This is a genomic window from Mucilaginibacter sp. UYNi724 (genome assembly GCF_054057495.1).
Window position 1 is genome coordinate 1 of the sequence record NZ_JBSRZI010000016.1, and the last position, 94,629, is coordinate 94,629.

A 94,629-nucleotide genomic window follows, 5' to 3' on the forward strand; every position below is an offset into this window, starting at 1 on the left:
AAAACGCTTTTACAGCTCTCGCTGCTATCGTTCGCCAGCTAATTGCCTGGTCAATTTGCCACGGAATCAGGTGGTCAACATCCCCGGAATATCAAGCTATCGGCGTATTTGTAGATATTGTTACAGGATGGACTGGACAGCAAGATAAACTAATCTATCTTTCTTACGACGGAAATTCTGGTACATTGATTCCTCATGTTAGATTAGATTTTATAGATCAATCAATAAATGAATTTGACCTTAAAGAAACAGGTAAAATTCGATTCAGAAAATTATAAATTTCTTTTGGACTTAGTTAATTATAGAGACTTATATGTTTTCAATGCGAAGCAAGCACTTTTGCCCGCAAGGGGCCGCGCGAAAAAATACCTCTCCATTCACCTGTTTACGGGCAATTGGAGAGGTATAAGCACTTTAACTCAATAGTGGATTCATGTTATGTTACGTTCCCCTCTCCTGACAAACTACCGACAAGCGTTATCGTTTCACCGTGCTTTTTGTAGGTTAAGCCGTCGATTTGTGTTAACATAATGATAATTTATTGTTACGTTAAAGTTATCGTAATTTTACCGGATGCAAATTGCAGTATACGTAATCTACGAATTGCTCATCAGGGTACAGGAATTGAACCCTGCCGTCGGTGAATATCTTCTCAATAAACAAACGGATAACGGCATCCTGGTGAGAACCACGGGCGGTTCTATCGCCATACCCGACGATATTTTACAGAGGCAGTTCAACGATCCCGCCTCGATCAGCCAGCATGAGATACTGGACCTGCTTGACGGCTTCAAATCGGGAGCATAATAGGTATTCCTGGGATATTCAGCTTTTTGAAAGTCTGATCGCTGATTTAGAGCTATAATTTTTTGGTTAGACTTTATAGATTTAGTGTCGTACCTTGAACAAATGAACATGGTACCATCGTTTTACGTTCCTCATCCTGCGCTCAGAAACCATATCAGTCATATTATGGTTGTTGAAGCGAAGCTTGATAAAGTTACCCTTGAGTTCAGTCCATTTCCGCCAACCCCTCAGCACGCCATCCATTTCTATCCAAGGGATGCAGTTGTTGTTCGTAATGATAAAAACGGCATTCAAAAACACCCGGCCAGTATCATCGTAGGCCCGCAAGTTAGCCAGGTTAATATTGCGATGGGCCTGCATCACATTATTGTTTCCGTGGCATTTATGCCTGGTGGTATGCACAGGTTACTTAAAATGCCAATGCATGAGTTATATGATGAACCCTTCGATGCCACACTATTATTAGGCCGCGAAATAGCGGAGGTAAATGAACAGTTACAGGAGGCACAAACAGCTTTTGATATGAAAAATGTGGTGGAACGCTTTTTTATGTACAAATTTAATTACTCTTTGCTTATGCCATGGGAACATGCTTTGAAAGCCCAATTACAAGGTAATATATCCATAGAAAGTTCAGCTTCATTAGCATGCCTTAGTTTGCGGCAGTATGAACGGCGGACCAAGGAGATCATGGGCTATTCACCAAAAGTTTTTTCGAGGCTAGTTCGTTTTTCCAAAGCCTACCGGTTAAAAGAGCGCTACCCCCGGTTAAACTGGTCTAACATAGCCTATACTTGCGGATATTTCGATCAAATGCATTTGATCAGGGATTTTAAGGAATTTACGGGCGCACTTCCCGGTGCGCTCGCCAAACAGATCAATAGTGCGCCAGCGCTATTGCAAGAACACATGCGTATATAAGATGTCGTGTTTTTACTATTTCTGCTCATGGTGATCAATTAGTTTTACAAAAAACATTTATATCATGAAAAGCAAATTAACATTTTTAGCAATTATTTTATCAGTTTTATCTGTACAGGCCCAAACAAAAAATGCAGATGTTAAAGCCATTGAAAAGCAAGTTGACGCGATGGTTAACAGCTGGAACACGCACGACCATAGTGATATGCAAACCTACTGCACAGCAGATTGCAGTTGGGTGAACATTGTAGGCATGTGGTGGAAAAATCTAAAAGAAGTTGAATACTCTACTCAATTTTATCACACTAACATGTTTAAGCACACTACCATGACCAATAAAGGAGTTTTTGTACGAATCATTAACCCGACAACGGCTTTAGTGCACTTTAAAAGTTATGTAAGCGAGTTCACCACCCCCGATGGTCACAAGATACCAGGTAGTGACGATATAGCCTTATTGGTATATGTAAAACTAAAGGGTAAATGGCTAATGACAGCCGGAGAGAATGTGGTTATTGACCCGGAAGCCCAAAAGAATGACCCGGTTTTGCACATGAACAAATAAAACCTGCTCCCATATTCATAACAGGTTAAATTTCTTTATAAATGAGGTTATAAATTCTGAAAGTTAGCACTAACCCACTAGTGTATTAACTGCTGGCTTACTACGTCATGAAATTAAATCACTTATCAGGCACTTAAAGCATGACGCTTTTGCGCCGCAAGGCGCCGCCCGGAATTTTCAGGCAGCAAAGCAATAACCACAGGTCTGTAATTCAGCCCTGTGGTTATTCTAAACCATCAGTTTAACGTCAAGTTACCATGTATAGCAAATTCCTCGCATAGATTAAAAGCGGTTTGGGAACGCTGTAAGCCCGTCCCGAATAGGATGGAATTTAGCTTGCTTTCTTCATCCCTGTAATTACGCACATTTTGGAAATAACCAGTTACTGCATTATAGCAACCATACAAAGTGCCTTTTGTGGTGGCTTCCTGCTGCGTAGAACTGGTAAAATGATAGTCCATTACCGAACTGACCATATTATTAAAATTGCTGGACAATTCTTCATGCTTTCCATTTTGCAGGTTCTGCAACACTTCCTTACTCGGTGCCATTGCCACCTGTACCAAACGTTTAACGGCACTATCTGTAATACGGATTTTAGACCAGTGGTTAAACACTTCCTCCAGTTCATTAGCTAGTAAATTAGTAATACCTAAAAGCTGGTGCGCCTGTTTCAGTTTATCGTGCGCACTGGCGGTATGGCGTATCTTAATACTATTAACCGCACCTTTCAAAGCGGCATTTAGAGTGTTGTTGCAGCAAATGCGAATTGGCGTAAATGCTGCCGTTATACTGCTATAACCATCGTGCGAAGTGGTCAAAAAGAGATAATTCTCAATAAGGTCGTCTTTTCCAACCCTGATATAATCGGGCAGTTTGGCGGTGATAAAAATACGTGCGCCGTTCTCGCCTAATGCCCCTGCCGTCTCGTATAAAATGCCATCCTTACCACCTACGATATTATCAAAGAAATCAAAGGCGTTTACATTCTGTATCACTTCATAGTCATTGCCTACCACGCCCAAAACCTGCTCGGTATCAGTACGCACGGTAGCGAAAAAGTCGGGCACTGCTATTTCAGGGATAATAATATCCGCTTCGGGGTCTGCGGTGTGGTTTTCGGTATCGTAGGTAAACAAAGGGCGTTTCTCTACGGTATAATCCAACTGTGCGTATTTGATCGCCTCTGCGCTGGTCGGGTAATCTTCTATAATTGTACCCAGGCCGTGCCAGGCTCTTTCTTTGACAGAAAAAAAGCTGTGCTTCCCTGTCTGCTCGTTATAATTTAGGTTGTGTGCCATGATTGATATTTTTAATGTTACGTACTCTTGATAGTAAAATCTCTGTTTCCAGTATGTTGATATTTGCGGTATCGGTTAAACTTAGCTTTGATTGGGTTTCTACCTCGTTTACGATCTCTGCAATACTGATATGGTCGGCGTGGACTGCCACACGAACCATAATAAAAAGGGTTTCGTATTTCATGCTAAATGATGTTGATTTTTGAACTCTGCCAACTGCCTGTAAAAGGCTTGGGGGTTGTCAGCTTTGAAATCCTCCCCGTAACCCTGCCAATAGATTTGGTCTAGGTGGTCTATAAATGCTGCTTCCATGTTGTTGCTGATTAGATAAAAGGAATAAATACCCCTGCCACAAAGCAGGGGCATTTAACAATTATGCAGGGATAATAATACCCGCTTCGATCTCTGCCAAACGGTTTACGCACATGCTGTTTACAAACTGTGCTACGGCTTGGATAATTACAGGGTTCTTAGTGGTGAACTTCCTGCGGTTATCGTCCTCAATGGTCAAAACGCAACCCTGAAAATGGTTTGCATCGGTTTCGTCGGCATCATCGATCTGCGCCACTTCAAAGGCTTCCAATGTATCAATGGTATCTAACAACCTGTCACGCTGTATTTTTCTGCGGTGTAGTTCTTCCACCAGTTTTAGGGTGCTTTCTAAATTCAGCACTATTTTTTGTGGTGCTTCAACTTTAACCTCTTTTGTGGTTGGATCTGCCTTTGGCTGTTCGGCTTCCGCATTGGGTGCTTCGGGCTTTGCCTGTTCGGTCGGTGCAGGTGTTCCCGCTTTCTTAGCTTCGGCTTCGCCCTTCGGCTTGTCGTCAAACTCTTTGCTTAACGGCAAACCGTTGGTTTTAGGCGCACCATTGTTTTCTACCTTAGCGTTTACCGCTGAACTGTTTACTTTATTAGCTGTTTTTCCGGATTCGATTACTGTAGTTTTCATGATTTTGATTTTAAATTTTTACTGATAATAATTTGATTCTGCCCTGTGGGCGTTTGTTCCTGTTCTTGCATTGCTTTTACTCCCTGCGGTGGGTGGGCTTCTGCCGTTTGCTGTTTTTGTGTTCATGGTGCTATCTCTTTTTTTAATAGGTCAGTCGGCAGGGGCCTCCTGTCTTTTTGATAAGCACCCTCACCTAAACCAATCCCTTTGTAAGGCAAGACTTTTCAGAAAAAAAAACCTCGTGAGCGTAGCGAGCAGGGAAGATTTTTTTCTGAAAACCCGTAGGGCACCGGTCTTGACGTCAAAGGGATTGTTGAGAGCTTTGCTACCAAAAAGATGGGTGGAATTATTGACCTGGGGTAACAGACACTTATCAAAGCATATAAAGTGGCAGGCAGCATGGGTGGCAGAGGAACGGAGCCACTTATGCCCTATGCGGTGAAGCTGCTGAATGGAGGAACGAAATGAGGTGGCTGGAACTGATGAGATAAATAATTGTAGGGTTATTTCCAGAACATGTTTACTTGTGTTATTAAAAGTTTATAAATGACAGCAGCCTAGATAGCGGAGGAACAGAGCTACTAATGCCATTTGCAGGAAGCGGCTGAATGCAGGTACGAAGAAGCGGCTACACTGCCGAATTATAATACCAGTATGAATAGCCGTTGGCCTACTTAAAAATCCATAATTAAAACAAAACCTAATAATATTTGTTAACCAACTGGTTAGTTGATTAACTAAATTTTATGACAACTGAAGAAAATATATTAAAGCAGGCAAGTTTGATCTTTTACCAAAAGGGGCTTGCAGGTGCAAGGATGCAGGAAATCGCCGACAAGGCGGGTATCAATAAAGCGATGCTTCACTATTATTTTAAAACAAAGGAGCAATTATTTGACAGGGTGTTTGCGCAAGCTTTCCAGGCTTTTGCCGGAAAGATTGCTGAAGTTTTAAATAGCGATATCAAACTGGAAGACAAGATCACCGAATATGTGAACCATTCCGTTGATGCTTTAACCAAAGATCCCGGCATACCTGTGTTTGTCTTGAACGAGCTTACCCATCATCCCCAGAGGATCACTGAACTGTTTGCCGGAAAGGATATGGTCAATTTTAATAATTTCAGGGAGCAGGTTGAAAAACAAACCAAAGGAAAGGTCGATCCGGAGATTTTGTTCGTGGATATGGTAGCGTTGTGCATATACCCGTTCATAGCGGCCCCTATATTTAAATTGATGCTCTATAAAACAGACCAGCAGTATAAAGATCTGCTACAATCAAGGAAAATGCACATTATCAAAGAGATACTGAGCAGATTATAACTTAACATATGGAATTACCCATTAAATACTGACTATGGAAACATCTAAGAGAACCCAAAACATCAGCATGGCCGTTGCGCTGCTGTTTATTATGATCGCCTGTATCCAGGGCTACCGGAATATCGGCTTGCCACCTGTTATCATCGTTGGAGGTTCAGGAATTATTGGCTTTATCATGTGGTACAGAACCTACTTAAAGCACCCGATAGACCCTAAGATCATTCTGCCCTTATTTCTATTGACCGTAGCGGCTTTGGAAATTCATATGTGCGAAGAGTATCTTACCGGTTTCGGCCCATCCATGAGCAGGCTATTTGACATCACCTGGACTGAAAAGACATTTCTGCTGATCTTCGCTTTCATCGGCCCTGTGCTTTATACCCTGACCGCGCTTGGTCTTTATTACCGTGTTCCGATCGCTGGGTTTATCGCCTGGTTTATTTTCATCGGGCCGGGCGTGGCAGAGTTCACACACTTCATTTTCCCCTTGATTAAACCGAGTATTTTGCCTGAAGTTACGCAAACCTTGTCCCAAAATGTAAAGGGAACCTTTATATATGGCATGCACAATTATTGGACGGAGGTAACGGGAAGCTATTATTTTTCAGGGATGTACACAGCTATACTACCGATGATTCCGGGTATTTGGGCAATCTTTACGATGATCAGAGCCGGTAAAGCAGCCAATGAGAATGTACAGGCTTAAACCTCTCAACTCGTCCATATAGCTTTTCTGCTTATTGTTTTTTTTAGAAACTTTTATAGCGAAGGCATTGGGACATGAAAACATGAATTACTTGTCTATTAGCAGCTTGTTCCGCAAGCACCTATGGCAGCGGTACCGTTTGAGCGGAAGCCAGAACAGGACTGTTTTCATAAAAGACGTGCGCGGTATTCTTTCCATATCAGACCTGTTTCCACGTCCGCAGGGGCAGGACTGTTCGGAAACAGGATGTGAATTTTTTACAGGTGTTACTTCCATGTTCAAAATCTACTTGGATCAAATAAATTAAACCTGGTCTTCATCATGCTTTTCTGGCTTCAGATCAGACTGGTTGGATTCTTGCTCAAATTTCTTTTCATCCTTCACATTTCTTTTGATTAGCCAGAAGATCAATAGGATGGCTACAAGGACGACCGGGACTACAATCAGATAGTTTATTTCCATAACGATTGGGGTAATGTAGATGCAGAGGAAGGGCTCGAACCTTCTGATGCTGCCCTAATTCAGCGCTCTGCTTTAAAGTATCAGCTCTACTTCATCTCAAAGGTACAGTACCGGTATCGGCTTCTTAAATTTAAGTCGTGATTTAATAATGGCATAACAATGTTTGCATGATTTGAAACAACAAGACAATGCCAAAATGATTAATTAATATCCCTGGGGCGGTCAAGCTTTATAAACGCCAACTATATACATTGTTATTCAGTTTTAACTGTTTCCAATTTTAAATACCGGTATAGCGTAGATTTACCTAAATGAAGGGTTAATTAATTATAACCATTTGATGAACTTAACCACTTGATTAAACTACCAGGCTGAATACCTGTTACCTTAATTAATATAAAAAAGCGAACGGTGAAATTTAAACATATACATTTTATTATCAATCCGGTCTGCGGCAAAGAAGAACCTATCTTGTCCTATATTAATAAGGCAATGACTATGGCCCAGGTTAACTGGGATATCTCTGTTACCAAAAAAAATGTCAATGCCGATGAACTCGCCAGGAAACTGGTCGGTAAAACAGATCTTGTAGCGGTTTACGGCGGGGATGGCTGCGTAACTGCGGTAGCTTCGGCGCTGCATGGCACCAACCTGCCGATAGCGATTATCCCTGGCGGTACGTCAAATGTTATGGCCAAAGAGTTCGGTATACCCATAGATACCGTTGAGGCGTTAGCCCTATTGGGAAAAGGAAAACATCGCATCATCGCAGTGGATATGGGACTGGCGAACGGAAGACCTTTCCTTTTGCGGGTCAATATGGGTATCATGGCCGATATGGTGACTGGTGCCGACCGCAATTTAAAGAACAGCATCGGTCAATTGGCTTATGGCGTAACGGCGGTCAAAACGCTGGCAGAGGCGAAAAGTATTAACTATGGGCTTAAGATCGACGGCAAAAAGATAGCAACTGCCGGCGTATCCTTGACCGTAACCAATTCGGGGAACATGGGGATCGGTGATTTTGCGCTACAGCCGGGTATTAGCATCACCGACGGACTATTAGACGTTATTCTTATGAAGGAAAACAGTTTGGCCTCTGTTCTTAAGGTGGCAGGAAGTGCCCTGCTGCACCAGGAAACGGATGCCTTGCAGCATTGGAAGGGCAAAAAGGTGGTAATCACTATGCCTGCAAAACAATCCTATATTTGTGATGACACTGAACATTTTGCTGAAAAACTTAAGCTGGAGATCGTCCCCGGTTCTATCCGGATGCTGGTGCCCGCCAAAATAAAATAAACAATGGTGCTAACTAAAATTAAAAGCTCGCTAAAGTTAACAGGACTTTTCCTTCAATATAATTATGACAATATCTACCGGGTTATTTTCGGAATGCCACGGCTTAAACGCTGCCAGATCACGGCGGATCTGTTTTTAGGTAGCCAATATAACCGGGTGGGGTTACGGAAAATGAAAGCGCTGGGTATTACCGCCATTATCAATATGCGGATACATTCGGTATATACCGAAGCCCAGTACCAAGGTTTCCGTTACCTGCACCTGCCTACCCCCGATAATACCCCACCGCCGCTGGATGTTTTAGTTCAGGGTGCTGACTTTGCCGATACCGAGATCAAAAAAAATGGCAAGGTTTATATCCATTGCCGCCAGGGATTGGGAAGGGGGCCAACCATGACGATTGCATATTTGTTAAAAACCGGACTGACCTTGGAAGATGCTTTGGTACTGATCCGGAAAGTCCGGCCTTTCATTAATCCCAGGCCCGGCCAGTTGGAGCGACTGAAGGAACTGGAAGCTTACTATAGCAAAGAAAAAGCAGCGGGTCATTGATTAAAAGCAAAGGGCGAATAATGTCCAAATGCGTTTAAAACGATTTATTCTAAAAACCACCCACAGTATTCTGTTAGGGAACTGTATAGCAAATAGTAAAGCCCGGTCGAAAAAGACCGGGCTTTACTTGGGAAATAAAATTGGCTGAATGTGGCTATTTGGCCTTGTTCTTTACATCGGTGACCTCATTTCTAAGTTCCTGTGCCAAAGCTTTGGTCTGTTGCAACGCATTGCGTAAGCGCGTACCGGCTGCCTTGTTACTTTTTTCAAAAAATGCTGTAGCATCACTTTCCGCTGATAAGATCAGCTCTTTTAATTTCTGGAAATTTTCCATGATATACTTTTTTAAGTTAAAAAATTAATGAATTCTTGTTTAGTATTTATGTCTTTTGTTTACACTCTTACCCCGCGGCTTTGTGAAAGGTCTTTTTGGGTATTTTTGCCTTTCTCTAACAGTGGATCATTTTTAACAGCCATCTGGAACTGTTCCCTTTTCTCCGGCTTGCCGTTCTCCTGGAACATATTCACTTGGCCATAACGGGGAACCGCTTCGATGCGCAGCTTCACTTCCTGTCCTTCTTTGACGGTCGTGATCAAAGGGCGGTTACCGTTCTTCAACGATTCCTCCAGTTTTTCGCGCTGCTTAGGGTCTGCCAGTTCCTTGATGTTGTATTTGTCCAGTACCGCTTTAAGATCGAAACCATAGGAAGGGTCGTGGAACTGCTTGGTCTTGAAATTATCAAAGCGGTCTTTGGCCTGGTCAAAATCCAGCTTGATCCACGCTTTGTAAGGCTGACCGCCCAAATTCAATAGATCATCACGATAAACCGAACGCCCCTGTATCAGGTTGGCCGACTGTTCAGCAGAAAAACCCTGGCCTTTTTCCACATACACGTTCTGCGTGACCGCAGGACTGTAAAAGGTTTTCTGGAAATCCTTGGCAACAAAGTTCACCTTATCCTTTTCCATGGTTGCCAAAGTGGTCTTATGGCCAATGTCTTTGCCTACGGCCAGTTCGCTGTTGCCTTTTTGTTCCTTAAAATAAATGATCGCTTCATGCGGGCTGTCGAACTTACGGAATACCGGCTTGTTCTGTTCGCCGGGAGAAATAACCAAATACTTTTGGTCGGCTTCCAACGGTTTGGCATTGTTCAGGGTTACCGAGTATTTATTGAAGTAGTAATAATCGGACTGGCCGGACTGCTTGAAGTGCAGCTGCAAATCTACCTGCCCCTTATCGGCAGGCAATTGGTGGCGGAGCTTGAACTCGGGAACATTCTTCTGCATGTTCTTTTCCATGTCTTCCGCAAGTTTTTTGGGAAAGCCGAGCTCTTTGAGCTCTTCTTTCAGGTTGTCCAAATTGTTTAAGTTCATCGCTTTATTTGTTTTTAATGATAAATCCAGATTGTTTATAGCCAAATCCGACAGTGGCTGTAATTGGCTTTTTTCCAGTTGCTTCAGATCGTAGATCAGGCTGCTGATCGGTACCGCCTCATGCCAATTGAAAATCTGCTGGTATTCTCTTGCATGATTTATAGCTTCGTGCTCATCTAAAAAGCAGGTCAGATCATATCTTGTATTGATCGGGTTATCGGTGTCATACACTACCCATTCATATCCTTTGTTCGACTGCTCTTGCAAATGTTCACGCAGTTCGCCTGCTTTGGCCGGATCGTTTAACTGTGCCATATACTTTGCTTTTACCTGATTTTCTGCTGGTTATTGCGCAGCAATACCGGCTGGCCTGATTCCAGTTTGACCTTGATCTTTTTGATCTTCTTGCTGAACAGGGATTTGGCGGCATCAATGCCGGCACCTGCTACCTGTGTGGCGATGGTCTGATCCATGCCATACATGCCAATGCTGCGCACCGCATCATCCGCGCCGCTACCTGCGGCACCTGCCAATTCAGCTTCCGGCGCATACAGTCCCGGCATTCCGTCGAGCGAATAGACCGACAGGTCAACCGGAATGATGGAAGTGCCCAGGCGGATATTCTTGATGTCAAGCAGCAAACGCTGGTTGGTAATCCGGCAGGTGCCAAAGATCTCGTGCCCTTTGGGGATCAGGTAACCATACAGGGTAACCGTATCCTGCAAGCGAAGCTTGATGGTAGCGCCCTGTACGGCTTTCTGCTTATCAACGATCTGTGCTGGTATTGCCTTGAACTTGGTATCGCCTTCGGTATTAGCTGGCTTCACCTGTTTTACAGCCACGCTTTCCGGATTTTGTATGGCTATAATTTTATCCATCATCTCACTGAGCTGCTTCATTTCCGGGTCTTCCGCCTTGTCCTCCTGCATGGTGCGCATCAGCTTTTCCAGGCGATCAACATCGCCAGTCATATTGCTGTTATTTGCTGGCTGCGAATACCTGGTGCCATAATCGACAGGTGGAACAGGCCGGTTAACTTCAGTGTTGATCTGCGCCAGCTTTTCATTGATGTGCTGCTCATTGGGATCAGGCACACTTGCCGAACCAAAGCCCTGTTTTGTAAACGAAGCGGGCAGACTATCCGCTTTTCCTGATTGCTCACGCCCGGCCAGTTCATAAAGGCTTAGTTTACTTTGCGGGTCTTCCTTTTTAAAGGCTGCATCGGGCAGACTGGTGTTGATGCCGGGTTTTGCTGTTAGCTGTGCAGCACTTTTACCTTTGCCACCGCCCAGGGCATAGAAGCCAAGCGACAGGAAAGGCAGTACCAATAGCGGTAATACCAGCAGCATCTTTTTGGTTCTTTCTTCTTGTGTTTTCATTTGATTATTTTTTAATGATGATTAAATCGAGTGAATAAGCAGGTAGAGGTTGATCGCCGCAAACAACACGCAGAAAAGGATCAGTAAAAACAGCCTTGACTTTGCTGACAGGTGAGCTGCCTTGCCGTTGAGGTAATCTGCTGCCTTTGTCTGTAAGCCGATGATCTTTCGGGCAATGCCTGCGGCCAGTTCCTCTTGTTTTGCGTTAACCGCCAGTAGTTTTTTTCGGAATAGTTTCATGGTTTGATCGCTTTAGGGTCTTCGTCGCGGTTTTCGAGTATCTCCCAGCCCTGGATCAAAAAACCGTGCGGGTTGTTGTCGGTCTGGGTTTTAATGTCCCGGATCGTTCCCTGTGATACTAGTTTGCGTTTGACCGTACTGCTGGAACGTACCAGTTTCTGGGTAGCATAGCAGATGAAGGTATAGGGACTGGCTTCCACATCCAACTTTATACTATCTACCTCGATGTCCTGGGAGATATTGGCGGAAATTAGGTTGTTGTAATAACCGCTTTCCTTCAGATTGTCATACTGCTTTTTAGCGGATTCATCGGCGAGGTAAAGCGCTTTGGAAATGTTCGCCTGTATGGCCTTATCATCCGGCGCGAGGTTAAAGAACAGCTGGTGAAAGGTTTTGATGTGGTCGCGCAGCTCTACCGGCAGGTTGCTCTTCCGATCCGAGGCAATGGCTTCCAGCACTTTTCCGTTGTACAGGATATGTACGCGGTTCTGCGCCTGGTTCACCATATCGTAGCTTTTGTAGATGCAAAAGCCTATGGTCAGCACATTGGCCAGGATCAGGAAGATGCTGAACGTTTTGATATGCTTAAAGGCGGTGTCTATGTTTTTAAATTGACTGAACATATAATTGGGGGATTAATGGTGAATGTTAGTTACCGGATAGTTTATCCCTTTGGTGCTGTGAACCGCCGGATTTGTCAGGAAAGTAATCGCTGTTGCCCGAACCGGAGAAACCCTGTTTGATATTCCGGTAGGCATCGCCCAAAGCGTCTGCCGCCATACCGCCACCAGCTATCGCCGCACCGCTTGCAGTAGAGCTGGTGTTACTCACAATGGTATTGACCCTTTGCAGAATGGTATTGCCGCCTCCGGCATGTACTACATAGTTTGCTACGTTCGGCACCGAGAAATAACCGACGATGCCGATCACCAGGAATATGAGATACGCCGTATCGGTCGAACTAAAGAAGGTATCGCCCTGCTGGCCGATCTGCGACAGGTCGAGTTTGAGCATGTTCTCCTGAATTTTCCCAAGGATACTGCCGAAGATATTGGCGATGGGCAGCCACAGGAAAATGTTGACATATCGGGCCAGCCAGACCGTGAGCGTATGCTGAAAACCATCGAACACGGCGAAGCCGAATACCAATGGGCCAAGAATGGCAAGGACGATCAGAAAGAAAGTGCGGATGGTATTGATACACAAGGCTGCCGAGGCATATAGCACTTCCAGCACCTGGCTAAGCCATTGCTTAATGCTATTACGAAAGTTGTAGCTTTGTTTTTCCGCCCAGAATTTCATGTCGTTGCCGATACCATCAAAAAAGCCTTCCTCTTCGCCGCCGGGATCTTTTGGATGGGTGTACTTGTACCATTTTTCGCGGTCTCCGCTACCGTCCTCACCAACATACATCTGCCATTGCTTGGATTTCTTCACGGCTTCTTCCTTTTGTTTGAGCAATGCTGCGATGGCTTTGTTACTATCTGCTACCATAGCACCGGTCGCTGAAACTGTAGGCTGTAATACTCCGTTCATCAGGGCGATGACTGCCGGAAAGGCAATTATCGCAAGCCCCAATGCAAAAGGGCGTAGTAACGGATAGAAGTCGATGGGCTCGGCAGCGGCGATCTGCCGCCATACCCGTGAGGCGATATACCACAGTGCGCCAAACCCGGCTATGCCACGGGCAACGCCGATCAGCCTGGAGCAGAGCGGCAGCATCTGGTCGTACACCTTGTCCAGTTCGCCCTGCATACTGCCGATCTCGTGGGCGATGCCTTGGGCGTGGGATAAGCCGGGTAGTAAGAGCAAAAGCAGTACGCCCCCCAGCCCCCTGAAGGGGGAGCTTTTGAGCCCCACCAAAACCCTCCCTCCCGGGGAGGATTTTTTGATTTTATGTTTTAGTTTCATGGTTGATAGATTTTTTGAAGTGTTTGTATATCGTTCTTTTCCTTTTGCCTTTGCAGGTTCAATAGACTTGCCTGTTTGTTAAAATCCCGCAAAAAGGAAAGCTTGTCTTGGGTATCGGCAAAGATCCGGTCAATGGCCTGCAAGCGTTCATCATCGCTCATCCGAAGCTTGGACGAGGTGATCACGTTCATCAGGGCGTCCAGGTTGTTTGAACTCTGATCGAACAGCTGCCCATAAACCTTGCTGAGATAGCTGATCTCCTGTTCATTGAAAGTGCCGGATGATTTGAAACGGTTGAAGGCGGTTTTGTACTCCGAAACAATATCCTTTTGATAGATAATAATGTCTGCCACCTTGTGGTATTTCCTGACCTCGGGGCTAACCAGCATCAGGCCGTCTATAAATACTTCATGCAAGCTGAAATTGCCCTGGGAGATGTTCTTTACCGCACTGTAGCCCGTATTCAGGATTTGATATCCTTTCTCCATGTCGGAAAGTATGTTCTTGAACTGGCTCAGCTTTTCGACGTTCAAAAGTAGTTGCTGTATCTCGGTGGATTGAGCTCTCGAAAAACTTGCAGTTGCTAATATTAAAAGCATTGGCAGCAGCATTCTAATTGATTTCATAAAACCTCCTCTTTTGATTAATGGATCTTTCTTCGCTCTCTTTTTGGCCGATGAATAAGCTGACCTCGCCGGTAAAGCTTTGGGTAAAAGCGGATTTGTCCTTCATTCCGGCATAGACCTGATCCAGCCGTTCGATGCGCTCATCATCGGTCATTTCCACCTTGCCTGAAGTGATGGCCAGTAGCAGTTCCTCCAGATCGGTCAGGCATTCATCCATTACCTTTTCCCTGACCGTAGCGATGTAGCGCCAGTCACCATCTGACAGCAGCTCATTGCTCTTTATGCCACCAAAACTTTTGCTGATCGAAATCTGCATCTCGATGATCTCGGCGACTTTGCTATTGTTGCGGATAAACGGGCTGACTGCTTTTAGCGAGCTGAAAAAAGCACTGTGCAAACCGAACTCACCGTTCTTAATATCTCGAACGGTGTGGATACCGCTTGTTGCAATGTCGTAGCCCTTTTTAGCAAATCCGATATAGACTTGCAAGCCCGCGATCTGCTTTAGCAGGTATTCTTTTTGCTTTTTCTTCTGGCTGAACCATTCGGCAAAGGTCTGCGCCCGGGCAGGCTGAAAGCTAAAGGCGCAAAGCAGAACGAAAATACCAAGTATGCTTAACAAGCCTTTTACCTTTCGCCTTTCCGCTTTTACCTTACTGATCGATTCCATATATTTCTTTTAAGTTGGCCACTTCATCCAGGGACTTAGCCCGCTGGATGCTTAAAGCGATGTTTTGCGAATTGAACTTTTTAAGGTCGCTGTAATTAATGTCCATCTGGTCAGCGGCGGCATTAATGATCTCCAGCCGTTTGGCATCGCTCATCTGGGTTTTAAAGCTGTTCACGACTAAAAGGATCTGGTCAAGGTTCTTGATACTGGCATCCAATATGCCGGAATACACCGTTTCCATATAGGTGAGTTCCTCCGGCGTAAAGTGTTTGTCCTTGCCGAACAGGCCCCAGGCCCATTTATACTCGTCCACAATGGCCACCTGCTTTTCGGTCAGGTCTTTGATCCGTTTATAGTAGGCTATAGCCGACTTGATCTGCCAAAGCTCATTGTAATACTGGCTATACAATTCCTTTTGCTTTTCCGTCCAGTCAGCGATCTCGGTCAGTTTCAGTTTTGACAACTGGTTTTCCAACACCTTCTGCGCATTCTGCAGCCAGATGGTTAAGTTCTGTAGGCGCTGTACCTTCAGGTCAACCGCCTTGATGACTTTTTTTACGCCCGCCTTAATGACTTCCACGATGGCGATCTGTGCATTTGCCTGGGAGGGCAAAGCGACAAACAGCGTCATAGCGCTTAAAGGCAGGGCGACCATGTATTTTTTCATAAAGCCCTCTCTAAATCTCCCCAGGAAGGGGAGACTTATTAATTTTAATAATGTGTTCATAATTGATTAATTGATCTTTTTGTATTCCCGCTTGCCGACTTTCAGCGTGCCTGTTTCAGGATATAAAGTGATGAGCGTACCCTTGCGGGTTTCGGTCAGGGTCTTGGTGCCCTCATCATAGATGGCGCTCCATTGCTCGGTTTCGTGTTGCCGCTTTCCTTTTTTACCATCGGTAATGACGTTAAAGCCGGTCTTGCGCTGAATAGAGAAATTGTTGCTTTGCGCATGTTCAATGACCAGCGTATCTTTCGCTACGCTGTATTCGCCTCCGGCGCTATTGACATAGGTGCCGGGAATAAATTCTCTTGTTTTGTAGGTGGTGCAGGCGGTAACTAACAGTACCGCAATTGCACATAGATAAAATAGTGTTTTCATGTTTATAGATTTTAGGGTTAAGAATTCTGGTTACGGAGTTCCTGTGCCAATACCGCAATGCCTTTTTGAATGCTTCCATACTTTTCGGCATATTGCTGCACTTTCATCTTCTCGCTTTCCTCAGTCGTGTAGGCGAGATATTCCTCCAAACTAACTTCTGTCCGGTAAACCTTGCTGTACTGTCCGCCCAGGGAAATGAATACCTCTTTGTACTTGCGTTTTGGATCATTGGCTTTGTTCATGGAGAGTACCTGCGCTTTTTCCTTATCAGTAAGGCCCAATAGTTCCTGTATCGCATCGAACTTATTCTGGTACTTACTTTGATCGAGCAGGATCTTGCAGTCCGAATTATTGATGATGGCCTGCTTTACAATGGGAGAAGAAATAATATCTTCAATTTCCTGAGTTACGACAATGGCTTCGCCAAAGAACTTCCGGACCGTTTTAAAGAGGTACTTCAGGTATTCGGCCATGCCTTCTTTGGCGATAGCTTTCCAGGCTTCTTCTAAAAGTATCATCTTACGGATACCTTTAATCTTGCGCATCTTACTGATAAACACCTCCATAATGATGATTGTTACCACCGGGAAAAGGATCGGGTGGTCTTTCACCGCATCCAGCTCGAAGACAATAAATCGCTCGTTTAACAGGTTAAGGTTTTCGGTAGCATTTAACAGGTAATCATATTCGCCTCCCTTGTAGTAAGGGTTCAGCACGTACAAAAAGTTACCAATATCAAAATCCTTTTCTTTAACCTTGCCGTCTTCCAGCACCTGCATGTATTCCTGCATCAGGTAATCGTAGAAAGAATTGAAGCAGGGGAAGATATCGGGGTGTGTATCCAGATGCTGGTAGTACAAGGTTAGCGCATTGGACAATGCCACGTATTCCGAACGTTTAAAGGGTTCATCGTCCTTTTTCCAAAGGGCCAGTAGCAAGGTCTTGATACTTTCCTTTTTCTCGGTATCCAGCACATCACCATCGGTCAGATAGAAAGGATTGAACTTGATCGGGTCTTTTTCCGAATAAGTGAAGTAGTAACCACCAACCAGGTCACATAAGCCTTTATAGCTATGACCCACATCTACGAGTACCACATGCGTACCCTGCTCATAATAGCTGCGCACCATGTGGTTGGTGAAAAATGATTTACCCGAACCGCTGGGGCCGATAATGAACTTGTTGCGATTGGTGGTATAACCCAACTTGATCGGCTCGTCCGATATGTCCGTGTGTACCGGCCTGCCACTAAGCCTGTCCCCGAAGCGGATACCAAAGGGACTGATCGAAGAACGGTAATTCGTTTCCAGGTTTAAGAAACAAGTAGCCTGCTCCAAAAAGGTATCGAAAGTGTCATTCATCGGGAAGTCGGCCTGGTTTCCCGGCAGCCCTGACCACCAGATCTGCGGCGCACCGTCGGTTTCCTCTTTGGGCGTGGCATCCATTTGCGCCAATGCGGAACTCACCTTATTCTTCAGGTCTTTGATCTCGGCTTCGTCCTCTGACCAGGCCAATACATTGAAATGCGCTTTGACCGGCAGGCGCTGCTGCCCGATAGCCTCGTTCAGAAAATCGTTAGTCGCATCGCGGGAGATGGCGTTTTCACGGGAGTAAGCCGACAATGATTGCAGGCGAAGCTTTTTCGCTTCCAACCGTTTGAGCGTTTTGGGCGCATCTTCGATAAAGATGTACTGGTTGTACATGTGATTGCAGGGCAATAACTGGCCTAATGGACTGGCAAAGCCGATACTGAACTTCGTACGGTCGGTACTGTACTTGTCGTAATTGATCCGGCTGCCGCATAAAGCGGGCAGGTCTTCCGCATCGGATAAGGTAAACAACTTGCAGTGCGCTTCGCCGATACGCAGCTCGTCTTTAACATGCACATCACGGATCGTTTTCTCGCCTTCCTTTTGCAGGAAGCAATACTTTTCGATGATGCCAGGGCGGTTGCCTGTACCGGCAAGCTCTTCATCGCTCAGCCTGCGCAGCGTGATAAAGCCGCTGTCCTTCAGCACCCGCTCGAACTGCCCAGCACTGTCAAGAAAGTCGTTAAACAAAACCTTGTTAACGGTATGTTGTGGCACAATGGACTTGCGCAGGATGTTGGAATAGACCGAACTAGAGAGTTTTCTATCCTTTGGCTTCTTAGTCAGGAAGATATAGCAGCGGTGGTCCAGGTAAGGGCGCTCATTAAAAAAGCGTTCACTTGATCGTGATAAAAAACTGTTGTCGTCAGTTTCAAAGTTGGCCTGGTACCTGGTTTCGGTGAACCAGTCCTGTTTATGAAAGATGCTGTTAACAGGCAACAATTTGATGGCTTTGATCAGTGTCTGGTGATACGCCTCGTAATCCCTGTCGGAAAGCGTAAAGATCTCCGGGAGGCTTGCCTCGTAGGCGATGGTGATGTCGCCCTGTGCCGATACGATGGCATTATGTTCCACCGTGCTGATCGGCATAATTTTTTCGATTGCGGTCATGAGCCCCTCCTAAATCCTTCCCGGTAGGGAGGACTTTTTGTTTAAGTGAATGAATATTTTTCTTGAACTGAACTTGAGGTAGTGTGGCAGCTGCCTTTTGGCAAAGTACTTCATCAGGCCATGTTCCCCGTATTTGTGGCTGAGCCGGAACACGGTAAAGAACAGGCCGCCACCCAAGCCGAAGATCACCGGCAGGATAATGAACAGGCTTAGGCCGCAGATATACAGGATGGCAAAACTGATCAGCAACAATACCAACCCTACAGCGAGGTAGGCGATGTACTGTGCCCGCAATCCCTTAAATTCTATGGGCTTATTGATGCCTTTGTTGATCTGATATACTGAACTCATGATTTCTTTTGTTTAAATACCTGCCAGCGGCAGGTAAGGGTGGATTATATACCGAAGAATGATTTGAGTACGGTGGCCACGACCACCAAGAAGATACAGGAGCCGAACCAGGCAGCAGCTACCTTGTTGGTGTCCGGCTCTCCCGCATTCCACTTGTTAAATACCTTGATGGCACCTATGATGCCGACTACTGCACCGATGGCATACATCAGGTCGGTTCCGGTGTCAAAATATCCTTTTACCTTGTTGGTGGCTTCAGTTATACCCGCATTACCGTCTTGCGCGAAAAGAGACAGGCTGGTCAGCATGTTGTACGCGCAAAGGGTGAAAGATAGTAGCAGGAATCTGGCGAAGATTTGCTTTTTTGGACTATTGAATTGATTTTTCATGGGAATTGCTGTTTAAAATGACGGATTGAATTGATTTGAAAGGAAAGCATGCTTAGTCCCAGAGGTCTTCCAGTTCCTCATCGGTAAGCAGGAAGGGCGCATTGTCGCGGATATTGCGGTTGATATCCTCCAGGTTGTCGCTTGCAGCTATCTTCGGGTACTTTTCCTTGATCCGGTGAATTAGCGGAAAGAAGTCAGATTTACCGCCATCCTTATTTTCCAGATCACGGAAAACGCCTTTCAGTTCTTCCAGCACATCGGGCACCAGCCCAAGCTGTTGCTCTTTGTTGTGCGGTTTTTCAGCGAAGCGGATACCGTCCATCGCTACTGTTTCCATTCCTTCCGGTTCAACGGGTCTTCCCATCAGGCCACCGTTTTCAGCTTCCTTCAGTTCAGGTTCATCTTCCAGTTCGTGTGCCCATTCCTTGCGCAGCTTTTCCGGCGATTTTTCCTTGGTCTTTGGCGTAAAAATGACTTTTGCCTTGTCCCGATAATACAGCAGGAAAATGGCCAGGTACCAGACCAGCGAGAGTACGAATGCGGCAACCAGAAATTGTTGCCAGGTGAATTGTTCTAACATAATCTTTTGCTTTTGTCCTGCCGCTCCATTGCGGCAGGAATTACAAAAGCAAAGGTCTGGAGACCGCCCATTTTCGTTTCGCAAGCACTTCGCAACTTGCGAACGATTTATCTGCAAACAATTGATTATCAGCTCAAGTTTTAACCTTTTTCAATGAAAGGGCCTCATCAATATGGGCCAAAATAGCGTCCTGCATCTGCTCCAGAAACCGTGTAATGGCAGTTGTCTTGCGGTTGCGGATGTCCATAAAGTCCCGGTAGGTGCGGGAAAGATCGACATGAAAGTGTTCTTCCATAAAACGGATGATCAGCGCGATATCGGCGTTGCCATTGTTGAACTGACCGGTAAAGAAGAGGCCGTAAATGATCTCTACCAGGTTCACTTTATCGCCCGTCCATACCAGTTTCTCGCCTGGCTGTTTTTTTGCCGGAATCTCCGGTGGGATCGAAGCCGGGTCAAGTTCCCTGATCCTGGTCAATACAAATTCCTGCAACTGTTCAAATGCCCTGATCTTGGAAAACAGGTAATCGCAGCTGGTGGCAAACTCGGGGTCAAGTTCCGGCACTTCAGGGATCAGCACGCTTTGCACCTCTACGCCACGCACAAATAACAGGCTATCCAGTTCAGTTGCCCCCAGGCGGTAGTACTGGTAATAAAAAGCAATCAGCCTAAAGAAACGCTGGATCACCTTTAATTCCTCGTTATAGGCGGCTTTCAGCACATCTTTGTCCCCAGCAGGGATGCCGGTTACGGTCCCGTACCATTCCTGGTAGTAAATACGCAGGGAAAAGAATTTGGGCTTGATATGCTTAAAGAAATGGATCTGGGCAGCTTCATCCTCAAAAGGGTTTTTAAGCACATGATCCTTTAATTTTTTTAGTGCTTCTCTGACACATTTCAGCACGGCGGACAGGATCTTAAACGGTTCGGCTTCCGTTGCAACAATTTTTTCAATTTCACCGGTAAGCTGTCCGTACAGCTTTTCACTCATCTTTTTTAACATAATAAACAGTTTAAGTAATTCCTGCTGTCTTGCCGGTTATCCGGCTACCTCAACCAAGCAGGAGATGCGTAGTTGTTCCTCCATAGAATTTAATTAAAAATTTAAACGACAAATATGTAGGAGATTTTATTCAGAACGGTTAGCAAATAATGCGTATTTTACTACGCATAGCGTACGTAATTTGCATTAGCAAACGTTAGACCTCCTATACTTTAAGAGGTTAGATGGAATTAAATGTTGTTCATTCTTTCGATAAGTTTCGAGCGGGTGGTTACGTTTACCTTGTTAAAAATGTTTTGGACATGTTTGTTGACCGTCCTTTCGGAAATAAAAAGTTTTTCTGCAATCTCCCGGTACCGAAGCTGTTGGCAGATCAGCATAATCACATCTGATTCCCTTGCAGAAAGTCCGAACCGTTTGCAGTTCAACTCAATTGCCAAGGTGTCTATAATGATCAATTCCAGCCCAGCATAATGTGCACCTTCACGTCTAACGCGGCGAACTGTTTGGAAAATAAAAATGCAGGTGATAAATAAAAAACCAAGGTTAGTAAACAGCACTTCGGTTAGCTGGCTGAAACCGAAGTAGGCGATAACAGTCATTGCTGACCAGGGCGCAACCGCGCAGTAAGCCATGATTTCCTCAAAATAGTAATTCTGGTTCCGGTTTTCTCGGTAAGCGATCCTGATTGCCCTAAATATTGCCCGCAAAAGTACCAGAGAGTAAAAAAAAGGCGAAATCATACCGTAGCGGATAGAAAGATCCAGATCTGCGGTAAAAAGGTAAGTAATAACAAAAAAAATTAGGTATGGTAATAATAGGAAAAGGGGAACTCCATAAAGGGCATGGAAACGCAGCAGCTTAAGGTCGAAAGCCTTATAAAAATAGTAAGGGAAATAGGATGCGACCATAAAACCGCTGCCATAGGCAATGATGTTCTGGGCATTAACAGGAATATGAAATGCAGGATCGGGAAACAAACCACCTGTAATATTGTAAATAATCAATAATAACAACAGGATCAAATACCACCTGCGGTGCCCGTCTTGCGGACGCAGATAATAGATAAGTAACTGGCAGATCAGCATGATAATTTCCAGCAATACAAAAATAAAGGTCACCCAATGCATCTCCGTCCCCAAAATCATTGCTGTACTTATTTGGCTTGTTCGCATTTGAGAAAGTGGAGGTTATAGCCCAGATTAAGGGTATCATATTCCTCAAAACCAAATTGTGCATACCAGGGCAGGTTGCTAACGGTAGAAGTTTCCAGATAAACGGGTAACCCCTTACTTCGTGCCTCCAATATAATGTTGTGTAACAGCAGGCTGCCGGCTCCTTGGTGCTGGGAAAGCGGATTAACCCCGATGAACCAAAGGTAGCACATATTTTCCTTTGGCTGCTTCGCCTTAATCCTGGCTTCCCGAGCTATTGTCTTTCTGATGCCACCTAATCCAACGGCCTGAAAGATCAACCTGATGTCCAGCCCCACAGATGCCAGGGATGTTTGCTTTAAATGCGGATACAGGGTCAGTGCACAGGCCTTGCGGTTTTCGCACAGCCATACTTCACCAAAACGGTAGCAGACCTCAAATGAATAGTCCATTAGGGCTTGGATGCGTTGTTCTCGTTTATCGTCTTGAAGGACAATATAATTTACACTTTGGTTATCGATAAAAGATTTTGTTAGTATATCAATTACCAGGTTTTTGTCTTCTTTTGTTGCTCTTTTCATACGTCGTAACAATGAGCTATTTATCAATGGTTTCGTAACTGTTATTCCATAGGCAATCTTTGTTTTTATAATTTTTTAAAAGTTTGATTATTCTAGATTTTGTTTGCGACGCCCTGTTTAGATAATCCTGATGACCATTACCAGGAATGTGGAATTATTGATAATGTTAATTACAGATGCGATGTCCATAATTTGGTTTTTGATAATGCTGTAATCACTTCGTTTACACCTGTAGCACATGAACCGCTGCAAGGGGAGAAACCGAACAGCTATTTTACGAGAAAGCTCTGGGTATCCGTTTTCCTTGAGTGTAGGTACTGCAATTCGGGCGTATTCATTTATCTTGGAGCAGCGTCATTGTTCTTTAGTCCGATCACAAGCTTCTTTTTTCTAAATTCATATACCATCGGCGTACCTTTAAGCTGTTCCTCCAATATGCTTCTAACCGTAACGTCTCTATATTCCGCCGCTTTTGCCTTATAAGGCAAAAGCATCAGTGTATTATATTCAAAATTTTGTCCGGAGCTTGCCTGCAATCTGTTGATTACACTTTCCAGGATTTCCGCACTATAGACTTTCATGGTTATCCGGCTGTCCAATACGGCAGGTTTGTGCTGCTTTTGTAATGCGCAACCACTGAGCAGTGAAAGTATAGCTGTCAAACAAAACAAGTTCAAACGCCTCAACGAATCCATACCAAACATAACCAAATGAACAGTGAAAAAAACAACATACCAAATGCTATGGTAAACAAACCCATCGCCAGCAGATGTCGATTGTAGCATGTATTTTCAGATCGATGCGGCATGGCTAAGTTGTGTTAGAATAATAAGACTTATGCAGCCGACAGCCAATGGCAGTAATCCGCCCTTACCGAGTACGGGATGATTAACTGGTTCATCAAATTTGATGTTGCAAAAAAAATGCTGGAAGGCTGGTTTGGGAACATGTCCGTACCAGCGCCTGTTCAGCAGACATGTTATTGCAACTAGTATTGTGTCAAGAATAGAAAAAATCCAGATTGCTGTAGTTGTTGTTTGCATCTATGTTTAGAATAAGGCAGGCCTTAAGCACTGCCATTTAAATGATATTAGACCTATGGTTTGTTAACACGATCCATGTGTCCTTTATTTAAAAAGACCTGCTATATCGTCCGCTGCGTAACCATCGACGACAAAACCATCATAAATATATGGTGATACAATAAGCAGTTGGCTTGCCCCGGCAGTAAAGCCAATATCTCCGTAATTATTATTAGGATCAGACAATTGGACTTTATCCATTTTGGTATAAGGTAGTTCGTCTGTTCCCGCTTTATATACTTTAAATACGTAATTATGTGATACGAAGTCATCACTGGTGGGTAAGGGAGGAAGCTCAAAAAAGTCACCGAATGAACGTGTCACACTATTTGTTTTCGTTACAGGTATATAGGTAAATTCAAAGGTATTTAAATCTAATATTCTGTGAAATATCTCAACATCGACAGCACCTCCGTAAAAATCCGCAAATGGTGTATTAAAACTTAATCTTAAACCCATGTTTTGCGTGTTAGTAACGGGAGTTATAACTATACTGTCTAATAAAGTTGTACCATCGTAGAATATTCTTCTTTCTTGATTAAATGGGGTTTCCGCTATATCAATGGCGCCGATTACCTTACCATCGGCCTTTTTACGGATCTGCACTTTATCGTTAGCTCTCAAAAGGATTTTTGCCATATCAAAACTGCCCCCTTTCTCAATTATTACCTTACCATTTAAAACAAACTGTAGCGTATCGGAGCTTATGTTAGCGCTTTTAACTCTAAGACTTATTACTTTTTGTCCTTGACCCTGATTAAAAACCTGCTCTTTTTTGCAGGCAAACAAAAACAAACTGAATAACAGATATAAGTATTTTGATTTTTTCATATATTTTGATTGTATTTTAAAAAACCGGGACACAAACGCGTCCCGGTCAAATTGTTGACAGTCGAATAGATTAGAAAGTGAATTTAGTCCAACCTGAAACCCAGTTACCTGAAGTGGTAGTTATGGCACCTTTTGTACCGCTGGCAGCAAGGAAATTAACTGCTCCAGAGTTATAAAATGGTTGTGACATACCCCATTTATCTGCTGCCAATGCAGTTGATGTTAAATTAGTCCCGGTTGCAGTGTAAGCACCTGCGGCTACAGATATTGCTGCAGTAAAACCATGAACGCTGATGTTATTAATGGTTGACGGTGTTGCACTTGCATCAGCATCAAAAACTAAACCCGAAGGATAACCAGTAATCAGTGAATTGTTCAGCGTAATTTCTGAACCTCTTCTTTCGCGGATACCATATTTAAAGCCAGGAGCTGTAATAGCTGGCGATAAGGTAGCTGCAGATGTACCAACGATGCTGAAGTTAGATAACACAGGGTGTGTTTTTGGCAATAAGGTAAACGTAGCATCTTCAGTTGGTGAATTGTTGTCTGATTCCATACCGTTTGAATCACTGTTGCCGCTGCTTGCGCTATGTGTTGAATATGCGTCAGCCACTGCAATAGCATACTGGATAGAACCGGTGTAACCGTTGTCAAAATCAAACTGGTCGTCATCAGATGCAAGTGAAACCAAATATTTAGGGTTTACTTTTCCACCGAAGAACTCAAAACCATCATCCAGGCCATAAGAGGTTTGTACGTGATCGATAGTAGTACCTGAACCTACACCGCCTAGGGTTAAGCCGTTAACCTCAATGTTTGGTGCTAACTGAAAGCCGGCAAATTCTATACGTACATACTTAAATGTACCGCGATTGTCTGCATCACTTGAACCACCATAATGGAATTGAGGTTGGTCGGGCAAACCCTCGATCAATTTATTTGCTACGTTTACTACCGCATTTCCTAAAATGATCACACCACCAAAGTCACCAGGTTTTCCAACGGTTGTTGCATTACCATCCAGTAAGCTTCGGCTAGTGAAAACAATGGGGTTGGTTGAAGTTCCAGTTGCATTGATGCTGCCGTCTTTTGCAATTACCAATACGCCATTTGCTGGACCCCCCACTGTATTTACAGTTGATTTGATGTAGGTACCTGCCTGAATGGTTAAGGTTGCACCGCTTTTTACCGTAACTACTCCGCTAAGTTCGTACACGTTACCAGAAGTCCAGGTTGTACTGGTGGTAATGTCACCGCTAACGGTAACCACGGGAAGAGATGATTGAGAGTAATCAGCAGCTGATGTACTGCGGTTAGTAAATTCATTGTTTGAATTTGCATCTTTTTTGCATGAGGTAAATGAAAGTCCTGTAGCCAGAATCATCATTATTGCTAAATAATTTTTCATGTTTTTGTTTGTTTTTCCGGGAAGCAGTCTGTTTTTTATGTTTCCCATGTTTTTATAATTTGTTCATAACGAATAGTCTAAGAAACGAATGACTCTACATCACATATCTTTCGAGACTAGAAATGCAATTCTTTTCTTTTGTATTCATTTTTTATTACCTTCACAGCCAATTCATGTTAAATTAACTGCCATTCTTTATCAACCCTTGGTTATTAAAGGTTTTTCCTTTTCGGAAGTGGTAGTATATCATATTTCAGGTGTGTTCCTGATCCTGCCGGGTGCCACAATGCATCGGTTTTAAACGAAGGGCTCTGATACGGCCCTTCGTTATTTAATGGCGGATATACAGAAACTTCATTCTTGTCTCCTCTCTGTTTTAATGTTAATTAATTGATGATATTCTACATGCATCATGTATTCGCTTTAAAAATTATAAGTTAGGGAAGTGCTGTAGGTACGGCCGAATTTCTGCCTATACCTGATCTGGTCACCCTCTTCATACTTGTTAGTAAAACCTGGTTTCAAGCGCTTGGCATCACTTTGGTCACCATCGCCCTTATCATCGGGATTAGCTTCATAACTACCCGTATTTACAAAAAAAGTAGATGCGGAATTTAAAAGATTTGCCGCGTTTACCTTGATCTCAAATTTGTTTTGAAAAAATTTATAACTTACCTGCGCATCTATTTGCTCACGTGGTTTTTCGTATTCTATCTGATCAAGTAAAGAACTTACTATATAAGTTTTATAGCCAGATTTATTGTATAAGACGTTAAATCCAAAATGATTTCCAGTGTATTGTAAGCCAACATTAATCAGATAAGGCGACTGGCCATACATGGTTCGCTTTTGCTTAACGTTTACGGTGATATTGCCACCGACTTCTGTATCGGGATTAACAATGCGGTAAGATGCTACTACATTTGATTTTTGCAGCGTGAGATTACTGTAAACTGTTAGGTTTCTCAGAAATTTGTTTTGACTGATAAAGCCAAAATTCTTCCTTGCTTCAAATTCCAATCCATACACCTGAGCCTGGTCTGCATTTTGAAGATAATAGTTAATATTTCCATTTACCAATATGAAGGTAAGTTCTGTTGGCTTATCAAATTTTTTATAAAATGCCCCGGCTGAAATAATCTCTCCGGCACCAGGGAACCATTCGGTTTTAATATCATAACTATTAATTCTGGTGCTTGTTAAACCTTGGTTCCCAAATAGTGCACCTAAGTTGGGGTTATATTTAAAAAACTGGCTATTATCCATAAGTTCGGGTCTTATTACACTGCTTGACACCGCTGCACGGATATTAATTCGGCTGGTTGGGCTGTAAGTAAGGTTGGCTGATGGCAACCACTGCCAGGCTTGATCTGCTGGCAATTTAAACTCTGTGCCAGGAACATTAGAGCCATTCTTAATTTCGGTATATTTATAATATTCCGCCCTGATCCCCCAAACAAGCCGTAATTTTTCCATAAGCCTGCTATCAAGCATCAGGTAACCAGCTTGGGTAATGCTCTTCCCTTCATAAGCATCTAAAAAGTAAGGCGTAATTAAATAATTATAGCCGTTTGCTCCAAAATTGGCGGGATTGATCATTTCACTTATTGGAATGTAATTCAAGCTGTCCGCTAATTGACCGCTGGATACTAACGATGCAATCTGCCAGTCGAATGTCGCTTTTTTAAGTATGCCAAAATATCCCGCCTTTACAGAATTATTAATTTTGGCTACGGAAAGTGGCACGATTGCATCTATGTTCCAGGAATAATTTTTTTCCTGATTATGATAATTATGACGGGAGGTAGGATTAATTTGAGGGTCACCAACCCGCGAGGTATAATAAAAATATTGATAGTCGTTTCCTACCTGTAATGGCCTTTGAGTTGCTATACTTAAGTCCTTTTCCTTGCGGTCAATAGAAGTCCTTGCTGCGTTCCATTCTATTTTAACTTTACCTAACTGATGCTGACCGCCTAACTTGTTTTGTAAAAGATCAGTAAAGGTAGGGTCGTCCACTTCTTGTATACGGTTAGCGAGTAAACCTTTAGTTATATCATCTGTTCCATTATTGCTATCATAACCAATGGTTCTTACCAGGGTATTATCGTACAAGTGAGTGTAGGTATTACGAAAACTAAACCGGTTATTACCTAACTGTAAACCCACATTTAACAAGGCCCCCAAGGTGGTATTAAAATCATATGAGGCACCGGTATTATTAGCATTAAAATTCCAATCACCTCTTCGCTGCTGATCAAACTGATTGATGGATTGTATGTTGCGATAGCTCAAAGCACTCGTAAATCCTAATTTATTTTTTCCGGTAGTATCTAATGAATATAACTGGCCGATGGTAAACTGGTAATTTTGTGAGGGAGCGGCTTTATACTTATACAAGGTAAAATTGTCATTTTTGAACCGTTTGCTTTGGTCATCTACTTTTTTCTGATACTCGGCGTCGGTTAAACCAGTATTTGGTTCTGTAGTTAGGCTGGTATGCTGTAAACCTTCAGGGTAATAGCGCCTGCCGTCATCAAATCCAAAATAATCATATTTACCCCGCTTATGGCTTAAAAAATCCTTTCCGGTGCTTTGGTCATTATAAGAGGTACCGGCGGTAAAACTTAAGAAGTTTTCATTTGGAATATCTTTCGTATTGATCTGGATTAATCCACCTCCAAAACTGGCGTTCATATCCGGCGTAACCGTTTTGCTTACCACTACATTATCTACTAAGTTGGAAGGTATCAGGTCAAAAGAAAAATTACGTGTTTGCGCTTCGGTACTAGGCAAAATCACACCATCCAGCATTGCCGAATTATAACGTTCGCCTATCCCACGAACTATAACGAATTTATTATCAATAGTGCTTACCCCACTAATACGTTTTAAGCTTTCGCCAATATTCCTATCAGGAGTTCTGGCGATTTGCTCGGCACTGATGCCGTTGCTTATCTCTGACGCATTCTTCTGGCGTGCAAGCAATCCCTCTACAGAAGCTTTACGGTAGCTTGCAGTAATTACTACTTCATTCAAAGATGAGTTTGTCGGTTTCATGGAGATGTCCAAAGGCGTATTTTTCCCTTCAGTAACTATGACACCGGTAATACGCTGCGTTTGATAAGACAGGTAGCTGATCTCTAATGTGTAAGTTCCAGGGTTGATATTTAAAATATAGGCCCCGTCTACACTGGCTTGCGTACCAGTTCCATTTTCTATAACCCTAATGGTTGCGCCGGGAAGCGTTTCTCCCTTTTCGTCAAGGATTTTACCCGAGATTCTGCCTGGCTTTAACGGGTCCGGAAGTTTATAAAGCAGTATGGTCTGCTGATCGGCAAACTTAAAGGTTACACGGGTGCCTGCAAGCATTTTTTGTAATACCTGGGCGAGCTCCATATTCTTTACTTCGATTGAAACTTTACTGTTAATATTGAAAATAGATTTATTGTAGTTAATTGAGCAACCTGCCTTTTCCTCAAGCGTTGAAAGAGCCTCCGGAATACTTACCGCGGTTATTTTCAGGCTTATGCCGCGTTCCTTAATCACTTGGCTCAGAGCAACAGCCATTCCGTTAGTACATAATAAGCAGAATAGCACCGTAATGACAAGCAGGGGCCTCCAATTCAAATTTTTAAAATATTCTTTTATATGTGTGTAAAATCCTACTTTCATAGGTTCAAGACGTTTTTTAATTTTCACGAGTTAAAAACTTTTGTTTATGGGCCGTTCTGTTGACGCAGGGCGGCTTTTTAGTTATGTTAATTTATCCTTTCGTTTATGCGGTAAGGGTAGATGTCTATCCTTACTTAAATTGTAAGTATTAAGTATATTATGCTATCATTGGCATCCTTTCCCTCTTATAATAATTAATTTGCTATCCTTACTGATTACGTACTGCATATTGCCTCCGCTCATCACCTTAAGTTGTTCCATTACATCTTTAATGTTTTTATTAGAAAAAGTAGCATTAAACCGGCAATCGGTCATTTCGTTGCCCTTTAGCTCAAAACGGACATTGTAGTATCTTTCGAGACGTTTGAGCATGCGAAGCATGTTTTCATTGCGGAACACAAAATGGTTTTCAATCCAGCTATTTATTTCATCTTTCCGTTCCAGATTCACGACATGTTTACCATTTTCAATGTGGTATACCAGATTCATTCCCGGTGTTAACATCGAAAGGGTCGATATCTTATTCCCTATACGTTCAGATACCTTAACTTTCCCTGTACGAACTGCTACGCTGAATGTCCGGTCTTTCGGGTATGCATAAATGTTAAATGAAGTACCTAATACCTGGGTCTGTATCTTTCCTGTACTAATAATAAATGGGCTGGAGGTATCTCTTTTTACTTCAAAAAAAGCTTCTCCCTCCAAACAGATATTTCTATGGCCTCCTTTGACAAAACGTGACGGCCAAGTCAATCTACTTTCCCCGGCAAGGTAAACTACTGAACTATCCGGCAGGATCATCTTTAACTTTTCACCTTTTCCTGTTATTTTGCTCAAAAGTTCAATCGGCTGTTTGTTTAACGGCTGATGCTTTTGATGGCTGTACCATCCAAAAGCTGCCGAAAGCACAAGTACAACAGACGCGGCATATTTCAATATCTGGTAACGGTTAATTTTATGTTGTTCTTTCTGCTCTAATTTTGACCATACTTGCTTAAGCCCATCTTTGGCTTCTTCCGAGTGATCCTTCAAAGCAGGTTCATTCAGCCAGACTTCCTGGATCTTTTCATGGAACTCCGTATTTTTGTTTCTGTTATCGGCTAAATAGCGGAATAATATTTCTTCCTGTCGGGCATTGGTTTTGCCCTCCAGGTAAAGTTTAAATAATCTTTGTATTTCTTTGTTTTCTTTCACTTCTATTCTTGTAATAATTCTCTTTCAATTGCTTCTATAGGTATATATGTTTGAAATGCCAACGATGGCTATATGTTACTTCCACTTTTTTGAAAATAGTATATAACATATTGGTAATCAGAGAAAAATAATTTAGTATTATTGAGGCTCGATTAGCCGAAGTGTTGATATTAGATAGGTTTCAGAAAACCAGGCAGATAGTTAATAAATAAGAATTGCCCTTACGGGCAACATAGTATTGATCAAATTTAGACGAATAAAAGCGTGACAGACCAGTTTTACCAGAAAAGCATAATTGTTAACGAAAGAATTGTTTCCGGGGAATATACCTTAAAACACTTGCGAAGGATTTTAAGTGATTGCTTTAAGTGATTGTTTACAGTATTTTTAGAGATACCCATCTGCCTGGAGATATACTCGTGCGACCTGCCTTGCTCACGGCTTAAAAGGTAAGCTATCTTGACCTGAGGTGATAGGTTTTCAATCCCATAAGCGGTAATCTGCTGGCATTCTTTAAAGTCTATATAATCTTCTACCGAATTGCACAACGGCTCTTCTTTTTTGTATCGATTATTATAAATGGTTGCTCTGGCTTGTTTCCTTAATGTTTCCAAAAAGCTATTGCGAATCAAGGTAAATAAAAATGCCTCAAAATTTTTAGAAAGATCGATTTTGGATCTGTTTTCCCAAAGGCGGACAAATACGTCTTGCGTGAGTTCCTCCGCTTCTTCCATTGAACGGGTAAAGCGGTGTGCATGATGAAGAACCTTCAGGCGATATCTAAGATAAATTTCATTGAAAGCAGTGCAATTCCCACCTAGGACCTCACTCAAAAGTTGCTCGTTTGTATATTCATCTAATTGTTTCATAGGTTTTATTTAGACAAAGGCAAGATAGCTGTCCAGTTTTAAGTTAATGTTAAGCTTGCAAGATTTTTCATTAGCGTTAATGATGGGTAATAACCATGCTATTTTGAGCGGTTTGTGTACGTGTATCTGTTAATATTCTTCCTGCGGTCAAACCGTTTATTTTAAGCGGATTCGAGTTATTTAGCGATGCAATAGCCTTGCCGGTGATTCTTGCTATGGCGGCTTTAATTAAAGGGTCTGCTGGTTCACCTAATTGCAATAATGGCAATGAAGCCAATTCATTAATAGTTATATCAGGAGTAATACCCGAACTGTAACCACCGTTTCCTAAAGCGTTAAATAGCTTGTACACGATCGGGTGAATTTCCCATTGAACTTTTTTAGGGACACGAGCGTCAAAAATCCTGAAAGATGCTTCATCTTTCCCTCTAGTTTTTTCTCCGATAAGCACTACCTGCATGTAGGGTTTCAGATTGTTGATTATTACTTCGGATGCTGATGCCGTTGCACCCGTACCTAAAATGAAAATCCTGGTTAAACTCAGGTTATTTTGTAACAATGTATTAAAATTAACGGTGCCGTCAAAAGTCGCAGCGCTTCCTATTGATTCTGTCTTTACGCCGCCGTTTCTATTACCTTTATACGTGATGAAAGGCTTATCATAAGTAATGCCGGGAGCTATCATTGCACAAAGGCTGGCCGCCTCAGCCACCTGTCCGCCTGAATTATAGCGCAGGTCAAGAATAAATTCTGTGATACCTGCACTTTTAAAACCCTTAAATACACTACTCAATGAGTTTGCAAGTCCAGGATTGAAGTCTTGAAAATAAAGATAGCCTATTCTTTTACCATCGTTTTCTATCACCTTACTAATTGCCGATTGATCTAATATAATACCTGTATTAATATCAACAGAACGCGTATCGACCCATGTATTATTACTAAGTTCAGCAAGACCAAGCTGGAAGTGAGTACTGCTAAGTATCTCCTGTTGTAAAGCCTGTGCGTTAGCCTCTGTTAACGGTTTACCATTAATCTTATGGATATAATCTCCACGTTTTAATCCTGCTCTAAAAGCAGGCGACTCATCTAATACTAACTTAATAATTCCGATGACCTGTCCTGTGCTTTGTTCTTTAACAGTAATATAATCAAACCCAAAATTTTTGTTGTTTGGAGCGTTGGTTGAAGGGTCATTAGGTATAATGATGTAAGAGAACCGATCGGCTGTATTGCGTACTGTGGTAAAAAAATCTTTTGGACTTTCTTTGATATTAGGATTCGGAGGAAGTGCATCACTCCAGTAGTAATATCTTTTCAGGCTGTCCAGTATCCAAGTGTTGATATTTTCATTAGTTCCGGAGAGATAATCAGGTTTACTGTTATTGTCTTTTTTGCAGGAACTCTGAACAAAAAAAATGAAAAGGATTAGCCATAAGTACATTTGTGAAGTTCCTATTTTAATGTTTACGGCAGGCTGCATATGCGAATGTTTTTACAAAACTAATCTACTATTGTTAACCAATCATTAAATAACCTCATTTATCGCGTGCTTCGGCTTTTGTGGTTTCAGTCATTATTATCTCCAATTTACTTAGTTGCTTTTGCTTATGGTCAACGTCTTGAAGTTGTATTTGTATATGCCCGTATCTGATTTTGTTTTGACCCTGCTTATCATTCATTAAGTTTGTGTTGTTGCTCTCCAGTATCTTGAGTAAGTGGTTCCGCGTTTTGTTTAGCTGAAGCACAAAAGAAACGGCTGCGGCAACTTATCTTCGTTTATTTTACGTTTTGGTAACAGCTCCTCTAAATCAAGATTTAATATTTATCTTGAAATCGGTTTTTCCAGATCACTTTCCGTCCTGGGCTTTGTCTTAATTTGTTTTACCGAATTTGATATATTCTTTCGGGTCGGTTTCTGCAGGCTTTTTAGTTTTTCAACTATTTCTTTGTTTTCTGTATTAGGATTAGAAGCTTTTTTAGGCGAATTCTGTGCTTCCTTTCTGGCTTTTAGAATACTAATTTCCCTTTCGATCAGGTCTGCGATGTCTGCTTTGATCATCTTATAATTCTCTTCAACATCCAATGCGCTCACGTTTGCAGCGGCCGGAATAGGTTGGTAATTATCCTCCTCCAATTTGATGGCCGCATGGTCATTTTGTATTTCGCTGTGAAATATTTTCAGCTCGATCTTTTCGTCCGGGTTATCTGCCAACATGCCAACAAAGGAACCCGAAGACAGGCCAGAAATCTTTGATGCGGGCACCGCGTATTCCAATTGTGTGGATTTACTGACCGAGGTATCCGAACTATTGATGCTGACACTGTTACGTTCCTGCATGATCTTGCCCAGCCGCTCGGAAAGCTGCTTGGCCGTGTCGCCGGTAACCTGTCCGCTAATGATATTGCCGACAATGTTCATGATCACCTCCGCCTGTTCCCGCCCATAATCTTTTTTTAGCTGGCTGTAGTCTTGTATCCCTAAAGTGGTAGATACCTTGTTGGAACGGGCGGTAGCGATCAGGCTGTCGATATTATTAAAATAAATGGTTGGGAACTCATCAAAGATCAGGCTGCTTTTTAATTGGTTCTTCCGGTTCGCCAGTTTGATCACCCTGGAGATGTAAAGCGAAAGTACCGCGCCATAGGTTTGCAGCTTTTGCGGATTATTACCCATGCAGACAATCTTTGGCGATTGGGGATTGTTGATGTCCAGCGTGAAATCATTACCAGATAAGACGTAGTACAGTTGCGGTGAAGACAAGCGGGCCAGGCTGATCTTTGCACTGGCAACCTGTCCCTCCAGCTGATCGGTGGCTTTGTTCTGGTAGGCAGAAATAAACGGATTGATCAGCACTTTAATTTCTTCCTCTTCTTTTAATAAGGGGAACAGCTCTTCATAATCAGCCTGCATCAGTTCGATCACGTGCGGCAGCGTACAATACCTGCCATCACGGTATCTGCGCAGGTACCAGATAATGGCCGTTAAAAAATTGATCGGGCTTTCCACGAAGAACTCGCCCTGCTTTTTGATCCAGTCCCTGTTCAGTCCCAAAAGGATCGTCCTTGACGCTTCTGTCGCATCGGTAATGTCCTCCATGCTCTGCGGGTCAAGCGGGTTACTCCGATGGGTGCGTGACAGGTCATCAAAATTGATCATGTAGAATTGTGGTTTCACCTTGAAGTTATCCTTGTATTTGATCAGCTTGTTGTAGGCAATTTTTGTTAGGTCGTCGAACTTGAAATCATAGATGAACATGGTAAAACCCTTTTTTAAGTGCTGGTCAATCACATGGCGGATGACGAAATAGGACTTACCGGCACCGGGTGTACCGACAACAAGCAGGCCCCTGAACGGGTTGATAAAATTGATCCATGAACTGCGGATCTTCTTTCTCAGGGCATAGCGTGCCGGAAGGTTTACCGAGTATTCATTTTCCAACAGCCGTTCTTCCTGCGGAAAGGTTTCGTTTTCCGTATTGAAAATATCTTTGGTCAGTCCAAGACTGATCAGGCGGGATAACCGTACGCCACCTGTCAGGATAAGCAAGTAGCCTAAAACTGTCAAACCTATATAGCTGATGGTTATGATAACGGGGGATGCTGCCAGATAAAAGCATAGGCTGCTGACAAAATATAACAGCAGTCCTCCGCCCAGGTAAATGGCAATCGTATCCTTTCTGATCTTCTCCTCCTTTTTGCCTTTGGCACCGATCAGGGAAATGAGCAGGAATATGAGTGCTGCAAGCTTAGGTTTGAGCATACCCGTAAAAAGCCCGGTCTTTCCAATATTGAGTACAATGCGGGTAGTGATCTCCGCTGTCAGGTGCCAGGCCTGAAAGGCTGCATAACAGCTGATGTAAAAATGGATACTGAGTATAAACAGGCTGATGAGCCTTGTAAAGTCGATGATCTTTCTTAGTCCCTGGGTGTCTTCTCCGGTCTGCATAGCTGTATTTATTTGATAGTTAATGGAATCATTAGAAGCGCATGCCCTTGCGTTTCTTTCTTTTTCTTCTTGGCATGAGTGGGCTACCGTCCTCCCTGTTCGGATTTTCCATCAGGGATTGCAATAATTTATCGGATTCCCTGTCCAACAGGTTCGGCAGGTCTTTCTGTTCCTTTTCCAGCAGGCTCACCGATGGCCTGTTTTTGGTAAGCAGTGAGGTTTGTTGCGGTTTCACTTTTACCTTATCCGTAGTGGCAAACTGCTCTATCAATGCTTTTGCGCTGTAGGCCTTGCCTAGGTCGCTGCCGTTAAAAACCGTTTTGTTACCGTGGTTGATATAGGTGATGCCATAAGTGCGGCCTTGTTCATTACTGCGGAAAGCCACCTGGATGTTGTAGTTTTTAAGCTCCGCCACAAAGGTTGATTTGCTGATGGCGGTATATTTTCGAAGCGTTTGATCAATGACGTTCTTCAACGGCTCTTTGTAAACCTTGCGCTTTTCAATGTTCCGCTCAAATTTCTTTTCCAGATTCCTTAGCGTTGGTTTGCTGTAAAAGGAGCTGGCCTTGATCGGCACACCCAGGGCTTTCCCTTTGGAATCGATAAGTGAAAACATCAGGCCTTTCTTTTCAAACATGGCGGTATGCTCGGCACCACGCAAGGCAACTACATTAAAGTTTTTGAGCACAGCATTCAGTTCAGCGAGTGAAGTATATTTATAATCCCTCGTTACGGCAGTGACCACATTGCTGATCGCCCGTTTGGTGGGCAGGTGTCCATATCGTGCCTTGGTCAGGTCGGCAGGCTTAATGCCAAGTTCTTGTTTGAACTTTTTGCTTTCCGCTCTGACCAGCTTAAACTCCTGTTCAATCGCCTTACGCGCAGGTTCTGATAATAGCTTTCCGATGTTATGCAGGTCAATACGCTGGCCTGCTGCTGTAACACTTGTCGTGGTAATATGAATATGCTGGTGCGCCGCATCGTCATGGCGGTAGACCAGGAAAGGCTGGTCGCCAAACCCGATCTTCTCCATATAGGCGATGGCAATGTCCTGCAATTTGGCATTGCTTAGATTTTCGCTGGCATCAAAGTTTAGCGAGATGTGCAGGGCATTGGTCTTGACGTTGGGCTTCAGTTCGGTAAGGTGATTAAAGCGTTGAAGCTTTTGCTGGAAATTCATCTGGTCTATTTCTCCTGCAAAGCCGCTGGCCATGATCAGATTGGCTTCGCCCGCGGTCACTTTGTTTTCATTATAGTGCAGCATTCCCCTGATACTTTTTCCGGTGCTCATTTTTGCAACCATTTCTCTGCGAGTTTGGATATGATCTTTAGCAGGCGGTCTACCTTTACATCGACCTTGTTATATAATTCTGCTGCTTTGGTAACGTGGTAAACCCGGCTTGTTCCGGTTCTGTCCTGGTTGAAGCTGCGTGTGATCTGGTTAATATTGACACCAATCGCCTTAAGTTCCTTTCGGATCAGGGCCAGTTCTTCCATGACAGGATTTAAGGAAACGTCGTGGTGGTAAAGGTTGATTTTCTGACCTGATAAGATCTTGCGTGCAACGGCTGCTATAGAAAGATTTTTACTTTCCTTTCTTAGTTTTTCAAGCCGGTTATAAGTGTTTTCAGTAACCCTTATGATGAGGTTGTGGCTAAGCAGATCTTCGGGTTCGTTCACTTTCTTTCGTGTCATAAGCTACACTTTTTGAAAGTTCAGGGTTTGCGAGTTCCGAGCAAATCCCCTGGCCTCAAGGCCAGCAAAGATTCTTTTGCGCATGCAAAAGTACATCTTTGCTTAGACCACGCGGGCTAAAGAAAATCTCCTTCGGGAAGGTGTCCTAAACTTTGGTGAGGTGATGAATAAATGTTAGGGGTTAGGTTTATAAAGTGTTGCCGGAATTAGCGGATCGGCTAACTGGTTTTTCGTTTACTCGGATCGTTTCGAGTGGTAAGAAACTTCTTAAAAGCTGGCGGATTTTTTGCCGTGGCTCCTGGCGGATGCGTTTGATTTTCGGCAACAAAGTGCCGCTGAATTTTCGGCCTTTCAGGTCGGTTATTGTCTTTGGATTTCTCATGACTATCTGAATTGATGGTCAAAGGTGACGAGGTTGGATGGTGGGTGTTCGCAAGAGCGGCGGTAGTTGCGAACGATTTAGATATTCTTGTATAAGCCAAACATTAAACCTAAGCCAGCTGTTATTATCTCAAATTATATTACATAAAATCTGATGGTTATGAAATTCAAAACATATTTAAGTGGCCTGGCTATCGCCTTTATGATCTCATTTTTATTAGATGCTAATGCCGCAGTTGATAAAAAGCCAATAAACTCAGTAAGTTCTAAATCGATGGCACCTGCTGTCGAGCGCTGGTATTTCAGGGCAATAAGCGGTTATCCGGCTGCAATTACCTTTGAGCCGGTTGTACTGTTCAAAAATGGTGATTATTGGGAGGCGGGCGGTGAAACACTGGAAACCATGAATATCGCTACCGATAAAAGTAGGCACCCTAAAGCCTGGGGCACCTGGAAGAAACAAGGCCAGAAGTTTGTACTGACCAACAGTAAAGGGGAGGCAAATGATTATAAACTTGGTGAGGGCAACTGGTTCCCGGCCTATGCCTATACAGGTGCTGTTAAACTGAAGCCAGCCTACGAAAAAGTAAGCGGCGGTGATTATGGTAATGGACTGAATGCGTTATCTATTAAAAAAATCACATTTTTGGATGCTACTCATTTTAACGAGGGATTAAACGCGGGCATGTCGACCGGAAATGCTGCGGCCTGGAAGAAATCGGCAAATGGAGGTACTTCCCGCATATCCGGCCATTCGATTGAATTCACCTATAACAACGGCACGGTCGTTAAAACATCATTTGCACTAGTGCAAAAGGTGGTCCCATCCGGCCAGACAACGCACTGATCTTTATCGGAGGTTATGCTTATACAGATACCGAATAGGGATCAAGGCACTATGCAAATTCTATAGTATCTGCGTCCGATACGTCTAAACCTTTACTGCTTTTTTAGCTTTTGCAGTTGGTGTTGCTACGGGTTTTCTTGTTGCTGTAGTATTTTTAGCAATTTCCGGAGCTGTAGCACTTGGTGTGGCTTTATCCGTTTTTGAGGTTTCGGCTGCCGCTTTTTTCTGCTCACTGGCTGCAATTAAGGCTGCTTCATCAATTACCAGCTCACGGGAAATCTTTTTGGCCAACTGCTTGGCATCCTTCTTAATTGCCTTTTCTATTTTCTTGGAGGCAGGCACTAATTTTTCAGCTACTGCTGTCAGTTCGGTAATTAAATTCAGGCTGATGTTCTTTCTTGCTGCTTTTCTGGCAGTTTTAACCAGTGATTTACGTTTCTGTTTTTTCATAACCAAGTTGTATAAATACAAATATAAGTTAAATAATAGTTTATATAATGTTAAGCTTATGTTAACAATCTCGTAATCATTAATACAAGCGGCCTAATCAATACTTTCAGAAATTTGTGTTACCAGTTAATAACATTGAAAAAATCGTTCGCAACTTGCGAGGCGATTGCGAGTGTATGGATTAATGGTAAGCCATATTTGTCATTAGAAATAATGTGGAGAGTTATGGTTAAGGATACGAGCACGCAGCATATAAATGAAATCATCGCCCAATTTAAGAGCGAGGGTGTTATCGTAACCGCAGAAGAAGCGGCTACAATACTTGCTTTTTTGAACCTGGCCGCAGCAATCTTGATTAGCGAAAGGCAGGCAGATGAAAACAGCTAACCTATACATCAGGGTAAGTACGGATGAACAGGCCGATAAGGGATATTCCCAGCGCAACCAGGATGAAATGCTGCACAAATACTGCCAGCTCAACGGCATCCAGGCTAAAGAGGTGATCTACGAGGATCATTCTGCCAAAACGTTCAACCGCCCGGCATGGAACCTCATGCTGAATAAAATCAAGAAGAATAAGAAACTCGTTCCCGACCTGATCCTTTTTACCAAGTGGGACAGGTTCAGCCGTAATGCTGGCGATGCCTACCAGATGATCGGGCTTTTGCGCAGTTACGGCATAGAACCACAGGCGATAGAACAGCCGCTTGACCCGTCGATCCCTGAAAACAAGATGATGATGGCCTTTTACCTGGCTGCACCCGAAGTAGAGAATGACCGCAGGGCATTGAATATATTCCACGGGATACGCCGGGCGAAAAAAGAAGGCAGATGGACATCCTCCGCACCGATGGGCTACGCCAATAAAACAACCGAAGACGGGCGTAAATATATCGCTATAAAAGAGCCGTTGGCCGGTATCATGAAATCAGCATTTGAAGAATTGGCAACGGGAAAATATGCTACGGAACAGGTTTGGAAACAGGCCAGGCGCAATGGGTTGCCCTGCGGTCGCAACAACTTCTGGAACCTGATCCGAAATCCAATCTATTGCGGAAAGATCGTCGTTCCCGCCTATAAGGATGAGCCGATGCGGTGGGCGGATGGACAGCACGAACCCATCATAACGGGTGACCTGTTCAATAAGGTACAACTGGTGCTGAACAGAAAAAAAAGAAACCGGACAACCAAGATCGTATCACATGAATACCTGCCCCTGCGGGGGTTTCTGGTCTGTCCGAAATGCGGAAAGATGCTAACGGGAAGCGCGTCAAAAGGCATGTACGGTTATTACCACTATTATCACTGCTATGCTGCTTGCGGTGTTCGGTTCAGGGCTGGCGACATCAATGAGCAGCTCCTTGCAGATCTTTCCCGTTATAAGCTGATCGTCAATATCACTGATCTTTTTAAAAAGATTGCACGTGGCACATTCAAAGAAGCAACGGCCTTTAAACGTCTTGAGGTTAACCGCTGGAGCAAACGGTCCGAAGATCTTGAAAACCGGATTGTGCGGGCTAAAGAACTATTGCTTGCGGGTGAACTGGACGGATCGGAATACCGGAGCATTAAAACGGAAGCGGAAACGAAAATAACTTTACTAAAGGAAGCCCTTGCTAAAAATACTGATCCAATGGAGCCGGTTAACCTGCTTTTAAAGAAACATGCCGGGAGGTTGCTCAACCCGGTCTTTCTGTACGAGCGGGCAAATATGGAAAACAAACGTAAATTACTGCACTTTTTATTCCCTGCCAAACTCATTTACGATAAGCCGGTTTTCCACAATCTGCCAAAAAAAGCCGGGAAGGTCTACCGGTTACAATAACCTACCAATCAATTTTTATAGGCTCTTGTCTTATCAGATAAATCTCATTTTCAAATCACCATATGCTTTATCTGGACAACTATGGTTACCAATAGTTCCATAATAAAAATAGTCGTAAATGCTGCCAGCGGTGCATGAGCCTTAATGTTTTCAGCCATCTTCAGATTTTTTTCTAGGATTTTTAATTCTCTAACATTTTTAGCTCGACATAACGCTCGCTTTGCAGGAATGGGATAAATACGACAAAACCCCATAAGTAGTAAGATGGTAAATGGGGCAATGCCATTTGTATAACCAAACTGTGGTAGGTATTCAATTAACTTATTTAGTATTTCCATAGTCATTGTAATATCTTGAATTGAAAAACGTGGATTTTTTCTATTATTTTATTCTCTTCTATTAAAGAGCAGAAATTCAGGGAAAGGCGGCTCAATAACCTTCAGGAATAAACTAAACTTATTAAGGTTTCTATTTTCAACCAAACTCATTTATAAGAAGGCAACATTTAAAAATTTGCCAATGAAGACAGATTTACTGTATACGGTAATTGAAGTGAGGGTGTTTATATATTTGAACGGCTTTTTATCATATGATTATAATTTATACCCAATTGATATACCCAGCCCTTTGTTTCTGAGACTACCACCTGGTTGATAACCATTGAAGGGTGGAACAAGATTCGCTATACCGAACATTCGTGTAAGCTGTAGGGACAGGCGTTCCCGGATCTCATAACCTATTGTTGCATTCACACCGTAGTCTATTGGTCTTCCGTAAGTGTATTCTGATTCATTACGAACAGTTCCGTCGTTCCTAAATTCTACTCTGCCTTCTCCATTCTCCCTTACGTCTCCTATGAGTATATCCGTGTCTGACTTCCAACTTCCGCCTGTTCCATACGCGATGTATGGCCCTGCGCCCAATAATAAACGCCCCATTCCCAACTTCGGCTTGTACAGAAATGTTACTGGCAGATCTATATAATCAGCCCTGACCTTGAAATTGGTTGCAGAGCCGTAAAACCCTCCGCTTTCCTGTTTGAATCCCTTACGTGTATACAGCAATGCAGGCTGAATATAAAAATTACCGGCTAAGGGAACATCCGCACTAAGGCCAATAAGCAGACCTGGCAATGATTGGGTACTGGCCTTATCCCCATTTTCTGCTTTGTCTGTAACATTGGAAAGGCTCATTCCGGCCTTAATGCCGAATTTAGTCTGGGCGTTAGCGATGCTAAAGGCAGATACAAAAACGATCAGCAATAGCGGCATTCGGATTATCATATGTTTCATATTTTCTTCGTTTTTTTATTTTTATGCCTTTTGTGGTGTTGTTTGATTGTAGGTGTTTTCTAATATCATACTGATCGCATTTTTAATTCTGGCCATTCCCTCCGGCGTATTAAGGTCTATTTCGCAAAACAGCGTGTCGGTTGATTTGGCATGGAGCACGAGATAGTAGATACCGGCAACTAATAGTGCTGATACCGCCCGCAGATCAATATCCTTTCCTTCGAGTTCTTTATCTGATAGTGCAAAAAAGGATTTACTGAGTTGTTCCCTTTCCTCACAGACCTCCCTCATGATCTCGGTGCTTTCGCTGATCTGCCACAGAATTATTTTTCGCATTTCTTCATTACTAAAAAAATAATCCATCTGGTTTTGCAGCAGGCTATCCAGTATTTGCCTCGTATTTTCGCCTTTGTTATCTTTAATCAGCCCGACTGCATCTCCTGAAGCAGCCAGCCAGTAATCTTTACCCCGCACATAGGTTTCGATCAGGTTGTCAACGGTTCCAAAATAAAGCGTAATCAGCCTTCTGCTCAATCCGGCAGCGTTGGCGATGTTAGTTGCACTTAATCCCGTATACCCCTTGGATTTAATAATTACTCCAACGGCATTAATAAGCTTTTGAACAGAGCGCTCCCTGTCATTGGATACCCCCTGGTAGGTTTTTCTGGCCATTTTTATTGATGTACGATCAAATATATAAAATATTCCCAATAGCGGGAAATTTAATGCTTGAGTATTTAAAAAATCATTTCTTTTTAAGTCAAAAAACTCGTAAATTAGCCAATATCAACATGTTACAAATAATTTCTGTTTAGTAAAATACGGTGATCGCTCTGTTAAAACCGTTATCTATTTTATAAACGGATCAAAAAAATTGGAAATGAAAACAGCGAATTTATACGTCAGGGTAAGTACGGACGAACAGGCGGAAAAGGGTTACTCACAGCGTAACCAGGAAGAGGTGCTGCGCAGGTACTGCGAGATCAAGTCAATTCAGGTAGGGAGAGTTTACTATGAGGATCATTCTGCCAAGACCTTTAAACGTCCGGTCTGGAACAATCTGCTGGTAGACCTGCGTAAGCACAGGGGGCAGGCCGATCTGGTCTTGTTCACCAAATGGGACAGGTTCAGCAGGAATGCGGGAGATGCCTACCACATGCTCAATGTGCTGGGTCGCTTCGGGATAGAAGCACAGGCTATCGAACAGCCGCTCGATCTTGATATACCTGAAAATAAAATGATGCTCGCTTTTTATCTCGCTGCTCCCGAGGTGGAGAACGACAGGCGTTCGCTCAATATCTTTCACGGAACACGCAGGGCAAAAAAAGAAGGGCGCTGGGTAGCAACAGCCCCCGTTGGCTATGCCAACCTATCTCACGAGAACGGCAAAAAGTATATTGGCTTCAGGGAACCGCACGCTACCGCTATGCGCGAAGCCTTTGAAGAACTTGCAAAGGGTCGGTACACGGTTACGCAAGTCTTTCAGCAGGCGAGGGAAAAAGGGATCACCTGCGGTTATAAAAACTTTTGGAACATTATCCGAAACCCTGTGTATTGTGGTAAGATACTGATTCCAAAATTCAAAGATGAAGACGAGTATTTTGTTAACGGCCAGCATGAGGCATTGATCAGCGAAGGGCTTTTCTATGAAGTACAGGAGTTTTTGGACGGTAAAAAGAAAAAGAAAGGAACCAAGATCGTATCCTTTGACGAGCTTCCTTTAAGGGGGTTTCTGGACTGTCCGAAGTGCCACCGTAAACTTACGGGTAGTGCTTCAAAAGGTCAGGCTGGTGCTTACTACTACTATTACCATTGTTCCGCAGTGTGTAAAGTGCGTTTTAAGGCTGGACTTGTGAACGCTTCCTTCCTGGAGGAAGTTAACCAGGTTGCCATTAGGGACGGCTATGAACCATTTTACGTGGATTCATTAAGCAAGGCTTTTCGTCAGAAATCCAGTAGCGGCGACTATAGCCAGAGGCAGGTTATTGGTGAGATCAAAGCACTGAACGCGAAAATTGAACGGGCTAGGGAGTTATTATTGAGCGGGGAATTTACAGGTATAGACTTTCAATCTGTAAAATCGGGATGTGAAAAAGAGATCGTTTCACTGGAAAGCAAATTGCCTGATATTATCCGAAATGCCCGTATCGCTGAACAATTGCTTGATAGAGGAATATCGAACCTTAAGAAGCTGAATAACAGTTACAAAGGTGACGTTCTTGAGGTGAAACGCAGGATAATTAGTTCGATGTACCCACAAAATCTGGTGTTTGACGGTTCCAAACATCGAACTATTCGGATTAATGAAATTGTTGGAAATATCTTCTTGATTAACAATGCGTTAGGGGGCAAAAAAAACTGGACAAGTGCAGAATTATCTGACTTGTCCAGTGAGGTGGAGCCGGAGGGATTCGAACCCTCGTCCAAACATGGTATAAGTAAAGCTTTCTACATGTTTAGCTGTTATTTAATTGTAGGGACTATGGAAGGTTAACCGCTTACCTGTACCTTAATCCTTAGGTGCTTTGTTTCGCTTGCTTTCCACACCTTAAAGCAGGCTATTTCCGTTTTTCGATGCCCCGGTTGCCGATCCAACAGAACAGAAAACCGGCGGGACAAAAGCTATGCTAATTCTAAATTAGGCAGCTAAGGCGTAGTTATTTTCGCCATTTGTAAGTTTGAGCGTTCAGTTTTAAGCGCTAATTCACACAACGCGCTACATGCTTACTTAGTTATCTCCATCCTGTCAATTCCGGTCGACCCCATTTTTTTTGAGTTTGCGCCCAATAGCTATCGGGTTTGCTGTTTCCAGTTTGCAAATAATCAACCACAAATATACTGTTTTAGTTTTTACCGGATGGCAATTGAAATAAATATAGCGGTGTACAGTACCTAGTGCTAAATTATTATCTTTAGGCACCTAATAAAGTATTGATAATCAAATGGCTAAAACCGCAACTCAAAAAGAAGTAAACTTAAAAAAAGTTTTAGGCATTGTATTCGGTATCTCAATAGTTGTGGGCAGTACTATCGGTGCGGGTATTTTGCGCACCCCCGGCAGCATAGCCGCGCTTTTACCTAACAAAATACTTATACTTTGCTGCTGGCTTTTAACTGGCTTGTATATTTTATTGTGCGCAAGTTCCTACGCCGAACTAACTGCTATGGTGCCAAAAGCAGGTGGCTCATTCAATTATATAAAAAGGGCCTTTGGTACCTTTGCAGGCTTTGCCGCCGGTTGGTTCGATTTTATACTAAATGTGGGCGCCCCGGCTTTTTTCTGCATTGTATTAGGCGAATATACAGCGCTGATGTTTCCGCAATTAACGGGGCATGATAAAGCTGTGGGTATAGGTTATTTAACCGCATTTACCATGCTTAACCTACCCGGTATTAAAACAAGCAGTGTTACCCAAAAAGTCACAAGCATTTTAAAAGTCCTACTATTGTTGGTTTTGGTGGTGGGGTGCTTTTTAGCTAAACCTCTGCAGTCGCCAAGCCTGGTTACACAGCCCACCGTAATAAACGGAGCCTTAATAATTGCCTTTTTTAAAGCCATGCAGTTAATTTTAAGTACGTATGATGGTTGGATGGCAGTTTCATTTTTTGCAGAAGAAGATGAAAATCCCGGCAAAAACATACCCCGGTCTTATTTTATTGGTGCTATCACCATCATTATACTGTACCTGTTAATTAACGGGGCCATTTTGTATGTGCTTCCGCTTAGTTCAATAGCGAAATCGCCGTTGGCTGCTGCTGCCGCTGCCGCGGTTGCTTTTGGTAGCTGGGGTTCTATCATCATCAATATAATAGCTATATTTTCGGTTGTTAGTATATTAAATGCTTACATGCTTATCCCTTCGCGCATACTTTTCGGCTTAAGCCGGGAAGGTTTTTTTATTAAGCAGGGCGCTACTCTAAATAAGGGAGGCTCCCCGTACGTTTCTTTACTGATCTGCTACGTATTAACGTTTGTTTTTATCCTGTACAATACTTACGAGCAAATTTTCTCTTTTTCGGCAGTAATGTTAACGGTTGTAACCGCTTGCTCTTTCGCATCATTGTTAATGCTGAGGAAAAAGGAGCCGGAACTTTATCGGCCGTATAAAGTATGGGGATATCCTTACATGACCATTTTGGCGCTTACCGTTACTTTAGTATTGTTTGTGGGCTTTGCCATAAGCGATACCCGGAGTTTTATAATTGTCGGGGTGCTTTTTCTGTTATCATATCCATTTTATAGGTTAATAACCAAAGCAAATGGTGTTGTGGTTAAAGATTAGTTTACGGTATTGATGGACTGATAAAATTACTTATCCTACCACATATTTTATAACCGGTATTTTGCTTAAAATATAAATTATAAGCCATGCTATCGCGAAGCAGGCCAAAGCAATAAGCGGGATGCTGATTGCAGGATTAAGGAGGGTGTAATTAATATCCATCAACTCAAACCCATTAAGCACTAACGCATGGCTCAGGTATATACCCAGCGTGTACTTGCTTGCATTGTTCATCATTTTATCACTCGTTGGGTTAATTTTCACAACGGTGTGTTTCGCGATGAGGAAGGCGCTTGCGGACAAGATCAACACAAACGGGCCTATTGGTTCATAAAATAATGTGGTAAGCCCTTTGCCCTCCAACTCATCATAATAAGTGCCCGCGGCGATGATAGCCGCAAAAACTACAAATATTACTACCACAATAAAAAGCAACCCACGAATACGGAATTGCTTATAAGCCAAATAATGCCCAAGCACCAGGTAGCCTATGTAGCCGCTAAAATTATGCAGATCAACAGCGGTATCAAACCTTGTAAAATAAGGCTTACTGACGAGCATTGTGATGAGCCAGATCACCAAAAAATATAGGATCTCTCTCTCAGTCGCGTGGCGCACAAAACTGCTTAGTATAGGAATAAACAGGTACAAACCAAACAGCAGGTACACATACCACAGGTGATAATAGCTGCCCATTTTAAAGTCGTGCAGTACCATGCGGATGTTGACCCAGGCATCGTTTGTGAAATAAAATTCTTCGTTGTTCCAGCGGTAGGCGATGTAGATAAGGCTCCAGAATAGGAAAGGGATGATGAGCCTACCAATGCGTTTCTTTAGGAAATCGGTTAGCTCATACTTGCGATGGAGCAGTAGAGCGCCCGTTATCATCACAAAAACCGGCACCGCAAACCGGACTATGGCGTTATATACGTCCGCGGCCATCCACCAATTTAGCGGGCTATCAGCATATTTAAAAAGCAGGGGCGAGGCAGTATGCAACACTATTACGGCGAACATAGCTAATAACCGCAGGTTGTTTATCCAGCTGATATTTTGTGTGTCGCTTTGCGATATGCTGTCGCTAAATTTCATTCGGTTTGCAGTTGTTGGTTTGCAGTTTGCCTGCTCAAAGTATGATTATTAAAACAAATTGCAAACCACTATCTGCCCGCTAAACCCGCCCCGGGTATTGCTTAAGGCCTTCGGCCAAACATTCCATGGCTTTATTAAGGTCGTCGTTATTTAATACGTAGGCCATACGCACCTCGTTAAGGCCTGCGCCTTTGGTGCTGTAAAAGCCGGTAGCAGGCGCCATCATCACCGTTTGGTTATTGTGGCTAAAGCTTTCCAGCATCCACTGGCAAAATTTATCCGAGTTATCTATAGGGAATTTTGCAACCACATAGAATGCGCCGCCCGGGTTAGGGCAATACACACCTTCAATTTTATTAAGGGCGGTAACCAGTGTATCGCGGCGTTTAGTGTATTCTTTGTTTACAGCGGTAAAGTATTCATCGGGGGTATCCACGGCTGCTTCGCCGGCAATTTGCTCAACCATGCCTGCAGATAATCGCGCTTGCGCAAACTTTAATCCTGCTGCAAGTACAGCTTTGTTTTTGGTGATCAAACAACCTAAACGCGCGCCACATGCGCTGTAACGCTTGCTTACGGTATCCATCACAATTACGTTATCGTCCAAGCCGCTCAGGTGCATGGGCGATATAAATTCGCGGCCGTCGTAACAAAATTCGCGGTAAGCTTCGTCGCTAAAAAGGTAGAGGTCGTATTTTAAGGCAAGTTCTTTTAAAGCGTCAAGTTCTTCTTGAGAATACAAATAACCCGTAGGATTATTAGGGTTACAGATGATGATCGCTTTGGTTTTATCCGTAATTAGTTTCTCAAATTCGCTTATCGGCGGCAACGCGAAACCATTATCTATATAAGATAAGATTGGTTTCACCACAATATCGTTTTGGTTAGCAAACCCGTTGTAGTTGGCGTAAAACGGCTCGGGGATAATTACCTCATCGCCGGGATCAAGGCAGGCCATCATACTAATTGTTATGGCTTCAGACCCGCCGGTAGTAACAATTATATTATCGGGCGTAATGTTGTAGCCCAGTTTGTTATAGTATTCGGTCAGTTTTGTACGGTAGCTCAAAGTACCTTCAGACGGGGTGTAGGCCCATACCTTAAAATCTATATTTTTTATCGCGTTCAGCATACCTTCCGGTGTTTCGATATCCGGCTGGCCAATGTTAAGGTGATATACCTTTTTACCTTCAAGCTTAGCTTTATCGGCAAAGGGCGTTAATTTACGAATAGGAGAGGCGGGCATGCGCAGCCCTTTTTCAGATATCTTTGGCATAGGCCAAAATTAGTAAAAAAATTAGCCCCCTCTAAATCTCCCCCAAATGGGAATACTTTGTAACAAAAAAAAGACACCGTTTTTACGGTGTCTCATATTTTTTGAACGTCCTTTCTTTGTTAAAGGCCGGGGAGAAGCTTCTTATTTCCTTTATTTGCTGCTTACCGGTGCTTTTGCAACCACTTCGCCCACAATATTTAAATATTTTGTTGGGGTTTTAGCGTTTGATGTTACTACAATGGTTTTGTTAAAAGCAGATGCTACCGCTGCATTATAGGTAATTTTGATTGAACCTTTTGCGCCTGATAATACAGGTGTTTTAGTGTAATCTGCAATGGTACAACCACACGTAGGTTTTACATCGGTTAAAATAAGTGGCTCTTTACCAACGTTGGTAAATTCAAACACTGTGGTTACCGGGGTACCTTGTGCAATTTTACCAAAATCGTGTTTCTCTTCGTTAAATTTAAATTCGGCTTTCGTGTCGGCTTGGGCAGATGCATTAAAGGCAAAGCCTAAAACTACCGCGCATATCATTAATATTTTTTTCATGGTTACGTGTTTGATTATTACAAATATAAAAGGTTTAACCTAAATACAAAACTATTGTAAAAACTATATGTTTTACACTAACCAATACGAATAACAAAATAGAATTTCCTAATTTTACCGACTAAACAAAATTTTATATGCCCGAAACTGTATTGAACACAGGCAACACTACAAATGCTGCCGAACTCAGTTTTGACGATTTTAGAAAAATTGTAATCGATGATTACCGCGTTGGCTTCGAGAGCCGCCAGGCAAGTATTATTGGCAGGCGCGAGGTATTAACAGGTAAGGCCAAGTTTGGCATTTTTGGCGACGGCAAAGAAGTAGCCCAGTTGGCTATGGCCAAAGCTTTCAAAAAAGGCGACTGGCGCGCGGGTTACTACCGCGACCAAACTTTTATGTTTGCCACAGGCATGAGCAACTTGAAGGAGTTTTTTGCCCAGTTATACGCTAACCCCGATATTGAGAAAGACCCTGCATCTGCCGGAAGGCAAATGAACTGCCACTACGCTACACGCTATGTTGATGCTGACGGTAACTGGACAAACCAGGCCGAAACAATGAACTGCGCCGCAGATATATCTACCACAGGCGGCCACATGCCACGCCTTTTAGGTTTGGCTTATGCTTCAAAATTATACCGTCAAAATAAAGAACTTGAGTACCTTAAAAACTTTTCGGTAAACGGTAACGAGGTTGCTTTTGGTACCATAGGTAATGGTTCAACGTCCGAAGGTTTGTTTTTTGAAACATTTAACGCGGCCGGTGTATTGCAGGTGCCTATGGCTATTTCTATTTGGGATGATGCCTACGCCATATCTGTACCTGCAAAACTGCAAACTACAAAAGAAGATATATCCGAAGTACTTAAAGGCTTCCAGCGGGATGCAAAAGGTAACGGGTACGAGATATTTAAAGTACGGGGATGGGACTATGTAGCCCTTTGCGAGACTTACGAGCGCGCCATTAAAATTTGCCGCGAAGAGCATGTGCCGGTGCTGATCCACGTGGTGGAAATGACCCAGCCGCAAGGCCACTCTACATCGGGCAGCCACGAGCGCTATAAATCTAAAGATCGTTTGGCCTGGGAAGAGGAACATGATTCGCTATTACAGATGCGTAAATGGATGATAGAAACCGCGATTGGCACCGCCGAGGAGATAGACGTGTTGGAAGCCGAAGCCAAAAAGCACGTGCGCAATTGCCAGCGCGAAGCGTGGAGCGAACTGGAAAGTGAGATTAAGGCGGAAATGGCCGAGGCCGTTGACCTGATAGACAAAATCGCGCAACAATCCGCGTTGCGCGATGATCTGCTTGGCATGGTATCCAGCTTGCAAACGTGTGTTGACCCCGGTCGCCGTGATACCATTTCTTGCATCCGTAAGGTGTTACGCCTTACCGTTAAAGAAAACAGCAATGCCCGCCAAAACCTGGTGAACTATTTAGCTGCCGAAAAAGATAAAAATACAGAGCGTTTTAATTCAAAGCTATTTACCGATACCCCAAAATCGCCATTATATGTGCCTGTTATCGCACCAACGTACGATGATGATGCTAAGCTGATGGATGGCCGGGAGGTATTAAACGCTTGTTTTGATGCCAACTTTGAACGCGATAAATCTATTGTAGCTTTTGGTGAAGATGTTGGTGCAATAGGCGATGTAAACCAGGGCTTTGCCGGCTTACAATCTAAATACACCGATTTGCGTATTACCGATACGGGCATCCGCGAAGCAACCATTATTGGGCAGGGGATGGGTTTAGCCATGCGTGGTTTAAGGCCAATTGCCGAGATCCAATACCTGGATTACTTGTTATATTCCATCACTGTTTTAAGTGATGACCTTGCAAGCCTTAGCTACCGTACCCGCGGCGGGCAGCGTGCACCACTTATTGTGCGTACACGTGGACACCGTTTAGAGGGTATCTGGCACTCAGGTTCGCCACTTGGTTTTATACTGAATGCATTGCGGGGCATGCACATTTGTGTTCCGCGCGATATGACCCAGGCTGCCGGTATGTACAATACCCTGCTGCGCGGCGATGAGCCTGCACTTGTTATTGAGTGCCTTAACGGTTACCGCTTAAAAGAGAAATTACCTGCCAACGTTGGCGAGTTTACCGTGCCATTAGGCAAGGCCGAGATATTGAGGGAAGGCACGGATGTAACCGTTGTAAGCTATGGCTCAACCCTGCGCATTGTAATGGAAGCAGCCGAAGAACTGGGCAAGATGGGCATCAACATAGAAGTGATAGACCCGCAAACGCTTTATCCGTTTGATACCGAAAACCTTTGCGGCAGATCGTTACAAAAAACTAATAAGCTTTTAGTGGTCGATGAAGACCTGCCGGGAGGTGGTTCTGCATTTATCCTGCAAAAGATCATCGAACAGCAAAACGGCTATTACTCGCTTGACGCCCAGCCCAAAACCCTTTGCGGCGCCGAGCACAGGCCACCATACGGTTCAGATGGCGACTATTTTAGCAAACCATCAAACGATGATGTGATAGAAGCCGTTTACAAAATCATGAACGAAGCCAACCCGGGGAGATACCCGGCGATATTTTGAAAATGTTACTCTACAAATATTTTAAGGCCTGATATTACCAGGCCTTTTTTTATAGCTTCAAAATTTACTATATTTAAGATATGAAAAAACTACTATTAAGCATTATTGTAGTAACGTTATTTACAATTGGTAGTGCTTATGCGCAACAAAGCAAACAGATGGTAAGGTTAGCGAAAATCCAGGTAGATCCTGCCCAATTAGCTCAGTATAATGCGGCCCTTAAACTTCAGATGGCAACAGCCGTTGCACTTGAACCGGGTGTGCTTACCTATTATGCCGTAGCAGATAAAAAGGATGCTTCACATATCACCATCCTCGAAATTTATGCCGATGTTGATGCCTACAAAGCACACATAGAAACCCCGCATTTTAAAAAGTACAAGGCCGAAGTACAAAATATGGTGAAAGCGCTGGAGTTGGTAGACGTTGATCTTATTGGTAAAGCTGTAAAAGCTAACTAATTATGTCGTATTTGCTTTTCCCCCGCAAACCTATTAATTAGCATCGCTGCAGCTGTATCACCTGTGGCGTTCAGCAGCGTTGCCACGGGGTCAATTAATGTGCCGATGATAATGGCAGGTGGCAGGGCTTCGGGCGGGAAACCGTAAGCCGAAATAAACAGTAGCTCACCAATGTAGCCGCCGTTAGGAATTCCGCCTTCAACAATACTCACTAAAACCGTCATGCCCAGGGCCAGGATGATCACTTCTGCGCTGTCAAAGCCCCTGCCAAACATCGCAAACACCACCGACATTTTCAGGATTGAAGAAATACTGGAACCATCCTTATGCAAAGTGCCTAAAAGCGGAATGGTTATCCCGGCTATGGCATCTGTAATTCCCATTTTTTTGGCAGCATCTAAATTGGCAGGTATGGTGGCGATACTGCTGCAGGTACCAACCGCGGTAGCGGATGGAACAATGTTGTTTTCCCAGTACCGTTTAATGCCTTTTACACCACCTGCAATAAACGCGTAAAGGCTGTAAAACACGGCGTAGTAAAACAAACTCACCCCGTAACCAATACCCAGCACATGTGCGTAAGTGCCAAATAGCGAGGGGCCAAATACGGCAACCTGGTAAGCAAAATAAGCGCCCAAGCCAATAGGGCCGGCTTTCATAATGATGCCGAATACCTGCTTAAAAACTTCGTTGCCGGCGTTTAAAAATTGAACAAATGGTTTCCCTTTTTCGGCTGCGCTGCGTGCGCCGAAACCAACCAGCAGGGCAAAGATGATCATGGCCAGCATATTCTTACGCGATAGCAGGTTAAAAAATTCGCTGGTGGTAAACAGCTGGGTTATCTGGTCGCCGGATAGGTTTTTGCCTGTTGTAACAGGCGTAGCGCCCGCCGCCGAAAACGATGTTTGCCCTATCGGGAAAAGCCATAAGGCAATAATGGTAAGTAGCGCCGCCATGATGATAGTGCCCAAAAACACTGCAGACATCACACCCATGATATGCCCCAGTTTTTGCGAACCCTGTAAATTGGCAATAGCCGAAGAAATTGCAAAAAACACCAAAGGTATCACGGCAACAAAAAGCAGGTTCAGGAATATATCGCCAATGGGTTTTAGTACTTCGGCCCGTTCGCCCAGTACAATACCGGCTATGCTGCCTGCAATTATGCCGGCTATCAGCCATATCATCCCGCTATAATTTTTTATCCACTTACTCATTTATTCGCCTGTTGTTTTGATACCAACTAATGGCTTTGAAAGATAAATAATATCCCTCTTAAAATATTTATTCATGTAACTTATTTCTCTATTTTTGCGGATGCCTAAAACAGGCTGTTATATTATAAACTATGGATACTACATTTTCAGCAATCGCAAATAACATTAAGGCCCGCCGTACCATCAAGCCGTCAACCATGAATGGTAACAAGATCCCGAACGGCCACATAGCTTCTATACTTGAACTTGCCGACTGGGCACCTAACCACGGCAATACCGAGCCTTGGCGCTTCATCGTATTTGAAGACCCTAAAGTTTACTGCGAACAACATGCCGAATTGTACAAAGCTGCCAACCCAGGCGAAAGCTTTAATCCAACGGTTTACACTAACTTTCAAAACCAAGCCAATACAGCATCGCACGTTATAGTAGCTTACCAAAAACGTGGCGACTTGCCAAAGATCCCGCAGTTTGAAGAAGTAATAGCGGCATCTTGCGCGGTACAAAATCTTTTATTAGGTGCAACAGCACTAAATATCGGCGCTTTTTGGAGCACCGGCGGTATGGTATTGAAGCCAGCTTATGCCGAGCATTTTGGTTTAGGTGCCGAAGATAGCGTACTTGGTGTATTGTTTATGGGCTATACAGATGTACAGCCCGAAGGCAAAAGAAAAACACCTATCGAAGAAAAGATTACCTGGAATAAATAATAAGGGACTCACCCTGCCCTCTCTAAAGGAGAGGGTTTATATTTTCCGCTCAAGTGTTCTTCTTTGAAGATGATTAAGTAAGGCTGTTCGTTAACTTTTAAGTATGAATATTTCTTAAAAGTGGATGATTAGACTGCTGTGACAATGTTTGCCGCTTTATTTCGTATATTTGACTTAACAATATCAACTAATAATATATCATTTGTTGATTTGCAACCAAATTAAATTAAACGGTTAAACACAATATTTATGAGAAAACACTTGTGGTGGATCATTGGCGCTTTATTGTTATTTTCTATAACGGTTATCAGTTGGAAACCGACAAGCGCGATCAGAAAAGACAAAATTACAGCTAAAACTCTTGGTGCTAAAGAATATTTTGCACAGTATGTGGCTAATATTTATACATCGTCCAACCTGCAACAAACAGGTATGGATGCAGCTGTTTTTCAAAAAGCTATTACAGGTTATTTAAACCTTAAACTGGCTAATAAATTATCCCCAAACAGCAATATCATTACCGTTGTCGATTTTAATAAATCGAGCCGCGAGAAACGTATGTGGATCATTGATGTGCTGAATAAGACATTGGTGTTAAACACATGGGTTGCCCACGGGCAGGGTAGTGGTGATGATATGGCGAGCCGTTTTTCAAATAATAATGAGTCGCATCAAAGCAGCCTTGGTTTTTATTTGGCAAGCGAAGTTTATTTTGGCAAGCACGGCCGTTCGTTAAAATTGGATGGTTTGGATGAAGGCATTAATAGCGCTGCCCGTGCACGTGGTATTGTTATCCACGCTGCAGATTATGTATGCCAGAACACTATTAATCAAATTGGGCGTTTAGGCCGTAGTTTTGGTTGCCCGGCCGTATCTCCCGAGGTATCTGACCAGGTTATCAATACTATAAAAGGTGGCTCGATGTTGTATATTAATGGTAATACCAGCAATTACACATCTAAATTATTAGATGAAACTGCCCCGGCTAATTCTATAAACGTGCCTGATACAACAGGAGCGGCTACCATAGCTAAACTTTAAACAAATTAATCAGTTATAAAAAAGCCCGTCAGCAGTAATGTTGACGGGCTTTTTTATTTTAAATTTTAGATGACGCAGATTATAAAAGTGCTCTTATTATTGAGTAACCAATCTCCTATTCACCAATCACTACAGCGTAGCGAGTTGATCTGTATTAGCTAAAAACTTTTGCAGGTGGCCGTATAATACGATATCTAAACCATATACATCAGGGCGGTATTGCAAGGTGTTGCTGCTATCGGCCCAGCAGGTGACATAGGTAATGTACACCGGCATTTTGTTAGGTACACCAATGGTAGTAGGCTCGGGGTTATCCTCGCTCATAGATTTAGCAATTTTCTCATAAGTGGCGCCATCTCCAAATACTGCCTTAGCCAATGCTTGTGGGTCACCAAGGCGCACACAACCGTGGCTTAAAGCACGCATGGTTTGGGTAAAACCGCTTTTTGCTGGTGTATCGTGCAGGTAAACGCTACTGTTGTTATTGAACAGAAATTTAATTTTGCCTAATGAATTATCATCACTCGGGCGTTGTTTAAACTCGTATTTATCTTTTGATACACTTCCCCATTTAATGGTTTCGGGGTCTTCCACCTTTTTGCCATTCTCGTAAACGTCAATGCCTTTATTAGACAGGTAGTAGGGATCTTGAGCTGCTTCTACCATAATTTCTTTACTGGCGATGCTTTGCGGAATGTTCCAAACCGGGTTTACTTGTACACTATGGATCATGCTATTCAGCTGTGGCGTTTCGCGGCTAAACGGGCGGTCAACTTTATCACTTTCATCAAACTCAACCAAGCTATTCGTGTTATCCGTATTGCGGCCTTCACCAACAACAACCTTCATATTTAGGATTGACGCACCGTTGTCCATCACATCCAAACGATAATCCGGAATGTTTACGATCACATATTTAGCCTGTGTAGGTTTGTTTTTCCAACGGAGGCGTTCCATGTTAACTACTAAGTATCGGGTCGTTTCTTCTTTGGTCATGCCTTGCGCGGTACCGCCAGCCATTAATGCTTTTTGTAACATCAGGTACTGTGGGTCTTTAGGCTGAATGCTGTCCAAGTAAGTTTTCAAATTAGTTGCATTTAACGACTGCATCATCGACGTGCTATCCGGGCGTTTGGTGGCTGTGAAATAGCGTGAATAGATTTTACGCGGGCTAACCATCCCGAACTGCAACGCGCTTGAATAAGTAATTAGCGAGTTAGCCATCAAGATCTCCAGTTGGGCAATATCGTGGTAGGCCTCGTCAATGGTTTTTATGCCTTTTTTGTCTTTAAATTTGGCAACCAGTTGTTTGATCTGATCTGCTTTAAACATTTTTGGATCTAACCCATGCTGGCTTGCCTTTTCGAAATAGTTAGCGGTTATATCAACGTCGCCATTAAAGATGTGATCCATCACGAAAACCGGGTCATAATCGTTTTTTTCGTAGAAAGCGGTTATGAGTTTTGGATTGTCCATTTTGCCCTTGTTGGTTTCCAGCACTTGTTTAAAAACTTCTGCCAAGCCTTCGGGGGTGGCATCTTTAAATACTTTGTTGTTGGTTTTCTTATAAAGCGCGGCACCCAGGTCCGAACGGCTTTTTTTCTTACAGCTTTGAACTGTTAAGGCCAGTAAACAGATGAAGGAAAGAAATACCGGCAGGGCCGATCTTTTTATAGTAGATATTGTCATATTTATAATTATTTGATGGGAGCAATGCAATCCTTATACCACAACTTGTTGTACAAATTTATTTGAGTATTTACGTTTGGGTGATGAGCAGACAAAAAGGCTTTAATTATATTTGATTTATGGCGAATGATAAGCTCCCGGAGGTATGGATGCGAGGCCCGTTGAATAACATCCCCGCTTTGTTACAGCCTGTTGCGCATACTTTATTGCAGGCACGCGAGGAATTGAATGAATTATTAGTGGGTTTCCCCGACGAATTATTGTGGCAAAAAGTTGCAGGCATGGCTTCGCCGGTGTTTCATCTGCAGCATTTAAGCGGCGTACTGGATAGATTATTTACTTACGCCCGCGGGGAAACTTTGAGCAATGAGCAACTAAATTACCTTGCTGCTGAATGTAAACCGACTACAAAAATATACAGTGCTACGCAATTAGTGGATGCTTTTAACCAACAGGTAGATGAAGCATTAGCCCAACTGAGCAATGCTGATGAAACCCGGTTAACCGATTTTAGAGGCGTAGGCAGGGCGCAATTACCATCAACCGTTATTGGCCTTTATACGCATAGCGCCGAGCACACCATGCGGCATTTAGGGCAACTGATAGTGACAGTGGCGGTGTTGAAAAAGTAACCCTAAAATTATGCGATAGCGTGCCAATCTCGTAGCCAATGCCTGAACGCCATAATGCTACGAGATTACAATTATATATAGGACTACTTCAACACTATTTCCGCAACATCCCTGTAATCTTTAGCGTGGTGGGTAACGCCCTCGTTGGTGTATTTACTTTCCGGGTCGAACAGGAAGGTGTCGATACCTAACTCGATAGCCGCTTTAATCTCTGATTGTGGGTCATCACCAATAACCAATAAATCCTGTATAGTGTAACCGTTCTCCTGCATTATTTTTTGGAAAATATCTTTTTTGGTAAGATCAGATTGATCTGGGTCAACGACATAAACCTGTTTAAAATCGCCGCCTATATCCAGCATTGCCACCTTACTCATTTGCAATTTGGTAAAGCCGGTAGTAACCAGGTATTTATCTATCGGGATCTGCTTTAGATCGTTATACTGTGGATATGAGTGCATCGGCTCGTCAAAAGTGCAATTGCGCAGCATGTCCATACCTCTTTCTTTCAACTTCTCGCTAAATCCAAATTCGTCTGCCACATGCTGGTAGGGGCGGCGTGTAAGCTCGTGTTTGGCGCTTTCGGCCATCAGCCTGTCGGCTTCGCCCAATTCTTCGTCTATCAGCTGAAAAAGCTTACCGAACAGGTGGTTGGATATGGATTGGACAGGATAGATAGTATTATCGAGGTCGAGGATCAGTACGCGTTTCATAGTATAAATAAAAGCAATTAAGGTAAAATTTGTTTGGGCTCATCGTTGGGTTTGTTGTAAAGCTTTTTGTGCATCAGCCATAAACCGAAGGCTACAAAACTGCTCAATGCAAAAAGCGTGTACCAAAGTAACTGAAACCCACCCCTGGCAATAATCTGCCCGCCAACAACAGGTGCTATAACCTGCGCCGCCGACCAGGACATGGCATACAACCCTGCATATTGCCCGCCGTTATGTTCGCCGGCGCGGGTGGTCCAAAACGAGTTCATGAACGGCATGCTCATCATCTCGCCAAACGTAACGATCAGCACCACCAGGACACCCGCGGCCGGTCCCGGCGGTAAAATGTTTAACAACGCGAAGCCGCTCCCGGTTATCAACACACCATAAATAATATAAACAAGAGTGGGTTTGCGGCCCTCCAGGTAATTGATCATGATCAGTTCTACCAGGGCGATTACAATGCCATTTAGCGCCAGCAGGAAGCCGATAAAGCCCAGGCTAAAATTCCAGTCCGTTTTCAGGAATACGGGCTCCATAATAAAGAACTGGTAAAAGCATACATTAAACAGCGTTACCAGAACAATGAATGCCAGGTATGGCTTATCGCGATATGCGGAAATTGATTTAATGCTTTTGACAATGCTTTTTACAGGTTTAACATAAGTTGAACGTGGGATAAGCCTTAACAGCATTAGCGCCGCGAAGATGTTGGTGCAGCCGTCAACCCAAAACAACAATTTATAGTTTACCGATGCAATGAACCCGCCTATGGCCGCGCCAAAAGCCCAGCCTAAATTGGTAGCAAGCCTGTGCAGCGAATAGGAGCGGGTCTTATTTTGAGGCGCGCTGTAGTAGGCTATGGCCGAGGAGTTTGCCGGTCGAAAGGCCTCATTACAAAAACTGAGGATAAAGGCTCCAATGCACATGCTTATAAATGTATGCTGATACCCCAATACGATGAACATGGTGCCGCCCAAAAGCAAAGTTCCCACTTGCATATCGTAAAAGCCGGTACGGTCTGATAGCCAACCGCCAATGTAATTACCCAGGATAGCACCTGCCCCAAATAATGCTAAAACATAACCCGCCTGCGCCACGCTAAAGTGAAGTTCGTTGATGCAATAAAGCGTCATATAAGGTACAACCATAGTGCCGCTCCTGTTAATGAACATTACGATGCTCAAATACCAGTTGTTGCGGGCAAGGCCGCTGTAAGCATTTTTATATAGTTGAAAAAGGGACACGGTTTGGGATAATTAGATGGAAAGCAAAAATACTGTTTGATTTTGCGAGTAAATATTAAATGTGAAAATTATCATAAATTTAATTACTTTAAAACGCGCGATGGATGTGAACGAAATTATGGCCGAACTGCAGGCAAAGGGCAGTGAAAGCATAAAAAAGGTATTGTTGAAACATGGCGTTAAAGAGCCATTTTTTTGGGTGAAAGTGGAGTATTTAAAACCAATCCAAAAAAAGATAAAAAAGGATTACCAGCTTGCTAAGGACCTTTTTGCCACCGGCAATGCCGATGCTATGTACCTTGCCGGCCTTATTGCCGACGATGAAAAAATGACCAGGGCCGATCTGCAAACCTGGGTGGAAGAGGCGTTATCTAACAACATCAGTGAATATACCGTACCATGGGTAACTGCCGGCAACCCGAATGGGTTTGAATTGGCCATGGAATGGATAGATAGTGGGATAGAACATATCGCCGCCAGTGGCTGGGCCACGCTGAGTAATGTAGTCGCACTAGGGCCCGATAGCGAATTGGACGAGGAACAATTGCGCGTGCTATTGAAAAGAGCGGAACAGAATATCAAGTCGAGTGAGGACAGGGTATGCTATCACATGAATAGTTTTGTAATTTCGGTTGGCTCATACGTGGCTGCCCTTGCAGATGATGCTATTGCAACAGCTGTTAAGATAGGGATGGTAACCGAAGATAAGAATGGCACAGCATGCAAAGTGCCCGTAGCAACCGACTACATCAAAAAAGTATGGGACAAACACGGCGGCATTGCACCGAAGAAAAAGGACGTTAAATATTAAATGAAGTACTGGTCGCAGTTTCCCGCCTTTGTTGTTGTTATCATCAATAAGCCGACATGCATTTACACCATGTGACACCTGTTCTAATGGTTGTTGGTGACAACCGCGAAAAGGATAATTCTACAACTTCGAAACCTTGTTCCTCAACCAATGATCGGCCAATACCAGGGCGGCCATTGCTTCTACAATAGGTACGGCGCGGGGCACTACACAAGGGTCGTGGCGGCCTTTGCCGGTAATTTCGGCGGCGTTCCCTTCGCCATCAATAGTTTGCTGGTTGTGCATAATAGTGGCAACAGGTTTAAAGGCAACCTTAAACTCGATAGGCATGCCATTGCTGATACCACCCTGGATGCCGCCCGAAAAATTGGTGCGGGTACCAACGTTACCCTGTGCGTCTTTCACAAAAATATCGTTATGCTCAGATCCGCGCATCTCGCTGCCGCTAAATCCCGAGCCAAATTCAAAACCATGTACGGCGTTGATGCTGAGCATAGCTTTTCCAAGGTCGGCGTGCAACTTGTCAAATACCGGGTCGCCGAGGCCTACGGGTGCGCCTATGATGTGGCAGCTTACTTTACCGCCAACGGTATCGCCCTGCTTGCGGATGCTGTCGATAAACGCTATCATTTCTACAGCCGTTGCCGGGTCAGCGCAGCGGACGATGTTTTGTTCGCGCGTCTCTAAAAATTCCGCGGCGCTGCTTATGTCTACATTCGGCGCATTGATGGTGCCTACGCTGCTTACATGCGCCAACACTTCTATGCCCTGCGTTTTTAATAATAACTTGGCTAAAGCGCCCGCAGCTACCCTGGCGGCAGTTTCGCGTGCCGATGAACGACCGCCACCACGATGGTCGCGGATGCCGTATTTGGTTGCGTAAGTATAATCGGCATGAGAGGGGCGAAACACATCTACATTATGGCCGTAATCTTTTGACCGCTGATCTTCGTTGGGGATGATCATGGCAATAGGGGTGCCCGTGGTTTTACCCTCGAACGTACCTGACAGGATCTGCACCACATCGCTCTCTTTACGTTGCGTGGTTATCTTTGACTGCCCCGGTTTGCGTTTATCCAGTTCGCCTTGAATATAATCCAAGTCCACATCGAGCCCGGCAGGGCAGCCGTCGATGATCACGCCAATAGCTACGCCATGCGATTCGCCAAATGTTGTTATTCTGAATAATTGACCAAATGAATTACCTGCCATGGGATGTTAGATGTGCGAATGTGCGGATATGCAAATGTGCAGATTGTTATTTTATGATTTATAATGTCATTGCGAGGTACGAAGCAATCTCTTTGAGCAATTACCTCATGCAAGGTGTAGAATTGTCCTAAAGAGATTGCCACGCTACGCTCGCAATGACGGTCTTTTTTATGTCGATTTTACTTCAAACCCAACTTTTTCAAGATCTTTCCAAAACGCCGGGTATGATTTTTCTACTACATCGGCGTCTTCAATTTCCAGTTCGGGTATCAGGGTTGCCAACGGTGCAAAAGCCATCGCCATACGGTGATCGTCGTAAGTGTTTACAAACATACGCTGCGGGATCTGCTTTTCGCTGCAGTCCAGTTTATAAACCTGTCCTTTTTCTATCAGCTTAACGCCAATTTTTGCCAGTTCGGTTTGTAGGGCTAAGATCCGGTCGGTTTCTTTAATTTTTAAAGTTTCCAGGCCGGTAAAGCTTGCATCGTGGCCAAGGGCAGCACATACCACAATAACGGTTTGCGCCAGGTCCGGGCATTCCTTCAGATCAAAGATCTTACGGAAAATAGGCTTCGGCTCTTTTGTTAAATATACGCCACCATCTTTAAATACCGATGTGATGCCGAAGTTGGCCATCAGCTCGGTGATAACGCTATCGCCTTGCAGACTGTATGATGTTAATCCCGGCAGGAAAAGCTCCGCCTCGTCGCTTAAAGCGGCAATGGCGTACCAGTAAGATGCCGCGCTCCAATCAGGTTCTACCAAAAGTGCTGTTTCGGCAAATGGTTGGTTTTCGATAACGATCACATTGTCATTCCAGCTATGCCGGATGCCTGCTTGTTTTAGCATCGCCAACGTCATTTCCACATAAGGGCGGGATGTTAGTTCGCCATCTATCTCGAGTGTTAAACCTTGCGGCAGTCTCGACGCGATAAGCAACAACGCGGTAATGTACTGGCTGCTGATATCGCCTTTGATGCTGATACGATCTGCCAGTTGTTGAAAACCACCGTGGATCTTGATGGGCGGGTAGCCCTCATTATTCACATAGTCGATCTTAGCACCCAGTGTACGCATGGCATCTACCAGGATGCCGATAGGGCGCTGCTGCATCCGCTCGGAACCTGTTAAGGTTATTTCTTCGCCTTTTAATGGCAGGTATGCTGTTAAAAAACGCATAGCCGTACCTGCCGGGCCAATGTTGATGAGGTGCGGGGTGCGGGTGGTAAGGTGCGTATTTTCATAAACGCCTTTATCGCTCTCAACTCCAAAATCTTCGCTCCCTCTTAAAATCCCCGCCAGCGTCACCGCATCCGCAGCATCCGACATATTCTCGACCTTTACCTTACCCTCACTCAGCGCCCCGATAATTAAGGCCCGGTTGCACTCACTTTTAGACCCCGTGAGCTGTACCGTACCATTTACCGTTTTGCCTTGTTTGGTAAGTATAATGTTATGTTTTGCCATAATAATAGTTAAGCCCCCTCTAAATCTCCCCCGATAGGGGAGACTCTAATCTTTTTTAAAGCCCCTTTCCTTCGGAGAGGGTTGAGTTGAGCTTTTAAGCGTGTGTCAATTTTTCTGCAGGTGCCGATTCCTGGCCCGCGTTCATGATCTCGGTTTGTTTACGAATAGATTCGCTGTGCATAAGTTCAAGCAATTTCTCGGTAAACTCAGTGCTTAGCTGTAATGCTTTTGCGTAACCGGTACGTTTGTGCAGTATCTCGTCCCAGCGGTTAACCTGTAAAATGGTGATATTATTGTCTTTTTTGTAATTACCAATCTTCTCTACAATTTTCATACGCTCGGCCATTTTTTGGATCACCAGGTCATCAATTTTGTCAATCTGGTTACGTAATTCGGTAAGCTTGTCGTTCAGTTCAGCACCCCTAACTTCTGGCTTACGTAAGGCTAAGTGGCTGATAATGTCAGATAAAGCAGCAGGGGTAACCTGTTGCGCGGCATCTGTCCAGGCAACGGTAGGGTCAATGTGCGACTCTATCATCAAACCTTGCATATCAAGGTCCAATGCTTTTTGCGAGATGTAACCTATCAGGTCGCGGTTGCCGGTAATGTGGCTTGGGTCGTTTATAATAGGCAAGTTTGGCGCCAGCGTTTTTAATGCTATCGCGATATCCCACATCGGTTCGTTACGGAAAGCAGACTTTTCGTAAGATGAGAAACCACGGTGAATAGCCGCCAGTTTGGTGATACCCGCGTTGTTGATACGCTCTAAAGCACCAACCCATAACGAAAGATCGGGGTTAACCGGGTTTTTTACCATTACCGGGATATCAACACCTTTAAGTGCATCAGCAATTTCCTGCACGGTGAAGGGGTTAACGGTACTGCGCGCACCAACCCAAAGGATATCAACACCAGCTTTTAAAGCTTCTTCTACGTGTTTAGCGGTAGCAACCTCAACAGCGGTTGGCAAGCCGGTTTCTTCTTTAGCGCGTTTTAACCACTCTAAACCAATGCTGCCAATGCCCTCAAACTCTCCGGGGCGGGTACGTGGTTTCCAGATACCTGCACGCAGGGCGCTTACTTTACCTGTTTTGGCTAATAAATGCGCGGTTGCTACTAACTGGTCTTCAGTTTCGGCGCTGCATGGGCCGGCAATTACCAAAGGTTCTTTACCCGATTGATTGATCCAGGTATTTAGGGGCTGTATATTTAAGTTGTGTTTCATGTTCTTGTTGATTGTCCGGATAGGCCCGGAAGATGCTTTTTAAATTTTACTTATTTGTTATTTTAATGTTGTGTTTCTATCTTTTCTTAGGTCCCGATAGCTATCGGGATTCCGACTAATTATCTTCTTCACTCATCTTTCTGCTCGTTTATTTTTTTCACGCTGATATACCGTTTTGTTTTTTCGGGTTTCAGTGGTTTTGATGTGGTATCGTCTTCAAAGCGTTGATACTCGCCCAGGATGTTAAAGTTGTGTGTGTATTTTAAGATCTGGCGAATGGCGGTATCATATTGCTTGCTTTCGGTCCACTCTATGTCTACATAAAAGTTGTATTCGTTACGTTTGCCTAAAACGGGCATGCTCTGAATTTTGCTCATGTTAACCTCTTCCTGTGCAAAAATGTTAAGCACTTTTGCCAATGCCCCAACCTGGTTGCTCACCTGGAAACATAACGACGCTTTGTTTGGCGATCCCTTCTTTTTTGCATTTTCATGTGTGGTAAGGATCAGGAAACGGGTAAAGTTCAGTTTGTTAGATTCGATGCGGCGTTCTAAAACATCCAAGCCGTAAAGTTGCGCGGCCAGCGTATTTGCTATGGCAACTGTATCGGTTAATTGCTCGTCGCGGATACGTTTGGCACAGGCGGCGGTATCGTTACTCTCCACAATTTTAAGGTGCGGGTACTCGTCAAAAAAATCGATGCACTGGCGAATGGCGATAGGGTGAGAAGTTACGTATTTGATATTCTCGAACCTTACGCCCGGCAAAGCCATCAGGTGCAGTTGTATCGGCACATACACTTCGCCAACCACCGGGAAGCTGTAGCTCATCATCAGCGAGTAGTTTGGCAAAATGCTGCCGGCTATGCTGTTTTCAATGGCCATCACCACGTAATCGGCCTCTTTATTTTGCAAAGCCTCAAACGTTTGTTTAAAAGAGTTGCACTCAATGGTTTCAATATCGCGGCCAAAGTATTTGAATGCCGCCTCTTCGTGGAACGAGGCGCGGATCCCTTGTATAGCAACTCTTGGTTTCTCGGTTTTCATAATGCGTATAAAGCAAAAAGTCCCGGCTTTTAGGGCCGGGACTTTTTAAGTTTTGTATGTTTTGTTAGTACATATCAGTCCCGGTTCTTACTGCTAAAGTAAAAATAGAAACCATAAAAATATGTAGCTTGTAATTTCATGTCGTTGTTGATATTGTAAATGTACAAGTAAAATTCATTTTATCAATAGATAATTTTATTTTTTGTAAAATAAATATAGCGAACAGAATTTTATTTTGTAAAAATGGTTGTTTGGTTACTTGATTGATTTAATATGGCCGATACCATTTGTTATAAAAACACTAAATTTATAAACCTTAACATCATTACTATTCATCAGCATGACCTTTGACCATATAAAAACCATCCTGGGTATTATTTTAGGCTTAAGCATTGCCCACTTAATAAAGGGCATTATCAAATTTGTACAACACCCCAAACTGGCTAAACCTTACTGGCTGCATTTATCGTGGTGTGTATACGTGCTGCTATTGATCATGCACTTCTGGTGGTGGGAATCGCAGTTACGGCTGATAAATCACTGGACTTTCACGGAATATTTTTTCCTGTTTATTTATATATCGGTGTATTACTTCCTGTGCTCGCTGCTCCTCCCCGAAAACATGGAAGATTATACGGGATACTATAATTATTTCTACTCGCGCAAAAAATGGATCTTCGGCACGCTGGGGCTAAGCTTTATACTCGATTTTATAGATACCTATATCAAAGGTAAGGCCTATTATTCGCACCATTATGGCTGGGAGTACCCGGCAAGGAATTTATCGCACCTGTTGCTGTGCATTATTGCAGTGAATACCAGCAATAAAAAATTCCACGCGGTTTTGGTGGTTGTATTTTTAGTTTACGAGCTGAGTTTTATTTACAGGCTTTTTTGAGAAGGGGATGAGAAACTTAAAATGGAGTTAATCGCCGTATTGCCATTATAGGCTTTGCAAGTGGGCCGGCAATGATTTATAATATATTATTCCTTACCAGCCTGGAAAATCTCGGGGTACTTACGGATGAAGTAAACGGGGGTACAACTCCATGCATGGCAATAGCTATTTATGGGATAAAAATGGTAGGGCGATAGAAACTCATCGTTAGCGTCATATATTTCCCAAAAGGTATCGGCGCCTTTATTGACCATACCGCCCCAGTAAGTGGTTATGGTTTCCTTCGCTTTATCATTAAGCCCGCAATTGATCAACGCTTGTACATAGTAATGGTAAAGGTATGGCCCGCCCGGGTATAATGCTCCTTTTGTTTCCATTACTTTTGTTAATGCTTTTTGCCCTTCGGCATCAGTAAGTGCGCCACCCAACACCATCCAGATCTGCGACGCGTAAGAGATCTGCTTATCGTTTCCGCTCTCCACCAGGCCGGTTTGTTTATTATATAGTTTTGCCCTGGCAGCTGTTGTCATCTTTTTAACCAATGCAGGGATGTCTTTTACCTCATTTTCCCTGCCCAGGCCTTTGGCAAGTTCGTAGGTTTGTTTTAGGGTGAAAATGGCTAAGCCCTGCAAGGCAGCTTCTTTGTTAAGTCCGTCCTTCCAGTCAAAAAAGAGCCACCATTCTTTGTTAGCCTTTTCGTAATTGAGCATGCCGTTTGGCTGTAGGTATTCGTGGATGATGTCTAACTGTCGCTTCGCTACCGGCCAAAGGTCAATCGCGGTTTGTTTGTCGTTGGTAGCGGTTAGGTAATTGCGTAATGCAACATTATATAAAAAGGCGTAATCCATTAACCGCTGGCCAGCCTGCGAATGTGGTTCGGGCTTTTCAAAAACGGTCCCGGCCAAATAGCCGTTGGGCTCGCTTAAGGCTGCCAGCATATAGAGGCATCGTTTGGTTAGTTGATGGTTTTTAAAGGAATAGGTATTAGCAAGCGACTCCAAATACATGTCGCCTATCCAAAGCCGCCTGTCGCGTTTGGGGCCATCCTCGTAAACGGTTTGCATACATTCCTGTAAGGTTTTTAACCCAACCTTATCAATTTGTTTGATAATTGGGAGGGTGTTGGCCGCAAGGGCGTACGGCGCAATAGAGGCGGAGGTAACGGCATTGCAACTTAGATCCGACACGCTAAAATCAAAGTTTTGTGAGGTGCCTAATATTTCAATCTTCACATACCTGAAAGATAGGCGCCGCTCTACTTTTATAGTTGTAGGCACATCCATTGTTTCTACAACCATGTCCTGCAACCAGGCGCGGCTTAGGTCGCCTTTGTAAGGGTCGAACGGTGTAGCAAGTTCTGATGGTATCTCTGCAAAGGTTAATTTGAAGCGCGTGGGGGCGTCTGGTGTGCCGTTTAAAAGCGATAGGTTAAAACTCACATAACCTGTTATGTGTTCGCCAAAATCTACTACAACACCGTTTTGTTTATGGAATGACTGCTTGTACAACGAGTCTACAGGATTAGTTGCCGTAGCTTTCCACCCCTGGGATGCTGTTTTATCTGCGACTAACTTAACTAATCCTATAGGGCGTTTTAAGGTTTCGCTTAATTTTTGGTTCGCTTTTTCTGACTCGGCTAACCATTGTTTTCTCTGGCCGGCGTATGGGTCCTGCGCGAATACGCGGGTTGATAGGATGATAAATAGGAGGAAAGATAAGATGTGTTTCATTATGATAAATATATAAAAAAAGGTGTAAGCGTGAATGCTTACACCTTTGTATGTTCAAGTGTGGACACTTTAACGAGGTGTTCAATTTACAAATGATGCCGGGCAATACTTATTCGCCCCGGTAGGCCTTTTGCAACGCCGCCATATCTGGCTTTTGCATGTGCATAAATATATTTGTAACGCGTTCAACCTGCTCGGGTGTGCCATTTTTAAGCGCATCAAACATCACGGTGGATGCTACCTGCCACGAAACACCGTACTTGTCTTTTAACCAGCCGCATTGCCCGGGTTGCCCGCCTGCTGTTAGTGCATCCCAGTGATAGTCTATCTCTTCCTGTGTTTCGCAGGATATAAGTAACGATATGGCATCATTAAAGGCAAACCCATGGGGGTGTGCACTGTCCATAGCTGCCATCCATGTTTTATCAACGTGGAAATCGGCATACATAAGGGAGCCTGCTTTATCCGGCCCCATATCCTTCTCTCGCGGCGAAGTGTTGTCACGTTTGCCGTCTTTAAATATAGTGCAATAAAGGTCTATGGCCTCGTCTGCTTTCCCGGCCACCTTATCTGTAAACATCAATGATGGTACAATTACCGGCCGTTTTTCACCACCCGGCTTAGTAACCATCAATTGCCACGACACGCCAAAGCGGTCGCTCGCCCAGCCATAACGTTCGCTAAACGGATAACGGTCGAGCGGCATCATTACTTTGCCACCGTCGGTAAGTTTGGCCCAAACTTCATCCATTTGTTTTGCGGCGTCAGCATCGCCAGATGGATCAAAATGGATCAGGAACGATATAGACGGATTTATACCCATGCCCGGCCCCGAGGCAATGCCCAGGAAGGGTTGCCCGGCAATGGTAAATTCGGCAACTTCGCACTCGCCTTGCGGTATTGGGAATTTGGTTACATAATCAACAGATGAGTTTGGTAATAACGACGCGTAGAATTCCGCCGCGGTTTTAACTTCCCGGTCGAACCAGATATGTGGTTTAATTGGTAACATAGGTAGTATTATTATTTAATTAGTTGGTTTCGTTGGTATCTCTACAGCCTAACATGGCATGGTCATAAGCAGTATCCAGGTATGTACTCAAATGCCTGACCATCCCATTCTCAAACTGATAAATATCGCAAAAGCTTTGTCGGTAAGCTTTTCCTGTCAGGGTTTCGGCCTCGATGATGCCGTCAGCAGCGGCCTTGTCTCCATCTACCAAAATATTGGTAACGGTGATTTTTAGCGACCCTGTTTTGAAAGGCGTGTCGCTACAGCACTTTATAAAATCTGCTTTACCGTTAATGGGCTCACTGCCAGTTACCTGCCAATGAACATCATCGGTAACGTGGGCCGCCAAAAAATCAACGTCATCAGTTTCAAAGGCATTGTTGACATCCCTCACCAGTTGATAATAATCGGAGTTCATTTTGTTGCTGATTTAATTAATTAAAATTAGGCAATTAATTTAACAGCAGTAAGGGGTTATAAGGACAAGTTAACGGGTGAAATGCGACAACCGGGGATTGCGCGTGGAGGCTAACTTAATCAACAGAAATGTTTTTATACTCACGCTGCATCGCCCTTGCGGTTTGTGTGCTGCCGTCGTGGCTCCAGCCGGGTGGGTTAAACAGGTATTTGATTTTATTGTCGATGCCGGGTGCGCGCCGAACATCGTGTAGCAGGGCTTTCCATTCGTGGAATAATACGTTTACCGGGCCCATGTTCTCGGGTTGATGGGTGAGGCCATATTTAACAGGCTCGTGCGCATCCTCGTCATGGAAGGTGCCGAAAAGCCTATCCCACACGATAAGCACCATGCCCATATTTTTATCCAGATAGGGGATGTTTGACGCGTGGTGTACCCGGTGATGGGCCGGGGTAACAAATATGGCGGCGTACCATTTAGGCAGTGGGATCTTATATTGTGTATGCACTAAATTGCCGTATAGTTGCGTAACCAGGTACGCGTATAAAATATCGATTGCGTTAAAGCCGAACAGGGCCAGCGGTAAATAGAAGAACGTGCGGTACAAAGGTTCGAAAACCGTAGACCGGAAACCTGTAGTAAAGTTAAAATGTTCTGACGAGTGGTGTGTTACGTGCATGGCCCAAAACAAGCGGCAGTAATGCCCGGTGTAATGGAGTACCCAGTATAAAAAATCCTGCATCACAACCAGAACGAACCAGTACAGGAAGGTATTACCGATTTGGAAAAACCTGAATTTATAAGCGACATTCAACAAAATAAACATGCTGCCATTAACCGCAAGGTTTAGCAAGAATGCAAGCACTGTTAAATAAATGTTGGTGAATGTATCGCGCTTTTCGTAGTAATGCCTGTGCTCGCGGTAGCTAAACCACATTTCGGCAAGAGTGAGCAGTACAAGCAAACTCACCAACACAATCACAGCTTCGGAACGGGGATTTAACGGGGGCATTTACAGGTTCGCGTAATATCTTAAACTATCACAAAGTTCGTCCTCTGTGCAGATATTATCAATACTGTATTCGCCAATATGTTTCAGCAAAGTGCAATTTATTTGCCCGTTTTGGTTCTTTTTGTCCTTTTGCATATGCTCCAACAGGGTAGAGAAAGTGTCTTCCTGTACTTTATAGCGCGGGTAAAGGTGGCTAAGCACTTCGGTAATTTCCAACAATTCGCTATCCGGCAGGCCAATTTTCTTTTTAGCTAACCAGGCCTCGCAGATCATGCCGATGGCAATAGCTTCGCCGTGAGATAGGGGATCGGTATCATTCATCAGCGAATAAGTTTCCACGGCATGCCCAATAGTATGGCCAAAGTTTAGCGCTTTGCGGATGCCTTTTTCCTGCGGATCGGCGATCACCACTTCATTTTTTATCTGAACAGATCGGTGCACCAATTCATCAGACGGCAGGCTCAGGTCGCTCACTTTTAACTGGTCCCAGTACGCGGCATCAATAATAAGCCCGTGCTTTAACATTTCCGCCAGGCCAGACAGGATCTGGCGCGGGGGCAGGGTTTCTAAAAAGCCAACGTGCATAAAAACCGCTTTGGGCTGTGTAAATGTGCCGATGATGTTTTTAACGGCATCCATATCAACCCCGGTTTTGCCACCAACAGATGCATCAACCTGGGATAATAGGGTGGTAGGCACCTGCACAAAATCTATCCCGCGTTTATAGGTGGAGGCTACGAAGCCGCCCATATCAGTAATAACACCGCCGCCAAGGTTTATCATCAGCGCTTTGCGGTCGGCACCAAAATCTATCAGGGTTTTCCAGATCCCTATGCAAAAATCAATGGTCTTGCTTTCTTCGCCGGCATTAACTTCTATCAGGTCAAAGTTGTCCAGTTCGTCCAGGTATTCTTTAACTATAGGCAGGCAATGCTCGGTAGTATGTTCATCGGTAAGGATAAATGCCCTTGAGTAATTGCCTTGTTTTACAAAGTTTAAAAGTTGGTTAAGAGTGTCGTTAAAATATACGATGTAACCGTTGCTCTGTATGTTATTCATTATAATATCTTGATCTTTTGGCCCCTAAACTCAACCAGGTCGCCCTGTTTTACTTTGAGGCGTTTGCGGTAGTCAACCTCGCCGTTGTAGGTAACTTCGCCGTGTTCAACAACTATCTGCGCTTCGCCGCCGGTTTGCACCAAACCAGCCGCTTTTAGCAATTGTATCATGGGGATATAGTCGCCCTCAACTTTAAATTCTATCATGGGTGCCAAAATTAAACTATTCGTGTGATAATGAGTTATCATTTTATAATTTTGCACAATACTTTAAAGAGTTGATAGTTCATAGTTAATGGTTTATGGTGTTTAATTTTACACATGCCAATTAGCTGCTATGAACCATGAACTGTTAACCATGAACTTCTAAAAATACATGACTCCAAACGATAAATTATCATTCGAAAATACCGAGATCGCCTTCCGCCACTCCACCAATACTGACCTTAACCGTGCTTACTGGCTGTTTAAAGCTATAAACGTTAACTTTTTGGTAAAGATAGGCCCGCCGATAACCAACTTTGCTGTTAAGATAGGCCTGCCCATAAAAGGTATTATCAAGGCCACGATATTTAAACATTTTTGCGGTGGCGAAACCATTGCCGAATGTGCCCAAACCATTAAAAACCTTGCCGACGGCGGGGTAGGTACCATCCTCGATTATTCGATAGAGGGCGAGGACGATGAATCTGTTTTTGATAACACGCGCGACGAGATCATCCGTACCATTATCACGGCATCAAAAAGCAAGAGCATCCCCCTTACGGTATTTAAAATTACCGGCGTTGGCCGTTTTGGCTTGCTGGAGAAACTGGACGATGGCCTTAAACTAAGCGTTGATGAACAGATAGAATGGCAAACCATGCAAGACAGGGTGCTTGCCATTTGTGAAATGGCCCATTCTGAAGGTGTGCCGGTGATGATCGACGCCGAGGAAAGCTGGATCCAGAAAACGATAGATAACCTTGCGCTAAACATGATGCGTTTTTTTAATAAAGAGCAGGCCATTGTTTACAATACCTACCAGCTTTACCGCCACGATAAGCTGGCATCGCTGGTACATGACCACGCCGTTGCCGAAACCGAAGGCTTTATAATGGGTGCCAAAATTGTACGTGGTGCCTACATGGAAAAAGAACGCAGGCGTGCCGAAGAAAAAGGTTACCCATCGCCCATACAACCGGACAAAGCCGCTACCGACCGCGATTATAATGACGCACTTATTTATTGTGCGGATAACATTGCCAACATTGCCATTGTTGCCGGTACCCACAACGAAGACAGCTGCCGCCTGCTTGCCGACCTGCTGAACGAAAAACAGATAGACCATAAAAACAAGCATGTGTTTTTCTCGCAATTGTTAGGCATGAGCGATAACCTGAGTTTTAACCTGGCTAACGCTAATTACAACGTAGCCAAATACGTGCCTTACGGGCCAATAAAAGCCGTGTTGCCATACCTGTTTCGCCGTGCACAGGAGAACACCGCCATTGCCGGCCAAATGAGCCGCGAGCTAAGCCTGATCGTAAAAGAGAAAAAGAGAAGGGCAAAGTAAGTTCTTACATATATTCCCTCTCTGCATTTGCGCCCTATAAACCTCACCTCTCCAGGTGAGGGATTTGGAAGTGTTTGCGTTAGGGATTGACGCGGATACCGGCCCGTGACTAATGCCTTTGCAGTATGAGCAAAAAGCCCGACCGCAGGAAACGCCCCAATTTTTTTAAGACCTTATCACGTCCGTATCTACCGGAATATAGCCCAGTTGGCGGCTCATATTCATGAGTTGGCCTTTGTGATGAAACTCGTGCGTGGTAACGTGGGTAAATAGTTGCAGGGGCGATGTGGTTAACTCCATGCCTTCCATTTTGGTGAGGGTCATCGGTTTATCCAGCCTGTCGGTAAAGTGGTGCAGAAAATCGTTCACGATCAGGTTTACCTGTTCAAACGTGGCACGGATAGCGTTCATATCTTGGTAATTATCTTCGGTAGCAAGCGGCCGTTTTTCCTGCCTTGCATAATTAACCAGCCATGATGTGTAGGTATCTGCGCTGTGGATAAAAAGGCTGCCGATACTTTCATTATTGAACGAGGTTACGGGTTTTAGCAGGTCTTCGGGCTTAAGGGTTTCCAGGTATTGGAACACTGCTTCGCGCGAGTAGATAACTAACTGATATTGATGAAGGAGGGCTGTGTACATGAACGGTATCAGGCAATAATCAAACCAAATGTTCGCGCGTTGCAAAAGCGGCCAGAGTATCGGGCGCCGTCATTAAAAATGTTTGGATGCCAATGGTTTTGGCCGCCTCTAAATGCTGAGGACTATCATCTATAAACAGGGTTTCTTCGGGCTTTAAATTATTTTCGGCCAGTACCTGCTCAAAAAAATCTATCTGCGGTTTGCGCTTACCTACCAGGTGCGAGTAGTAGGTGCGCTCGAACAGGTGCTCGTTATCATCGAACCCAAAATCGCTTTTCAGATATTGCATGATGTAGGTGTAATGGATATCGTTGATATTGCTCAGTAAAAATGTGCGGTATTTAGCCTTGAATTTCAGCAGCAGATCATGATTGCCGGGGGCTATGCCGAGCAAAAGACTGTTCCAGGCGTCGGTAATTTGCTGATCGGTGACTACGGGATTGCCAATTTTTTGCTTTACGTAGGCCCTGAATTCATCGGCACTAACCTCGCCGCGGTCAAATTTATCGAAGATCGGGTCCTGCTGGCGGTGGCCAAAAAACTCCTCGGGGTTACTGATACCCAATTGCTTAAACGCCTGCTGTGCCCGGCGAAAGTCGATACTGAAGATGACGTTGCCGTAATCGAATATGATGTTTTTAATATTTTTCATTTTTGGCTTTTGTTAATTGCCCGTAAATACGTAATATTGCGGCCTCGAAAATAGTAATATTTTCTGCGCCTATAGCTCAGTTGGTTAGAGTAGAAGACTCATAATCTTTTGGTCCCTGGTTCGAGCCCAGGTGGGCGCACAGGAAAATAGGCATCAATGGCCCTATCTTTCCAAGGGTAAAAGGCCGTTTCTGTAACGGAAACGGCCTTTTTTTAATATCTTTGAGTCGGATTTATTCCACGGCGCTGACACCGTAAAAACTTCACAACGTCAGGACTTGCATAATTATTTGTTGAACTTCACGTAAAACCGTCACTATTCCGTCATGACGTTTTTTACGTGGCCTTAAAAAAAACAAGATTATGGCAACTGTAAATGCTGTGGTTTATGACCAATTTAAAAGGGAGGATGGAACCTTCCACGTACAGATCAAAGTTTTTCACAAAGATGTCCGCCGGTTTATTGAAACAAACCAATATGTGACCGCGCGGCAACTTGATGCAAATTTAAAAATTAAGGATAAGCATATCCTGAGTTTATTGAACGAAACGCTAACGGGCTACCGGCAAACCATCGGCGATCTTGCACCAAAGCTAGATTTTTTCACCTGTGATGATTTAAAAGCCTACTTAATTAACAAAGACAAGGAAGTGGATTTTATTGCCTTTTGTTCCCAGCATATCGTTTATTTAAGAAAAGTAGGACGAGATGGGACAGCCGATAATCATAGAGCAATACGAAACAGTCTTGTCGATTTCTTTAAAAAGAAAAGCGTCTCTATCATAGAGGTTAATTCCGGGATGCTCTTCGCTTATGAGAAATAGTTGAAAACTGAGCGAACAATGACCCGGATCAACCAGCTGGGCAATGAGGTAACCACAATAGAAAAGGGAATGCAAGCTGGCGGGATTTATTCGCATATGCGGGATTTGCGTACGTTATTCAATGAGGCAAGAAAAATTTACAATAACGAAGATATCGGTGTTGTGAAGATTAAGCATTATCCTTTTAAAGTATATAAAATCGGTGCGCCGCCAAAAACAAGAAAAAGAAATATTTCTGCTGAGCAACTTATAAAAATTAAAAACTGCGCAGTTAAGCCAAATAGTCGTGCAGAGCTAGCTAAAGAATTATTTTTACTTAGTTTTTATATGTGTGGCATGAACGCCGTCGATTTTTACAACCTTATCAGCTACGATCCTCAAAGTACACGGCTGGAATATAACCGCTCAAAAACAAAGGGTCTTCGCAATGACGGTGCTTTGATAAGTATAAAGATAGTTCCCGAAGCGAGACCAATGCTTGAAAAATATATAGGAAAATTACAGGAAAGATATAGTACCTATAACGGGTTGGATACTGCGTTAAGCAAAGGCATAACGGAAGTACGCAAAGTAACCGGTGTTGCAGATATTACGTTTTATTGGGCACGCCATACATTCGCTACCATAGCAAGAAATAAATGTCAAATGGATAAAGATGATATTGCGGAAGCATTAAACCATGTCGACGGCGACCATAAAATTACCGACATCTATATCGAAAAAGACTGGAGTGTCGTTGACAAAGTGCAAGCCGCTGTTTTGAAACTTTTCAAAGAATTGAATAAACCAAAACCAATTAAGCCACAAAAAAACAAAATAACGGAAACAAGTGATTCTGTTGAACAAAGAAAAACCATGCGCCTTGTAAGCGCTTAAAAAAATAAAAATATGAGGACATTCATTTTACTATGTCTAACCTGTATTATTGGAACAGGGGCATTTTTATCAGCATTTTTATCACAAAATAAATTACCGTCATTTATTATTGGCTTTGGAGTTTGGATATTATTTCTTCGGTATTTCGTGCGAAAAACAAGCGGGTAGTCATTATTATAAAAAATATTATGGACTAGTATTGTACGGGGAATTTAATCCAAAGCTACTATGGTAATTTGGATAATAACAACTTTAGATTTTCTAAGAAAAGAGCAGGGTCTTCCTGATGAATATAATGTCCGGCCTCAGTTGTGGTAACATGGGTAAAGTCGGTTACACCACGTTTTAATAATTCATGAGCATTATACCAGTCCTGCCGGGTTTTATGATAAGTGGCGTCTGTTGTATTATTCGCATCATCGTGCTTCATACTGGTCAGCACAACTACCGGGATATTGGGCAGATCTGGCAAAGTAGCAGTGTATTGCAGATCCTCTATAAGTTGGTGCGCCTCGGTAGCAGCGCCTGAGTTGACGCCATAAGCAGATGAAAATACGCCGTATATCTGGTCTTCAATGGCCTGAGTAGGTAGGTTAAAGCTTTCATGAGAAGGATCGACAAATAGCAATCCGGCTGTTTTTGATGGATTTTTGATAGCATAATCGCGAGTGATAAGGCCGCCAACCGAATGCCCGACCAATACTACTTTTCTTCCACCTGATAGTTTATCGATTACCTTTTCCAGTTCGCTGCGCAACTGGTTAATGTCCCTCGGAGCCGGGCCATTGCCCGATTTTCCGTAGCCGCCCCTGTCATACAGTACAATATCTGATTGAATGTCGTTTGCCAATTCCAAAATATCAGCCGATTTCCCGGTTGGGTTCCATGATTCATGACCATCGCCAAGGCCTGATTCAAAAACTACCATATATTTTGAGTTTTTGATCACGCTATAAGTCATGAGGTTATGGGTGCCCACATTTACTAAGGTTTCTTTTACCGGATCTGGGCTAATGGTTTTATTCTTTTTACATGAAAAGAGTAAGCCAGTACTTAATAGTAATAATAACACTGATAATTTTTGCATATATTTTTTTTTTACGCGATGTCTGTTTAATGGTACATACCATTGGGATCGCGATAGCAAAATTGCAGTATATGTGAGGCAATAATGTTCTAACTTATGAATCCGAACATCATAAATTTTATTTTAAATCAATTAATTATGAGTTTTCCTAAAATCGGTTGGGGTTTGACCAGTGATTTTTTTGAAGGTAGTGTTGAATACCGTTTTTGAGTTGAAGCCCGCTTCATAAGCTATACCTACCAGGCTCAGGTGGTTCATTTTGGGGTCGAGGATCATCCTCTTGGCTTCGTCAACACGGTGCCTGTTGATGAATTGGAAAAAGTTTTCCTGGAAACCTGAATTAATAATGTAGGAAAGCAAATGGGGCGATGTCTTAAATTGCGTTGCGAGTAGTATCAGGCTGATCTCGTCATCCAGATGGGGCTTTTCTGTATCCATCAGCTGTTTGAGTGCTTGAACATACTCCGCGAGTTTTTTATCTGTTATTAATTTCTTTTTGATCTCCGATTCGTTTTCTGCTTCATCAATAATGGCATCGAGCTGTTGTTTTTCTTCGGTATTAAACAGAAATATTTCCTTTTGCAGCAGGGTATTATATGCGATGTAGCAAACACCGATAAAATACATCAAGGTGGAACTATAATCAAACAATAAAGAATTTTCCGAAATCTGAAATATTACATCAACTAACCAAAATACAGCAATAAGCACTACACAGATAACAATTTTTATCAGCCAGTGCAGGTTTATCTGGTAGGTGTTAGATGCATATATTAAAAGATTTTTTTGGTATTTAGTAATCCTGTAATACGAAACAAAACAGTAAGCAAGCACCTGTAAGCTAAAAATTGCATTAAATACCAATATTACTTTTGCCTCCAGTTCCTTCTCGTTTGGAGTAATTACCGGGTTTACGGGCACAATAAATGCAATGATGGTTAAGAGCAGCATGACCCCACCAAATAAAAAATGGAGGTTATCGAGCCTTCGCCATCTACGGCTGGGTTCTACGTAATAAACAATGCTAAAGTAAAATACAGGTGCTATAATATAATTCGCCAGGTTAATTACATCAATAACTGGCGAATTTTCGCCAGTTATATGAGTTTTATCGTAAAGTACACCCAACTGAATGAAGAAGATGAGGAGGACAAAAACGCCCAGCCATCTATTGGCTTTAATATTTACCTTGTTGAAGTTGGCAAAAATTAAAAGTGCTACTATTAATGTTGGCCCGGTAAACAGGGCCTCAATTGTTGAGTTCATATAAGTATATAAGGATCAACAGCTGCCGGTAAGCAAGTAGCCGTTAAACACCTGCGTAAATTTAGTTGTAATTTTAATTTTAAACTATAATCGTTGTTTAGTGTTGATAAGCTTTACTCAAAAGGAAAATGATAAAAACGAAATATAACGACAACGAGCTGGTAGAATTTAAGCAATTGATCGAAGAAAAGATCCGTGTAGCGCGTGAAGAATTGAACGAGCTTGCGGGGTCGCTAAGCGCGGCGAACTCCAATGGCGATGATGCTGCCATTGCCGGTAAGACGCTGGAAGATGGCTCGGCCACTTTTGAAAAGGAGCAGACCAATCAATTGGCAGGACGTCAAAAGAAATTCATTGACCAACTCGAAGCTGCGTTATTGCGGATTCAAAATAAGACTTATGGTATTTGTCGTGAAACAGGTAAACTAATCCCGGCAGAGCGGTTGCGGGCGGTGCCGCATACTACCTTAAGCATGGAAGCGAAATTGAAGCAGGCCTGATTGCTTACTAAGTAGGATTTGAGTATGCAATCTTCAATAAATTTTTCAAAAAACAAACTCAGGTTTTCAATTTAGTTACAAGAATTGTAATCTCTACCGCAGTAGAAATTAATGATATTTTTACAATTTGATCGCCAATGAAATCACTATAAAACCTCAGTTATTATCTTTTAAGAGTTCGTCATATTCCTTGATTTTTTCGGTAAAACAGTTTATCGCTTCAAACCAGCGATAAACTTTTTAAAGTAAAGTCCATCTTGATCTGGTGGACTTTATTTATTTAAGATTGATTATAATGCAATAAATAAATTCAGCTAAGTAGCGTGAAGGATTAAGTTTTCAGGTTACATCCCATGAACCTCCTATTTCATTTTTCTGTGTTTGTCATTAGAATGTTGAAATACCAATCTTTATTTCAACTGAAAAAAAAGTATTTATATTTACGTAATTAATTACGTAACTGATTTATGGAATTTTATAATCAAACAGGCAAAATGGCATTAGGCAGCAGGCTGAGGCGTTTAAGCGAGTTGATCACAGAGCAGGCAGGTAAAGTTTATGGTTTGTATGACATTGATATGCAGCCGAAATGGTTTCCTGTATTTTATGCCTTGTCAAAAGGGGAAGAAAAATCTATTACACAAATTGCCAATGAAATTGGGCATTCCCACCCATCCGTCAGCACCATTGTGAAGGAAATGCTTAAAAAAAATCTCGTACAAGAAAGTCTCCATAAGGCAGACGGAAGGAAAAATTATATCACTTTATCGTCTCCCGGTTTAGCGATAAATGAGCGCATCCAATCGCAATATGCCGATGTGAACGCCGCTATAGAGAATGCGCTCGCTGAAACACAATACAATATTTGGAAGGCCATCGAAGAATGGGAATTCCTGCTGGAGCAGAAGGATCTGCTTAAACGCGTCCAGGATGAAAAAAAAATCCGGGAAAGCAAAGATGTAGAAATCATCAGTTATGATCCCAAATATCAGCCGGCATTCAGGCAGCTTAATATTGACTGGATCACTCAATACTTTAAAATGGAGGAAGCTGATCATAAATCACTTGATCACCCGAATGAATACATCCTGGACAAAGGCGGTCAAATCCTTATTGCACTTTACCAAGGCCAGCCAGTAGGTACTTGCGCACTTATTAAAATCGATAGCAACACCTTCGAGCTTGCTAAAATGGCCGTAAGTGGTGAAGCTAAAGGTAAAGGCATCGGCTTTTTACTCGGCAAAGCCGCTATTGCAAAGGCAAGAGAAATGGGTGCAGACAAGTTATACCTGGAGAGTAACACTATACTTAAGCCAGCAATCAACTTATACCATAAATTAGGCTTTAAAAAAATTACTGGTATCCCATCGCCCTATGAGCGCTGCAATATCCAAATGGACCTGAGTATATAAATTCATTATGCATACTACCAAAATAACCATCATTATCCGTGATGATCTTAAAACATGGCAAAAGTTAAATGTTACCGCGTTTTTATCCAGCGCTGTAGCTATTGAATTTCCTGAACTACATGGCACCCATTTAGTAACCGGGTCAAACAATACCTATCTGCCATTCCTCAGACAACCTGTAGTTATTTATAAAGCAGACGACCTCAACCAAATTCAACGCGCCTTCAAACGTGCAAAGGAGCGTGAACTGCATATCGGCATTTACTCATACGGCTTATTCGCAACAATGACCGAGGAGGACAACCTAAAAACAATTTCAAACTGCAGCGATGATGAACAAGATCTGGTTGGACTCGTTATATATGGGGATGTAAAAAAAGTTAACAAAGCCGTGGATGGCCTTAAGTTTCACGATTAAAGTCATGAATGAAATGTCATTCATTTTTTCATTTTAAGTTTAGCTTCCCTTTAAAAGAAAAATGTTATTGAAACGATCTCGTCTTCAATTACACCGAAAACTTTAATTTCTGACAAAGCCCTTCGCTGGCCATTTTTGAAGGTCGGGTCCTTTGATAAAACTCAAGGATAACCCTATCATTTATTTTATCTTAGTCAAACATTTTTAATAACTACCGGGCTTCATCTAATCTGCAAAAACGTATGGATAGTAAAAATATTCTTAAACAAATTGCTTTCATTCATGAGATCGATAAAGTTAAATACATCCTTCGCAAGACCAAACTATTTAATAGCGATCGCAATGAAAATGACGCGGAACACAGCTGGCATTTAGCTATTATGTCCATTATTTTGGCAGAATATGCTAATGAACCGGTAGATATACTAAAGGTGGTTAAAATGTTGCTTGTTCATGACGTGGTCGAGGTAGACGCTGGGGATGTTTTTTTATATGACACGGCAATTAGCCATAGCAACACCGCGGAAGAACGAAAAGCAGCAACACGGATTTTTGGTTTGTTGCCAACAGACCAGGCAAACGATCTGATTTCAATCTGGGAAGAATTTGAAGTAGGCGCGACCATGGAAGCTAAGTTTGCCAGGGCGATGGATCGTTTGGAACCACTTTTACAAAACGTATCCAACGCAGGCGGAACCTGGAAGGAGTTTGATGTGCGTTATAATTCAGTTATAGATAAAAAAGCAGTTATAGCATTAGGCTCAGAGCATCTTTGGGAATTTGCTAAAGGGCTGATAGACGCAAGCGTTGAGAGCGGCATTTTAAAAACCTGATAAAGGCATCAAAATTAACATAGTATAAATCCGTCATCAGCAAGTCGGCGGGGAGTGCTTCAGAACAACATACTTCATTTTTGATTGCCCACATGATTAATTTTTGATGGTTATCTTTTGTAAGGGGCCCTCCACGATGCTCTGCTATAAATGGATAGCGTTTCGATTGGTTCGTTTTTCTCAGGTTTTCATTCATGAATTTAATAAAATGGGGTGTTTAATTTCGTAAGTAAAGTTCGCAAAAATCACGGTTGAAAGTTGATCTATTTAAATGTAAGTCAGCCCCCATTACGGTTTTTTTGCATTTTTTTAGTTAATATAAAATATATATAATCTACCTGGTACCACAAAATGGTTGCTTCTGGTACCTTATATCGTACTAAAAGCTTTTAATTTTGTTTTAATATTTTAAGAGTTAAAACCCTTAAAAAACCTATTGGTTAAATATTTCTTATTTTATAATAACCCAACCTAATAGGGATAACAAAAACCTCATTTTTAGTAATTCATTAAATATGCACCATGAAATATAAAATAATCGCGATAAGTGGCAGTTTACGCAAGGAGTCATATACACTAAAGTTGCTTAAGGCTTTTGAGAAAAGTGCACCGGCAGCAGCAGATTTTGAAATCATAGACATCTCAGGCCTTCCCTTAATAAACGAAGATTTAGAAACTGAGTTACCGAAATCTGTAATTGACCTAAGAAGTGCTATACAGGAAGCAGACGCGATTTTATTTGCTACACCCGAATATAACCGTTCGTATTCTCCTGTGGTGAAAAATGCAATTGATTGGGGATCGCGCCCGAGCGGACAGAATAGCTGGTACGGAAAGCCGGCAGGAGTAATTGGTTGTACACCTTTTCGCTTGGGGGCATTCGGGGCTGTTAACCATTTACGGCAGGTTTTAATGTATATCAACACGCCGACGATGCAACAACCAGAATTTTATTTGGAAGAGATTGTTAACGTGTTAGATAAAGACGGGAACATTAATAACCCGCGTACACAAAAATATATTGATGACTATTGGGCGGCGTTTATGAAATGGATCGAACGAACAGCGATTAACGATAAATAAGCGATTCCCCGGTTAACTGATATTAAGGTTGGTTTGCTATTTGTTTAGCAAAATGCTGACATTCCATAATGTACCCTTTATTCAAGTATAATCTATGCGCATCATGTCTCGAATAACCGCTGTCAAGGTGTAAGCTACTTGCACCGTTTTTAAGCGCAAGTTGTTCTACCTGTTCCAGCAACATACCGGCATAGCCTTTTCCGCGGTATTCAGGTAAGGTAAAAAGGTCATCTATATAGATCATCTTGCCGGTACGCAACATTTGAAAAGTGCGGAAACCGATAAAGCAAGTGGCATTATCGGTTTCGTCATCAAGAATGAAATGAAGTTCATATCCTTCCTGTATCATTTCCCATACCTTTTCTATGTAATTTTCTGTGGATAGCTCCGGCCGTAATCCCATGATTACGTTCCGGCAGCGCTCAATATCTGTTTTTGTTATCGCTTTATGTATGATCATATTGCGATTAGTTTGAAATACTCCATCTGTAAGCCGGAATATAAGCCAGTAAAAGTGCCGCAGCACTATCTACAAATACTGAATAGTTAAAGGGTATGCGTGGCCCTGAAAATATAAACATACTCAACGCAAAAGTCAATGTCAACAAGAAACTGCCAAATGCGGCAAGCTTAATTTTAAAACCAATGAGCAATGTAACACCAAATACTATTTCAGCAGTGGTGGCCAGTATTGCCATTATATTGGCTAAGAATTTCGGCAAATAAGGCATCAGCGCATTGGTGTAGTTTACAAAATTTTCCCAGTTACCCCAGGCGTTGCCGTGTACCCCAGCTGCTCCAAGCCAGCCAAACCGGTCCATAACCGGAAGCAGGAAACCTATACCAAGAGCAAGGCGAAGAAATAGCTGTGGAATATCAAATGTATTTTTCATATTCATTACTTGTAATTTGTTCTACAAAGTTAACATTTATCTGGTACGGTATAAGGTACCAGACTTAACTACTATTACAGTACCAGATTAAATTATACCTTTATATGATATGCTACCATATAAAACATTAGTGGTAATTGACCATAATAGTACCACACCATTTTATAAGCAGATCTATATTCAAGTGATCGGCCTGATACAGCAGGGATTTTTGCGTGCCGGAAACAGGCTTCCGGGAACAAGAGAACTCGCTCAAATAATGGGCGTACATCGCAATACAATTATCGCTGCCTATGAAGAGCTTTCCGCACAAAACTGGATAGAGACCATTCCGCGAAAAGGAACGCAGGTAGCACTTAACTTGCCGGAAATAAAACCCCGTACTTTTAACAAGGCGAATGCACAGGCCTCATTTGCAAAACCGACAAAGTTTCAATTTACGAAACATGCAATAATTGATAAACTTAAAGTTATGCCGGTTACTAACGGTTTGATCGTCAATGACGGTTTCCCTGATATTGATCTTGCCCCATTTGATCTCCTTTTTAAATTATGCCGCAGGCAATTAAACGGAAAAAAAGTTACCAGTATATTGTCTTCAAGCAATGCGGGTGGAAGCGCTGCACTTAGAACGGCCAGTTGTTCCTTCCTGAATGAAACAAGGGGGCTAAACATTACCGAAGAAAACATCATCATTACCAGGGGTGCACAAATGGCCATATATATTGCCGCATCACTGATCCTGAAACCCGGCGACCAGGTATTGGTAAGTGACCCCAGCTACCTTATCGCCGATGATGTTTTTACGTCCATGGGTGCAAAGCTGATCCGTGTGCCGGTCGATTCGCATGGGATGGATGTTGATGTTATAGAAAAGCTGTTAAAAACAACTGCGATAAGCCTGCTTTACATTATCCCCCACCACCATCACCCAACAACAGTAACCATGAGTACTGCCAGAAGGATCAGGCTCTTGCAGTTGATCAAAGAATTTGGTATTCCGGTGATTGAAGACGACTATGATTATGATTTCCATTATCAAAACAGTCCGGTAATACCATTGGCAGCTGGCGATCATGGAGGAAATATCATTTATGTTGGCTCCTATACCAAGCTTTTGGCACCGAACTTCAGGCTTGGCTACCTGATCGCATCCGCTAATTTCGTGGAACAGGCCATTTATTTAAGAAAGTTAATGGATCTGCGGGGCGATACACTGATGGAAGATGCTTTGGCTACAATGATTGGCACCGGCGAATTGGCGCGTCATATCAAAAAATCACTTAAGATCTATAGTCGTCGTTGTGACCTTATTTGCAAGCTTTTGGCCGAACAACTCGGAGATGTTGTGGGATTTACTAAGCCCCAGGGAGGCCTTGCCATCTGGATAAAGTTTAAGCAACAATATCCATTAAAAACAGTAATTGAGAAAGCAAGGGCAAAGGGGCTTTTATTCAGCGGTTCAGCCTATTATAGGAATGAAAACCAACGACACAATGCAATACGATTTGGGTTTGCCAGTTTAACCCCCGAAAAAATAGTTGTTGCAATCGGTATTATCAGGGATTGTACAGTGGGGCAGTAATAATTGCCCCAACATTCCATGGCCGCTACCAACAAACTGCAATTACTTTTAGTGAAAAATCGCAGAGAAAGCTATGGTTAGCCACTCTCCACGATAGAACCTAATTATTTTTTCTCCGGTATATAATTTGTTTTGTTTTTTTCCTTCACATAAAAAACCAACAATTTAGCAGGAACAGTAGCGCTTTCATTCCATGATCCACTATGTAAACCCTGGGGTGTTTCGTAAAATGAGTCCCCCGCCTTATAAACATGTTTTTTTCCTTCAAACACCGAAGCAATTTCACCTGATACCACATAGCCAAAAGTAGGATACGGGTGACGGTGAGCTATCGAAGTGCTCAATGGCGGAAGATCCACTATTAACATTTCTACTGATTTATTCTTAAACGCTTTACTTGGCAATGCCTGTTCAAGGATCGTATGATGTGAGGTTGTTAAATTTTCTTTAATTGGCGCGGCATTTTTATCGGTTGTTTGCGCGTGAAGCTGTGTTGTGCTTGCACAAATTAACAGGACTGAGATCAAGTTAGTTATTTTCATGGCTGATAGTTTTATTTTGTTCATTTGAATTGAACAAAAATAAAAACGCCGTGGTACAGGTTGGGGTACCAGATGTTGTTAATTGTCAGTACCAGTTTGGATCGACCCTGACATTTATATAATTCGCTTAAAGTGCCTTTAAATCCCGGTAAACAAATTTATATGGGACTTATTTAAAGTTATTACGAAAAGCCTCAGGCGAGTAGCCGGTTTGCTTTTTAAAAAAACGTGTAAAGTAGGATATATCTTCATATCCCATTTGATAACCGATTTGATTCACCTGGTATGGTGTTGCAAGCAGCCATCGTTTTGCCTCTAACACGATTTGATCATTAATCACTTCTGAACAAGTTTTACCGAGTGTGGATTTGGTGACCGTGTTAAGCTGATAGGCTGATAGGTTCATCATCTTCGCGTAGTCTGATACTTGTTTATGATCAATAACATGTTTTTCCAACAACGCCATAAAGTTGTCAAGCAGCTCTTGAGTATGCAGGCTGGCCTGGCTTAATGTTGCGCTTTGATCCTCCCGAATTAATTCAATTAAAAAAATGCTCATCTGTGCTTTAATCACATCTTTATACCTGTTCTGTTTGCCGGTGTACTCCTGAAAAATATTGATTACCATGGAAAATAATTTATAAAACCTGTCCTGCTCTGGCCTGAAGTAATTTTTTTTTCCTGCCCCTAATAATTGCTGACCAGCTCTTTTATCATATGGAAAATAAAATTCAGCACTAAACTGCATCAGGTATCCGGTGCTTTCTGCTTCCAGTTGGAAATGGTGTACCTGCCCAGGCCGCATAAAAAAAATACTATGATCGGTAATAGTATAAGTTGTAAAATCTATCGTATGCGTTCCCGTTCCCTTTTCAAAACAAAGAACATAAAAATAATCATGCCGGTGAGGTGCCTGAACCATTTCATTCCCTAATAATAAAACGCTATTATCTCGGATGTTAAAATCTCCATCAGGATTTGGGTCTTCTAATATTCCATGAATATGCCTTATGGGTATTTTGTACATATTAATAATCGTGGCGGTAGTGTTTTTACAAAAATCTGGAAGATATTTGACAAATATAATTAAGCCGCATAATTTTTAGACTTTGGTTAGGTTGTAGTACGACTCAAGGCAGAATTTAACTTGAATCCTATATTACCTCGTTTTTGTCCAATCGCATGACCTGCATCTTCAATTAGTTTTGCTCTCAACAAAATTTATAATGCAATGGAGAAAAATGATAAAAACCGATCTTGGGACGAGCAATACAAAAATTTATGGGACGACCGATATAAAGAGGAATCTTATGCATATGGAAAATGCCCTAATTTGTTTTTTAAACATTGGCTTCAGAAATTTAAACCCGGATCAATATTGATGCCTGCTGATGGTGAAGGTCGCAACGGGGTATTTGCCGCAGGATTGGGGTGGAACGTAACTTCAACCGATCTCAGTGCTGAAGGAAAATTTAAAGCGCAAGAACTTGCAAAGGAAAAAGACGTCACCATTGATTACGTGGTTGGAGACTTGGAACAAATTCAGTTTGAAGTAGCATCATTTGATTGCATTGGGCTCATCTATGCTCATTTTGCAGCTGAAAAAAAGTCTTTGCTTCACCAGAAACTAACAAGTTACCTAAAACCGGGAGGGTTGGTTATATTCGAAGCTTTCAGCAAAGAACATCTGCGCTTGATCCAACTTGACTCTAAAGTCGGCGGGCCCATGGACATTAATATGTTGTTTTCAAAAGAAGAGTTATCGGCCGATTTTGAAAACTATGATTTCCTGGTAATGGAAGAAGAGGAAACCCAGTTAGATGAGGGAAAGTACCACAACTTTCAAAGTTCAGTTATTAGATTTGTGGCGAAAAAACGAAATTAATGATCGCTAGAAATTATTGATTTTACTATTCGTCCGCATTTTGATCATGATCGGTATAAGAAAAACTTCCTATCCAAAATAGAAAGTTAGTCGCTACTTTACTAATTTCATCGTACGCAATCGACGATCAGACTGCTATATATAACGGGCAACCCCCATCGAGGTCGTCTCCGACGGGCAATTAAAATTGCTGGTGCCCTGATTATTATTAATACGGCGTTAAAGAAACCTTTTTGAATTGAATACAATGGCATCAGCTATCGGCGCGTATAATGCAGGTGGAATTTCATGACCCATACCTTCTATAAGCATAAATTCCGCCCCTTTGATAGAATTTGCAGTATCTTCACCACATTCCGGAAGAAAAATTGGATCTTCTGCCCCATGAATTACCAATGTTGGGGCTTTTATTTTTTCTAAACGCTCTTTTTTATACCCAGTTACCATGATTGCCAGCAGTTGCCTCCATAATCCACCGCTTTGATTGTCCGAACGAATGATCTCTTCTTCAATCATTTCGATTTGGTCTTTTTCATTAACACTGAATTTACTCCCAGAAATGCGCCTGGCAAACGCAAGACTTTGATTTAAATACCCAACCTTATCATATGCAGGATTAGGCTTGGGTGTAATCATCATTTCCATAACGTCAGCCCGCGTTGGAGGGAGTGCGGGATTCATAGAGGTGGACATAATTGATGTTAAAGACAAAACTCTTTCGGGGTATTGACTTACTATTAATTGACCAATTATTCCGCCCATAGACCGTCCAACAAAATGAGCTTTCGATATCGATAAAAAATCAATAAGACCAACTACATCTTCAACCATGTCAAACAGGGTATACGGCGCTGATATCTCCTGTCCAGATCGAAACAATTCATGCACCTCATTTAAATCAGGCACTTTCTCGTTTGATAAAAAAGTGGAACGACCAGAATCTCTATTATCGAATCTTATCACTCTAAATCCTTTTTTTGCCAATTGCTCGCAAAATGGGATCGTCCAACGGATCATCTGTGTCCCGAGCCCTGAAATTAAAATAAGGTTATTGGTGTTTTGTTCGCCTGTAATGTCATAACATAGATCTATATTATTAACTTTTGCCGTACTCATGGTATCTATCTTTTACTGTAACTATGCTAATGATAGGTTTCATATTTAGATAGCTACTTCATTGTAACTATCTACACCAGAAAGTTTTAAAGTATTTAATGCTATGACTTCCAGTTTTAGCACTTCTTTGCGATAATTTAAATCAACAGCTGGATCATATTTAATTTCTTTGATAATTTCAAACAAAAAATATTTTTCGCCGATTTCATTCCAGTCTTGTTGAAGCTTTTTATTTTTAAATTGTCCACTGTTTAAGGTAAACCTTATTCTGTTTACTAAGGCCTTTGCATTTACGGAGCCTTCGATATATACCCTATTATTAAGCGTGTTTTTTATTGACACCAACCCAACTATAGGTTTGGCGTCTTTCATATCTTCTTTCAGTTGCTTCCTTAACGATTTTTCCATGATATTTTATTTGCCCGATCGATCTGACATTATTGCTGCGGTAACGATTTAATATAAGTTTCCACCAAGTGTGGATAGTGTTTCTGTTAAAACTTTTAAATCCTTGGCTTTTAAAGCAGGTAAAAGATCATTGGCTATAAGCTCTGCTGTAGGTTTGGCTTCTTGAAGTATTTTTTTTCCAGCCACTGAAAGAACCACGTAGCTTACACGTCCATCTCTCTGATTTGATTCTCTATTTATCAAACCAGTTTTTTCCATTGGCAAAAGAAGTCGCGTTATACCGGATGCGGTGAGTCCTATATTTTCTGCTAGATCTATTCGCCTCATTTTTTCACCAGGTGCTTTTTCCAATAGGTTAAGGATAACAAAGTCACTAAAACCTAGCCCGTGTACACTTAACCGATCAAAACGACGGGCTATGATCGATTGGACTTTCATGATATTAATCAATATCGTTAACGAGCTATTTATTGTTGACATATACTTGACTTATCAATTATAATACAAATATATTTTAATTATTGAGAATTTCCAATTGGCGCGAGTACTTGCAAAAGAAGTGCAAGTATTTTAATCATAGAGAATAAATGGTGCGGGCTTGTCAAGGCTATTGATACCTTTGTAGGCATCCTGCGAAAATATGAAGCGAATAGCTTATTCGTAGAAATATCATTCAAAAGTTATAAACTGTTCTCCCGTGCCCAGAAGAATAGTTTATAATTTTGCTTAGCTTTAATTAAAACGCATAGCGCCGGGCACCCCCATCAACCACGGTTACAGTACCGGTGATATATCTGGCACGAGGCGATACCAGGAAAGCGGCCATATTAGCCATATCCTGAGTTTCGCCGAATTCGCCTAACGGAATTTCGCGCTCTGCGTAAGACTTTCGATCATCATCAGTAAAGATCCGCCGGGTATTTTCAGTATCGATCAATCCCGGCTGCAAACAGTTAACGGTGATACCATGTGGCCCCAGTTGCCCGGATAGCTGTTTTGACCACGCAACAATAGCTGATTTAGCAACTGCTGAAACATTAATAAAACGTAGTTCATAGGTGCTCGTTATATTTAATAGAACCCCTTGTTTGCATTCTATCCAATGCGGTATAAATTCTTGTGCCAGTTGCCTGGGACGTTCAAAATCAAGGGTCATCGATTCGATCCACGGTTCTTCCGGTCCCGTAACATCTACTGCCTGGCTGCGCCCCGCGTTGTTTATCAAAATATCTATTTGCCCGAGCGCAGTAAAAGCAGCGGCAGCGATCTTTTGCGGCGAATCTTTGGCGATAAGATCCTGCGAAAAAGTAACAGGTATTATCCCCCCAGCATTTGCAATTTCTTCTTTGAGCGTTTCTAATAAACTTTCATTCCTGGCTACAGCAAAAACTTTTACGCCCTCCATCGCCAGCTCTTTGGTAATAGCCCTGCCAATTCCCTGGCTGGCACCGGTAATTACTGCTGTTTTTCCTTTTAAATATAAATCCATAATTTTTTAATTTAATGACCTTGCAAAATTAATCGTTGCTCTTATTTTTGCACATTAAACCACCAATTGTGGGGTACTAACAAATATGTAAGTAATGGCAGAAAGAAAGGAAAATTCCACTTATACTCTAAATGAAAAATATCTGATAGAATGTGACCTTACCTATGCGGTCAATAAGATCGGCGGCCGGTGGAAGATCCTGATATTAGACAAATTAGGGCCTGGAAAATTAAGATTCAAGGAATTGCATAGAATGCTCCCGCTCATTACAGAACGCATGCTTACTCTACAATTAAGGGCATTAGAGCAGGACGGGCTGGTTAAACGGACCGTTTACGCTGAAGTCCCCCCAAGAGTGGAATATGAACTAACTGTAATGGCACTTGAATTTCTGCCGATATTCAGACAATTAAGCGATTGGGGCGGGAAGTACCGAATTTAAATTAATTTGTTTTTATTCGTTTATATTGATCAACCAAATAAACCATTACCTGACATTTTATTACATCTCAGTGGTCATGTTAATTGCTCCGGCAAATTATATCAGTGTTAAAACTATTATAATTCAGTAAAGATCATTTCTTTTAATTTCCATGAGCCATTCTGGATTCGCAGGAGACTGAAATCCGAATTGTTTGTAAAGGGAATGGGCGTCTAAAGTTGCTAACAACATTCTTCTTAAACCTTTTGTCCACTCCAGGTCCATCATATGTTTTATTAGCAGTTTGGACAATCCTTTTCCCCGGTAATCTTTCAAAATGTAGACATCAGCGAGGTAAGCGAAAGTGGCATAATCTGTCACGAACCGAGCAAATCCTATCTGAATTTTATCATCAAATAGACCCACACAAAAAGAGTTTTTTAAGGAATTCTCTACAGTTTCCAATGGAATACCTTTTGCCCAATAGCTTTCGTCGTTTAAAAAATGATGGATGGCAGCCACGTCCATATTTTCCAGCCCTTCTTTTATTTGATAAGTGTTCATCTATATTCGGTTTATAGTTACTATTAGGATTTAGTTTTACTTTTATTTGCAGCCATCTTTAAATATCCCTTATTGATACAGTATACGCCGCTTAAAGCAGATATCAATGCGAGAAGTGTGATATAGGTCAAAACTTCTTTCAAAAATAGAGATCCCAGTATTATTGCTATGAACGGATTGACGTAGGCGTATATTGAAGCAATGCCTATCGGCAGATGCTTTAACGCATAAACAAAGCAGGAATAAGCGACTATGGAGCCGAAAACGATCAAATAAACCAGGGCCCAAACGCTTGATGAGGAAATGGATCTTAATTCTGAATAATCATCCAGAAAAGTACTGAACACAAATAATGCTAATCCTGCTGAAAAAAGCTGCAATGCCGCATTTTGCAGTACATTCTTATTGTTGGAAGCTTTGTTTTTGGCATATACGGCCCCTAAAGCTACAGCCAGACAAGCTCCAAACGCGATCAACATACCCTTAAAGTAATTAGGATTGGAAAGGTCTTTCAGGTTGTCGCTAAATATCAATATTATTCCCAAACACCCTAACGATAGCCCCAAAATCAACATCCCATGGAGTTTTCTTTTATCGAACCCTATCAAATAATTGATGGCCACTACAAATACCGGAATAAGGGACAGTACTAAGGCTGCAAGGCCGCTGGAAATGTAGCGTTCGCACCAAGTAATAACACCATTGCCTAAAGCCAGCATCAGTACACCTGAAACTGATTGATCCTTAATATCCTGTTTGTTTACTTTCAAATTGCCTGTCAACGCTAACCCTGCCAGTAGTACCCCACCTGCTATCAACTGGCGGATGGCGGAAAACAAAAAAGGCGGAAAGGTCTTTACGCCAATACGAATGGCAAAATAGGTGGTTCCCCATACGATACAAACAATGAAAAGGGCAACATAAGCCGACAGGTTCTTATTGCTAAACATATTATTGAAATGATTTGCGCAACAAAATAACAATGAAAAAAAATATAAACACAGATACAATTATCATAATTTTGTAGAGTACAGTTAAGATATGAAAGAAACCCTCTATCAAAAAATAGCGTCCGCTTTAGAAGTTCAAATAAAAAACGGCACACTTAAAACCGGTGAAAAAGTACCTTCTTTAAGGACGCTGCGAGCGGAACATGGCGTGAGCATGACTACAGTTATAAAAGTTTATCTGGAACTCGAAAGTAAAGGACTGATCGTGTCCCGCCCGCAATCCGGATACTTTGTCAATTATAAGCCTGCTTATCTATCTGTTCCTTCCGTAAGCAAACCAATAGGTGAATCTGAACCTGAATGTGTGGAAACCTTAATATATAAAATGTATTCGACCCTTAACAATGAAGACATCACTAAATTTTCTGTGGGTGTACCGGAGAATGAACTGCTACCGATAGCCAAACTTAATAAAGAGCTGGTGAATGCGATGCGAAGTCTTAATGGAGGTGGTACCCAATACGAAACGATACAAGGAAACTTAAAATTACGAAACAATATAGCCAGATTAACCTATACCTGGAATGGCAGCCTTAGTGGCGAAGATATTGTAACAACCGCAGGCGCAATGAACGCAATTTCGTTCAGCTTAATGGCACTGACTCAAAAAGATGATACCATCGCTATCGAAAGTCCGGTTTACTTCGGGATACTACAGTTGGCAAAAAACCTGGGCTTAAAAGTCATAGAACTTCCGACCCATCCGGTGACCGGAATTGAATTGGAGGCATTAAATAAAGTGTTGCCAAAAATTAAGGTTTGTATCCTGGTTTCCAACTTCAATAACCCGCTGGGAAGCTCCATGCCGGAGGAAAATAAAAGGGAAGTGGTCAGAATGCTTGCCAAATATGGCATTCCATTAATAGAAGACGATTTGTATGGTGATATATATTTCGGAGCCAGTCGACCGAAACCCTGCAAAGCTTTTGATGAAGAAGGCTTAGTTTTATGGATTAATTCTGTGTCCAAAACACTGGCCCCCGGCTATCGCACTGGTTGGATCGCCCCAGGTAAATTCAAAGAAAAAATTATCCATCAAAAGCTTATCCATAGCTTTTCATCAACCGCCATTACCCAGGAAGCAATCGCGAATTTCTTTGAGAACGGAAGATATGAACATCATCTCCGTAAATTAAGAAGCGAGTTACACGCTAATAGTTTACAGTTTTCCAGGGCAATTGGAGAATATTTTCCTGATGGAACTAAAATCAGCCGTCCGCAGGGTGGATTTATGCTTTGGGTTGAATTAGACAAAAAAATCGACACGGCCCATTTATATGACAGAGCTATTCGCCAGAATATCAGTATTGCTCCGGGCAGGATGTTCTCACTGCAAAATCAGTTCAATAACTGTATGCGTTTAAGTTATGGGCAACGATGGTCTGCCGGGATCGACGCTAAACTTAAACAGTTAGGTAAAATTGCTAAGGCGATGCTTTAATTCCGTAATAATATATTATTGATGTTATAAAACCATTATCCATTTTCGTGTTTATACATAATTCAGAAATTTGTCGTATGCTCTATCGCTTCCCTCCAGCTACTCCGCCTATAGCCGACCCTACTTTCCTATCGGCTGAAGACGTAACCTTTTCCAAACTTAAAATAGAGTCAAAGGCTGGAAAACGTACGGTGTTCATTACCGAGCACACTCTGATCTTTGTGATCAAAGGCGTAAAGCTGCTTCATTTTAAAGATAATACCTTGCATGTAACACCTGAACAAGTTTTCCTTTTACGCAAAGGGATCTATGTAATGGCAGAATATATTGAGGAAGGACTGGAGTTTGAGGCACTGATGCTATTCTTACCGGAGAACATTTTAAAGCCTTTTGTGAAGTACGGAGACAGGGTGATATTTTCCGACCATCCAGACTCTTGTGTGTATATTATGGAGATAGAGACCACCCTATTTCGGGCCAAATTGACCCAGGGGTTAGCTGACTTTTGGGTTGCAGCAAATGCTATAAAAGCA

Annotated in this window: 97 protein-coding genes, 1 tRNA gene, 1 other RNA gene and 1 pseudogene; 34 read left to right on the forward strand and 66 right to left on the reverse strand. The window is 42.7% G+C overall.

Translation table 11 applies throughout. From position 1 onward, the window contains the following. From ACVW0P_RS18875 to ACVW0P_RS18890, 4 genes are all read left to right on the forward strand, one after another. On the forward strand, positions 1-278 hold a 278-nt coding region (locus ACVW0P_RS18875; RefSeq protein ID WP_457133439.1), incomplete at its 5' end, for a hypothetical protein. Between the two features lie 295 nt (positions 279-573). Then, positions 574-807 (forward strand): hypothetical protein, encoded by a 234-nt coding sequence (locus tag ACVW0P_RS18880; protein WP_457133440.1) that lies wholly within the window; start codon positions 574-576, stop codon positions 805-807. A 108-nt stretch (positions 808-915) separates the two neighbouring features. Then, positions 916-1,728, forward strand: coding sequence for a helix-turn-helix domain-containing protein (locus ACVW0P_RS18885; RefSeq protein ID WP_457133441.1), 813 nt, complete (start codon positions 916-918; stop codon positions 1,726-1,728). Positions 1,729-1,792: 64 nt separating this feature from the next. Further along, positions 1,793-2,293 (forward strand): SgcJ/EcaC family oxidoreductase, encoded by a 501-nt coding sequence (locus ACVW0P_RS18890; protein ID WP_457133442.1) that lies wholly within the window; start codon positions 1,793-1,795, stop codon positions 2,291-2,293. A 236-nt stretch (positions 2,294-2,529) separates the two neighbouring features. Here ACVW0P_RS18890 and ACVW0P_RS18895 read toward each other — a convergent pair whose 3' ends face one another. The 3 genes from ACVW0P_RS18895 to ACVW0P_RS18905 all read right to left on the reverse strand — a co-directional run bounded on the left by ACVW0P_RS18895 (position 2,530) and on the right by ACVW0P_RS18905 (position 4,543). Further along, complete coding sequence (locus ACVW0P_RS18895) at positions 2,530-3,594, reverse strand: DUF932 domain-containing protein (protein WP_457133443.1); 1,065 nt, start codon at positions 3,592-3,594, stop codon at positions 2,530-2,532. Continuing rightward, positions 3,572-3,778 (reverse strand): hypothetical protein, encoded by a 207-nt coding sequence (locus tag ACVW0P_RS18900; RefSeq protein ID WP_457133444.1) that lies wholly within the window; start codon positions 3,776-3,778, stop codon positions 3,572-3,574. The genes ACVW0P_RS18895 and ACVW0P_RS18900 overlap by 23 nt, the downstream gene beginning before the upstream one ends. 189 nt (positions 3,779-3,967) lie before the next feature. Next, positions 3,968-4,543: a hypothetical protein gene (locus ACVW0P_RS18905; RefSeq protein WP_457133445.1), complete on the reverse strand. Its 576-nt coding sequence runs from the start codon at positions 4,541-4,543 to the stop codon at positions 3,968-3,970. 746 nt (positions 4,544-5,289) lie between these two features. Here ACVW0P_RS18905 and ACVW0P_RS18910 point away from each other — a divergent pair. The 4 genes from ACVW0P_RS18910 (at position 5,290) to ACVW0P_RS18925 (ending at position 8,884) form a co-directional block, all read left to right on the forward strand. Continuing rightward, positions 5,290-5,865 carry a TetR/AcrR family transcriptional regulator gene (locus ACVW0P_RS18910; protein WP_457133446.1) on the forward strand — a complete coding sequence of 192 codons (576 nt, stop codon included), beginning with the start codon at positions 5,290-5,292 and terminating at the stop codon, positions 5,863-5,865. A 34-nt stretch (positions 5,866-5,899) separates the two neighbouring features. Then, positions 5,900-6,571, forward strand: coding sequence for a hypothetical protein (locus tag ACVW0P_RS18915; RefSeq protein ID WP_457133447.1), 672 nt, complete (start codon positions 5,900-5,902; stop codon positions 6,569-6,571). An 873-nt stretch (positions 6,572-7,444) separates the two neighbouring features. Next, a complete protein-coding gene (locus tag ACVW0P_RS18920; RefSeq protein ID WP_457133448.1) occupies positions 7,445-8,332 on the forward strand; it encodes a diacylglycerol/lipid kinase family protein in 888 nt (295 codons plus the stop codon). A 3-nt stretch (positions 8,333-8,335) separates the two neighbouring features. Then, the gene (locus tag ACVW0P_RS18925; protein WP_457133449.1) at positions 8,336-8,884 is read left to right on the forward strand and encodes a protein-tyrosine phosphatase family protein; all 549 of its coding nucleotides are present in this window, start codon (positions 8,336-8,338) and stop codon (positions 8,882-8,884) included. A gap of 154 nt (positions 8,885-9,038) precedes the next feature. On the opposite strand, the gene ACVW0P_RS18930 is transcribed toward ACVW0P_RS18925, so the two are convergent. From ACVW0P_RS18930 to mobC (ACVW0P_RS19060), 27 genes are all read right to left on the reverse strand, one after another. Next, positions 9,039-9,218, reverse strand: coding sequence for a histone H1 (locus ACVW0P_RS18930; RefSeq protein WP_457133450.1), 180 nt, complete (start codon positions 9,216-9,218; stop codon positions 9,039-9,041). A gap of 59 nt (positions 9,219-9,277) precedes the next feature. Further along, entirely contained in the window at positions 9,278-10,573 is a 1,296-nt protein-coding gene (locus ACVW0P_RS18935) for a hypothetical protein (protein ID WP_457133451.1), read from the reverse strand. Between the two features lie 11 nt (positions 10,574-10,584). Then, complete coding sequence (gene traM / locus ACVW0P_RS18940; protein ID WP_457133452.1) at positions 10,585-11,637, reverse strand: conjugative transposon protein TraM; 1,053 nt, start codon at positions 11,635-11,637, stop codon at positions 10,585-10,587. Positions 11,638-11,658: 21 nt separating this feature from the next. Continuing rightward, complete coding sequence (locus tag ACVW0P_RS18945) at positions 11,659-11,877, reverse strand: hypothetical protein (RefSeq protein ID WP_457133453.1); 219 nt, start codon at positions 11,875-11,877, stop codon at positions 11,659-11,661. Next, a complete protein-coding gene (gene traK, locus ACVW0P_RS18950; RefSeq protein WP_457133454.1) occupies positions 11,874-12,500 on the reverse strand; it encodes a conjugative transposon protein TraK in 627 nt (208 codons plus the stop codon). The genes ACVW0P_RS18945 and traK overlap by 4 nt, the downstream gene beginning before the upstream one ends. Before the next feature lie 25 nt (positions 12,501-12,525). Next, positions 12,526-13,788, reverse strand: a complete 1,263-nt coding sequence (gene traJ, locus ACVW0P_RS18955; protein WP_457133455.1) for a conjugative transposon protein TraJ — start codon at positions 13,786-13,788, stop codon at positions 12,526-12,528. After that, positions 13,785-14,414 (reverse strand): TerB family tellurite resistance protein, encoded by a 630-nt coding sequence (locus ACVW0P_RS18960; RefSeq protein ID WP_457133456.1) that lies wholly within the window; start codon positions 14,412-14,414, stop codon positions 13,785-13,787. Before ACVW0P_RS18960 ends, traJ begins: the two co-directional genes overlap by 4 nt. Next, complete coding sequence (locus ACVW0P_RS18965; protein WP_457133457.1) at positions 14,401-15,084, reverse strand: hypothetical protein; 684 nt, start codon at positions 15,082-15,084, stop codon at positions 14,401-14,403. Before ACVW0P_RS18965 ends, ACVW0P_RS18960 begins: the two co-directional genes overlap by 14 nt. Then, positions 15,068-15,751: a conjugal transfer protein TraI gene (locus ACVW0P_RS18970; RefSeq protein ID WP_457133458.1), complete on the reverse strand. Its 684-nt coding sequence runs from the start codon at positions 15,749-15,751 to the stop codon at positions 15,068-15,070. Before ACVW0P_RS18970 ends, ACVW0P_RS18965 begins: the two co-directional genes overlap by 17 nt. A gap of 66 nt (positions 15,752-15,817) precedes the next feature. Then, on the reverse strand, positions 15,818-16,186 hold the full coding sequence (locus ACVW0P_RS18975) for a hypothetical protein (RefSeq protein ID WP_457133459.1): 369 nt from the start codon (positions 16,184-16,186) through the stop codon (positions 15,818-15,820). 17 nt (positions 16,187-16,203) lie between these two features. Next, the gene (locus ACVW0P_RS18980; RefSeq protein WP_457133460.1) at positions 16,204-18,666 is read right to left on the reverse strand and encodes a TraG family conjugative transposon ATPase; all 2,463 of its coding nucleotides are present in this window, start codon (positions 18,664-18,666) and stop codon (positions 16,204-16,206) included. A 9-nt stretch (positions 18,667-18,675) separates the two neighbouring features. Further along, the gene (locus ACVW0P_RS18985; protein WP_457133461.1) at positions 18,676-19,017 is read right to left on the reverse strand and encodes a DUF4133 domain-containing protein; all 342 of its coding nucleotides are present in this window, start codon (positions 19,015-19,017) and stop codon (positions 18,676-18,678) included. A 44-nt stretch (positions 19,018-19,061) separates the two neighbouring features. Further along, the gene (locus tag ACVW0P_RS18990) at positions 19,062-19,406 is read right to left on the reverse strand and encodes a DUF4134 domain-containing protein (protein ID WP_457133462.1); all 345 of its coding nucleotides are present in this window, start codon (positions 19,404-19,406) and stop codon (positions 19,062-19,064) included. A 52-nt stretch (positions 19,407-19,458) separates the two neighbouring features. Then, on the reverse strand, positions 19,459-19,986 hold the full coding sequence (locus ACVW0P_RS18995; protein ID WP_457133463.1) for a hypothetical protein: 528 nt from the start codon (positions 19,984-19,986) through the stop codon (positions 19,459-19,461). A gap of 133 nt (positions 19,987-20,119) precedes the next feature. Then, positions 20,120-20,977, reverse strand: coding sequence for an RteC domain-containing protein (locus tag ACVW0P_RS19000; RefSeq protein WP_457133464.1), 858 nt, complete (start codon positions 20,975-20,977; stop codon positions 20,120-20,122). Between the two features lie 242 nt (positions 20,978-21,219). Further along, complete coding sequence (locus ACVW0P_RS19005) at positions 21,220-22,164, reverse strand: response regulator transcription factor (RefSeq protein WP_457133465.1); 945 nt, start codon at positions 22,162-22,164, stop codon at positions 21,220-21,222. Next, positions 22,146-22,724, reverse strand: a complete 579-nt coding sequence (locus tag ACVW0P_RS19010) for a GNAT family N-acetyltransferase (protein WP_457133466.1) — start codon at positions 22,722-22,724, stop codon at positions 22,146-22,148. Before ACVW0P_RS19010 ends, ACVW0P_RS19005 begins: the two co-directional genes overlap by 19 nt. Positions 22,725-23,062: 338 nt before the next feature. Beyond that, positions 23,063-23,509 (reverse strand): hypothetical protein, encoded by a 447-nt coding sequence (locus ACVW0P_RS19015; RefSeq protein WP_457133467.1) that lies wholly within the window; start codon positions 23,507-23,509, stop codon positions 23,063-23,065. A 342-nt stretch (positions 23,510-23,851) separates the two neighbouring features. Further along, the gene (locus ACVW0P_RS19020) at positions 23,852-24,637 is read right to left on the reverse strand and encodes a hypothetical protein (RefSeq protein ID WP_457133468.1); all 786 of its coding nucleotides are present in this window, start codon (positions 24,635-24,637) and stop codon (positions 23,852-23,854) included. Positions 24,638-24,707: 70 nt separating this feature from the next. Continuing rightward, positions 24,708-26,045, reverse strand: coding sequence for a hypothetical protein (locus ACVW0P_RS19025; RefSeq protein ID WP_457133469.1), 1,338 nt, complete (start codon positions 26,043-26,045; stop codon positions 24,708-24,710). A gap of 423 nt (positions 26,046-26,468) precedes the next feature. Then, complete coding sequence (locus ACVW0P_RS19030; protein WP_457133470.1) at positions 26,469-29,747, reverse strand: TonB-dependent receptor domain-containing protein; 3,279 nt, start codon at positions 29,745-29,747, stop codon at positions 26,469-26,471. A gap of 138 nt (positions 29,748-29,885) precedes the next feature. Then, the gene (locus ACVW0P_RS19035; protein ID WP_457133471.1) at positions 29,886-30,914 is read right to left on the reverse strand and encodes a FecR family protein; all 1,029 of its coding nucleotides are present in this window, start codon (positions 30,912-30,914) and stop codon (positions 29,886-29,888) included. A 278-nt stretch (positions 30,915-31,192) separates the two neighbouring features. Further along, positions 31,193-31,783, reverse strand: a complete 591-nt coding sequence (locus tag ACVW0P_RS19040) for an RNA polymerase sigma-70 factor (RefSeq protein WP_457133472.1) — start codon at positions 31,781-31,783, stop codon at positions 31,193-31,195. Positions 31,784-31,859: 76 nt separating this feature from the next. Further along, positions 31,860-33,266, reverse strand: a complete 1,407-nt coding sequence (locus ACVW0P_RS19045) for a S41 family peptidase (protein WP_457133473.1) — start codon at positions 33,264-33,266, stop codon at positions 31,860-31,862. 342 nt (positions 33,267-33,608) lie between these two features. Continuing rightward, on the reverse strand, positions 33,609-35,732 hold the full coding sequence (gene mobC / locus ACVW0P_RS19050; protein ID WP_457133474.1) for a conjugal transfer protein MobC: 2,124 nt from the start codon (positions 35,730-35,732) through the stop codon (positions 33,609-33,611). Positions 35,733-35,763: 31 nt separating this feature from the next. Beyond that, positions 35,764-37,023, reverse strand: coding sequence for a relaxase/mobilization nuclease domain-containing protein (locus tag ACVW0P_RS19055; RefSeq protein ID WP_457133475.1), 1,260 nt, complete (start codon positions 37,021-37,023; stop codon positions 35,764-35,766). Beyond that, positions 37,020-37,427: a plasmid mobilization relaxosome protein MobC gene (gene mobC, locus ACVW0P_RS19060; protein WP_457133476.1), complete on the reverse strand. Its 408-nt coding sequence runs from the start codon at positions 37,425-37,427 to the stop codon at positions 37,020-37,022. The genes ACVW0P_RS19055 and mobC (ACVW0P_RS19060) overlap by 4 nt, the downstream gene beginning before the upstream one ends. Positions 37,428-37,968: 541 nt before the next feature. On the opposite strand from mobC (ACVW0P_RS19060), the gene ACVW0P_RS19065 reads away from it, so the two are divergent. Further along, the gene (locus ACVW0P_RS19065) at positions 37,969-38,655 is read left to right on the forward strand and encodes a hypothetical protein (protein ID WP_457133477.1); all 687 of its coding nucleotides are present in this window, start codon (positions 37,969-37,971) and stop codon (positions 38,653-38,655) included. Between the two features lie 84 nt (positions 38,656-38,739). Here ACVW0P_RS19065 and ACVW0P_RS19070 read toward each other — a convergent pair whose 3' ends face one another. Further along, positions 38,740-39,105 (reverse strand): hypothetical protein, encoded by a 366-nt coding sequence (locus ACVW0P_RS19070; RefSeq protein ID WP_457133478.1) that lies wholly within the window; start codon positions 39,103-39,105, stop codon positions 38,740-38,742. Positions 39,106-39,240: 135 nt separating this feature from the next. On the opposite strand from ACVW0P_RS19070, the gene ACVW0P_RS19075 reads away from it, so the two are divergent. Further along, entirely contained in the window at positions 39,241-39,492 is a 252-nt protein-coding gene (locus ACVW0P_RS19075; RefSeq protein ID WP_457133479.1) for a hypothetical protein, read from the forward strand. Further along, the gene (locus tag ACVW0P_RS19080) at positions 39,479-40,930 is read left to right on the forward strand and encodes a recombinase family protein (protein WP_457133480.1); all 1,452 of its coding nucleotides are present in this window, start codon (positions 39,479-39,481) and stop codon (positions 40,928-40,930) included. The genes ACVW0P_RS19075 and ACVW0P_RS19080 overlap by 14 nt, the downstream gene beginning before the upstream one ends. A 50-nt stretch (positions 40,931-40,980) precedes the next feature. Here ACVW0P_RS19080 and ACVW0P_RS19085 read toward each other — a convergent pair whose 3' ends face one another. The 3 genes from ACVW0P_RS19085 to ACVW0P_RS19095 all read right to left on the reverse strand — a co-directional run bounded on the left by ACVW0P_RS19085 (position 40,981) and on the right by ACVW0P_RS19095 (position 42,894). Next, complete coding sequence (locus tag ACVW0P_RS19085) at positions 40,981-41,268, reverse strand: hypothetical protein (protein ID WP_457133481.1); 288 nt, start codon at positions 41,266-41,268, stop codon at positions 40,981-40,983. 255 nt (positions 41,269-41,523) lie between these two features. Then, the gene (locus ACVW0P_RS19090) at positions 41,524-42,222 is read right to left on the reverse strand and encodes a porin family protein (RefSeq protein ID WP_457133482.1); all 699 of its coding nucleotides are present in this window, start codon (positions 42,220-42,222) and stop codon (positions 41,524-41,526) included. A gap of 21 nt (positions 42,223-42,243) precedes the next feature. After that, a complete protein-coding gene (locus ACVW0P_RS19095) occupies positions 42,244-42,894 on the reverse strand; it encodes a TetR/AcrR family transcriptional regulator (protein ID WP_457133483.1) in 651 nt (216 codons plus the stop codon). A 208-nt stretch (positions 42,895-43,102) separates the two neighbouring features. On the opposite strand from ACVW0P_RS19095, the pseudogene ACVW0P_RS19100 reads away from it, so the two are divergent. Continuing rightward, positions 43,103-43,879, forward strand: a pseudogene (locus ACVW0P_RS19100) (recombinase family protein); the annotation flags it as partial. A 736-nt stretch (positions 43,880-44,615) separates the two neighbouring features. On the opposite strand, the gene ssrA reads toward ACVW0P_RS19100, so the two are convergent. Then, positions 44,616-44,986: a transfer-messenger RNA gene (gene ssrA / locus ACVW0P_RS19105) on the reverse strand. A 178-nt stretch (positions 44,987-45,164) separates the two neighbouring features. On the opposite strand from ssrA, the gene ACVW0P_RS19110 reads away from it, so the two are divergent. Further along, positions 45,165-46,505 (forward strand): APC family permease, encoded by a 1,341-nt coding sequence (locus ACVW0P_RS19110; protein ID WP_457133484.1) that lies wholly within the window; start codon positions 45,165-45,167, stop codon positions 46,503-46,505. A gap of 30 nt (positions 46,506-46,535) precedes the next feature. Here the strand turns inward: ACVW0P_RS19110 and ACVW0P_RS19115 are convergent, their stop codons facing one another. From ACVW0P_RS19115 to ACVW0P_RS19125, 3 genes are all read right to left on the reverse strand, one after another. Then, positions 46,536-47,597, reverse strand: a complete 1,062-nt coding sequence (locus ACVW0P_RS19115; RefSeq protein WP_457133485.1) for an acyltransferase — start codon at positions 47,595-47,597, stop codon at positions 46,536-46,538. Positions 47,598-47,676: 79 nt separating this feature from the next. Next, positions 47,677-48,873, reverse strand: a complete 1,197-nt coding sequence (locus ACVW0P_RS19120) for a pyridoxal phosphate-dependent aminotransferase (protein WP_457133486.1) — start codon at positions 48,871-48,873, stop codon at positions 47,677-47,679. Between the two features lie 150 nt (positions 48,874-49,023). Beyond that, the gene (locus ACVW0P_RS19125) at positions 49,024-49,425 is read right to left on the reverse strand and encodes a DUF1573 domain-containing protein (protein WP_354432444.1); all 402 of its coding nucleotides are present in this window, start codon (positions 49,423-49,425) and stop codon (positions 49,024-49,026) included. A gap of 137 nt (positions 49,426-49,562) precedes the next feature. On the opposite strand from ACVW0P_RS19125, the gene ACVW0P_RS19130 reads away from it, so the two are divergent. After that, positions 49,563-51,995 carry an alpha-ketoacid dehydrogenase subunit alpha/beta gene (locus ACVW0P_RS19130; protein WP_457133487.1) on the forward strand — a complete coding sequence of 811 codons (2,433 nt, stop codon included), beginning with the start codon at positions 49,563-49,565 and terminating at the stop codon, positions 51,993-51,995. Positions 51,996-52,075: 80 nt separating this feature from the next. After that, positions 52,076-52,456: a putative quinol monooxygenase gene (locus tag ACVW0P_RS19135; protein WP_457133488.1), complete on the forward strand. Its 381-nt coding sequence runs from the start codon at positions 52,076-52,078 to the stop codon at positions 52,454-52,456. On the opposite strand, the gene ACVW0P_RS19140 is transcribed toward ACVW0P_RS19135, so the two are convergent. Then, positions 52,453-53,673 (reverse strand): dicarboxylate/amino acid:cation symporter, encoded by a 1,221-nt coding sequence (locus tag ACVW0P_RS19140; RefSeq protein WP_457133489.1) that lies wholly within the window; start codon positions 53,671-53,673, stop codon positions 52,453-52,455. The two genes, ACVW0P_RS19135 and ACVW0P_RS19140, sit on opposite strands and share 4 nt — an antisense overlap. Positions 53,674-53,804: 131 nt before the next feature. Between ACVW0P_RS19140 and ACVW0P_RS19145 the strand changes: the two genes are divergently transcribed. After that, a complete protein-coding gene (locus ACVW0P_RS19145) occupies positions 53,805-54,383 on the forward strand; it encodes a nitroreductase family protein (protein ID WP_354432440.1) in 579 nt (192 codons plus the stop codon). Between the two features lie 249 nt (positions 54,384-54,632). After that, positions 54,633-55,424 carry a murein L,D-transpeptidase catalytic domain family protein gene (locus ACVW0P_RS19150; RefSeq protein WP_457133490.1) on the forward strand — a complete coding sequence of 264 codons (792 nt, stop codon included), beginning with the start codon at positions 54,633-54,635 and terminating at the stop codon, positions 55,422-55,424. A 129-nt stretch (positions 55,425-55,553) separates the two neighbouring features. On the opposite strand, the gene ACVW0P_RS19155 is transcribed toward ACVW0P_RS19150, so the two are convergent. Next, on the reverse strand, positions 55,554-57,113 hold the full coding sequence (locus ACVW0P_RS19155; RefSeq protein ID WP_457133491.1) for a L,D-transpeptidase scaffold domain-containing protein: 1,560 nt from the start codon (positions 57,111-57,113) through the stop codon (positions 55,554-55,556). A gap of 119 nt (positions 57,114-57,232) precedes the next feature. Here ACVW0P_RS19155 and ACVW0P_RS19160 point away from each other — a divergent pair, with 119 nt between their 5' ends. Further along, positions 57,233-57,745: a DinB family protein gene (locus ACVW0P_RS19160; protein ID WP_457133492.1), complete on the forward strand. Its 513-nt coding sequence runs from the start codon at positions 57,233-57,235 to the stop codon at positions 57,743-57,745. Between the two features lie 83 nt (positions 57,746-57,828). Here ACVW0P_RS19160 and ACVW0P_RS19165 read toward each other — a convergent pair whose 3' ends face one another. Next, positions 57,829-58,458, reverse strand: coding sequence for an HAD family hydrolase (locus ACVW0P_RS19165; protein ID WP_457133493.1), 630 nt, complete (start codon positions 58,456-58,458; stop codon positions 57,829-57,831). A 17-nt stretch (positions 58,459-58,475) separates the two neighbouring features. Next, positions 58,476-59,705, reverse strand: coding sequence for an MFS transporter (locus ACVW0P_RS19170; RefSeq protein ID WP_457133494.1), 1,230 nt, complete (start codon positions 59,703-59,705; stop codon positions 58,476-58,478). Positions 59,706-59,766: 61 nt separating this feature from the next. On the opposite strand from ACVW0P_RS19170, the gene ACVW0P_RS19175 reads away from it, so the two are divergent. Continuing rightward, positions 59,767-60,516 carry a DNA alkylation repair protein gene (locus ACVW0P_RS19175; RefSeq protein WP_457133495.1) on the forward strand — a complete coding sequence of 250 codons (750 nt, stop codon included), beginning with the start codon at positions 59,767-59,769 and terminating at the stop codon, positions 60,514-60,516. Positions 60,517-60,636: 120 nt separating this feature from the next. Here the strand turns inward: ACVW0P_RS19175 and aroC are convergent, their stop codons facing one another. The 4 genes from aroC to ACVW0P_RS19195 form a co-directional block, all read right to left on the reverse strand. After that, positions 60,637-61,728 (reverse strand): chorismate synthase, encoded by a 1,092-nt coding sequence (gene aroC, locus ACVW0P_RS19180; protein ID WP_457133496.1) that lies wholly within the window; start codon positions 61,726-61,728, stop codon positions 60,637-60,639. A gap of 168 nt (positions 61,729-61,896) precedes the next feature. After that, positions 61,897-63,195, reverse strand: coding sequence for a 3-phosphoshikimate 1-carboxyvinyltransferase (gene aroA / locus ACVW0P_RS19185; protein ID WP_457133497.1), 1,299 nt, complete (start codon positions 63,193-63,195; stop codon positions 61,897-61,899). Positions 63,196-63,289: 94 nt separating this feature from the next. Next, on the reverse strand, positions 63,290-64,420 hold the full coding sequence (locus tag ACVW0P_RS19190; protein WP_354432431.1) for a chorismate mutase: 1,131 nt from the start codon (positions 64,418-64,420) through the stop codon (positions 63,290-63,292). Between the two features lie 128 nt (positions 64,421-64,548). Continuing rightward, a complete protein-coding gene (locus ACVW0P_RS19195; protein ID WP_457133498.1) occupies positions 64,549-65,466 on the reverse strand; it encodes a prephenate dehydratase in 918 nt (305 codons plus the stop codon). 340 nt (positions 65,467-65,806) lie between these two features. Between ACVW0P_RS19195 and ACVW0P_RS19200 the strand changes: the two genes are divergently transcribed. Further along, a complete protein-coding gene (locus ACVW0P_RS19200) occupies positions 65,807-66,364 on the forward strand; it encodes a hypothetical protein (RefSeq protein ID WP_457133499.1) in 558 nt (185 codons plus the stop codon). A gap of 86 nt (positions 66,365-66,450) precedes the next feature. On the opposite strand, the gene ACVW0P_RS19205 is transcribed toward ACVW0P_RS19200, so the two are convergent. The 6 genes from ACVW0P_RS19205 to ACVW0P_RS19230 form a co-directional block, all read right to left on the reverse strand. Beyond that, complete coding sequence (locus tag ACVW0P_RS19205; protein WP_457133500.1) at positions 66,451-68,094, reverse strand: alpha-L-rhamnosidase-related protein; 1,644 nt, start codon at positions 68,092-68,094, stop codon at positions 66,451-66,453. A gap of 109 nt (positions 68,095-68,203) precedes the next feature. Next, positions 68,204-69,106: a VOC family protein gene (locus ACVW0P_RS19210; RefSeq protein ID WP_457133501.1), complete on the reverse strand. Its 903-nt coding sequence runs from the start codon at positions 69,104-69,106 to the stop codon at positions 68,204-68,206. A gap of 19 nt (positions 69,107-69,125) precedes the next feature. Further along, complete coding sequence (locus ACVW0P_RS19215; RefSeq protein ID WP_457133502.1) at positions 69,126-69,524, reverse strand: nuclear transport factor 2 family protein; 399 nt, start codon at positions 69,522-69,524, stop codon at positions 69,126-69,128. Between the two features lie 115 nt (positions 69,525-69,639). After that, complete coding sequence (locus ACVW0P_RS19220; protein WP_457133503.1) at positions 69,640-70,536, reverse strand: sterol desaturase family protein; 897 nt, start codon at positions 70,534-70,536, stop codon at positions 69,640-69,642. Further along, positions 70,537-71,595 (reverse strand): 3-dehydroquinate synthase, encoded by a 1,059-nt coding sequence (gene aroB, locus ACVW0P_RS19225; RefSeq protein ID WP_457133504.1) that lies wholly within the window; start codon positions 71,593-71,595, stop codon positions 70,537-70,539. Then, the gene (locus ACVW0P_RS19230; protein ID WP_354432421.1) at positions 71,595-71,801 is read right to left on the reverse strand and encodes an RNA-binding S4 domain-containing protein; all 207 of its coding nucleotides are present in this window, start codon (positions 71,799-71,801) and stop codon (positions 71,595-71,597) included. The genes aroB and ACVW0P_RS19230 overlap by 1 nt, the downstream gene beginning before the upstream one ends. 169 nt (positions 71,802-71,970) lie before the next feature. Between ACVW0P_RS19230 and ACVW0P_RS19235 the strand changes: the two genes are divergently transcribed. After that, the gene (locus tag ACVW0P_RS19235) at positions 71,971-73,149 is read left to right on the forward strand and encodes a proline dehydrogenase family protein (protein WP_457133505.1); all 1,179 of its coding nucleotides are present in this window, start codon (positions 71,971-71,973) and stop codon (positions 73,147-73,149) included. Positions 73,150-73,314: 165 nt separating this feature from the next. On the opposite strand, the gene ACVW0P_RS19240 is transcribed toward ACVW0P_RS19235, so the two are convergent. Both ACVW0P_RS19240 and ACVW0P_RS19245 read right to left on the reverse strand, forming a co-directional pair. Further along, entirely contained in the window at positions 73,315-73,791 is a 477-nt protein-coding gene (locus ACVW0P_RS19240) for a DinB family protein (RefSeq protein ID WP_457133506.1), read from the reverse strand. A gap of 19 nt (positions 73,792-73,810) precedes the next feature. Further along, on the reverse strand, positions 73,811-74,443 hold the full coding sequence (locus ACVW0P_RS19245) for an HAD family hydrolase (RefSeq protein WP_457133507.1): 633 nt from the start codon (positions 74,441-74,443) through the stop codon (positions 73,811-73,813). A 65-nt stretch (positions 74,444-74,508) separates the two neighbouring features. Between ACVW0P_RS19245 and ACVW0P_RS19250 the strand changes: the two genes are divergently transcribed. The 3 genes from ACVW0P_RS19250 (at position 74,509) to ACVW0P_RS19260 (ending at position 76,143) form a co-directional block, all read left to right on the forward strand. Next, a tRNA-Ile gene (locus ACVW0P_RS19250) sits at positions 74,509-74,582 on the forward strand. Between the two features lie 223 nt (positions 74,583-74,805). Beyond that, complete coding sequence (locus ACVW0P_RS19255) at positions 74,806-75,267, forward strand: phage integrase SAM-like domain-containing protein (RefSeq protein ID WP_457133508.1); 462 nt, start codon at positions 74,806-74,808, stop codon at positions 75,265-75,267. Positions 75,268-75,285: 18 nt separating this feature from the next. Next, a complete protein-coding gene (locus tag ACVW0P_RS19260; protein WP_457133509.1) occupies positions 75,286-76,143 on the forward strand; it encodes a hypothetical protein in 858 nt (285 codons plus the stop codon). 226 nt (positions 76,144-76,369) lie between these two features. Here the strand turns inward: ACVW0P_RS19260 and ACVW0P_RS19265 are convergent, their stop codons facing one another. Both ACVW0P_RS19265 and ACVW0P_RS19270 read right to left on the reverse strand, forming a co-directional pair. Beyond that, positions 76,370-77,230 (reverse strand): alpha/beta fold hydrolase, encoded by an 861-nt coding sequence (locus ACVW0P_RS19265; RefSeq protein WP_457133510.1) that lies wholly within the window; start codon positions 77,228-77,230, stop codon positions 76,370-76,372. A gap of 132 nt (positions 77,231-77,362) precedes the next feature. Beyond that, complete coding sequence (locus ACVW0P_RS19270; protein ID WP_457133511.1) at positions 77,363-78,496, reverse strand: helix-turn-helix domain-containing protein; 1,134 nt, start codon at positions 78,494-78,496, stop codon at positions 77,363-77,365. A 128-nt stretch (positions 78,497-78,624) separates the two neighbouring features. Between ACVW0P_RS19270 and ACVW0P_RS19275 the strand changes: the two genes are divergently transcribed. The 5 genes from ACVW0P_RS19275 (at position 78,625) to ACVW0P_RS19295 (ending at position 82,742) form a co-directional block, all read left to right on the forward strand. Next, a complete protein-coding gene (locus ACVW0P_RS19275) occupies positions 78,625-78,996 on the forward strand; it encodes a TraR/DksA family transcriptional regulator (RefSeq protein ID WP_457133512.1) in 372 nt (123 codons plus the stop codon). 467 nt (positions 78,997-79,463) lie between these two features. Further along, complete coding sequence (locus tag ACVW0P_RS19280) at positions 79,464-80,408, forward strand: bifunctional helix-turn-helix transcriptional regulator/GNAT family N-acetyltransferase (protein ID WP_457133513.1); 945 nt, start codon at positions 79,464-79,466, stop codon at positions 80,406-80,408. Positions 80,409-80,415: 7 nt separating this feature from the next. After that, positions 80,416-80,826 (forward strand): DUF2000 family protein, encoded by a 411-nt coding sequence (locus tag ACVW0P_RS19285; protein WP_457133514.1) that lies wholly within the window; start codon positions 80,416-80,418, stop codon positions 80,824-80,826. A 242-nt stretch (positions 80,827-81,068) separates the two neighbouring features. Continuing rightward, positions 81,069-81,659 (forward strand): HD domain-containing protein, encoded by a 591-nt coding sequence (locus ACVW0P_RS19290; protein WP_457133515.1) that lies wholly within the window; start codon positions 81,069-81,071, stop codon positions 81,657-81,659. Positions 81,660-82,181: 522 nt separating this feature from the next. After that, the gene (locus ACVW0P_RS19295; RefSeq protein ID WP_457133516.1) at positions 82,182-82,742 is read left to right on the forward strand and encodes an NADPH-dependent FMN reductase; all 561 of its coding nucleotides are present in this window, start codon (positions 82,182-82,184) and stop codon (positions 82,740-82,742) included. 22 nt (positions 82,743-82,764) lie between these two features. On the opposite strand, the gene ACVW0P_RS19300 is transcribed toward ACVW0P_RS19295, so the two are convergent. Together ACVW0P_RS19300 and ACVW0P_RS19305 are read right to left on the reverse strand one after the other, a co-directional pair. Continuing rightward, positions 82,765-83,202, reverse strand: a complete 438-nt coding sequence (locus ACVW0P_RS19300; RefSeq protein WP_457133517.1) for a GNAT family N-acetyltransferase — start codon at positions 83,200-83,202, stop codon at positions 82,765-82,767. Between the two features lie 7 nt (positions 83,203-83,209). Continuing rightward, positions 83,210-83,635, reverse strand: coding sequence for a DoxX family protein (locus ACVW0P_RS19305; RefSeq protein ID WP_457133518.1), 426 nt, complete (start codon positions 83,633-83,635; stop codon positions 83,210-83,212). 109 nt (positions 83,636-83,744) lie between these two features. Here ACVW0P_RS19305 and pdxR point away from each other — a divergent pair, with 109 nt between their 5' ends. Then, positions 83,745-85,220 carry a MocR-like pyridoxine biosynthesis transcription factor PdxR gene (pdxR, locus tag ACVW0P_RS19310; RefSeq protein ID WP_457133519.1) on the forward strand — a complete coding sequence of 492 codons (1,476 nt, stop codon included), beginning with the start codon at positions 83,745-83,747 and terminating at the stop codon, positions 85,218-85,220. Positions 85,221-85,324: 104 nt separating this feature from the next. On the opposite strand, the gene ACVW0P_RS19315 is transcribed toward pdxR, so the two are convergent. Together ACVW0P_RS19315 and ACVW0P_RS19320 are read right to left on the reverse strand one after the other, a co-directional pair. After that, positions 85,325-85,762 carry a cupin domain-containing protein gene (locus tag ACVW0P_RS19315; protein ID WP_457133520.1) on the reverse strand — a complete coding sequence of 146 codons (438 nt, stop codon included), beginning with the start codon at positions 85,760-85,762 and terminating at the stop codon, positions 85,325-85,327. Between the two features lie 169 nt (positions 85,763-85,931). Then, complete coding sequence (locus ACVW0P_RS19320) at positions 85,932-86,789, reverse strand: helix-turn-helix domain-containing protein (RefSeq protein ID WP_457133521.1); 858 nt, start codon at positions 86,787-86,789, stop codon at positions 85,932-85,934. Between the two features lie 204 nt (positions 86,790-86,993). Between ACVW0P_RS19320 and ACVW0P_RS19325 the strand changes: the two genes are divergently transcribed. Next, positions 86,994-87,647: a class I SAM-dependent methyltransferase gene (locus ACVW0P_RS19325; RefSeq protein ID WP_457133522.1), complete on the forward strand. Its 654-nt coding sequence runs from the start codon at positions 86,994-86,996 to the stop codon at positions 87,645-87,647. Between the two features lie 219 nt (positions 87,648-87,866). Here ACVW0P_RS19325 and ACVW0P_RS19330 read toward each other — a convergent pair whose 3' ends face one another. The 4 genes from ACVW0P_RS19330 to ACVW0P_RS19345 form a co-directional block, all read right to left on the reverse strand. Next, on the reverse strand, positions 87,867-88,763 hold the full coding sequence (locus ACVW0P_RS19330) for an alpha/beta fold hydrolase (RefSeq protein ID WP_457133523.1): 897 nt from the start codon (positions 88,761-88,763) through the stop codon (positions 87,867-87,869). Positions 88,764-88,808: 45 nt separating this feature from the next. Further along, positions 88,809-89,171 carry a GIY-YIG nuclease family protein gene (locus ACVW0P_RS19335; protein WP_457133524.1) on the reverse strand — a complete coding sequence of 121 codons (363 nt, stop codon included), beginning with the start codon at positions 89,169-89,171 and terminating at the stop codon, positions 88,809-88,811. A 48-nt stretch (positions 89,172-89,219) separates the two neighbouring features. After that, complete coding sequence (locus ACVW0P_RS19340) at positions 89,220-89,609, reverse strand: MarR family winged helix-turn-helix transcriptional regulator (protein ID WP_457133525.1); 390 nt, start codon at positions 89,607-89,609, stop codon at positions 89,220-89,222. A 298-nt stretch (positions 89,610-89,907) separates the two neighbouring features. Next, on the reverse strand, positions 89,908-90,660 hold the full coding sequence (locus ACVW0P_RS19345) for an SDR family NAD(P)-dependent oxidoreductase (protein ID WP_457133526.1): 753 nt from the start codon (positions 90,658-90,660) through the stop codon (positions 89,908-89,910). A gap of 94 nt (positions 90,661-90,754) precedes the next feature. On the opposite strand from ACVW0P_RS19345, the gene ACVW0P_RS19350 reads away from it, so the two are divergent. Further along, positions 90,755-91,102 carry a winged helix-turn-helix transcriptional regulator gene (locus ACVW0P_RS19350; protein ID WP_457133527.1) on the forward strand — a complete coding sequence of 116 codons (348 nt, stop codon included), beginning with the start codon at positions 90,755-90,757 and terminating at the stop codon, positions 91,100-91,102. A gap of 123 nt (positions 91,103-91,225) precedes the next feature. On the opposite strand, the gene ACVW0P_RS19355 is transcribed toward ACVW0P_RS19350, so the two are convergent. Beyond that, entirely contained in the window at positions 91,226-91,645 is a 420-nt protein-coding gene (locus tag ACVW0P_RS19355; protein WP_457133528.1) for a GNAT family N-acetyltransferase, read from the reverse strand. Positions 91,646-91,668: 23 nt separating this feature from the next. Beyond that, positions 91,669-92,595 carry an EamA family transporter gene (locus tag ACVW0P_RS19360; RefSeq protein WP_457133529.1) on the reverse strand — a complete coding sequence of 309 codons (927 nt, stop codon included), beginning with the start codon at positions 92,593-92,595 and terminating at the stop codon, positions 91,669-91,671. Between the two features lie 91 nt (positions 92,596-92,686). On the opposite strand from ACVW0P_RS19360, the gene ACVW0P_RS19365 reads away from it, so the two are divergent. Together ACVW0P_RS19365 and ACVW0P_RS19370 are read left to right on the forward strand one after the other, a co-directional pair. Next, positions 92,687-94,096: an aminotransferase-like domain-containing protein gene (locus tag ACVW0P_RS19365; RefSeq protein WP_457133530.1), complete on the forward strand. Its 1,410-nt coding sequence runs from the start codon at positions 92,687-92,689 to the stop codon at positions 94,094-94,096. A gap of 77 nt (positions 94,097-94,173) precedes the next feature. Beyond that, a partial coding sequence (locus tag ACVW0P_RS19370; RefSeq protein WP_457133531.1) for a hypothetical protein occupies positions 94,174-94,629 on the forward strand: 456 nt, incomplete at its 3' end.

Coding starts and splice junctions, on each gene's coding strand:
- ACVW0P_RS19300 (WP_457133517.1), bottom strand. CDS start 83,202: ATGATCATACATAAAGCGATAACAAAAACAGATATTGAGCGCTGCCGG.
- ACVW0P_RS19135 (WP_457133488.1), top strand. CDS start 52,076: ATGAAAAAACTACTATTAAGCATTATTGTAGTAACGTTATTTACAATT.
- ACVW0P_RS18900 (WP_457133444.1), bottom strand. CDS start 3,778: ATGAAATACGAAACCCTTTTTATTATGGTTCGTGTGGCAGTCCACGCC.
- ACVW0P_RS19255 (WP_457133508.1), top strand. CDS start 74,806: ATGGCAACTGTAAATGCTGTGGTTTATGACCAATTTAAAAGGGAGGAT.
- ACVW0P_RS18965 (WP_457133457.1), bottom strand. CDS start 15,084: ATGGAATCGATCAGTAAGGTAAAAGCGGAAAGGCGAAAGGTAAAAGGC.
- ACVW0P_RS18905 (WP_457133445.1), bottom strand. CDS start 4,543: ATGAAAACTACAGTAATCGAATCCGGAAAAACAGCTAATAAAGTAAAC.
- ACVW0P_RS19160 (WP_457133492.1), top strand. CDS start 57,233: ATGGCGAATGATAAGCTCCCGGAGGTATGGATGCGAGGCCCGTTGAAT.
- ACVW0P_RS19345 (WP_457133526.1), bottom strand. CDS start 90,660: ATGGATTTATATTTAAAAGGAAAAACAGCAGTAATTACCGGTGCCAGC.
- ACVW0P_RS19215 (WP_457133502.1), bottom strand. CDS start 69,524: ATGAACTCCGATTATTATCAACTGGTGAGGGATGTCAACAATGCCTTT.
- ACVW0P_RS18995 (WP_457133463.1), bottom strand. CDS start 19,986: ATGTTAGAACAATTCACCTGGCAACAATTTCTGGTTGCCGCATTCGTA.
- ACVW0P_RS19305 (WP_457133518.1), bottom strand. CDS start 83,635: ATGAAAAATACATTTGATATTCCACAGCTATTTCTTCGCCTTGCTCTT.
- ACVW0P_RS19350 (WP_457133527.1), top strand. CDS start 90,755: ATGGCAGAAAGAAAGGAAAATTCCACTTATACTCTAAATGAAAAATAT.
- ACVW0P_RS19275 (WP_457133512.1), top strand. CDS start 78,625: ATGATAAAAACGAAATATAACGACAACGAGCTGGTAGAATTTAAGCAA.
- ACVW0P_RS19355 (WP_457133528.1), bottom strand. CDS start 91,645: ATGAACACTTATCAAATAAAAGAAGGGCTGGAAAATATGGACGTGGCT.
- ACVW0P_RS19095 (WP_457133483.1), bottom strand. CDS start 42,894: ATGGCCAGAAAAACCTACCAGGGGGTATCCAATGACAGGGAGCGCTCT.
- ACVW0P_RS19000 (WP_457133464.1), bottom strand. CDS start 20,977: ATGAGTGAAAAGCTGTACGGACAGCTTACCGGTGAAATTGAAAAAATT.
- ACVW0P_RS18960 (WP_457133456.1), bottom strand. CDS start 14,414: ATGAAATCAATTAGAATGCTGCTGCCAATGCTTTTAATATTAGCAACT.
- ACVW0P_RS19325 (WP_457133522.1), top strand. CDS start 86,994: ATGGAGAAAAATGATAAAAACCGATCTTGGGACGAGCAATACAAAAAT.
- ACVW0P_RS19025 (WP_457133469.1), bottom strand. CDS start 26,045: ATGAAAAATTATTTAGCAATAATGATGATTCTGGCTACAGGACTTTCA.
- ACVW0P_RS18895 (WP_457133443.1), bottom strand. CDS start 3,594: ATGGCACACAACCTAAATTATAACGAGCAGACAGGGAAGCACAGCTTT.
- ACVW0P_RS19280 (WP_457133513.1), top strand. CDS start 79,464: ATGGAATTTTATAATCAAACAGGCAAAATGGCATTAGGCAGCAGGCTG.
- ACVW0P_RS18885 (WP_457133441.1), top strand. CDS start 916: ATGGTACCATCGTTTTACGTTCCTCATCCTGCGCTCAGAAACCATATC.
- ACVW0P_RS18935 (WP_457133451.1), bottom strand. CDS start 10,573: ATGGCACAGTTAAACGATCCGGCCAAAGCAGGCGAACTGCGTGAACAT.
- traJ (WP_457133455.1), bottom strand. CDS start 13,788: ATGAAACTAAAACATAAAATCAAAAAATCCTCCCCGGGAGGGAGGGTT.
- ACVW0P_RS19200 (WP_457133499.1), top strand. CDS start 65,807: ATGACCTTTGACCATATAAAAACCATCCTGGGTATTATTTTAGGCTTA.
- ACVW0P_RS19110 (WP_457133484.1), top strand. CDS start 45,165: ATGGCTAAAACCGCAACTCAAAAAGAAGTAAACTTAAAAAAAGTTTTA.
- ACVW0P_RS19190 (WP_354432431.1), bottom strand. CDS start 64,420: ATGAAACACAACTTAAATATACAGCCCCTAAATACCTGGATCAATCAA.
- pdxR (WP_457133519.1), top strand. CDS start 83,745: ATGCTACCATATAAAACATTAGTGGTAATTGACCATAATAGTACCACA.
- ACVW0P_RS19145 (WP_354432440.1), top strand. CDS start 53,805: ATGGATACTACATTTTCAGCAATCGCAAATAACATTAAGGCCCGCCGT.
- ACVW0P_RS19195 (WP_457133498.1), bottom strand. CDS start 65,466: ATGAAAACCGAGAAACCAAGAGTTGCTATACAAGGGATCCGCGCCTCG.
- ACVW0P_RS19040 (WP_457133472.1), bottom strand. CDS start 31,783: ATGAAACAATTAGATGAATATACAAACGAGCAACTTTTGAGTGAGGTC.
- ACVW0P_RS19070 (WP_457133478.1), bottom strand. CDS start 39,105: ATGAAAAAACAGAAACGTAAATCACTGGTTAAAACTGCCAGAAAAGCA.
- ACVW0P_RS18985 (WP_457133461.1), bottom strand. CDS start 19,017: ATGAGTTCAGTATATCAGATCAACAAAGGCATCAATAAGCCCATAGAA.
- ACVW0P_RS19080 (WP_457133480.1), top strand. CDS start 39,479: ATGAAAACAGCTAACCTATACATCAGGGTAAGTACGGATGAACAGGCC.
- ACVW0P_RS19165 (WP_457133493.1), bottom strand. CDS start 58,458: ATGAAACGCGTACTGATCCTCGACCTCGATAATACTATCTATCCTGTC.
- ACVW0P_RS19265 (WP_457133510.1), bottom strand. CDS start 77,230: ATGCAAAAATTATCAGTGTTATTATTACTATTAAGTACTGGCTTACTC.
- ACVW0P_RS19230 (WP_354432421.1), bottom strand. CDS start 71,801: ATGATAGAATTTAAAGTTGAGGGCGACTATATCCCCATGATACAATTG.
- ACVW0P_RS18975 (WP_457133459.1), bottom strand. CDS start 16,186: ATGAAAACACTATTTTATCTATGTGCAATTGCGGTACTGTTAGTTACC.
- ACVW0P_RS19260 (WP_457133509.1), top strand. CDS start 75,286: ATGACCCGGATCAACCAGCTGGGCAATGAGGTAACCACAATAGAAAAG.
- ACVW0P_RS18925 (WP_457133449.1), top strand. CDS start 8,336: ATGGTGCTAACTAAAATTAAAAGCTCGCTAAAGTTAACAGGACTTTTC.
- ACVW0P_RS19240 (WP_457133506.1), bottom strand. CDS start 73,791: ATGTACACAGCCCTCCTTCATCAATATCAGTTAGTTATCTACTCGCGC.
- ACVW0P_RS19090 (WP_457133482.1), bottom strand. CDS start 42,222: ATGAAACATATGATAATCCGAATGCCGCTATTGCTGATCGTTTTTGTA.
- ACVW0P_RS19295 (WP_457133516.1), top strand. CDS start 82,182: ATGAAATATAAAATAATCGCGATAAGTGGCAGTTTACGCAAGGAGTCA.
- ACVW0P_RS19085 (WP_457133481.1), bottom strand. CDS start 41,268: ATGGAAATACTAAATAAGTTAATTGAATACCTACCACAGTTTGGTTAT.
- aroC (WP_457133496.1), bottom strand. CDS start 61,728: ATGGCAGGTAATTCATTTGGTCAATTATTCAGAATAACAACATTTGGC.
- ACVW0P_RS19155 (WP_457133491.1), bottom strand. CDS start 57,113: ATGACAATATCTACTATAAAAAGATCGGCCCTGCCGGTATTTCTTTCC.
- mobC (WP_457133474.1), bottom strand. CDS start 35,732: ATGCAGACCGGAGAAGACACCCAGGGACTAAGAAAGATCATCGACTTT.
- ACVW0P_RS18890 (WP_457133442.1), top strand. CDS start 1,793: ATGAAAAGCAAATTAACATTTTTAGCAATTATTTTATCAGTTTTATCT.
- ACVW0P_RS19115 (WP_457133485.1), bottom strand. CDS start 47,597: ATGAAATTTAGCGACAGCATATCGCAAAGCGACACACAAAATATCAGC.
- ACVW0P_RS19220 (WP_457133503.1), bottom strand. CDS start 70,536: ATGCCCCCGTTAAATCCCCGTTCCGAAGCTGTGATTGTGTTGGTGAGT.
- ACVW0P_RS18990 (WP_457133462.1), bottom strand. CDS start 19,406: ATGAAAAATCAATTCAATAGTCCAAAAAAGCAAATCTTCGCCAGATTC.
- ACVW0P_RS19130 (WP_457133487.1), top strand. CDS start 49,563: ATGCCCGAAACTGTATTGAACACAGGCAACACTACAAATGCTGCCGAA.
- ACVW0P_RS19270 (WP_457133511.1), bottom strand. CDS start 78,496: ATGAACTCAACAATTGAGGCCCTGTTTACCGGGCCAACATTAATAGTA.
- ACVW0P_RS19315 (WP_457133520.1), bottom strand. CDS start 85,762: ATGAAAATAACTAACTTGATCTCAGTCCTGTTAATTTGTGCAAGCACA.
- ACVW0P_RS18930 (WP_457133450.1), bottom strand. CDS start 9,218: ATGGAAAATTTCCAGAAATTAAAAGAGCTGATCTTATCAGCGGAAAGT.
- mobC (WP_457133476.1), bottom strand. CDS start 37,427: ATGACACGAAAGAAAGTGAACGAACCCGAAGATCTGCTTAGCCACAAC.
- ACVW0P_RS19335 (WP_457133524.1), bottom strand. CDS start 89,171: ATGGAAAAATCGTTAAGGAAGCAACTGAAAGAAGATATGAAAGACGCC.
- ACVW0P_RS19365 (WP_457133530.1), top strand. CDS start 92,687: ATGAAAGAAACCCTCTATCAAAAAATAGCGTCCGCTTTAGAAGTTCAA.
- ACVW0P_RS19290 (WP_457133515.1), top strand. CDS start 81,069: ATGGATAGTAAAAATATTCTTAAACAAATTGCTTTCATTCATGAGATC.
- ACVW0P_RS19140 (WP_457133489.1), bottom strand. CDS start 53,673: ATGAGTAAGTGGATAAAAAATTATAGCGGGATGATATGGCTGATAGCC.
- traK (WP_457133454.1), bottom strand. CDS start 12,500: ATGTTCAGTCAATTTAAAAACATAGACACCGCCTTTAAGCATATCAAA.
- ACVW0P_RS18915 (WP_457133447.1), top strand. CDS start 5,900: ATGGAAACATCTAAGAGAACCCAAAACATCAGCATGGCCGTTGCGCTG.
- ACVW0P_RS19055 (WP_457133475.1), bottom strand. CDS start 37,023: ATGAGCACCGGAAAAAGTATCAGGGGAATGCTGCACTATAATGAAAAC.
- ACVW0P_RS18970 (WP_457133458.1), bottom strand. CDS start 15,751: ATGAAAAAATACATGGTCGCCCTGCCTTTAAGCGCTATGACGCTGTTT.
- ACVW0P_RS18880 (WP_457133440.1), top strand. CDS start 574: ATGCAAATTGCAGTATACGTAATCTACGAATTGCTCATCAGGGTACAG.
- ACVW0P_RS19245 (WP_457133507.1), bottom strand. CDS start 74,443: ATGAAAAATATTAAAAACATCATATTCGATTACGGCAACGTCATCTTC.
- ACVW0P_RS19010 (WP_457133466.1), bottom strand. CDS start 22,724: ATGAAAAGAGCAACAAAAGAAGACAAAAACCTGGTAATTGATATACTA.
- ACVW0P_RS19005 (WP_457133465.1), bottom strand. CDS start 22,164: ATGCGAACAAGCCAAATAAGTACAGCAATGATTTTGGGGACGGAGATG.
- ACVW0P_RS19020 (WP_457133468.1), bottom strand. CDS start 24,637: ATGAAAAAATCAAAATACTTATATCTGTTATTCAGTTTGTTTTTGTTT.
- ACVW0P_RS19125 (WP_354432444.1), bottom strand. CDS start 49,425: ATGAAAAAAATATTAATGATATGCGCGGTAGTTTTAGGCTTTGCCTTT.
- ACVW0P_RS19330 (WP_457133523.1), bottom strand. CDS start 88,763: ATGAGTACGGCAAAAGTTAATAATATAGATCTATGTTATGACATTACA.
- ACVW0P_RS19150 (WP_457133490.1), top strand. CDS start 54,633: ATGAGAAAACACTTGTGGTGGATCATTGGCGCTTTATTGTTATTTTCT.
- ACVW0P_RS19065 (WP_457133477.1), top strand. CDS start 37,969: ATGAAATTCAAAACATATTTAAGTGGCCTGGCTATCGCCTTTATGATC.
- ACVW0P_RS19320 (WP_457133521.1), bottom strand. CDS start 86,789: ATGTACAAAATACCCATAAGGCATATTCATGGAATATTAGAAGACCCA.
- ACVW0P_RS18980 (WP_457133460.1), bottom strand. CDS start 18,666: ATGACCGCAATCGAAAAAATTATGCCGATCAGCACGGTGGAACATAAT.
- ACVW0P_RS19205 (WP_457133500.1), bottom strand. CDS start 68,094: ATGAAACACATCTTATCTTTCCTCCTATTTATCATCCTATCAACCCGC.
- ACVW0P_RS19340 (WP_457133525.1), bottom strand. CDS start 89,609: ATGAAAGTCCAATCGATCATAGCCCGTCGTTTTGATCGGTTAAGTGTA.
- ACVW0P_RS19235 (WP_457133505.1), top strand. CDS start 71,971: ATGACTCCAAACGATAAATTATCATTCGAAAATACCGAGATCGCCTTC.
- aroA (WP_457133497.1), bottom strand. CDS start 63,195: ATGGCAAAACATAACATTATACTTACCAAACAAGGCAAAACGGTAAAT.
- aroB (WP_457133504.1), bottom strand. CDS start 71,595: ATGAATAACATACAGAGCAACGGTTACATCGTATATTTTAACGACACT.
- ACVW0P_RS19210 (WP_457133501.1), bottom strand. CDS start 69,106: ATGTTACCAATTAAACCACATATCTGGTTCGACCGGGAAGTTAAAACC.
- ACVW0P_RS18910 (WP_457133446.1), top strand. CDS start 5,290: ATGACAACTGAAGAAAATATATTAAAGCAGGCAAGTTTGATCTTTTAC.
- ACVW0P_RS19120 (WP_457133486.1), bottom strand. CDS start 48,873: ATGCCAAAGATATCTGAAAAAGGGCTGCGCATGCCCGCCTCTCCTATT.
- ACVW0P_RS18945 (WP_457133453.1), bottom strand. CDS start 11,877: ATGAAACTATTCCGAAAAAAACTACTGGCGGTTAACGCAAAACAAGAG.
- ACVW0P_RS19360 (WP_457133529.1), bottom strand. CDS start 92,595: ATGTTTAGCAATAAGAACCTGTCGGCTTATGTTGCCCTTTTCATTGTT.
- traM (WP_457133452.1), bottom strand. CDS start 11,637: ATGAAAACACAAGAAGAAAGAACCAAAAAGATGCTGCTGGTATTACCG.
- ACVW0P_RS19015 (WP_457133467.1), bottom strand. CDS start 23,509: ATGCTACAATCGACATCTGCTGGCGATGGGTTTGTTTACCATAGCATT.
- ACVW0P_RS19045 (WP_457133473.1), bottom strand. CDS start 33,266: ATGCAGCCTGCCGTAAACATTAAAATAGGAACTTCACAAATGTACTTA.
- ACVW0P_RS19285 (WP_457133514.1), top strand. CDS start 80,416: ATGCATACTACCAAAATAACCATCATTATCCGTGATGATCTTAAAACA.